Origin of the sequence: Pseudomonas sp. CCNWLW23, assembly GCF_037095675.1 — a bacterium.
In the GTDB taxonomy this organism is placed as follows: Bacteria; Pseudomonadota; Gammaproteobacteria; order Pseudomonadales; family Pseudomonadaceae; genus Aquipseudomonas; species Aquipseudomonas atacamensis.
In genome coordinates this window covers 1-90,573 of the sequence record NZ_JBAWKM010000001.1, presented here as the reverse complement: position 1 = coordinate 90,573, position 90,573 = coordinate 1, and the positions used below count along the sequence as shown (strand labels likewise).

Here is a 90,573-nt window from a genome sequence, read left to right as displayed (position 1 = left end):
CTCCCCCCGGGAGAGGGCTAGGGTGAGGGGCTGTTGATTTTTCGTTTCGGGATTCACCACGGCTGCTTCAGGTCGGCGTCATTTCCCAAGCATCCCCCTATCGGTTCCTTCTCCCCCCGGGAGAGGGCTAGGGTGAGGGGCTGTTGATTTTTCGTTTCGGGATTCACCACGGCTGCTTCAGGTCGGCTTCGTTCCCAAGCATCCCCCAATCGGTTCCCTCTCCCTCCGGGAGAGGGCTAGGGTGAGGGTAGCTTTTGAACGTTACGCTCAGCGTAATGATTCACCACCCAGCTTGATTGATGCCCTCATCACACACGCCTAACTTGGCTCCACGACAGCGAACCCGTGGAGTGAGCATGACAACAACAATTTCCCCCGACTCGCGCTGGACGCGGCGGCGTGACGAGAAGCAGCGCCGGCTCGATAAGGTGCGCGGGCTCGCCGATGGTGCGGTGCTGCCCAGCGACAAAATCGTCGCCGCGCTCGAAGCGCTGATCCATCCCGGCGATCGTGTGGTGCTGGAGGGCAACAACCAGAAGCAGGCGGATTTCCTCTCGCGTTCACTGGCCAAAGCCGATCCGGCCAAGCTCCACGATCTGCACATGATCATGCCCAGCGTCGGCCGCTCCGAGCACCTTGATCTGTTCGAACGCGGCATCGCCCGCAAGCTCGATTTCTCCTTCGCCGGCACCCAGAGCCTGCGCATCAGCCAGTTGCTCGAAGATGGCTTGCTCGAAGTCGGCGCCATTCACACGTACATCGAACTCTACGCCCGCCTCGTCGTGGACCTGATCCCCAACGTTGTGCTTTCGGCCGGTTTCATGGCCGACCGCGCCGGCAACATCTACACCGGCCCGAGCACCGAAGACACTCCCGCACTGATCGAACCGGCGGCGTTCAGCGATGGCATCGTCATCGTTCAGGTCAACCAATTGGTCGATGACGTCAGCGAACTGCCCCGCGTAGACATTCCCGCTTCATGGGTCGATTTCGTAGTTGTGGCCGACAAGCCGTTCTACATCGAACCGCTGTTCACCCGCGACCCACGGCACATCAAGCCTGTGCACGTGTTGATGGCGATGATGGCGATTCGCGGGATCTACGAAAAACACAACGTGCAGTCGCTCAACCACGGCATCGGTTTCAACACCGCCGCCATCGAACTGATCCTGCCGACCTACGGCGAATCCCTCGGCCTGAAAGGCAAGATCTGCCGCAACTGGACGCTCAACCCGCACCCGACGCTGATTCCGGCGATTGAAAGCGGCTGGGTCGAGAGCGTGCATTGCTTCGGTACCGAACTGGGCATGGAAAACTACATCGCCGCTCGGCCGGATGTGTTCTTCACTGGCCGCGACGGCTCGCTGCGCTCCAACCGCATGGTCTGCCAACTCGCCGGGCAATACGCGGTGGATCTGTTTATTGGCGCGACATTGCAGGTCGATGGCGACGGCCATTCCTCGACGGTGACTCGTGGCCGTCTCGCCGGTTTCGGTGGTGCGCCAAACATGGGTCACGATCCGCGCGGCCGCCGTCACGGCACTCCGGCGTGGCTGGACATGCGCCATGCCGATGGGCCGCAACCGATGCTCGAACGCGGCAAGAAACTCGTGGTGCAAATGGTCGAGACCTTCCAGGAGGGCGGCAAACCGACCTTCGTCGAAACCCTCGACGCCGTGGAGGTGGCGAAGAAAAGCGGCATGCCGCTGGCGCCGATCATGATCTACGGCGACGACGTTACCCACCTGCTCACCGAAGAAGGCATCGCCTACCTGTACAAGGCGCGCTCGCAGGAAGAGCGGCAGGCGATGATCGCAGCGGTTGCCGGGGTTACCGCCATCGGCCTGCGCCACAACCCGAAAGACACCGAACGCATGCGCCGCGAAGGCCTGATCGCCCTGCCCGAAGACCTCGGCATCCGCCGCACTGACGCCACGCGCGAATTGCTCGCGGCGAAAAGCGTGGCCGATCTGGTCGAGTGGTCCGGCGGCCTGTACAACCCGCCCGCCAAATTCAGGAGCTGGTAATGCACGCATTCAACCTGCAAGCGAAACCGCTTTCTCTGGCTGACCGCTTGGCCGATCTGGCAGTGGACGCGTTGATCGACGAAGCCGATCTGTCGCCGAAACCGGCGCTGGTCGACCGTCGTGGCAACGGCGCACACACCGATCTGCACCTGGGCCTGATGCACGCGTCGGCGTTGGCCTTGTGGCCGGCATTCAAGGAATTGGCCGAGGCCGCGCTGGAGATCGGCGAAGTCGGTGTGCCGTTGCGCGAAGCGATTGGCCGCATCGGTCGCGAGGGCGAACAAGCCATGCTCGTGACCACCAACGGCGTCAACACCCATCGCGGTGCGATCTGGGCGTTGGGACTGTTGGTGACGGCCGCCGCGCTGCAACCGAAATCCATCGCCCTGTGCGCCGCCCGCCTGGCACTGCTCGACGACCGCTACGCACCGACACCACTCAGCCACGGCGCACAAGTTGCCCAGCGTTACGGCGCACGCGGTGCTCGCGAGGAAGCGCAACTCGGCTTCCCGTCCGTGTTGCAACGCGGCTTGCCGCAACTGCACAAAAGTCGCGCCAACGGTCACGGCGAACAGAACGCCCGGCTCGATGCATTGCTGGCGATCATGACCGAGCTGGCCGACACCTGCGTGCTTTACCGCGCCGGCGAACCGGGCCTGCACGCCATGCAGGCCGGCGCGCAAGCGGTGCTCGATGCCGGCGGCAGCGCCAGCCTCAGCGGTCGCCGGCGCCTGCACGAACTGGATCAACAACTCATCGCATTGAATGCCTCGCCCGGTGGCGCCGCTGACTTGCTCGCGGCCACGCTGCTGCTCGATCGCATCGAGCGCGACGGCATTGTTCAGGGAGCGTTTTGATGGAAAGCCTATCGTTTGAATTCCCCGCCGGGCAGCCGCCACGCGGGCGGGCGCTGGTCGGTTGTGTCGGCTCGGGTGATCTGGAAGTGCTGATCGAACCGGGTCTGGCCGGCAAGCTGACGATCAACGTGCAGACGTCGGTCAACGGCGCGCAGCAGCGCTGGCAGCACCTGTTTGCGCGGATGTTCGACGGCACCACGCCACCGGCGATGGCCATCGATATCCACGATTTCGGCGCGACGCCGGGGGTGGTGCGCTTGCGTCTGGAACAGGGTTTCGAGGAGATCGGCCATGACTGACAGCGCAGCGTTGCTCAACAAACACAGTTTCGTCGAACTTGGCGCACGGCAGCGGGCGCAAGCCTTGCTCGACGTCGGGACCTTTCGCGAACTGCTCGATCCGTTTCAACGGGTCATGTCGCCGTGGCTCGAGCGCCAGGGCGTGGTGCCGCAAGCCGACGACGGGGTGATCATCGCCAAGGGCCGCCTCGACGGTTTGCCAGTGGTCATCGCAGCGATTGAAGGTGCGTTTCAGGGCGGCAGCCTTGGCGAAGTCGGCGGGGCGAAGATTGCCGGTGCGCTGGAACTGGCCGCCGAAGACAACCGCAACGGCATCGCCACCCGCGCCGTGTTGCTGCTCGAAACCGGTGGCGTGCGCTTGCAGGAAGCCAATCTAGGGCTGGCGGCGATTGCCGATATTCACGCGGCGATTGTCGATTTGCAGCAATACCAACCGGTGGTCGGTGTAGTCGCTGGCAGCGTCGGTTGCTTCGGCGGCATGTCGATTGCTGCGGCGCTGTGCAGTTATTTGCTGGTGACCCAGGAAGCACGCCTCGGTCTGAACGGCCCGCAGGTAATCGAGCAGGAAGCCGGGATCGAGGAATACGACTCCCGCGACCGGCCCTTCATCTGGAGCCTGACCGGCGGCGAACAGCGTTTCAACACGGGACTAGTGGACCGTTATGTCGGCGATGATGTGGCGCAGATTCGTCAGCAGGTTGGCGAATTGCTCCAGCAAGGCTTGCCGGCACAGCCGCGCAGTCAACGCGCCGAGTGGTTCCTGCAACGCCTCGGCAAGCTGGACACGGGCAAGCAAATCGAACCGTCGGTGGTTCGCGATCTGTATCAAGGAGAGCGCTCATGAGCGGTTATTCATTGCGCGGTTTGCACTGGTTCAATGCGCTCAGCGCTGGCGCCAGTGTCGTCGAAGGTTTGCCGCCGTCGTTGAAAGTCGCCGACGCTGAGCTCGGCCGCTTTATCGCCGTGGTCGCCGACCCGGACAATCGTTTTCCTCGCGCCCGCAATGGCGAGGTCGGTCTGCTCGAAGGCTGGGGGCTGGCCAAGGCTGTGGATGACGCGATCAGTGCCGACCGCGACAGCGCACAGAAGCGCCCGATCATCGCCATCGTCGATGTGCCGAGCCAGGCGTATGGCCGCCGCGAAGAAGCCCTCGGCATTCATCAGGCCCTGGCCGGCGCGGCGGACAGTTATGCCCGTGCGCGTCTGGCCGGGCATCCGGTGATTGCGCTGCTGGTGGGCAAGGCCATGTCGGGTGCATTTCTCGCCCACGGTTATCAGGCCAATCGCCTGATCGCGCTGCGCGATCCCGGCGTGATGGTGCACGCGATGGGCAAGGCCTCGGCGGCGCGGGTCACCTTGCGCAGTGTCGAGGAACTGGAGGCGCTGGCGTCGAGCGTGCCGCCGATGGCCTATGACATCGACAGCTACGCCAGCCTCGGCCTGCTCTGGGAAACCCTCTCGGTGCAGCAGATTGAACAGCCGACAGAGGAAGATCTGACGCGGGTGACTGAGTGCCTGAAGCAAGCGATCAGCGATGTGACCAGCACTGATTTGAAAGGGCGCCTTGGTGCGAGCAATCGTGCCGCTTCCAGCAAAGTCCGCGAATTGCTGAGGGCGCAGTGGTGAACCTGCCCCTGGCCCACGATCTGCTCTGGGGCATGACCCCGGCGCAGTTGCCGGCGGATGCGCCAGCGTGGGCGATCGCGGCGCTGGCGGCCGGGCAACCGGTGGTGGTGCGCCGGGCGCTGAGTGCTGACGGTTTTGTCGCGGTCGGCGTGCGCGGTGTGTTGCGTGAACAACGGCTGGCGGCATTTATGGCGCTGGATTCGATTGCCTGTCGGGTCAGTCCCGAAGCCCTTTGTCAGGTTGAGTGCGAGCGAGATCTGCCGGTGATGCAGGCGCTCAAACAACTGCGGCCGATACTCGATGACTGCGGTTGGGTCTGGGGTGTCAGCGGCAGTGTCGGGTTTGAATTGGCCAGCGGTTTCAGAGCGATGCATGCGGCCAGTGATCTCGATCTGATTCTGCGCGCGCCGCAGATGATCACGCGCAATCAGGCGTGCAAACTCGTGGAGCTTTTCGATCAGGCTGTGTGCCGGGTCGACATGCAATTGCAGACGCCGTTCGGCGCTGTGGCGCTGCGTGAATGGGCCAGCGGTTCGGCCCGGGTGCTGCTGAAAAATGCGCATCAGGCTGCATTGGTGATCGATCCGTGGAACCCGCAGGAGCAGGCAGCGTGAGCAGCCTGCTGGTGTTTCCCGGCCAGGGCGCGCAGCAAGCCGGCATGCTCCAGCGTTTGCCTCGGGAAACGCTGGTCGAGGCCAGCGATGTGCTGGGCGAAGATGTTTTGCAGCTTGATTCAGCCGAGGCATTGCGCACGACCAGAGCGGTTCAGCTGTGCCTGCTGATCGCCGGTGTCGCTGCTTCGCGGCAGTTATTGCAGGATGAACTGAGCGCGGATTACGTCGCCGGCCTGTCCATCGGCGCCTACCCGGCAGCAGTGGTGGCGGGAGCCTTGAGTTTCAGCGATGCGCTGCATCTGGTCAGCCTGCGCGGTGAGCTGATGCAGCAGGCTTATCCACAGGGCTACGGCATGACCGCGATCATCGGATTGCAGTTATCCACCGTCGAAACGCTGCTGGCGCAAGTGCACAGCGAAGATGCGCCGGTGTATCTGGCCAATATCAACGCCGATAACCAAGTGGTCATCGCCGGCAGCGACAAGGCCATGCACGCGGTGGCCGAACTGGCGCGCAGTCGCGGCGCCGGAGTGGCGAAGCGGCTGGCGGTGAGCGTGCCGTCGCATTGCCCATTGCTGGAAAAACCGGCGCAGGCGCTTGCCGAGGCCTTCGCCAAGGTTGAACTGAAGAACCCGAAAATCGCTTATCTGAGCGGCAGTCGCGCGCGGCCTGTGAGCAAAGTCGAAGCGCTGCGCGATGACCTCGCTTTCAACATGTGCCGCGTGGTGGACTGGCGCGGCACCGTGCAAAGCGCCTACGAGCGCGGCGTGCGTCTACAGATCGAACTGCCGCCCGGTGCGGTGCTGACCGGGCTGGCGCGCCGGGTGTTCGAGCAGGGCACCGTCACTGCCTTCGACAGTGCCCGCCTCGATACCCTGCAAGCGCTGTTGCGCGAGGAGGGTGGCCGCCAACTCTAAAACCGCCGCGACTCAAGCTTCGAACAACAAAAACAACATTCGACGATGCACTTTGAGGACTACAACAATGATTATTTACGGTGTGGCATTTCTCGCCTTCTGCACGCTGGTCGGTATCTGGGTCGGTGAATTGCTCGGCAAGCTGATCGGCGTGCCGGCCAACGTCGGCGGTGTCGGCATTGCGATGCTGCTGTTGATCGGCCTGGGCAGCTATCTCTACAAGAGCGGCTGGCTCAAGGGCAAGACCGAGCAGGGCGTGGAGTTCTGGAGCGCGATCTACATTCCCATCGTGGTCGCCATGGCCGCGCAGCAGAATGTCTACGGTGCGCTGAAGGGCGGGCCGATGGCGATTCTTGCCGGCACCCTCGCCGTAGTGATCGCTTTTGCCCTGGTGCCGGTGCTGACACGCATGGGCAACAAGCAAGAGACACCGATCGCTCCTGCCAAGACTGCGGGGTAATCGCCATGTACGAATCAATGATGAAAGTGATCACCGGCTACGGTCTGATCAGCGGCTTTTTGGTTGTCGGCCTGACCATGTGGGTGTCCTACTGGATGTCCAACACCTTCACCAAGGGCCGCCTGCACGGTTCGGCGATCGCCATTCTGCTCGGGCTGGTGCTGTCGTATATCGGCGGCGCACTCACCGGTGGGCAAAAAGGCGTGGTGGATATTCCCCTGCTGTCCGGCATCGGCCTGCTCGGTGGTGCGATGCTGCGGGATTTCGCGATTGTGGCGACGGCGTTTGGCGTCAGTGTCGATGAGCTCAAACGCGCCGGACTCGTCGGTGTGCTGGCGCTGTTTGTCGGCGTTGGCACCTCGTTCGTCGCCGGCGTCGGCGTGGCGATGGCGTTCGGCTACACCGATGCGGTGAGCCTGACCACCATTGGCGCCGGTGCGGTGACCTACATTGTCGGCCCGGTGACCGGCGCGGCGATCGGCGCCAGCTCCGAGGTGATGGCACTGTCGATTGCGGCGGGGCTGATCAAGGCGATTCTGGTGATGGTGATGACACCGTTCGTGGCACCGATGATCGGCCTGAACAATCCGCGCAGCGCGGTGATTTTCGGTGGCTTGATGGGCACCTCCAGCGGCGTTGCCGGGGGCCTGGCGGCCACGGATCCGAAGCTGGTGCCGTATGGTTGCCTGACGGCGGCGTTCTACACCGCGCTTGGGTGTCTGCTGGGGCCTTCGCTGCTGTTTCTGGCGATGCGCGGGTTGATGGGTTAGTCAATTTAAGCTGCCCTCACCCTAACCCTCTCCCGGAGGGAGAGGGGACTGACCGAGTTGTTCTGGCGTTATACATCGACCTGAAATTTCTAAGTCGAACTCAGGTTCTGAAAAAGCCCCCGATCTGCTCCCTTTCCCCCTCTACCCCTTGGGGGAGAGGGCTGGGGTGAGGGGGTAGCTCTTGATTTTGATCTTGATCTAAACCCCAGCCTGCCGATTGGCATACATCCGACACTCCGCCAGCAACGCCAGCAGATTCGGATCACGCTCCTTGGCCTTGAGAAACACCACCCCAATGTGCTGCTGCAAGCGGTACTTCTCCTGCAACGGAATCAGCTTCACCCGGTTCTCGTACACCGCCGCAATCCGCCCCGGCAACAAGGCGTACCCCACCCCTGAGCTGACCATGCTCAGCAAAGTGAAGATGTCATTGACCTGCATCGCCACCTTCGGCTCGAACCCTGCCTGCTTGAACACCCGCACACCGTCCTGATGCGTGGCGAAGCCCTGGGTCAGGGTGATGAAGGTTTCATCACGCACTTCCGCCAGATCGACTTCACTGCGCTGAGCAAATTTTGAATCGGCCGGGGTGGCGAGGAAGATGTCGTCGGAAAACAGCGCAATTTGCTCGCAATCCGGATCGTTGATGCTGTCGTCCAGCGACACCAGAATCGCGTCGACTTCCATGTTTTTCAGCTTGTAGAGCAGGTCGATGTTCGAGCCGAGGATCAGGTCGATGTTGAGTTCGCTGCGGCGGATTTTCAGGCCCATGATCAGCTGTGGCACCGTCTTCACCGTCAGCGAATACAGCGAGCCGAGCTTGAAGCGCTCGGCGGAAAATCCGGCGGCTTCGCGGGTCAGGCGCACGCTGTCGACGACGTCGTTGATCAGCTTCTGCGCACGTTCTTCCAGCACATAAGCGCTTTCCAGCGGCGTCAGGTTGCGCCCTTCGTGTTTGAACAGCGGGCAGCGCAGAGCATTTTCCAAAGAGTGAATGGCGCGGTGCACGCTGACGTTGCTGGTCTGCAATTCGGCGGCGGCGCGGGCGAGGTTGCCGGTGCGCATGAAGGCGAGGAACACCTCGAGTTTTTTCAGGGTCAATTCTTCGTCGATCAGCATGGCGCGGACTCTTTTTGGTATCGGGCGATTGTGCCCAATTCCCGCGGGTCGCGCAGGCGAGGTTGAACAGAAACATTGCGCTTTTACGCTCAAGGCCCGAGCCTTGCGCGCTTGCGGTAGTGACTACGAGGTATGCGACACATGTATCACGGGGAAAAACTCAACGCCTGGACCCATCTGGTCGGAGCCATCGCCGCGTTTATCGGCGGCGTATGGATGCTGGTGATTGCCAGCCTCGACGGCAGCCCTTGGAAGATCGTCAGCGTGGCGATCTACGCCTTCACTTTGCTGGTGCTCTACAGCGCCTCGACCGTGTACCACAGCGTGCGCGGGCGCAAGAAAGCGATCATGAAGAAGGTCGATCATTTCTCGATCTACCTGTTGATCGCCGGCAGCTACACGCCGTTCTGCCTGGTGACGTTACGCGGGCCTTGGGGCTGGACGCTGTTCGGGATTGTCTGGGGGCTGGCGCTGATCGGTATTCTGCAAGAGATCAAACCGCGCTCCGAGGCACGGATTCTATCGATCGTGATTTACGCGGTGATGGGCTGGATCGTGCTGGTCGCGGTCAAACCGCTGATCGCCGCGCTGGGCACGGCCGGGTTTGCCTGGCTGGCGTCGGGCGGGGTGTTGTATACGGTGGGGATTATCTTTTTTGCCCTCGATCACCGACTGCGGCATGCCCATGGCATCTGGCACCTGTTCGTGATTGCCGGGAGCTTGCTGCATTTTGTCGCGATTCTGTTTTACGTGCTGTAGCCCGGCTTACTGATCGTTCCCACGCTCTGCGTGGTAACGCCTCCTGTGACGCTCTGCGTCACGCTGTTTGGGACGCGGAGCGTCCCGGGCTGCATTCCCACGCAGAGCGTGGGAACGATCAGTCCGGCAAAAAGGTTTAGAAATCACCCCAAAGTTGCTGGGCTACCGCCAGCGCCACCACCGGCGCAGTCTCGGTGCGCAGCACCCGTGGGCCGAGGCGGGCGGCGTGGAAACCGTTGCCTTTGGCCTGCTCGACTTCGCCATCCGTCAGGCCACCTTCCGGTCCGATCAGAAACGCCAGCGTCGCCGGTTTGGCATGACTCACCAGCGGTTCTGCGACCGGGTGCAGCACCAGTTTCAATTCGGCTTCGGTCTGCTTGAGCCAGTCCGCCAGCAACACTGGCGGATGAATCACCGGCACCCGTGAACGCCCGCACTGTTCGCAGGCACTGATCGCCACTTGGCGCCAGTGCAGCAAGCGCTTGTCGGCGCGTTCGTCCTTGAGCCGCACTTCGCAGCGTTCGCTGAAGATCGGGGTGATTTGTGTCACGCCCAGTTCAGTGGCTTTCTGAATCGCCCAGTCCATGCGCTCGCCCCGGGACAGGCCCTGGCCGAGGTGGATCTGCAGTGGCGATTCGATTTGCCCGGCGAATTGCTCGTCGATCTGCACGACCACGCGTTTCTTGCCGACATCCACCAAGGACCCGCGAAACTCATGGCCGGAACCGTCGAACAACTGCACCGCATCGCCCTCGACCATGCGCAACACGCGGCTGATGTAATGCGCCTGGGCTTCCGGCAGTTCGTGTTCGCCAGTGCTCAGCGGGGCGTCGATAAAGAAGCGGGACAGTCTCATTTCGGGTCTCTAAAAAATTGGCGCGTAGTCACTGTTGGCAGAGCTTTGGTGGCGAGGGGATTTAGCGAACCGTCGCACCGCCCCGTTCGGCTGCGCAGCAGTCGTGAAATCAGCACACGCAATAATCCTGACTCACCGCGATTGCAGATTTCAGGGCGGCTTCGCCACCCAACGGGGATAAATCCCCTCGCCACAGGGTCCTTCTCAAACCTTTGGTATCGATCAGCCCGGGTCGCGGAATCCCGGATGGAAGTCTTTCGGCACCGCCACGCTGACGCTGTCACCCGTCGCAATATCAATACCTTCACTGGCCACTTCGGCCAGGAAGTCGATCTGCTCCGGGGTGATCACATACGGCGGCAGGAAATACACCACGCTGCCCAGCGGCCGCAACAACGCACCACGTTCCAGCGCATGCTGGAAAACTTTCAAGCCACGACGCTCCTGCCAAGGGTAGGCCTCTTTCGTGGCTTTATCCTTGACCATCTCGATGGCCAGGACCATGCCGGTCTGGCGCACTTCCGACACGTTAGGGTGATCGACCAGATGCGCGGTCGCCGAGGCCATGCGCTGGGCCAAGGCTTTGTTGTTCTCGATCACGTTGTCCTGCTCGAAAATGTCCAGGGTCGCCAGTGCCGCAGCGCAGGCCAGCGGGTTGCCGGTGTAGCTGTGCGAATGCAGGAAAGCGCGCAGAGTCGGGTAGTCGTCGTAGAAGGCGCTGTAGACCTCGTCGGTGGTCAGGCACGCCGCCAGCGGCAGATAGCCGCCGGTCAGGGCTTTGGACAGGCAGAGGAAGTCCGGGCGGATGCCGGCCTGTTCGCAGGCGAACATCGTCCCGGTGCGGCCGAAGCCGACGGCGATTTCATCGTGGATCAGGTGCACGCCATAGCGGTCGCAGGCCTCGCGCAACAGCTTGAGGTACACCGGGTGATACATGCGCATGCCGCCGGCGCCCTGAATCAACGGCTCGACGATCACTGCAGCGACGCTGTCATGATTCGCTGCCAGCGTCTGTTCCATGGCGGCGAACATGTTGCGCGAATGTTCTTCCCAGCTCATGCCTTGCGGGCGCAGATAGCAATCCGGGCTCGGCACTTTGATGGTGTCCATCAACAGGGCTTTGTAGGTCTCGGTGAACAGCGGCACATCGCCGACCGCCATCGCTGCCATGGTTTCGCCGTGGTAGCTGTTGGTCAGGGTGACGAAGCGCTTCTTGTTCGGCTGGCCGCGATTGAGCCAGTAATGAAAACTCATCTTCAGCGCGACTTCGATGCACGACGAGCCGTTATCGGCGTAGAACACCCGGTTCAAGCCTTGCGGGGTCATTTCCACCAGACGCTCGGACAGCTCGATCACCGGCTGATGGCTGAAACCGGCAAGAATCACGTGTTCGAGTTGATCGACCTGATCCTTGATGCGCTGGTTGATGCGCGGGTTGGCGTGGCCGAACACGTTGACCCACCAGGAACTGACCGCGTCGAGGTAGCGCTTGCCTTCGAAGTCTTCGAGCCAGACGCCTTCGCCGCGCTTGATCGGGATCAGCGGCAGCTGTTCGTGGTCTTTCATCTGGGTGCAGGGATGCCACAACACCGCAAGATCGCGTTGCATCCACTGGTTATTCAGGCCCATTTACAGTCTCCTCGAGGCGGCTCGCGTCAGGCGCGGGCGAACAATCGCGCAAGCCTATGCAATGCATCGCGCGGGAACAACCCATTGTGTCGATTGAGCTACTTTGTCTGAGCCGATAGACGTCGCTGGCGGCGTTTTGATGGCTAACGTATTCTTCGCGGTTCTTTGAGTCGTCTGACTCGCAAAACTGCTTTTTCCCACATGTTTTTCCGGAGTTCGCTGAATGTCTGTCGGTTGGCTGCGCGCCTGTGCGCTGGTGATGTTGGGGCTGTTCAGCGTTACGGCGCTGGCCAAGGATAAAACCGCAATCGTGATTGGCGGTGGCCTGTCGGGTCTGACCGCCGCTTACGAACTGCAGAACAAAGGCTGGCAGGTCACCCTGCTGGAAGCCAAACCGAGCCTGGGCGGGCGCTCGGGCATGGCCACCAGCGAGTGGATCGGCAACGACAAGACTCAGCCGGTGCTGAACAAGTACGTGTCGACCTTCAAGCTCGGCACCACGCCGGCGCCGGAATTCGTGCGTACGCCGGGTTATCTGATCGACGGCGATTATTTTTCCGCCGCTGATCTGGCCACCAAGCAGCCAGCCACCGCCGATGCGCTCAAGCGCTACCAGAAAACCCTCGACGATCTGGCGCGCTCGATCGACGACCCGCAGAACCCGGCCGCGACCAGTACGTTGCACGCGCTGGATCAGATCACCGTATCGAGCTGGCTCGACAAGCAGAACCTGCCGGCTACCGCGCGTCAGCTGATCAACCAGGACATCCGCACCCACTACGACGAACCTTCGCGTCTGTCGCTGCTGTATTTCGCTCAGCAGAACCGCGTCTATCGCGGCGTCTCCGACCGCGACCTGCGCGCCTCGCGTCTGGTCGGCGGCAGCCAGGTCCTGGCCCAGGCCTTCGTCAAACAGATCAAGACCATCAAGACCAGCTCGCCGGTCTCGGCCATCATCCAGGACAAGGACGGCGTGACCGTCAAAGTTGGCAGCGTCGGCTATCAGGCTGACTACGTGGTGCTGGCGGTGCCGTTGCGCGCACTGAACAAGATCTCGCTGACCCCGGCGCTGGATGCCCAGCATCTGGCGGCGATCAAGGGCACCAACTACGGCTGGCGCGACCAGATCATGCTGAAGTTCAAGACGCCAGTGTGGGAAAGCAAATCGCGCATGTCCGGCGAGATCTACAGCAACGCAGGTTTAGGCATGCTCTGGATCGAGCCGGCGCTGAAGGGCGGCGCCAATGTGGTGATCAACCTGTCCGGCGATAACGCCCGTGTGATGCAGGCGTTCGGCGACAAGCAGATGGTCGATCAGGTGCTGATCCGCCTGCACGCGTTTTATCCACAGGCCCGTGGCTCGTTCACCGGTTATGAAATCCGCCGCTACAGCACCGACCCGTCGATGGGCGGCGCCTACCTGGCTTACGGCCCGGGCCAGATCAGCAAGTTCTGGCGCCTGTGGGAACGTCCGCTGCAACGCGTAGCGTTCGCCGGCGAGCACACCGACACCTTGTACCCGGGCACCCTGGAAGGCGCACTGCGCACCGGCCAGCGCGCGGCCAGCCAGGTTGAAGATCTGGCGGCAGGCAAGTCCTTTGAACCGGTCAAAGTGGTTCCGGCTGCAGCAGCTGCAGGCGCGGCGGGTGCCGTGGCGGCGAAGAAGGGCAACTTCTTCAGCAACCTGTTCGGCGGTTCGGATGACGAGAAAAAGCCTGAGCCTGCGAAAGCGCCAGAGTCAGCACCTGCTCCGGCCGCTCCAGCGCCTGCACCGACCCCGGCACCTGCGCCAGCGCCGGTGGAAGCACCGAAACCAGCGGCCCCGGTGAAAGCCGAGCCGGCGAAAAAAGCAGCGGCCAAGCCAGCGGCGAAGAAGCCTGCAGCCAAAACCGAAACGAAAAAGCCGGCGGCCAAACCGGCAGCGAAAAAGGCTGAGCCGGCGAAGAAACCAGCGGCCAAGCCTGCTGCAACGACCGAGACCAAGGCGCAGTAAGGCTTTGTTCACATGAAAACGCGGCCCTCGGGTCGCGTTTTTTTTGCCCTGCGGTTCAGTCCTTCGTCATCCGGTTACGGGACTTACCGGCGTACCGGAGCCTTCCCACAAGATGCTCGGAATGAGGTGATAGCGGCTGCCAGCGCGCCAATTTTATGCTGGAAAAAATTGGGGGCATGCTATGAAAACGCTTATCGCGATACTGGTTTCGATTGCACTTTCCGGATGTAGCAACGGGCAATTTTTCCCCGGCGGCTATGGTTCTGAACTGGCGCACAAGTGCCACATAGACCCCTACAGTGCCGAATGCCTGCAACCGCCGGCAGTACTTCATAACTGATCGGCCATGAATGGCTGGTCAGTCAAAACTCCCACTTGAAGAACTCTGTCCCGTTCGGCAGTTTCCTCAGCCACTTTTGCTTGGGTTTGCGCAGGCGCCCGATATCAAAACCGTTCATTTGTTCAAGCGCCCTATCCTGAGATCGCCTTTAATCCTTCCTTAACACCTCGCTCGCAGACTCTTGATCGTATTTCTCGATATTTCAAAGCAAAATTTTCCGCTTTAATTCGATAGATAACTCGCTAGTCTTGGTTCGCAGTTCTCACAGGATTTGGGCAATGCAGCTACGTAACTCTTCTTCGCGCTATGGTTGGGTCAGCATCTTCATGCACTGGGGCGTGGCGCTGGCGGTCTTCGGGCTGTTTGCGCTGGGTCTGTGGATGGTCGGGCTGGATTACTACAGCACCTGGCGCAAAGACGCGCCGGATCTGCACAAGAGCATCGGTCTGGTGCTGCTCGCGGTGATGGTGTTGCGAGTGGTGTGGCGTTTCATCAGCCCACCGCCGCCAACGCTGCAAAGCTACAGCCGCATGACCCGTATCGGCGCCAAGTTCGGCCACGGGTTTCTGTATCTGGCGCTGTTCGCTGTGATGATTGCCGGTTACCTGATTTCCACCGCAGACGGTGTCGGGATCCCGGTGTTTGGCCTGTTTGAAGTTCCTGCACTGCTCTCCGGACTACCGGATCAGGCAGATACCGCTGGGGTGATTCATCTCTGGCTGGCGTGGGCACTGGTAATTTTTTCCGGTCTCCATGCGTTGGCAGCATTGAAGCACCACTTTATCGATCGTGATGCGACCCTCACTCGAATGCTCGGTCGCAAAGCCTGAAATTCAACCTCGACTCAAAGGAAAAGAAAGCATGTTGAAAAAGACTCTGGCCGCTCTGGCAATCGGTTCTGCACTGCTCTCGGCTGGTCAGGCCATGGCTGCGGACTACAAAATCGACAAGGAAGGCCAGCACGCCTTCGTTGACTGGAAAATCAGCCACCTGGGTTACAGCTTCATCCACGGTACTTTCAAAGATTTCGACGGTACTTTCTCTTGGGATTCGGCCAAGCCTGAAGCCAGCAAGATCTCTGTGGATGTGAAAACTGCCAGCCTGTGGTCGAACCATGCTGAACGTGACAAGCACATCGCCAGCAAAGACTTCCTCGACGTGAGCAAGTTTGCTGATGCCAAGTTCGTCTCCACCGCCGTTAAATCGACCGGTGAAAAGACTGCTGACGTGACCGGCGACCTGACCTTGCACGGCGTGACCAAGCCTGTGACCTTCAAGGCCACATTCAACGGCGAAGGAAAGGATCCATGGGGCGGCGAGCGCGCTGGCTTCAACGCCAAGACCACTCTCAATCTGAACGATTTCGGGATCAAGGGCCCAGGCCCAACCTCGCAAACTGCAGATCTGGATATCTCGCTGGAAGGTGTGAAAGTTAAATAACTTTCGCTCGCCACAATAAAACGCCCCTGGTCAAAAGGCCCGGGGCGTTTTTTATTGCCTGCGACACATCCCCTGTGGGAGCGAGCCTGCTCGCGAAAGCGGTCATTCCGGCAACATCATTGCTGACTGACCCGCCGCCTTCGCGAGCAGGCTCGCTCCCACAGGGGTATTGCGGTGTGGCAGAGATATCGAGGTAAAAAAATGCCCCGGCTCTTTCGAGCCGGGGCATTTTTCATTGCGGCTTGAAACTCAGCGATTGCGGGTCAGCAGTGCTGGTTTCTCGCCACGCGGGCGGCTTGGCAGTTGATCGAGCTGCTCAGGCGTCGGGAAGCGGTCGGCTTTCGATTCCTTGTGCATGATCTTCGGACCGTTGCTGCGCGGGTTCTGCACGGCCGGTTCGCTGCGTGGCTGATCGTCACGGGCCGGACGGCGGTTGCGCGGCGCGGATTCGTCACGACGACCCTGACCGTCACGCGGTGCGCCATTGCGCGGGCCGCTGCGTTTGGCCGGTGGCGTGCCGGTGCTCGAACCGTTGCTGTTGCGCGGACCGTTCTGGCGTCCCTGAGGCTGACCACCGCGTGGTGCGCCTGCGCCTTGCGCCGGTGCGCCCGGACGACGGCCACGGCCGCCGGCAGGAGCGGCCTTCGGCACGTAGTCAACGCGGTTACCGAAGTTATCGATATCGTCGTCGAGGAACTCGTCCGGGGCACGGTCAGCCGCTGCACGCGGTGGCTGGCTCGGGCGCTGTTCGCGGCTCGGCGTGCCTTCGCGCGGTTTCTGCTGACGGGCAGGGCGCTCGCCACGTTCACCGGCCGGCTTTTCCTTGCCCTTGTCTTTGCCTTTGTCCTTGCGACCGCCGCCACCGCCGCCGCCATTCGGGCCGTCGCCACGCGGGCCACGAGAATTGCGCGGGTTGCGGATGTCCGGACGCTCGCGGGCTTCCGGCTTCTCCGCTTCGATGGTGCTGGAGTCGAAGCCCATCAGATCGCCGTCGGCAATCTTCTGCTTGGTCATGCGCTCGATGCTTTTCAGCAGCTTCTCTTCGTCTGGCGCGACCAGCGAGATCGCTTCGCCGGAACGACCGGCGCGGCCGGTACGGCCGATACGGTGCACATAGTCTTCATCGACGTTCGGCAGCTCGAAGTTGACCACATGCGGCAACTGATCGATGTCCAGGCCACGGGCAGCGATGTCGGTGGCAACCAGAATGCGTACTTCGCCGGCCTTGAAGTCGGCCAGGGCTTTGGTGCGCGCGTTCTGGCTCTTGTTACCGTGGATCGCCACCGCCGGCAGGCCATGTTTGTCCAGGTATTCAGCGAGACGGTTGGCGCCGTGCTTGGTGCGGGTGAAGACCAGTACCTGTTCCCACGCGCCGGCGGTGATCAGGTGCGCCAGCAGCGCACGTTTGTGGCTGGCCGGCAGGCGGAACACGCGTTGTTCGATGCGCTCGACCGTGGTGTTCGGCGGCGTCACTTCGATGCGTTCCGGATTGTGCAGCAGTTTGCCGGCGAGGTCGGTGATGTCTTTGGAGAAAGTCGCCGAGAACAGCAGGTTCTGACGCTTGGCCGGCAGACGTGCGAGGACTTTCTTCACGTCGTGGACAAAACCCATGTCGAGCATGCGGTCGGCTTCGTCGAGAACGAGAATTTCCACGTGGGACAGATCGACGCTGCCCTGGCCGGCGAGGTCGAGCAAGCGACCTGGGCAGGCGACGAGGACGTCGACGCCACGGGACATGGCCTGGACCTGCGGGTTCATGCCAACGCCGCCGAAGATGCAGGCGCTGACGAATTTCAGGTCACGGGCGTAGATCTTGAAGCTCTCGTGCACCTGGGCCGCGAGTTCGCGGGTCGGGGTCAGGACCAGCACGCGCGGTTGGCGCGGGCCGTGACGCTGGGATTTGTCCGGGTGACCGTTGGGGAACAACCGCTCCAGAATCGGGAGGGCGAAACCGCCGGTTTTACCGGTACCTGTCTGAGCCGCCACCATCAGGTCGCGACCTTGCAACACGGCGGGAATGGCCCGCTGTTGCACCGGAGTAGGCTCGGTATAGCCCGCATCTTCGATGGCACGGACTAAAGCCTCGGAGAGACCGAGGGAAGCAAAGGACATGAGTAATCCTGTTTTAGTTAGGGCTTGGCCCAATGGGAGTCTTGCCTGGCGCGAATCACGTTTAAGAGGACGCAATCCCGTCCGGTCCAGCGGCGGTTCCGAAGGCACGTCAGGAGCGCTCGCGCGGGCTGGAAGCTGCGCTGTAGCGGGTCGAGAGGCCTGTTACGGTTCCGGGCGTCCGGGCGTGAGCCTGGCGGGAACGCCGGAGTATAACAGAGCAATCACTGCGCGCTGCTTTCCTGCTGCTCAACGGTTTTGCCGCCGGCCGTGGCCGGGCGCATTGGTGCGCCATCAACAGGTGCGGCACCATAGCGCGCGCTGAGCTCGGCGTAGGCCGGTTCGCGCTTGAAACGCTTGAGCTCGGCGCCGAAACGCTGCACCAGCAAGTCCATACCGGCATTGCGCCGAACCGCAAGAAACTGGCTCTGACGGCTGATAACCGTCGGGTTTTCCGTGATCAGATCGCGAATATTCAGCTCATCGAGCAAATGCTGACCGACGCGGCGATCGGTAATCAGCAGGTCAATCCGCCCGCGCACCAGTTTGCCGAAATTGGCTTCATGGGTCGGTGCCGGCTCACGAACAAACAGGTCCGACTGGCTGAAGTCAGGGCTGTACAGATAACCCGGCGAGGTGCCGATGGTCAGGCCTTTGAGTTGTTCGAGGGTGTTGAAAGGATGCGGCCGCTCATTGGCGTAGAACATCACGAATTCGACGTCGGACAAAGGTTCGCTGGGATAGAGCAGGGTGGCGTCGCGTTCGGCGCTGTGAAAGATGTCCAGCGCACCGTCGGCCTGGCCGGTCTCGAGCATCGACAGGCAGCGCTTCCACGGCAGGAACTGCCATTCCACTTCAATGCCCAGACGCTGGAACACGATGGCGGTGGTTTCGTAGTCAAGACCAAGGTTCTTGCCACCCTGTTCGTAGACGTACGGCGCCCACGGCTCGGTGACAATACGCAACTTCTCCCCCCGAGCGGCGACGCTCAGGCAAGTCAGAATAATAACGCTCAGCAGTTGGGCAATAAGGGGCATGGCCTGAGGTTAGTACGCGAAACGCCTGATGAGAAGCTCTGGCATGCATGTTTCGCGCAGACCCCGGGCGCAATGGCCGTGATGGCCTTATTTGCTTGCGGTTTTCAGCAGGTGTTGGTGGACCTTGGCGTGGCGCGCACCCAAGATCCGCTTGACCAGGCCGCGACTGAACCAGTCCCTGAGCAAGTGCCTGCAAACCGGCTTGCCAATGCGTTGCTGCTGGTTTTCCAGCGCCTTGTCCCACCAGACCGCTGCACACGCCTGATCGAACTCGTTGGGATGTTCATAGCAGCCGTAAAGGATTTCGCGAATGAACTGACGCAGATGCGCCGGCAGCAGCAGCGTGACGAGCTTGTAGAACATCCGCTGCAGGCGCGGTGGTCGAGGCAGTTGCGGTGATACACGTCGGGTGTCGTCCAGTGCAGCCTCGCCGGTCGGGTTGTCGCCATGTTTGGCGACCCAGGCCTGAACCTTGGCCCTGAACAAGTGCTTGCGGCTCCAGTAATGGTGAATCAGATCCGGGCACTTGTTGACGTCGAGCGTGCGATAGGCAGCCACTGACAGGCAGAACTCTTCGAGGGTGTAGGCGCCCTGTGCCGACGGGAACAGCTCATCAATCAAAGCGATGGAGCGGTCCAGCACGTGAGCGTCCTGCCGGTGCAAGCCGATGACGCCGGAGTTGAGCAGGCGCATGTGATCGTCAGTCAGGCCTTTGTCCAGCAGGGTTGCCGACAGCGTGCGGTAGAGCAGGCTCATCTTGTTGTCGCCATAGCGGGCGTAGTAGTCATTGCACAGCAGGGTGCCGGGCTGCACCCGCTCGAACAGTTTCAGCGGCGAGCAGTGGAAAAATGTATCGGTGTCGATCAACAGCGCCGTTTCATGCTCTTCAAGTACCGAGCGCAACGCGACATGTTTGATGCGGAAATGATAACCGTGGGGCTCGCTCCATTTCTGGCGCGTTTCGGCGTCCAGAGGGCGAACGCGCACGGGGAGATGCGCATAGGGTTGCGGATTGTCGCTGAAGACCTGGATATCGATCGCGGCATCCGGCGTCTCGCGCAACCACGCCAGAGCACTGGCGATGCTGAAAACAGCTTCCTGATGGTAAGTCTCGGCACCGAAAACCAGATAGACCAGTTGAGGGCGTGTTTTTGTTTGCGCGCAGATCATCGACAACAATATTCCATTTGTGCTTTTCGGTGAAAAGGCCCGGTGAGGGCCTTTTTTATCGCATGGAAAACCTTCAGCGCGGCAGCTTGAGGTTGTTCCAGATGGCCAGGCTAGGTTCGGCCTGGTTCATCGAGTAGAAGTGCAGCCCCGGCGCGCCGCCCTGCAGCAGGCGTTCGCACATCTCGCTGACGACTTGTTCGCCAAAGCTTTGAATGCTTCGCGTGTCATCGCCGTAGGCTTCCAGTTGCTTGCGGATCCAGCGCGGAATTTCCGCACCGCAGGCATCGGAGAAGCGTGCGAGTTTGCTGTAGTTGGTAATCGGCATGATCCCCGGCACGATCGGCAGATCCACGCCCAGCGCCTGCAAACGGTCGACGAAGTAGAAGTAGCTGTCGGCGTTGAAGAAGTACTGGGTGATCGCGCTGTCGGCACCGGCCTTTGCCTTGCGCACGAAGTTGGCGAGATCGTCTTCGTAGTTGCGCGCTTGCGGATGCATCTCCGGGTAAGCGGCGACTTCGATGTGGAAATGATCGGCGGTTTCTTCACGAATGAATTCCACCAGTTCATTGGCGTGACGCAGCTCACCGCTGGTCATGCCCATACCGGACGGCAGGTCGCCACGCAGGGCGACGATGCGCTTGATGCCGGCAGCCTTGTATTCGTTCAGCAGGCCGCGCAGGTCGTCCTTGCTGTCACCGACGCACGACAGGTGCGGAGCGGCGGGTACTTTGACTTCGTTTTCCAGCTGCAACACGGTGTTGAGCGTGCGATCACGGGTCGAACCGCCAGCGCCGTAGGTGCAGGAAAAGAAATCAGGGTTGTAGGTGGCCAACTGACGGGCAGTGGCGAGCAGCTTTTCTTGCCCGGCATCGGTCTTGGTCGGGAAAAACTCGAAGCTGTAGCGACGGTCTTGGGACATGGTCATACCCTTGGAAACAAGTACCTCGAGGCGCTGCAATCCGGTGTAGGAGCGAGCCTGCTCGCAAAAGCGCTGGGTCAGACAACACGGATGTTGAATGATAAGCCGCCTTCGCGAGCAAGCTCGCTCCCACAGGGAGAGCGAGCATTCAGCGCCTGTTAGTAGCGATAGGCGTGCGGCTTGAACGGGCCTTCGACGGTGACGCCGATGTAGTCAGCCTGTTGCTTGGTCAGTTGGGTGACCACGCCGCCGAAGCCGCGAACCATTTCCAGGGCCACTTCTTCGTCGAGTTTCTTCGGCAGCACTTCAACGGTCAGACGCTCGGCTTTCTGCGCTGGCGACAGGTCGGCGTATTTCTGGCCGAACAGGAAGATCTGTGCCAGAACCTGGTTGGCGAACGAACCGTCCATGATGCGGCTCGGGTGACCGGTGGCGTTGCCCAGGTTCACCAGACGGCCTTCGGCCAGCAGGATCAGGTAGTCGTCGTTCTGTGGGTCGAAGCTGCCGGCACCGGTGCGGTGAACCTTGTGCACCTGTGGCTTCACTTCTTCCCATGCCCAGTTCTTGCGCATGAAAGCGGTGTCGATTTCGTTGTCGAAGTGACCGATGTTGCAGACAACGGCGCGCTTCTTCAGGGCTTTGAGCATGTTCGCGTCGCAAACATTGACGTTACCGGTGGTGGTCACGATCAGGTCGATCTTGCCCAGCAGCGCTTTGTCGATGCTCGCTTCGGAACCGTCGTTGATACCGTCGATGAACGGCGACACCAGTTCGAAACCGTCCATGCAGGCTTGCATGGCGCAGATCGGGTCAACTTCGGAGACTTTAACGATCATGCCTTCCTGACGCAGGGACTGGGCCGAGCCCTTGCCCACGTCACCGTAACCGATGACCAGCGCTTGCTTGCCGGACAGCAGGTGGTCGGTGCCGCGCTTGATCGCGTCGTTCAGGCTGTGACGGCAGCCGTACTTGTTGTCGTTCTTGGACTTGGTCACCGAGTCGTTGACGTTGATCGCCGGGATCTTCAGCTCGCCCTTGGCCAGCATGTCCAGCAGACGGTGTACGCCGGTGGTGGTTTCTTCGGTCACGCCGTGAACGCGATCAAGCACTTGCGGGTATTTCTTGTGCAGCAGCTCGGTCAGGTCGCCGCCGTCGTCAAGGATCATGTTGGCGTCCCATGGCTGGCCATCCTTGAGGATGGTCTGCTCCAGGCACCACTCGTACTCTTCTTCAGTTTCGCCTTTCCAGGCGAACACCGGGATACCGGCGGCAGCGATAGCGGCAGCGGCCTGATCCTGAGTGGAGAAAATGTTGCAGGACGACCAGCGCACTTCGGCACCCAGTGCAACCAGGGTTTCGATCAGCACGGCAGTCTGAATGGTCATGTGGATGCAGCCGAGGATTTTTGCGCCCTTGAGCGGCTGCTCGGCAGCGTATTTGCGGCGCAGACCCATCAGGGCAGGCATTTCCGATTCGGCGATGATGGTTTCGCGACGGCCCCAGGCAGCCAGGGACATGTCGGCAACTTTGTAATCGGTAAAATCGGCAGGCGTGTTGACAGCGCTCATGAAGAGCCTCCATTCGTAATGTATGCGAATGGGCGCCGTTGTGCGTTTAGTGTCCGGCGTGAGCCGGTCAACGCCCCATCCGAGCCTGACAGGTCGAACCTGCTGCAGCGCCCCTCGGACAGGTGGCGGGAAAACGGTAGCCAGTGAACGTTACCGTTTTTTGAAACGGGGGCGATTATAGCCGCCCGGGCTGATCTTCCAAAGGGTTTCTGTCGGCCAGATGAAGATAGCCAATGGCGACCATAGTCGCAGCTGCCTGGAGCCTGACTGAGCAGTCTGCCAAGATGGGCGCATCTTTCGGCAAGCGCTCAGGAGTGAACATGAATTTCCACACCCGCAAATGGGTTAAACCCGAAGACCTCAACCCCAACGGCACCCTGTTCGGCGGCAGCCTGCTGCGCTGGATCGATGAAGAAGCGGCGATCTACGCCATCGTGCAACTGGGCAACCAGCGTGTGGTGACCAAGTACATTTCGGAAATCAACTTCGTCAGCGCCTCGCGCCAGGGCGACATCATCGAACTGGGCATCACCGCCACCGAATTCGGCCGCACCTCGATCACCCTGACCTGCGAAGTGCGCAACAAGATCACCCGCAAGAGCATCCTGACCGTCGAGAAGATGGTGTTCGTCAACCTCGGCGAAGACGGCCTGCCGGCGCCGCACGGGCGGACCGAGATCAAATATGTGAAAGACCAGTTCAAGGATGACGAAGCTGTTCAATAAGATCGGCGGCGCATTCTTCGCGAGCAGGCTCGCTCCCACAGGTACAGCGTGATCCTTGTGGGAGCGAGCCTGCTCGCGAAAGCGGTTGCCAATTCAGCGGAGATTCGCCTGGCCACTGAACAGCCATGAAGCGCAACGGTCGTAGCTACATCGCCCCCCACCGGTTGCCACGCCATGACCACCCCCACCAGCGACAAGACCCCCGACCTCTCGGCCAAGGAGCAGCACGAAGTCGAGAAGAGCCAGCCGCCGCGCGCGGCCGTTCTGCATGAAATCATCCGCACCCAGGGCGATCAGGAACTGGAGCGCAGCATTGCCGCGCTGTGGTGGTCGGCGCTGGCGGCAGGGTTGACCATGGGCCTGTCGCTGATGGGCATGGGATTGCTCAATTCGCGCCTGCCCGACGGCGACGAATTCAAGGTGATCGCCAGTTTCGGCTACTGCGCCGGTTTCCTCGCGGTCATCCTCGCGCGCCAGCAACTGTTTACCGAAAACACCCTGACCGCCGTGCTGCCGGTGATGACCAGGCCGACGCTGAAGAATTTCCTGCGCCTGATCCGTCTGTGGACAGTGGTATTGGTCGGCAACCTCTGCGGGACGATTCTGGTGGCGTACGTGATGCTGGAACTGCCCATTTTCGACAGCAAGACCGACGTCGCCTTCCTCGAAATCGGCCGCAAGGTCATGGAGCATAGCGCCAGTCAGATGTTCGCCAAGGGCATCGTCTCCGGCTGGATGATCGCCACCATGGTCTGGATGATCCCGTCCATGGAGAGCGCGAAGATGTGGATCATCATCCTCATCACCTACTTCATGGCGCTGGGCGACTTCACCCATATCGTTGTCGGATCGGCGGAAGTGTCGTATCTGGTGTTTGCCGGCGAGTTGCCGTGGAGTGATTTCTGGGCGGTGTTCGCCGGGCCGACGCTGGCGGGGAACATCATTGGCGGCAGCTTTATCTTCGCGCTGATCAGCCATGCGCAAATTCGCAGTGAAAGCGGTGCGCCGAAGGAATCTGCGGATCAGGCTGTCAAGCCCGACCCGCAGTCGATCAAGAAATGATCAGTGGTGGGCTGGCTCAGGCACGACGGCCGGCTCATTGCGCGTTGCGTGCTTGACCAGTTTGCCGATGGTCAGGCCCTGCAGCAGGATCGATGACAGCACAACGATGTAGGTGATGCTCAGCAGCAGGTCGCGTTCCGGGCCCAGCGGCAGGGCCAGCGCCAGGGCCACCGAAACACCACCGCGCAAACCGCCCCAGGTCAGGATGCGGATGGTGCCGGCCGGCACTGAGCGCCAGCGGCGCAGCAAAAGGATCGCTGGCGCCACGGTGAGCAGGCGCGACAGCAGGATCGCCACCGCCAGCAGGCCTGCGGCGGCCATGTGCAGCCAGTTGAACGGCAGCAGCAACAGTTCCATGCCGATCAGCGCAAACAGCAGCGCGTTGAGCATGTCATCGAGCAATTCCCAGAAGCCGTCCAGATAACGCCGGGTCATGTCGTTCATCGCCAGATTGCGCCCCAGGTTGCCGATGATCAGGCCGGCCACCACCATCGCAATCGGTGCCGAGACGTGCAGTTCGGTGGACATCGCCGAACCGCCGATCACCAGGGCCAGGGTCAGCATGACGGTGATCTGGTGCTGCTCGACGCTTTTGATCATCCGATAGACCAGATAACCGATCAGCCCGCCGAACAACACGCCGCCGATCGCCTCATGGACGAAGAGCATGGCCGTGGCGCTGACGGTCGGGGTTTCGCCCAGTTGCGCGATGCCCAGCAGCACGGTGAAGACCACCACCGCCGTGCCGTCGTTGAACAGTGATTCGCCGACGATGGTGGTTTTCAGTGGTTTCGAAGCGTTGGCGGTACGCAGTACGCCGAGCACGGCAATCGGGTCGGTCGGTGAGATCAGCGCGCCGAACAACAGGCAGTAGAGGAAACTCACGTGCCAGCCGAACAGGGCAAAAATGTAGAAGGCCAGGCTGCCGATCACCACGGTGGCGATCAACACGCCGAAGGTCGCCAGCAGGCCGATCGGCCAGCGGTAGCTGCGCAAATCATTGAGGTTGACGTGCAGGGCGCCGGCGAACAGCAGGAACGAGAGCATCCAGTTCATCAGCAGATCGCCGAAATCGATCTGGCCGATCAGTTGCTGCACGCGGTCTTCGAGGCCGGGAAAGCCGAGGACGCTGAGGCCTTGCAGGAGCAGTGAGAACAGCAGGGCGGTAACCATCACGCCGATGGTCGGCGGCAGGCCGATAAAGCGGAAATTGACGAAGGTCAGGAGGGTGGTGAGGCAGATGAAAGCGGCGACGAGTTCAAGCATCCGGGGTCCTTTGGATGGAGAGTGAATGGAGCGCGACCGGAGGTTGGACGCAGGGGTTTGATGGGCAAACAGCGACATGGGACACACCACAGTTCATTGTGGCGAGGGGATTTATCCCCGCTCGGCGGCGAAGCCGTCGCAATCGGGCTTATCGATAATTCCTGACAAAACCCGATCGAAGGTTTTGGGGCTGCTGCGCAGCCCAACGGGGATAAATCCCCTCGCCACAGGTGGTTAGTCGCAGAGGTCTCAGCCAGTCACATTGACCGCACTCGCCCGCCGACGTTGCAGGTAAATGAACAACAGCGCCGTCAGCACCGTCAGCACGCCGACCAGCGCCCCGGTCCACGGCAGGTCCGCCAGATCCGCGCCGCTGGCAACCACCAGTCCGCCGATCCAGGCGCCTGCGGCATTGCCAAGGTTGAACGCGCTCTGGTTCAGCGTCGAACCCAGATTCGGCGCTTCATGCGCCTGATCGATGATCAGCAACTGCAGAATCGGGCACAGCGCAAAAGCGAAAATTCCCCACAGCACCAGAGTGATCGCCGCCGGAATCACCGAACGGCTGGTCTGGCTGAACGCCGCGAGAATCACCACGACTGCCAGCGCAACGCCGACCAGTGACGGCAGCAAGCGGCTATCGGCCAGACGACCGCCGAGCATGCTGCCCGCTGTCAGGCCGACGCCGAACAACAGCAGCATCACCGTCACGCCGTGGGGGCTGACGCCAGTGATGTCTTGCAGGATCGGTGCGATATAGGTGAACACGCTGAACAGGCTGGTCGAGGCCAGCACGCTCATGCCCAGCGCCAGCAGCACGTTGGCCTTGCCCAGCACTTTGAATTCGCTGGCGAGGTTGGCTTTGTCCATTGCGATGTGTTTTGGCAGCCACAACCACTGCGCCAGCGCCGCAACAATGCCGATCACCGACACCGCCCAGAAGGTCGAGCGCCAGCCAGCGTATTGGCCAAGCGCTGTGCCGAGTGGCACGCCGAGCACGTTGGCCAGGGTCAGGCCGGTGAACATCATGGCAATGGCTTGCGCGCGTTTGTTCGGCGCCACCAGGCCGGCGGCAACCACCGAGCCAATGCCGAAAAACGCCCCATGACACAGCGCCGTGACCACCCGCGCCGCCATCAGCGTCGCGTAGTTGGGTGCCAGCGCGCAGAGCACGTTGCCGAGGATGAACATCAGCGTCATGCCCAGCAATGTCGCTTTGCGCGGCATATTGGCGGTGCCGATCGCCAGGATCGGTGCGCCGAACACCACGCCCAGGGCGTAACCGGTGATCAGCAGCCCGGCGTGAGGAATGCTCACCGCCAGATCGCGGGCGACGTCGGGCAGCAGGCCCATGATGACGAATTCGGTAGTGCCGATGCCGAACGCGGCAACGGCGAGTGCAAGCAAAGCGAGGGGCATGCGCAAGGTCTCTGTCGGTAGTCTTGACGCTTTGATCAGGCATACGCGTGCCAGCGACCGTTTTCGAAGAAAGCGGAGCAGGCAGCTTTTATTGGAATTTTTTGGTGTGCAGCTGAGTACGGCGTGGTGGGTTGCAGTATAAACAGCTGCTGACACATGACGAATCAATAATCTGACTAATCGACGGCGCGCTGGAAGTGCCTTGTTATATCCAGCTGAAAGAACCTTTCTGCCGGGCGCGGCTCTTAGCCTGTGGGCAGGTGCTGATCGGCATGCTGGTGATGAATTTCTGATCGCTCGCCAATTTCTCCAATCGAAAAAAGGACGACGTTATGACAGTGGCTCTGTGGTGTGTGTTGGTCGCGATTTTCCTGCCGTACGTATGCACGATCGTGGCGAAGGCCACCGGCGGTTTCCGCCTCAAGGACAATTATGATCCACGGGACTTTCTCGACAGCGTCGATGGCGTCGCCCGTCGCGCCCACGCCGCGCAACTGAACAGCTTTGAAGTAACGCCTGCGTTTGCCGCTGCGGTGATCGTTGCGCACCTGGTCGGCACTGCGCAGCTGGTGACGGTCAATGTGCTGGCCGTGCTGTTTATCACCAGTCGCCTGCTGTACATCATCTGCTACCTGGCTGACTGGGCTGCACTGCGTTCGGTGGTGTGGTTTATCGGGATGGGGCTGATTGCTTCGTTCTTCTTTGTGTCGATCTGATTATCGGCTATTGCTGCCGGCCTCTTCGCGAGCAGGCTCGCTCCCACATGGAAATGCATTTCAGATGTGGGAGCGAGCGTGCTCGCGAAAGCGATGGATCAGACTACGAAGAACCTAAGACTTTTGCTTCGGTGTATCCGCCACCTGCGGCACTTGCGGCAACTCTTGTCCTTTAGGCCAGAGCATCCAGATCTGCCCCTGCTGCTTCATGTCCCCGGCCAGTTGCCCGGCCGCATCACCCGTGCCCCAGAACAGATCCGCGCGCACCTCACCGGCAATCGCGCCGCCGGTATCCTGCGCCGCGACCGGGCGCACCAGTGGGGTGCCATCCGGTTTGGTGGTCGACAGCCATAACAGACTGCCCAACGGAATCACCTTGCGATCCACCGCCGCGCTGTAGCCGGCGGTCAGCGGCACGTTCAGCGAGCCGCGTGGGCCTTCGTTGCTGTCCGGGTTGCGGGTGAAGAACACGTAGCTGGGGTTGCTGGCGAGCAGTTCCGGAATGCGCGTGGGGTTGGCCTTGGCCCAGTTGCTGATCGCGCTCATGGTCACGTCTTCTTTCTTCAGCTCGCCTTGCTCGACCAGCCAGCGACCGATCGGCCGGTACGGGTGGCCGTTCTGATCGGCGTAGGCGATGCGCAACTGTTTGCCGTCCTCGGTCTGGATCCGGCCCGAGCCCTGGATCTGTAGAAATTGCAGATTCATCGGGTCAGTCAGATAGGCGACCACTGGCGCTTTCACGCCTTTGGATTCAATGGTCGCCGCGTCGTCGTAAGGCTTGAGCACGCGACCTTCGAGGCGACCGCGCAGGCGCTTGCCCTTCAATTCCGGGTAAATGCTGTCGAGCGAGACGATGATCATGTCTTCCGGCACACCGTACACCGGCACGTTCGCCGTTGCGGTGGGCGTCAGGCTGCCGGGGTACACCGGTTCGTAGTAGCCAGTGATCAGACCATTGGGGTTGTCATTCTCGGCGCGCAGGCCGTAGACATCGAGATTCTGCTTGAGGAATGCACGAATCTCGGCGGCGCTTTGCGGCACATTCACCGCCGCAGCGCAGGTCGGCCCCCAGACTGTGTCGGCTTTGAGTCGTGTGCAGGCGCTGCGCCACGAGCCGAAACCGGCGACCAGATCGCTATCGGATACCGCTGGCAAGGCTTCCCATGCCGCGCTGGAATAGGTAGCCAGCGCATGGGTTTTTGGTTTGGCGCTGTCGCCGCCTGTGCAACCGGCGAGGATGGCGAGCAGTGGAAGGGTGACGATAAGCGGGTGACGCCAGGCCGTGAAGCGGCTGTTCATGGAGTGATTCCTGTGCCGGTTGGTCGAGTGCTCCATGCGCTCGACCAACCCGTATTTTTAATAGGGCTATTGGTGTTTGGCGGTGAGCCGAGGATACTGGCCGCCGATTTCCGCGACCTGAAGCCACCATGACTCTGAAACCCATTGCTGTTGTATTGCTGGCCTGCCTGACCTTGTCCGCCTGTGGCGGTGTCGACCCGAATTCGCCGCTGGGTCAACGCAAGGCCATCTTCAAGCAGATGCTCAAGACCAGCGAAGACCTCGGCGGCATGTTGCGTGGGCGCATCGCCTTCGACGGGCCGAAATTCGCCGAGGGCGCGGTCAGACTTGATGAGTTGGCCCATGAGCCGTGGAAGCATTTTCCGCAGGTGCGCGAGGAAGATCACACCAGCGCCAAAGATGATGTCTGGCAGAAACAGGCGCGTTTTCAGGAACTGGCCCGCGCCCTCGAGACAGCCACCGGTGAATTGGTGGTCGCCAGTCAGGTTCAGCCGTACAAGGCCAGCAATCTTGGGCCGGCAGTGCAGAAAGTTGAAGATGCCTGCAGTGCTTGCCATAAAGAGTTTCGCGATCATTGATTCCTGAGGCTGCTGAGTACGTTGTGGCGAGTGAGTACCTTGTGGCGAGGGGATTTATCCCCGATGGGCTGCGAAGCAGCCCCAAAACCATACAGCCGAGTTTTTTCAGTCGGACCCGACCAGCCGAATTTGCGACCGCTTCGCCGTCGGACGGGGATAAATCCCCTCCCCAAAGGGCTTCGGTTACTTATCGATCTCGTCCAGCGCTTCCTGCAGTTCCTTGCGCGACTCGGCGAGCTTTTCCTTGCGCTTGTTGATCTTCTCCGGATCGCCCTTCTTCATGGCCTTGTCGAGGTCCGCCTGACGCTGGCTCACCTCATGCTTGGCCTCAAGCACTTTGTTCTCACGTTCTTTTTTCAGCCCGGCGTCGGTGCAGTGTTCATTGACTTCACGCAGTGCGGTTTCCAGGCCTGCCTGCTGCTCCATGTTGCCGCGCGACTTGGCCTGTTCGATCTGATTGATGATGCCCTGCTTCTTGGCAGCGCAACCGGTCAGGCCCGGGCCGTCTTCTTCGGCCATGACCGGAGCGGCCATGACGCCGCAAAGAGTAAGCAGGGCGAGCGGTGCGAGAAATTTCATAAAAGCTCCATGTGCAAAGGCAATCGGGGTGGGAGGGCACTGCGCTGTTGGAGCGTCTGGCCGGCCGTTGGGTTCCCGCCGGGCGGGGATTGCAGGTTCAGAAGCCGTCGATTCCGGCGGCTTTCAGGGTTTCACTCAAAGCCAGTACCTGCGGGTCGCGAAAGAATGCGCTCAGTTGCGCCGCGCGTCCCGGGCCGATGCCGGCTTCTGCCTGCCATTGTTCAGTGTCGCGTTGTGCCAGGGCCTGCCACGAATCGTCCAGTTGTGCCTGTCCGGTCGGCGGCATGCCCAGCGCTTTCAACCATCGAGCGAACGGCTGTTGCCGCGCGCCCTCAAAACTCTGGATCAAACGTGCGCTGCTGCGCTCGCCGAGGCCGGCAATGTTAGCAAGCTCTGACGCATCGAGGGTCAGCCAATCCAGCAGGTGTTTCAGACGGCCTGTTTCCAAAAGTTTCTCCCAGGTGCCGCGACCGACATGCTGCATGGCCAGGCCCTGCTTGCCACTGAGCCAGGTCAGACGCGCGAGAAACTGGCTTTCACACCCCGGCGTCGGCTGCCAGCAGCTCAGGGCGTGGTAATCGCCGGCATCGGGAATGCTGATGTCTGCCCGTTCGCTGGTGCGCAGCACGACACTGTCGAGGCGCGGAATGGTCAGCCCGGCCAGACTGATTGCCACCTGATCGCCGGGACGGATGTCGAGGGTTTGCCAGCGCTTGAGCGAGCTGACGCTGACCCGTTTGATCTCGCGGTCATCGAGTCTGACGGGCAGCAGTTCCAGCACCGGCGTGATCCGCCCGGTGCGGCCGATCTTGAAACTGACCTTGCGCACTTCGGCCAATGCCTGGGCGAACGGGTATTTCCAGGCGATCGCCCAATACGGCGCGCGAGCCTGCCAGCGTTCGGCAGGTGGCCGTTGGCTCTGACGCAGCACCACGCCGTCGCTGGCAAAGGGCAGTGGCGAGCGATACCAGTGTTCACGCCATTTTTGCGCGTCCTCGAATCGGTTGATGGGCTGTGTATAGGTTTCGGTTGCAGCGAATCCCAATGCCTGGAGTTCGGACAATCTCTCCGGCAGCCGCACAGGACCTTGCGGCCAGTCCCAGACAAACAGGCCGATCCCGGCGGCCTGTTCAACATCGAGTGTTTTACGTCCCATCATCCCGGCGATGGTGGCGCGGGCATTGACGCTGCCGGACTGTGATTGAACATGGGCGTTCAGGCGCCAATAGAGTTCGCCCTGTACCAGCAGATCCCGTGGCTGCCTCAACCGTTGCGGAATGGCTGCGATCCTGCGCGCGGAGGCGGTCCAGTCCTGGCCGTTGACCCCGTCACCGCGACTGATCGCCTGCTGCAATATTCCCTGGCGGTAGATCAGCGTGACAGCCACGCCGTCGACCTTGGGCTGCACCCAGACGTTCTGGCGATCGCGCAACCAGTGGGCGACGTCTTCGGCTTTGTGCAGCTTGTCCAGGCCGGTGTGGGCGATGGGGTGGGTGACCGGGCCGGACGCGGTGTGCAACGGCTGCGGGGATGAGGGTTGGTTGAAACAGGCTTGCCATTCTTTCAGCCGCAGCCGGGACTGGTCATAGAGTTCGTCGCTGATCAATGAGCGGCCTTCGCGGTGATAGGCGTCGTCCCATTGGTCGATCCGGTTTTGCAGGGCGGTGATTTCGCGTTGGGCTTGGGAAAGATCCCAGTTCGGGCAGTTGGCTTGGCTGACGAGGGTGATGAGTGCCAGCAGGAAGGCCAGCAACAGGCGCAGTGTGAAGAGCATTGTGAGCGTCCTTGCTCGGGGGGTGATGCTTGAAGGGTAGGTGAGGATCTGAAGAACGTTGCGCGGCTTTTTTGCGAACTGTTTCGGGGCAGGGGAATTGGTGTTGCCGGGGCGGGCGCCTTCGCGAGCAGGCTCGCTCCCGCAGGGATCTCAAAAATCTGTCAGGCATGAAAAAGCCCCGCACGGCGCGAACCGTGCGGGGCTTTCTTGCAGCCAGGGTATTACAGGCCAGCGGCGGAACGCAGGGCGTCGGCGCGGTCGGTTTTTTCCCAGGTGAACGTGGTGAAGCTGTCTTCGCCAACGGTCTTGGTCTGCGGCGCACGACCGAAGTGGCCGTAGGCTGCGGTTTCCTGGTACATCGGGTGCAGCAGGTCGAGCATGGTGGTGATTGCGTATGGACGCAGGTCGAACACTTCACGCACCAGTTTGATGATCTTGTCATCGCTGATCTTGCCGGTGCCGAAGGTGTTCAGCGAGATCGACGTAGGCTGGGCCACACCGATCGCGTAGGAAACCTGAATCTCGCAACGCTCGGCCAGGCCGGCCGCAACGATGTTCTTGGCCACGTAACGGCCAGCGTAGGCAGCCGAACGGTCAACCTTCGATGGATCCTTGCCGGAGAACGCGCCGCCGCCGTGACGGGCCATGCCGCCGTAGCTGTCGACAATGATCTTGCGGCCGGTCAGACCGCAGTCACCTACCGGGCCGCCAATGATGAACTGGCCGGTCGGGTTGATGTGGAACTGGGTGTCCTTGCTCAGCAGTTCGGCAGGCAGTACGTGCTTGACGATCAACTCCATCACGCCTTCGCGCAGGTCTTTGTACGACACTTCCGGGTTGTGCTGGGTCGACAGCACCACAGCGTCGATGCCGACAACCTTGCCGCCTTCGTAACGGCAGGTCACTTGCGACTTGGCATCCGGACGCAGCCAAGGCAGCAGGCCCGACTTGCGTGCTTCAGCCTGACGCTGCACCAGTTGGTGCGAGAAGGTGATCGGCGCTGGCATCAGCACGTCGGTTTCGTTGCTGGCGTAGCCGAACATCAGGCCCTGGTCGCCGGCGCCCTGATCTTCAGGCTTGGCACGGTCGACGCCTTGGTTGATGTCAGGGGACTGCTTGCCGATGATGTTCATCACGCCGCAGGTGGCGCCGTCGAAGCCGACTTCGGAGCTGGTGTAGCCGATGTCGCAAATCACGTCACGAACGATCTGCTCCAGGTCGACCCAGGCGCTGGTGGTCACTTCACCGGCAACGATGGCCACGCCGGTCTTGACCAGGGTTTCCACGGCCACGCGAGCGTGTTTGTCCTGGGCAATAATGGCGTCCAGCACCGCATCGGAAATCTGGTCGGCGATTTTGTCCGGATGTCCTTCAGACACGGACTCGGAGGTGAAGAGGGAGTATTCGCTCATCTCGATGTTTTCCTGAATTTACCGATGGTGAGTGTCGCCAGCCGGTCGCTGAAAGTGGCGAACCTGGATCTGGAAACCATTACGTAAGCCTACATAGAGGCTTTCCCCGGGAACGAGTCCCGCAGCGGTGGCCCAACGGGCCAGATCGTCCTGTTCAAACCCCAACCAGAGATCACCGCAGGCCTCCCTGGCCCAACTCTGATTGTGGCTACATAACTCTGTCACGAGCAGGCTACCGCCCGGTTGCAGCAAATCGGCCATGTGCCTGAGCGCATCGGCCGGGGCGGCGAAATGGTGCAGGACCATGTTCAACACCACGCAATCGGCTTGAAGGCTTGTGCCGTTCAATGCATCGGCCAATTGCAGGCTGACGTTAGCCAGCTGTTCACGTTCACACACCTGACGCGCCAGTTCGAGCATCGCCGGGCTGTTGTCCAGCGCGGTTACGGTGCCGAAACGACGGGCCAGTTCCGGCAGAAAAGCACCATCGCCGGGGCCGACTTCAATGGCCGTGGCTGCACCATCGAAGTTCAATTTGTCGAGCAGGGCCAGCACGCTGTCACGGTACTGCGGGAGGCCTGCGATCAAGTCTTGCTGGGCGCGGAATTTTTCCGCCACCCGAGCGAAGAAGTCCTGACTGGCAGCGGCACGCTGGCCGTGAACCTGCTCGATGCGCGCTTGTACCTCGTCAGGCAGATCCAGATCGTCGACTTCTTCCAACAGTGCCGCGTGCAGCTTGCCGCCGAGCAATTCGTTGTGGGGCAGGGCGCGACGATAGAAAATCGCGTTGCCTTCACGGCGTGTCGCCACCAGATCGGCTTGCGCCAGCACCTTGAGGTGGTGGCTCATGCCCGACTGGCCAATGCCGAAAATCTGCGCCAGCTCCAGCACGCCAAACGAATCGTTGGCCAGCGCGCGCAATACATTCAGCCGCAGCGGATCGCCGCCGGCCTTGCACAGGGCCGCCAGCTCGTCGCAATCGTCATGGCGAATGGAAGGCACGCGTAAGTTCATAGGGCTGGCAGTCTAGAGACGGGGGCAAGGCATCGCAAGGTCAATATCAAAAAGTTTTGATATTGCTCGATAAATGGCACTTCTCGGCGGACGGCAGTCTCTACAAACGAATAGCGGAAAGGTTTCACCAAGCGAAACCTGTGCTATCGATTGGAAAAACGCCTGCCGATGACTATCTGTCATTGCCCCGAGGCGCATGGGTGAGGGAAAATGCCCTCCTTTTTTCCGTTTCAGTCTATTCACACCCAGGAGATCAGCGATGCCTAGCCGTCGTGAGCGTGCCAACGCCATTCGTGCCCTCAGCATGGATGCCGTGCAAAAAGCCAACAGCGGCCATCCCGGTGCCCCTATGGGTATGGCAGATATTGCCGAAGTGCTGTGGCGCGACTACCTCAAGCACAACCCGAGCAACCCGTCGTTCGCCGACCGTGACCGCTTCGTGCTGTCCAACGGCCACGGCTCGATGTTGATCTACTCGCTGCTGCACCTGACCGGCTACGACCTGTCCATCGACGACCTCAAGCAGTTCCGTCAACTGCACAGCCGCACTCCAGGCCACCCGGAATTCGGTTACACCCCGGGCGTCGAAACCACCACCGGCCCGCTGGGTCAGGGTCTGGCCAACGCCGTCGGTTTCGCTCTGGCTGAAAAAGTCATGGGCGCGCAGTTCAACCGTCCCGGCCACAACATCGTTGACCACCACACCTACGTGTTCCTCGGTGACGGCTGCATGATGGAAGGCATTTCCCACGAAGTCGCCTCCCTGGCCGGCACGCTGGGCCTGGGCAAGCTGATTGCCTTCTACGATGACAACGGCATTTCCATCGACGGTGAAGTCGAAGGCTGGTTCACCGATGACACGCCGAAGCGTTTCGAAGCCTACAACTGGCAGGTGATCCGCAACGTCGACGGCCACGATCCGGAAGAGATCAAGACCGCCATCGAAACTGCGCGCAAGAGCGCTCAACCGACGCTGATCTGCTGCAAGACCACCATCGGTTTCGGTTCGCCGAACAAGCAGGGCAAGGAAGATTGCCACGGCGCCCCACTGGGTGACGCGGAAATCGCCCTGACCCGTCAGGCGCTGAACTGGAACCACGGCCCGTTCGAAATCCCGGCCGAGATCTATGCCGAGTGGGACGCCAAAGAAGCTGGCCGCGCGGTCGAAGCCGAGTGGGATCAGCGTTTCGCCGCTTACTCCGCTGCATTCCCGACTGAAGCCAACGAGCTGATCCGTCGTCTGAGCGGCGAACTGCCGGCCGACTTCTCGGAAAAAGCCTCGGCCTACATCGCCGAAGTCGCGGCCAAGGGCGAAACCATCGCCAGCCGCAAAGCCAGCCAGAACACCCTCAACGCCTTCGGCCCGCTGCTGCCGGAAATGCTCGGCGGTTCGGCTGACCTCGCCGGCTCCAACCTGACCCTGTGGAAAGGCTGCAAAGGCGTCAGCGCTGAAGATGCCAGCGGCAACTACATGTACTACGGCGTGCGCGAGTTCGGCATGACCGCGATCATGAACGGCGTCGCCCTGCACGGCGGTCTGGTGCCTTACGGCGCGACCTTCCTGATGTTCATGGAATACGCACGCAACGCCGTACGTATGTCGGCTTTGATGAAGAAGCGCGTGATTCACGTGTACACCCACGACTCTATCGGTCTGGGCGAAGACGGCCCGACGCACCAGCCGATCGAGCAATTGACCAGCCTGCGCAGCACGCCGAACCTCGACACCTGGCGTCCAGCCGATGCCGTGGAATCGGCAGTGGCCTGGAAAAACGCGCTGGAGCGCAAGGACGGCCCGTCGGCGCTGATCTTCTCGCGGCAGAACCTGCAGCACCAGGAACGCGATGCTGGCCAGATTGCCAACATCAGCCGTGGTGGTTATGTGCTCAAGGATTGCGCAGGCGAGCCTGAGCTGATCCTGATCGCCACCGGTTCGGAAGTCGGTCTGGCCGTACAGGCCTTCGACAAACTGACCGAGCAGGGCCGCAAGGTTCGCGTGGTTTCGATGCCTTGCACCAGCGCGTTCGATGCTCAGGATGCCGAGTACAAGCAGTCGGTTCTGCCGTTGCAGGTCAGCGCACGTATTGCCATCGAAGCGGCCCACGCCGATTTCTGGTTCAAGTACGTGGGTCTGGAAGGTCGTGTGATCGGCATGACCACCTACGGTGAGTCGGCGCCGGCTTCGGCATTGTTCGAAGAGTTCGGTTTTACCCTGGAAAACATCTTGGGTCAGGCTGAAGAGCTGCTGGAAGACTAAATCTGACAGTTGTGTTGTCCGGGCTGACGCCTTCGCGAGCAGGCTCGCTCCCACAGGGAAATGCATTCCAATGTGGGAGCGAGCCTGCTCGCGAAAGCGTTGGTTCAGGCAATATCGCACTGCATGATTCACCACGGTAATCGAGAACCCCATGCCTCAACCGCGTCCCTACAAAGTTGCACTCAACGGCTACGGCCGCATTGGTCGTTGCGTCTTGCGGGCGTTGTTCGAGCGCGGCGCGAAGGCCGGGTTTGAAATTGTCGCGATCAACGATCTGGCCGACATGGCCAGCATCGAATACCTGACACGCTTCGACTCCACCCACGGCCGCTTTCCCGGCGAAGTGCGGGTTGAGGGCGATTGTCTGCATATCAATGGCGACTGCGTGAAGGTCCTGCGCAGTGCCACCCCTGAAGGTATCGATTGGGCGTCGCTGGGCGTCGATCTGGTGCTGGAATGCTCCGGCGCTTACCACACCCGTGCCGATGGCCAACGTTTTCTCGATGCCGGCGCACCGCGCGTGCTGTTCTCGCAGCCGATGGCCAGCGAAGCGGATGTCGACGCCACCATCGTCTACGGCGTCAATCAGGAATGCCTGACCGGCGACGAACTGCTGGTGTCCAACGCCTCCTGCACGACGAATTGCGGCGTGCCGCTGCTGCGTCTGCTCGATCAGGCGATCGGTCTGGATTACGTGTCGATCACCACCATTCACTCGGCAATGAACGATCAGCCGGTGATCGACGCCTATCATGACGAAGACCTGCGCCGCACGCGTTCGGCGTTCCAGTCGGTGATCCCGGTGTCCACTGGTCTGGCGCGTGGTATCGAGCGCCTGCTGCCGGAACTTGCCGGGCGAATTCAGGCCAAAGCCGTGCGCGTGCCGACAGTCAACGTGTCCTGCCTCGACATCACGATGCAGACCGCCACCGCGACTGACGCCAACGAGGTCAACCGGATCCTGCGCGAAGCCGCCACCAGCGGCCCGCTCAAAGGCCTTTTGGCCTACACCGAGTTGCCGCACGCCAGCTGTGATTTCAACCATGACCCACATTCGGCCATCGTCGATGCCAGTCAGACCCGTGTTTCCGGCCCCAAACTGGTGAACATCCTGGCCTGGTTCGACAACGAATGGGGTTTTGCCAACCGAATGCTGGACGTTGCAGACCACTATCTGCAAACAGCAACTTCAAAAAAACCGTAGGAAGTGCGACCCATGACCGTGTTGAAGATGTCCGACCTCGATCTGCAAGGTAAGCGCGTATTGATCCGCGAAGACCTCAACGTCCCCGTCAAGGACGGTGTTGTCACCAGCGACGCGCGCATCCTGGCTTCGCTGCCGACCATCAAGCTGGCCCTGGAAAAAGGCGCGGCGGTGATGGTCTGCTCGCACCTGGGCCGTCCTACCGAAGGCGAGTTCTCCGCCGAAAACAGCCTGAAACCTGTCGCCGACTACCTGAGCAAAGCGCTCGGGCGCGAAGTGCCGCTGGTGGCTGATTACCTCGGTGGTGTTGAAGTCAAGGCTGGCGACATCGTGCTGTTCGAAAACGTGCGCTTCAACAAGGGCGAGAAAAAGAACGCCGACGACCTGGCGCAGCAATATGCGGCCCTGTGCGACGTGTTCGTGATGGATGCTTTCGGTACTGCTCACCGCGCCGAAGGTTCGACCCATGGTGTCGCCAAGTTCGCCAAAGTCGCCGCTGCCGGCCCGTTGCTGGCCGCTGAACTGGACGCACTGGGCAAAGCCTTGGGCGCACCGGCCAAGCCAATGGCGGCCATTGTTGCCGGCTCCAAGGTCTCGACCAAACTCGACGTACTCAACAGCCTGAGCCAGATCTGCGATCAACTGATCGTCGGCGGCGGCATCGCCAACACCTTCCTCGCGGCGGCTGGTCACCCGGTCGGCAAGTCGCTGTATGAACCGGACCTGCTCGACACCGCCCGTGAAATCGCGGCGAAAGTCAGCGTGCCGTTGCCGGTTGACGTCGTGGTCGCCAAGGAATTTGCCGAAAGTGCTGAAGCGACTGTGAAGCTGATCGCTGATGTTGCGGCTGACGACATGATTCTCGACATCGGCCCGCAAACCGCGGCCAACTTCGCCGAGCTGCTGAAATCGTCGAAAACCATTCTGTGGAACGGCCCGGTCGGCGTGTTCGAGTTCGATCAGTTCGGCAACGGCACCAAAGTGCTGGCCCAGGCCATCGCCGAGAGCTCGGCATTCTCCATCGCGGGCGGTGGCGACACCTTGGCGGCGATCGATAAATATGGCGTGGCTGAGCAGATCTCCTACATTTCCACCGGCGGTGGCGCGTTCCTCGAATTCGTCGAGGGCAAGGTGCTGCCTGCCGTTGAAGTCCTGGAAAGCCGGGCCAAGGCCTGAGGCTGCCCGTTTGGCCAGGCAAAGGAGTGTTCACATGGTCAAGTCGTTAGCGCTGTTGTTGCTGACCGGTACGCTGGCGGCCTGCGGGAGCACCCCGAAGGCTGACGCGACGCCAGCACCGAGCGAACCGCAGAAGGGCTGTTATCAAGCCGACTGGCAGGCCGAAACCAACCCGGTGCTGAACAAGCGCTCGGGTCCGGACGGCCTGGACAAATACGAGACGCAAACCCCGGTCAAGGAACATGGTTGTCCTTGACGGGTCTGACTCTTTAACTCAGGGCTGGCGGCATGCGTCGTCAGTCGAGGAACACGGATGAAAGGCTTGATCGCCATTGCGGCGTTGGCATTGTTGGGTGGTTGCGCGCAGTTGAGCCTGTTTCAGTCGTCGGCCCCGGCAGACGACTGGACGACCTGGACCTGCGACAGTCAGGCCAAGGTGTTGTGGCGTTACGCCGATGCCGGACAGAAGGAAGTCGACGTTCGCCTCGGCGGCGGTGATCAGGTCTATCGCCTGAAAGAAGAGCCGGGCGCCTCTGGCACGCTGTACAGCGATGGCATGCTGGCGTTTCACGTCAAGGGTGACGAGGGCCTGGTGTACTGGGTCGCCACCAATGACCTCATTGGCCGTGGTTGCAAGGCCGAGTAACACGATTGAATTGGTGTACAGAGATCCAAATGTGGGAGCGAGCCTGCTCGCGAAAGCAATCTTGCCGTCGATGATGCAGTGTCTGTCAGACCGCTTTCGCGAGCAGGCTCGCTCCCACAGGGATTCTCTGTTGTTCACACAGTTTTGGTAACACCGAATCACCAGACCGGGCCTCAACCCCCGATCTGCATTAACTTGAATAGCCGCCGCCGCTCCGGCAGGCTGGCACGATCAACGACCCTCAACCGGGAGAGACACACACAATGGCACTTATCAGCATGCGCCAGATGCTGGACCACGCAGCCGAGTTCGGCTACGGCGTTCCAGCCTTCAACGTCAACAACCTTGAGCAGATGCGCGCCATCATGGAAGCCGCTGACAAGACTGACTCCCCGGTGATCGTCCAGGCTTCGGCCGGCGCCCGCAAATACGCCGGCGCGCCATTCCTGCGTCACTTGATCCTGGCGGCGATCGAAGAATTCCCGCACATCCCGGTGTGCATGCACCAGGACCACGGCACCAGCCCTGACGTCTGCCAGCGTTCGATTCAACTGGGCTTCAGCTCGGTGATGATGGACGGCTCGCTGGGCGAAGACGGCAAGACCCCGACCGACTACGACTACAACGTCCGCGTTACCCAACAAACCGTCGCCATGGCCCACGCCTGCGGCGTTTCGGTAGAAGGCGAGCTGGGCTGCCTGGGTTCGCTGGAAACCGGCATGGCCGGTGAAGAAGACGGCATCGGCGCCGAAGGCGTTCTGGATCACAGCCAGATGCTGACCGACCCGGAAGAAGCCGCTGACTTCGTCAAACGCACCCAGGTCGACGCCCTGGCCATCGCTATCGGCACCAGCCACGGCGCCTACAAGTTCACCAAGCCACCCACCGGCGACGTGCTGGCGATCGACCGCATCAAGGAAATCCACAAGCGCATCCCCAACACCCACCTGGTGATGCACGGTTCGTCCTCCGTGCCACAAGAGTGGCTGGCGATCATCAATCAGTACGGCGGCGACATCAAAGAAACCTACGGCGTCCCGGTTGAAGAAATCGTCGAAGGCATCAAGCACGGCGTGCGCAAGGTCAACATCGACACCGACCTGCGTCTGGCATCCACCGGCGCCATGCGTCGCCTGATGGCCACCAACCCGAGCGAATTCGACCCACGTAAATTCTTCGGCGCCACCGTGACCGCAATGCGCGATGTATGTATCGCTCGTTATGAAGCGTTCGGTACTGCCGGTAATGCCTCGAAGATCAAACCGATCTCGCTGGAAGCGATGTACCAGCGTTATCTGAAGGGTGAGTTGAACGCCAAGGTCAACTGAGCCTGAGTGTTGAGCTGATTAAAAAGAAACCCGCCGAGGCGGGTTTCTTTGTGGGCGTAGTTAAACAAATATTTCCGCTACCTCTTCAAGCGTGGGCATGACTGCTGGACTGACGGTGAGCTCGCAATCCAGAGCGGCAATAACACGTGCATAGGCGTTCATGTCCACAGAAAGGGTGCCTTTCTCTATAGCGATGACTTTGTTTCGCGTCACTCTCGCGAGCTCGGCGAGTTGCGCTTGCGTTAGTCCGCGCTCCCTACGCCTTATGCGTAATTGGGCGGCGAGGCGGCTCATTAATAGAACGTAATCCATGCACTGTCTCTGTAACTTTCAAAGTTAAATGTGGCGTAAACGCTACATTTGCTCACTATAAGTCCGCTCGCACGCGTATGCGTCTACTCAATCTCTCAGACCCTTTTTCCACGCTGCTGGCGCCGCCTTCTCCAGACTGCACTTCACAGGGCACAGCTAGCTGAATGGCACCTGTAAGGGAAGTTTGGAAGATTTTCCGACGAAGAGTCCTTTATCAGTGATTACTCCTTCAGTTCAACGTGATCCAGTGCCTGATTCACTGCCAGTTCACCGAGCATGACGACCTGCGCGATCCCCAGCGCAGTTTTGCGATGCGAGTGGTCGAGCATCGCGGCGAAGTTGTTTAGCATGACGCTGGCTGAGCCCAAGGTTTCGCTGGCGTTGGCCAGCAGGGATTCGGTGTTGTATTTCGGGTTTGCGAAGTACATGGGCTCGGGTTCGTTGGTGCTAGCCATGATAAGGGCGGCGGGATTGAGGTAGTGGTCGAGGGCGCGTTCGGCGGCGTCGTTGAGTTTTTTTGAGTCGAGGGATTCGTATGGCGAGGCCGGGTCGGTGGCCGGCGGATGTGGCGTTGATTTAGTCATTTGCTCGAAACCTGATTGGAGTGCCTCCGCTCTGGCTACTAATCAAAGTGGAGGCAACTGTACGCAGGTTAGTAGACCGGGGTTTCGAGCAAGCCGGCGCACCCGAAGGTGCCCTGCGCACAGCTGCCATCAAGCGCAGGAATCGAAATCCCCGACTGACAGATGCTTGTGCATCACGCTTGAAACCACGGGCTACTAAACCCGATCACTGGGAATCAGTGACACGAATCAAGTTACCGATGGCCCGCCAGGCGCACAAGCCGGCGAATTCTGGCGTAGTGGTAGGCAACGACGCAAGCTGTTGTAGGCATCCGGAAGTAACCGCTGACAGCTCTAAACAGCGCTGTTTAAAGGTAGGAGCTGCCGAAGGCTGCGATCTTTTGATTCTGTCTTTTTAGAATCAAAAACAAGATCAAAAGATCGCAGCCTCCGGCAGCTCCTACAGTAGGATTTGCGCTACTTGTCGTGATCAATATCCAGTTTGGTAAACGTCACCTGCCCACCTTCGCTGGTATACCCGGTGTTGTCCTGCACATACACCCCAGCCTTGAAATACAGCGGCTTGTCGCGCCAGGTCGCGCTGATCTGTGAGTCCCATTGATACCCCGCCGCACTTACGCCCAGTGCGCCGCCGGGACTCAGGTGGATCAGGTAGTTGAATTCACGATCAAGCTTGACGCCGGTGGCGAGGGTGATGACGCGGCTTTCGGCGTCGTCCGGCCGCATGCGCACTTTGATCACCAGATTGCCGGTCTGGGTTTTTTCCTTGTACTGGTATTCGAGCTTGACCATCGGCCGCTGGCTCTCGTACGCGTGGATCTGGCCGATGACGATCTTGCCCGAGCTCGGCACCTTGTTCACCGCGAGGGTCGCGCGCAGCAGGTTGTCGGCGTCCGGGTAGTACCAGTTGCGCAGGGTGCCGTTGCTGTAGGTTTCGCGCAGTTCGGTACGTGGGTAGATGGCGTTTTCGGTTTTCGAGCCGGTCACCGGGGACCAGAAGAACAGGGTGCCGGTGTCGGAATGGAAGTACTGATCCTTGAAGCCATCCACCAGTTTTGAGGTTTCGACGGTGTACGGCGGGCTGCCAACAGGAACGCTGAGGTTCCAGGTTGCGAGGTCGATCATGACGGTTCTTCCAATCAATTCATCCGGAACGCCGGTGCCAGAAGCTCTAGCCCGCGCGTTTTCGGGCGTCTTTATAAGCGTAGCGGCAATTTTTGTTAATGCCCGCCCGGCGATTACTTGACGTCAAAGTCCTGTCGAAATGCCATCTCGCCCGGTTTTCGGGGGCTGTAGCGGTGACCGTTAGTCGGCTGGGTTGAGCATTGTCTAAATGATGGCGGGATGACAGCTTCTGCTTTCACCGATCCGCGTCTAGAGTGAAGGCTCAGTACGTCTATGGTTTTGCCGGCAACCGGTCCCGATAAGAGAAGCAGCATGGAATGCGCGCAACCCCAGCCAGGTGAAGGCAGCTCGGTCCTTTTGATCGTCGATGATTACCCCGAAAATCTGATCAGCATGCGCGCGTTGCTGCAGCGTCAGGATTGGCACGTGATGACCGCCGCCTCCGGTTTCGAGGCGCTGAACCTTTTGCTCGAACACGACATCGACCTGGTCCTGCTTGATGTGCAGATGCCCGGCATGGACGGTTTCGAGGTCGCACGGTTGATGCGCGGCAGCCAGCGTACGCGGCTGACACCGATCATTTTCCTCACCGCCAACGAGCAATCCCAGGATGCCGTGATCAAGGGCTACGCCAGTGGCGCGGTGGATTACCTGTTCAAGCCGTTCGATCCGCAAATCCTCAAGCCCAAGGTCCAGGCGCTGCTCGAGCACCAGCGCAATCGCCGTGCCCTGCAACGCCTCAGTCATGACCTGGAAGTGGCGCGCGCCTTCAATGCCTCGGTGCTGGACAACGCCGCCGAAGGCATTCTGGTGTTGAGCGAGGACGGCGTGATCCGCTTTGCCAACCCGGCGATTTCGCGACTGCTCAATGCGCCGGTGAAGGATCTGGAAGGCAAGGAGTTTCTCGATTTCCTGCAGAAGCCACACATTCCCCTGTGGGCCGATTCCGAGTTCTACGCCGGTTACCAGCGCGGTGAAACCCTGCGCCTGCATGATGCGTTGCTGCGCACGGCGCCCGGGCAGCAAGTGCCGGTGGCATTGTCCTGCGCGCCGCTGCCCTCGGAGCAGCACGCGATGGTGGTGACGGTGCTGGACATGTCGGTGGTGCGTCACTTGCACCAGCAACTGGAATTCCAGGCGGTAACCGATCCGCTGACCGGGCTGCTCAACCGGCGCGGGTTCTACCAGACCGTGGAAAACCTGTTGTTGCGCGGGGAACGCAGCGACAGCAGCTGGGTGCTGCTCTACCTCGATCTCGATGGCTTCAAACGGGTCAATGATTCCCTCGGCCATGACGCCGGCGACCGCGTGTTGCGCTGGGTTTCCGAGCAACTGAAGGCGTGCCTGCGGCCGTTCGATATTCTCGCGCGCATGGGCGGCGATGAATTCACCGCGCTGCTGGATCTGGAGTTTCCCGAGCAAGCGGCGAAGATTGCCGAAAAACTCATCGAACGGGTATCGGTCTGTCAGCAGATCGAAGGCCTGGATATCGTCCTTGGCGCCAGTATCGGCATCGCTACTTATCCCGACTGTGGGCGCAATCTCGACGGTTTGCTGCGCGCTTCGGACATTGCCATGTACGAAGCCAAGCGTGCCGGGCGTCAGCAATATCGTTTCTATGATCATGAAATGAACGGCCGCGCGCGTTCGCGTCTGATGCTTGAAGACAGCGTGCGCGAGGCCATCGAGAATCGTGATTTCAATCTGGTCTATCAGCCGCAAGTGGCGATCGGCAGCGGACAGATCCGTGGGTTCGAAGCGTTGCTGCGCTGGCAGCATCCGAGCGTCGGCGATGTGCCGCCGGGGTTGTTTCTGCCGTTGCTGGAAGAGGCGCGCTTGATCAGTCGCCTCGGCAGCTGGATCTATCACCGTGGCGCCGGCCAGCGCAAAGCCTGGGAAACCTTGTTCGCCGAAGATCTGGTGCTCGGCGTGAGCCTGAGCAACACCCAGTTCGGCCTGCCGAATCTGGTCACTGAATTGCGTCAAGTCATGGAGCGCCATGCGCTGCAACCTCAGCAACTGGAAGTTGAAATCACCGAAGAAGCGTTGATGCAAAACCCGGACGAAACCCGCAAGCAACTGCGGCTGCTGCGTCATCTCGGGGTGCGCGTGGCGCTGGATGATTTTGGTTCGGGGCCGTGCTCGCTGGCGCATCTGCGCGATCTCGAACTGGACACACTGAAGCTCGACCGCCACTTGATCGCGCGCTTGCCGGACTCGTCACGGGATGCGGCGCTGGTGCGCATGGTCATCGATCTGTGCAAGCAATACGGTCTGCTGGTGATTGCCGAAGGGGTGGAAACCCTCGAGCAATATCAGTGGCTGCAAACCCATGGTTGCGAATACGTGCAGGGCTTCCTCGTCGCGCGGCCGTTGATCGCCGAAGACGCGGTCAGCTTCGTCGAACCGTTTGACTGGAGCGCGTTGCCCGGTTGAATTCGCTACACTGGCGGACCTTTTTCGAACCGCGTCGCTCGTCCATGACTGTGTTGAAGTACCTCCAGGCCTACCCCGCACAATTGCAGGATCAGGTGCGCCAACTGATAGCCGAAGGGCGCCTGGGTGAATACCTGAATCAGCGCTATTCAGGGCGACACGACGTGCAGAGCGACAAGGCCTTGTACAGCTACGCGCTGGATCTCAAGCAGCAGTACATGCGCAATGCGCCGGCCATCGACAAAGTGCTGTTCGACAACCGCCTCGACCTGACCCACCGCGCGCTCGGTCTGCACACCACGGTGTCACGGGTGCAGGGCGGCAAGCTCAAGGCCAACAAGGAAATTCGCATCGCCGCGCTGTTCAAGGACGCCGCGCCGGATTTTCTGAAGATGATCGTGGTGCACGAGCTGGCGCACTTCAAGGAATCGGATCACAACAAGGCGTTCTATAAACTGTGCGAGCACATGCTGCCGGGGTATCACCAGATCGAGTTCGATCTGCGTGTGTACCTGACGTGGCGGGATATGCAGGCTTGACCAATCAGGAAGGTGTGGATGGACGTCAGCAAGACCAAAAGCAGTTTCTATCGCCGTTTGTACGTGGCTTATCTGATCGATAGCGGCCTGGCGCCGAGTGTGCCGACGCTGACCGAAGTCACCGGCATGCCGCGACGCACGGCGCAGGACACGATTGCCGCGCTGGCCGATCTGGACATCATCTGTGAGTTCGAACAGGAAGAGGGCGCGCGCAATCATGCCGGGCGCTATCGGATTCGTGAGTGGGGAGCGATTGATCGCGGCTGGATCGAGCGCAATTTGCGGCAGATAAAAGCGGTGCTGGAATACCCCTGATTCCTGCGCCGACGGTTCTTACGCCTTCGCGAGCAGGCTCGCTCCCACAATGGATATGCATTCCCTGTGGGAGCGAGCCTGCTCGCGAAAGGGTCTTCAGGACCGACGCATGCCGATGTGCGGAATGTCATCCTCCAGATATTCCTCGCCGACTGCGACAAACCCGTACTTGCCGTAATAGCCCTGCAGATGTGCCTGCGCCGACAGATAGATCGGCACCTGCGGCCAGTGCTTTTCGGCCTGCTTCAGCGCCTGTTCCATCATCGCGTGGCCCAACCCTTTGCCACGGCCGGCGGACGCGGTCACCACGCGGCCAATCACCACGTCGCCGCCCTGGGATTCCGGGTCGAGCAGGCGCAAATAAGCCATCAGCTGATCATCCTCCCAGCCCATCAGGTGATGGGTATCGCCCTCCAGATCCTGGCCGTCGAGGTCTGGATAAGCACATTTCTGTTCGACCACGAATACGTCAGAGCGCAGCTTCAACAAGGCGTACAACTGCTCTTTGCCCAGATCACGATGATGTTTGCAGATCCACTCGATTGTCATTTTTCGATTCCTTGACCATGTCGCCCGATACTAAGCGCAGCAGCGCCGTATGTCTGTATGGCGCAACAGTCTGTGATAAAGGTCAAAATGCCACTATTCCTTTCTCGCGCTGGCTGCGACTTTGTGTAATCTGCTCAAGAGCACTGTCCACGGGCTCCCATGAGCTAATGTTCAATGCTTGGGTTTTGCCGGTAAGGGGCCTTGGGTTTTGACGTGAAACCACGTCGGGCGGTTGCCCGCTGAGGATGTTCAAGCATGCTGCGATTGCTTCAAGCCGTTGCTTTGATCGGACTGCTGGTGCTGGGCCAGGATGCTGCGGCGCAGAAGCTGCGGCTGGCGTTCGATAACTGGCCGCCGTTTACCGACGATGCACTGGTCAATGGTGGCCTGGCCACTGACATTGTCAGCACCGCACTGGCTCGCGCCGGTTATGCCAGCGGTTACGAACAAGTGCCGTGGGCGCGAGCATTGCTGGGGATTGGCGAAGGGCGTTACGACGTGCTGGTCAATGCCTGGTACAACGACGAACGCACGCAGATCGGTCAGTTTTCCGGTGAGTACCTGATCAATCGCATCCGCTTCCTCAAGCGTAAAGACGCACCCATTGAATACAACAGCCTCGAGCAACTGCACACCTATCCGATTGCGGTGGTGCGCGGGTACGCCTATTCCGCCCCGTTCGATGCCGACACGGCGATGCAGAAAGTGCCCGTGCACAACTTCGCCATGGGCGTGCGCATGCTCGCGGCGGATCGGGTCAAGCTGACGCTTGAGGATGAGTACGTAGCGAAATATTACCTGGCGCGGGAATCGGCCAAGGTACGCAATTCGGTGGAGTTTTTACCCAAGCCGTTGAGTGAGAACAGCCTGCATATTCTGGTCAGCCTGAAGAACCCGCAGCATGAGCAGATCGTCGCCGGGTTTGACCGGGCGATTGCAGCGATGAAGGCTGACGGGACTTATGAGAAGTTATTGCGGCGGCATGGAATGTGAAGGGTGATCCGGCATTTTCTTTGTGGCTGATGACCTCTTCGCGAGCAGGCTCGCTCCCACAATTTGAAATGCATACCCTGTGGGAGCGAGCCTGCTCGCGAACGCGTCGTCTCAGGCGCCGCTGATTTCGGCAGTGTCCTTGATCAAATGCGCCGCCAATGTCCGAAGCGGCCCCAACTGCCGGCAAATCAGCGCCAACTGCGTTTGCACCAACCGCTGCCCTTCATCGATTTCATCCGGCATCTGTTCCAGCTCATTGGCCAGCGCTTCTTCTTCATCACTCTGAATCGCAATCGGCTGCTTGCTCGCCAGGCCTTGGGCGATTTCGTCGATGCTGGTCGCCAGTTTCACCCCGGCGCCTTCGATCAGATGCTCCCGCGCCTCCGCTGGCAACTGTGTTTCGCGGTGCGCGCCGAGCCCTGACAAATAGCTGAGCAGGGTGTGCGACAGCACCAGGAAACGGAAGCCGACATCTGCCTCCTTACGGAAATGCCCCGGCTCCATGAGCATGTTCGCCAGTGTCGTCGACAGCGCCGCGTCAGCATTATGGGCGTTGCGTCGGGCCAGGCGATAAGCGAGGTCGTCGCTCTTGCCGGCGGCGTATTGCTGCATGATCTGGCGCAGGTAGATGCTGTTGCAGGTCAGGGTGTTGGCCAGCACTTTGTTCAGGCGCCGGCCCTGCCAGTCCGGCAGGAACAGGAACACCGCCAGACCCGCAATCAAACTGCCGAGCAAGGTATCGAACAGCCTTGGCAGGAACAGCCCGTAGCCATCGCCGACCTGATTGAAGCAGAACAGCACCATGATGGTGATCGCCGCCGTCGCCAGGGTGTAGCGGGTGGTGCGGTTGGTAAAGAACACCACACCGGCAGCGATGGCGAAGCACGATTGCACCACCGGGTTGGGGAACAGATCGAACAGCGCCCACGCCACCGTCAGGCCAATGGCCGTGCCGATGATCCGCTGGCCGAGTTTGCGTCGGGTGGCGCCGTAATTCGGCTGGCAGACGAACAGCGTGGTGAGAATGATCCAGTAGCCTTGGGACGGGTGGATCAGGTGCACCATGCCGTAGCCGATGCTCAGTGCCAGCGGCAGGCGCAGGGCATGGCGGAACAGCAGCGAAGTCGGCGTCAGTTGTGTACGCAGGCGAATCCACACGTCCTTGAGATTGCGCGGTGAGCGGTCGAGCAGGCTGCTGTCGGAGGCATCCGCCAGGGCATCGGGGTTGCTGGCATCGCTCAGCAGGCGGTCGAGGGTGCCGAGGTTCGCTGCCAGTGCGCGCAACGAGCGCAGCAGGCCGCGCCATGCCGGATTGCTCTGGATGCGCAAGTGTTCGAGGGAGGCATGCAGGTCGTTCAGGGCTTCGGCGAAACTGGCGTCGTAGATGAACGGCTGGCGCATCTGGATGGATTCGGCCAAGGCCCGGCAGGCCTTGCCTTGCTGGCGCAGCAGGCGCTGGCAGCGGAACAGCACGTCGCTGTGGAAGAACGCCTCGGCCAGTGCGTTATACGGGTAGTGCGAAGAGCTGGCGCGTTCGTGAATGTCTTGGGCGAGGAAGTACAGCTTGAGATAACGGCTGACTTTCGATCCCGGTCGACCGTTGCCGACCCGGTGCAGGATGATTTCCTTGGCCGTGTTCAAGGCGGCGACCACCCGGCCATTCTGCTGCGCCAGTTCGAGGCGGCGGGCTTCGACGTCCATCTGCCGGATCGGCTCGAACAGCGAGGATTTCAGCTTCAGGTACAGGCCCAACTCGCGGAACAGCCGCGCCAGACTCTGCTGCACCGGTTGATTGGAAAACAGCGCCTGCCACAGCACCGAGAGCAGGCCGTACCACGCCGCGCCAGCGACCAGCAGCATCGGCTCATGCCAGAAATCAGTGACCGCGCCGCCGCGCTGATCGACCCCGATCATTGTGTACACCGAGAGAATCAGCGTCGCCGAGGCGATCGCACCGTAACGCTCGCCCAGCGCGCCGAGCATGGTCAGACCGAAACTGGCCAGCGCCAGAGCCACGGCGAAAATGATCGGGTAGGGAAACAGCAATTCCACCGACAGCGCGGCGATGCTGAAACACACCAGCGTGACCGCCAGAGCGTTGAGGCGACCCTGCCAACTGTCGTCGGTTTCGGCCAGGGCGCTGGCGATGATGCCGAGGAACAAAGGGATCAGCAGGCCCATTTCATCCTGATACCAGCACAGCGCCATGCTGCCGGTCAGGGCGATGAATACCCGCACGCTGTAGCTGAATTTATCCAGCGCCCACAGGCGCCGCAAAGACTGACGAAACGAGGTCGAGGACATGAAGTGCGAAGGCCTTCCGAGGCGATGCCGCTAAATTGAGCCAGTAATGACGCCGACGCAATGGCGTCGAGCACATCTGACAGCAAAAAGTGTTCCTTTTACTTACACCACAAACCACTGTGGGAGCGAGCCTGCTCGCGAAAGCGGAGTGTCATTCAACATTGATGTCGACTGGTACACCGCATTCGCGAGCAGGCTCGCTCCCACAGGGTTTTGTATTTAGCCTTGAGTTAAGCGTACTGCGCAGCAGCGTAGCCCGAGGCCCAGGCCCACTGGAAATTGAAGCCGCCCAGGTGCCCGGTGACGTCGAGCACTTCACCGATGAAGTACAGGCCGGGGCTTTTCAGCGACTCCATGGTCTTCGACGACACCTCGCGGGTGTCGACGCCGCCCAGGGTCACCTCAGCCGTGCGATAGCCTTCAGTTCCCGCCGGCACAACCTTCCAGCTGCCGAGTTTCTCGGCAATCTCCGCCAGTTCAGCATGGGTGTACTGCTTCATCGGTTTGGAGACAAACCAGTTGTCCGCCAGCAGATTGGCCATCTTCTTGGTGAAGATCTCGCCAAGCAAAGTCTTCAGCTCGCTGTTCGGACGCTCGGCGACTTGCTGTTGCAACCAGCTCGCCGCGTCGTGATCCGGCAGCAGGTTGATCTCTACCGTATCGCCAGACTCCCAGAACGAGGAAATCTGCAGAATCGCCGGGCCGCTGAGGCCACGGTGAGTGAACAGAATGTTCTCGCGAAAGCTCTGGTCATTGCAGCTGACCAGACAATCCACCGAGGTGCCGGACAGCTCTGTGCACAACTCCTTGAGCTGGTCGGTAATGGTGAACGGCACCAGCCCGGCGCGGGTCGGCAGCAGCTCATGGCCGAACTGTTTCGCAACCTGATAACCGAAACCGGTAGCGCCGAGAGTCGGGATCGACAGGCCTCCGGTAGCGATGACCAGCGATTGGCACTGGACCTGGCCGAGTGTGGTGTCGAGCAGATAACCGCTGTCGGTTTTTTCGATGGTCTGGATCGAGGTGTCCAGGTGCAGCTCGACGCCGGCCTGATCGCATTCATCAAGGAGCATGCCGAGGATGTCGCTGGATTTGTTATCGCAGAACAGCTGGCCGAGTTTCTTCTCGTGGTACGGCACGCCATGTTTGCCGACCAGACCGATGAAATCCCACTGGGTGTAACGCGCCAGCGCCGATTTGCAGAAATGCGGGTTCTGCGAAAGGAAATTGCTCGGTTCGGTGTACATGTTGGTGAAATTGCAGCGGCCACCGCCGGACATGAGGATTTTCTTGCCGGCCTTGTTCGCGTGGTCGAGCAGCAACACCTGACGCCCGCGCCCGGCGGCGGTCAGGGCACACATCAAGCCGGCCGCGCCAGCGCCAATGATCACGACTTCGGTAGAGCGCAAAACGGTGTCCTCACACAAAATTCAAAATCACCTGTGACCCATGTGGGAGCGGGCTTGCCCGCGATGAGGTCTGCACATTCAACATAAATGTTGTCTGTCAGGCCGTCATCGCGGGCAAGCCCGCTCCCACAGGGGATCTCCTCTGGATGGAAGATCGCTTACAGAATACGCACGCGCAACGAGCGGCCCTTGATCTTGCCGTCGTTCAGGCGCTGCAAGGCCTGCATGGCCACGGTGCGCTCGACAGCGACGTAGGCCTGGAAATCGAAGATGGCGATTTTGCCAACCTGCGCGCCGGGAATGCCCGCTTCGCCGGTCAGTGCGCCAAGAATGTCGCCCGGGCGCACTTTGTCTTTGCGGCCAGCGCCGATGCACAGGGTGGTCATCGGTGGTTGCAGCGGCGCCAGGCCCTGGGACTTGAGGTTGTCGATCTGATCCCAGTTCAGCGGCGCTTTCTGCAGTTGTTCGATGGCTTGCGCACGATGCGCTTCGGACGGCGCGACCAGACTGATGGCAATGCCTTTCTCGCCGGCACGACCGGTACGGCCAACGCGGTGGATGTGGATTTCCGAATCGCGCGCCAGCTCGACGTTGATCACCATGTCCAGCGCATCGATGTCCAGACCACGGGCCGCGACGTCGGTGGCGACCAGCACCGAGGTGCTGCGGTTGGCGAACATCGCCAGCACCTGATCGCGGTCACGCTGTTCCAGATCGCCGTGCAGGCCGACGGCGGAAATGCCTTTGGCGGTCAGGTGATCGACGGTTTCCTGAACCTGCTGCTTAGTGAAGCAGAACGCCACGCAGGACGCCGGACGGAAGTGGTGCAGGACTTTGGTCACCGCGCTCATGCGCTCTTCCGGGGAAATCTCGTAGAAGCGCTGCTCGATCTGCGTGTCGTCGTGGAAGGCTTCAGCCTTGACGGTCTGCGGATCGCGCATGAATTTCGAAGCCAGTTGCTTGATGCCCACCGGGTAGGTCGCGGAGAACAGCAGAGTCTGCCGGCGCTCCGGGGTCTTGATGATGATGTCTTCGATGGCGTCGTAGAAACCCATGTCGAGCATGCGGTCGGCTTCGTCGAGGATCAGCGTGTTCAGGCCATCGAGCACCAGCGAACCCTTGCGCAGGTGCTGCTGAATGCGCCCCGGGGTGCCGACGATGATGTGCGCGCCGTGCTCCAGCGAAGCGATCTGCGGGCCGAACGAGACGCCACCGCACAGGGTCAGGACTTTGATGTTGTCTTCGGCGCGGGCCAGACGACGGACTTCCTTGGCCACCTGGTCGGCCAGCTCGCGGGTCGGGCAGATCACCAGCGCCTGGCACCCGAAGTAGCGCGGGTTGATCGGGTTGAGCAGGCCGATGCCGAACGCGGCGGTCTTGCCGCTGCCGGTCTTGGCCTGGGCGATCAGGTCCATCCCCTTGAGGATCACCGGCAAGCTCTGCGCCTGGATCGGCGTCATCTGGGCATAACCGAGTGATTCGAGGTTAGCCAGCATGGCGGCGGACAGCGGCAGAGTATTAAAAGCGGTGGCGATGGTGGTCACGGGACTGGCCTGCAAAACAAAATGTCGCGCAGTGTAGCAGCCCCGTGCCAGTTTCCTCGACAGTTCTGGACGAACAGCGATTGAACCCGAGGCAGGGATTACCTGTGGCGAGGGGATTTATCTGTGGCGAGGGGATTTATCCCCGCTGGGGTGCGCAGCACCCCCCAATACCTGCCACCTCAATTCATCCGGCTGACCGCATCCAACCTTTTTGGGGCTGCTGCGCAACCCAGCGGGGATAAATCCCCTCGCCACGGAAGTCCTTCAGCAGCCACAGATGTCCTCCAGCACAATCAGTGTTCGATGTGCTCCTGCGGCCGTTTCGCCCGGCGCCCGTCTTCCTTGGACAGCTGGGAGAAAATCGTCGCCGCCAGCATCGCCATCACGCCGACCGTGACGAAGGTCAGCTGGAACGCACCGAGTACGGTTTCCACGCCATCGTTGCCGACCTTCGCAGTGAAGCCACCAAGCAGCGCACCGGCGCAGGCCACGCCGAGGCTCAGCGACAACTGCGCGACCACCGACAGCAGACTGTTGCCGCTGCTGGCGCTGGCATCGTCGAGGTCGATCAGCGTCACCGTGTTCATCGCGGTGAATTGCAGCGAGTTGATCGCACCGAGCACGGCCAGCAGGCACAACAGCAGCCAGTACGGCGTCTGCTCGCTGACCAGACCCATGCTCGCCAGCATGATCCCCAGCGCCAGCGTGTTGCCGGTGAGCACGATGCGATAGCCGAGGCGTTCGATCAGCGGACGCGCGACCCACTTGGCGACCATCGCCGCAGCGGCCAGCGGCAACATGCTCATCCCCGCTTGCGACGGCGAATAGCCCAACGCCACTTGCAGCAGCAGCGGAACCAGAAATGGCAGAGCACCGCTGCCCAGTCGCGCGAACAGGTTGCCGAGAATGCCGACGGCGAACGTGCGGGTCTTGAACAGCGAAGGCGCAAACAGCGGATTCTCGATGTGCCCGGCGCGCAGCCAGTACGCCGCCAGACAGGCCATGCCGGCGAACAGCAGCAACATCACCCGCAGGTGCGGTAGGTGCAGTTCACCAAGACCTTCCATGGCGATGGTGATGAGGATCATCGCCGCGCCGAAAAGCAGAAAGCCGAGGCTATCGAAGCGGGTGCGCTCGGTGCCGCGCAGGTCGGGAATGAACTTCCACACCGCATAACAGCCGATCACCCCGACCGGCAGATTGATCAGGAAGATCCAGTGCCACGTCACGTATTCCACCATCCAGCCGCCCATGGTCGGGCCGATAAGCGGGCCGAGCAGGCCGGGAATTGTGATGAAACCCATGATCCGCACCAGTTCCGAGCGCGGATAGGCGCGCAGCACCACCAGCCGCCCGACCGGCAGCATCAGCGCACCGCCGAGGCCCTGAATCACCCGCGCACCGATGAGCATGCTCAGGCTGCTGGACAAAGCGCAGAGCAGCGAGCCGAAGCTGAACAGCAGAATCGCGCCGAAGAAGATTTTCTTGGTGCCGAAGCGGTCGGCGATCCAGCCGGAGGCCGGGATCAGCAGGGCCACGGTGAGCATGTAGGCGATGATCACACCCTGCATGCGCAACGGGTCTTCCGCCAGATCGCTGGCCATGGCCGGCAGCGCGGTATTGAGGATGGTCCCGTCGAGTGACTGCATGAAGAAGGCGATGGCGACGACCCACGGCAACCAGCGGGCGGTGATGGCGTCGAGAGGCGGGCGGTTGGGCATGGAACCTCTTGTGGTCTGTTTGATGATCGTTCCCACGCTCTGCGTGGGAATGCCTCAACGGACGCTCTGCGTCCGCTTTTGGCTGGGACGCGGAGCGTCCCGGGCTGCATTCCCACGCGGAGCGTGGGAACGATCGCTGTCAGAGGGTCAGGGTCAACCGGCTGACCAGCGCCCCCGGCAACAGCGATGACGAGGTATTGCGCTGGCTGTAGGTACTCGCCGAGAGCAGCAATTCACGCTCGGTAGTCAACGCTTCCAACTGCGAGCCGAGCAGGTTGTAGGCGCTGTCGTCGAAACGCATGGTGCTGACCGGCGCCTGGATTTCGCCGTTCTCGACCCAGAAGGTCGCGAAACGGGTCATGCCGGTCATGCGCGCCGCCGGTTGATCCGAGTAGTTCAGGTACCACAGGTTGCTGATGTACAGCCCGGTGCCCAACTGCTTGAGGATCTCTTGCTGCGACAGATCACCGGCGGCCATGTTCAATGCACTGGGCATTTCGCCGCCGCCCGCACCGTTCGCCGCCAGACCATATTCGGCGGCGCTGCGCGAGCCGACCAGTTGATCACCGGCCCGGCCTTCGATGATCAGACGCAGATCGCTGCGCGGATATCCCTCGGCGGAAAACGCCGGGCTCAGGGATTCGCTGACCTTCTCATCCAGCGACACCAGCGGACTGAACGCCTGATCGCCGACGTAGAGTTTCTGCAACGGACTGCTCTTGCTGGCGATCGATTGCGCCGAGAACCCGCCCCAACTGAGCATGCCCATGATTTCTTCCAGTGCCGCCGGCGCCAGATAGGCGCGGTACTGTCCCGGTGCCAAAGTGCGTAACGGTCGGCCGAGAAACTCCAGCTGTTCGCGGGCCTGGGCGAAACGCCGGGCAAACCCTTCGTCGCTCCAGTCATGTCCGGCGTAGCTGGCCTTCACCGCTTCGCCGTTTTCATGGAACAGGCTGAAGTCGAAGTTGAAACTGTTGGCTTCATGCCAGCCGAACGCGCCGGCGGAACTGGCGAAACCGCGGCTGATCGGGCCGGCAGCATAGAAGCCGACCAGATCGAGACCTTCAGCGGCAGCGCAGATTTGCCCGACGACATCTTCGGTGTCCGGCAGCGGATGCGCTTGTACGTGCGTGCTCTGCCAACTGTTGTGATTGAGCAGCAGGTACGGATCCTGCGGCAGCAGCGGCAGGGTTTCGCGCAGTTGTTGCAGGCCCTCGGCGAGGCGTTGCAGATCGGCTTCCTGATCCCCGGACAAGGTGATCTGCAGGTCGGCGTGGCGACCGTCGTCGATCAGTTTCAGGCCGACGTTGGCCTGTTGCACTTGCCCGGCCTGGCGCACCTTGGCGTGATTGAAGCGCACGAACGCCGAGGCTTCGGCGGCGTAGCTGAGCGTGAACTGTTCCGGCTCGCGCACGCTGTCGCGCAGCCAGTTGACCATGACCTTGAAGGCGTCGGACTGACTCTTCGAAATGCTCATCAGGCGTCTCCCCCAAACACATCAATGTTGCTGAATACGCAGGCCGGCGAAGCGTGGCCGACGCGAATCACCTGGTTCGGTTCGCCCTTGCCGCAGTTCGGCGTGCCCAGCACCTTGACGGTGTTGGCATCGCCGACGGCGCGCAGGCTCTTCCAGAAGTGCGCGGAAATGGCCCGGTAGTTGGGATTTTTCACCACGCCTTTAAGTTCACCATGCTCGATCAACTGGCCCCATTCGCAGCCGAACTGGAATTTGTTGCGCGCATCGTCGATCGACCACGAGCGGTTGGTGCTCATCAGAATGCCGTGCTCGATACCACCGATCATCTGCTCCAGCGTCTGATCGCCCGGCTCGATGTTGAGGTTGGCCATGCGGTCGATCGGCGGCCGGTTCCAGCCGCAGGCGCGGCTGTTGGCAACGCCTTCGAGGCCGGCGCGATACTGCGACAGCGCCCCGCCCAACGGCCGCAGCAACAGGCCGTCGCGAATCAGGAATTGTTTGCTCGCCGCAGTGCCGTCGTCGTCATGGCCGTAGCTGGCGAGTTCTTCCGGGATGCCCGGGTCGAAGGTTACGTTGAGCAGGTTGGAGCCGTATTGCAGGCTGCCGAAATCGCTGGTCTTGACGAAACTGGTGCCGGCGTAATTGCGCTCATCGCCGAGGATGCGGTCGAGCTCCAGCGGGTGACCGATGGATTCATGAATCTGCAGCATCATCTGATCAGGCATCAGCAGCAGGTCGCGCGGGCCTTGCGGGGTGTTCGGCGCGAGCAGCAGTTGCAGGGCCTGGTCGGCGACTTGCGGACCGGCACCGACCAGGCCGCAGCGGCTGATGACGTCGGCGCCACCCTGTTGGCCGAAGTTCTCCCGGCCGAGGCTGCGGGTCTGGCTGTCGTTGCCGTCGTAGGCGGTGACGTCGAGGCTCGGATAAACGAAGCGCTGGGCCTGGCGCAATTCGGCGCCGGCGCTGCTCAGGTAGATCTGCTCGACGTTAGTGATGCCGATGCTCACCTGCCAATTGACCAGACGTTCATCCTTGGGCACCGAGGCGGACTCCGCACCGAGCAGATCGAAGCATTCGCTCAGGGACGGGAAGGGCTGTTCGAGGTTGGGGGAAAAATAATCAGCGCGGTCACTGGACAGCGTCTGCTCGCGCAGATCGAGCAAGGCGTGCGGCTTGAGCCGGCGGGCCTGTTGCTCGGCGCGCTCGAGGGCGGCTTGCAGGCCTTGTTGCGAGAGGTCATTGGTCGCCGCGTAGGCTTCGACGCCATTCACGCGCACGGTGAGCATCGCCCCTTCATCGCGGCTCAGGCTCGGCGGTTCGGCGACGTTCTTGCGCACCGACAGAAACTGCCCGGACTCGCGCACATACCGCAGGGAAAAAAATTCAGCGCCCGTGCGCAAGGCAGCAAAGCGCTGCTTGAGCTGGGGGTGGAAATCGAACATTCGGGAACCTCCTTGTAATGGAGTAGCGGCATGGCGACAGCGGGGAGGGGTGAAACGGTTGCGCGAGGTCTAGAGTAGGCCTGCGTGGGGGTAGGATCAAGTGAAGAGGGGGTGTAGGAGGATTTACTGTGCCCGATAGCAGATCGTTCCCACGCTCTGCGTGGGAACGCATCCCGGGAGGTATTACGACTTACTGGGTAACCGGTGTGATATCCCGCATCGGCTTGCCTTTGACCGGCGCGCCGTTCGCGACGTAATAAGCAGCGTTGCTGCGCGGCAGCGGCTTGCGGCCGCGGATCCTGTCGGCGATTTTCTCGGCCATCATGATCGTCGGCGCGTTGAGGTTGCCGGTGGTGATGATCGGCATGATCGAGGCATCGACCACGCGCAGGCTCTGCATGCCGTGCACACGACCTTCGCCATCGACCACGGCCATCTCGTCGGTGCCCATCTTGCACGAGCAGGACGGGTGGAACGCGGTTTCGGCGTGCTCGCGGATGAACTTGTCGAGCTGCTCATCGGTTTGCACGTCGATGCCCGGGCTGATTTCGCGACCACGGAACGCGTCGAGGGCCGGCTGCTGCATGATTTCGCGGGTCAGGCGGATGCCGTCGCGGAATTCCTGCCAGTCCTGCTCGGTGGCCATGTAGTTGAACAGGATGCTCGGGTGCTGGCGCGGATCCTTGGACTTGACCTGGATGCGACCACGGCTCGGCGAGCGCATGGAGCCCATGTGCGCCTGGAAACCATGTTCTTTCACACCGTTGCTGCCGTTGTAGTTAATCGCCACCGGCAGGAAGTGGTACTGGATGTTCGGCCATTCGAATTCCGGACGCGAACGAATGAAACCGCCGGCCTCGAACTGGTTGCTGGCGCCGATGCCGGTGCCGTTGAACAGCCACTCGGCACCGATCGCTGGCTGGTTGTACCAGAGCAGCGACGGGTACAGCGAAACCGGTTGGGTGCAGGCGTATTGCAGGTACAGCTCAAGGTGATCCTGCAGGTTTTCACCGACGCCCGGCAGATCGTGGACCACCGGGATGTCGAGGCTTTCCAGCAGTTTCGCCGGGCCGACACCGGAGCGCTGCAGAATCTGCGGCGAAGCGATGGCGCCGGAGCACAGCAGGACTTCCTTGCGCGCCTTGGCTTCAACACGTTCTTCAGCGTCGCCGATCAGGTAACGCACGCCGACCGCGCGCTTGCCTTCAAAGAGAATCTTGTCGGTCAGCGCGTGGGTGACGATGGTCAGGGTCGAACGCTTCTTGGCGATGTCGAGGTAGCCACGGGCGGTGGAAGCACGGCGGCCGTTCGGCGTCACGGTGCGGTCCATCGGGCCGAAGCCTTCCTGCTGGTAACCGTTGAGGTCTTCGGTGCGCGGGTAACCGGCCTGCACGCCGGCTTCAACCATGGCGTGGAACAGCGGGTTGTTGCCGGCTTTCGGCGTGGTCACGCTGACCGGGCCGTCGCCACCGTGGTAATCGTTCGGGCCGATGTCACGGGTTTCGGCTTTGCGGAAGTACGGCAGGCAATCGAGGTACGACCAGTCTTCCAGGCCCGGCAGTTTCGCCCAGCCGTCGTAGTCCATCGCGTTGCCACGGATGTAGCACATGCCGTTGATCAGCGAAGAGCCGCCAAGGCCCTTGCCGCGACCGCATTCCATCCGGCGACCGTCCATGTGTGGCTCTGGATCGGTTTCGTAAGCCCAGTTGTAGCGACGACCCTGCAGCGGGAACGCCAGCGCAGCGGGCATCTGGGTACGGAAGTCGAGGCGGTAGTCCGGCCCCCCGGCTTCGAGCAGCAGAACGGTGACGCCTTCGTCTTCAGTCAGACGGGTCGCAAGTGTGTTACCTGCAGAGCCGGCGCCTATGATGATGTAATCGAATTCTTGGGACATTGAATGCACCCTCTTTGAAGTTGGTCAGGTCAACTGTGACCGCGCACCTGTGGCGAGGGGATTTATCCCCGTTCGGCTGCGCAGCAGTCGCAGAGTCAGCGACTGGTTCTGTCTGGAGAATTGCAGTGTCTGGAGGGGGGCCGCTTCGCAGCCCGACGGGGATGAATCCCCTCGCCACAAAGGCCCCATCCAGACTCTGAGCCAGATCAGAACACCGAGACGTAATCGCCCAGCTCGACCTGTACCGATTTGATGCGCGTGAAGTTATTGAGAGAGCTGATCCCGTTCTCACGGCCAACACCCGACTGCTTGTAGCCGCCGACCGGCATTTTTGCGTCGGACTCGCCCCAGGCGTTGATCCAGCAGATACCGGCTTCCAGTTGATGGATCACGCGGTGCGCGCGGTTCAGGTCTTTGGTGACGATACCGGCGGCCAGGCCGAAGTCGGTGTCGTTGGCGCGGCGGATCACTTCTTCTTCGGTTTCGTAGGAGAGGATCGCCATCACCGGGCCGAAGATTTCTTCGCGCACGATGGTCATGTCGTCGGTACAGTCGGTGAATACGGTTGGAGCCACGAACGCGCCTTTGGCGAATTCGCCGTCGGTCAGACGACCGCCGCCGCACAGCACGCGTGCGCCTTCTTCTTTACCCTTGGCGATGTAAGCCAACACGCTTTCCATGTGCGGGAAGCTGACCAGCGGGCCGAAATTGGTGTTTTCGTCTTCCGGGTTGCCAACGCGGATGCGGGCAACGCGCTCAACGATCTTGGCTTCAAAAGCGGCTTTCAGGTGCGCCGGTACGAACACGCGAGTGCCGTTGGTGCAGACCTGACCGGAGCTGTAGAAGTTGGCCATCATCGCCGTGTCGGCGGCGCGATCGAGATCGGCGTCGTCGCAGATGATCAGCGGCGACTTGCCGCCCAGTTCCATGGTCACGTCCTTGAGCGACGAAGCCGAAGCGCTGGCCATGACTTTCTTGCCGGTGTCGGTGCCGCCAGTGAAGGAGATTTTTTCGATGCGCGGGTGCTCGGTCAGCCAGGTGCCGACTTCGCGACCGCTGCCGGTCAGGACGTTGAACACGCCGTTCGGTACGCCGGCTTCGGTGTAGATCTCGGCCAGTTTCAGGGTGGTCAGCGAGGTGACTTCGCTTGGCTTGAAGATCATCGCGTTACCGGCCGCCAGGGCTGGAGCGGATTTCCACAGCGCGATCTGGATCGGGTAGTTCCACGCGCCGATACCGGCGACAACGCCCAGTGGTTCGCGACGGGTGTAAACGAAAGAGGTGTCACGCAGCGGGATCTGCTCGCCTTCGATGGCGGGCACCAGGCCTGCGTAGTATTCCAGCACGTCAGCGCCGGTGACGATGTCGACGTACTTGGTTTCGGAGAAGGATTTGCCGGTGTCCAGGGTTTCCAGCGCGGCCAGCTCATCGTTGCGCTCGCGCAGGATGTCGACGGCGCGACGCAGGATGCGCGAACGCTCCATGGCGGTCATCGCGGCCCAGATTTTCTGGCCCTTTTCGGCGCTGACCACAGCGCGCTCGACGTCGTCTTTGGTCGCACGTTGCACCAGTGCGAGGACTTCACCGTTCGCCGGGTTGATGGCTTCGAAGGTGGCGTCGCTGCCGGCGTCGGTGTACGCGCCATCGATGTAGAGTTTTTGCAGTTCGAAACGGGCCATAGTGTCCTCGCAAGTGCATTGGTGGTTGGCGTTGACCACCGCGATCACGCTGCGGTGGAGTTCAGGGGCCGAGCATTTTCTGTGTGCTCTAGCTCACCTTCTTGGCCAATTGGAAATCCATGTATTCGTAAGCGATCTGTTGCGCCTGCGCCGTGTCGAAAGCGTCTCCCGACAGCGCGCCGCGCAACCACAAGCCGTCAATCAACGCTGCCAGACCCCGGGCGGCGCTGCGCGCATCTTCGAGCGGCAACACACGGCGGAACTGGCAGCACAGGTTGGAATACAGACGGTGATCGTTGATCCGCTGCAACCTGTGCAAAGACGGCTGGTGCATGCTGGTGGCCCAGAAGGCCAGCCAGGTTTTCATTGCCGGGCCATTGACCTGGCTGGCGTCGAAGTTGCCTTCGATGATCACCTGCAGATGCGCCCGTGGGCTGTCATCTGCCAGCGCCTGACGGCGCGCGGTGACGCTCTCGCTGAGGGCGGTCATCAGGTACCGCATCGTGGCGGCGATCAGGCCGTTCTTGTCCTGAAAGTAATGACTGATGATGCCATTCGAGACACCGGCCAAACGGGCGATCAGCGCAATGCTGGCGTCCCCCATTCCGACCTGATCGACCGCTTGCAAAGTGGCTTCGATCAGTTGTTGGCGGCGGATGGGTTGCATACCGACCTTGGGCATCTTGCACATCTCCTTAGGCCTTCCGAGGGGCGAATGACGCCGATCGGATTGAGGGCCAGTCTATTTTGTTTTGATTGAACGTTCAATCAACAAAGAATAAGATCTGCGACAATTCGTCGCTGCCTACAGAAAATTCCTACGCGTAATGACGATAAAAACCGACACCTGAAACGGCTCGAAACCTGCGCGGGGCATGGCGCGGTTCGCGATTCGATGGACGTGTTGAAAGGGCAAGACGCTCGGGGCCAGGTTTCGGATGAACGTCCGTCGCCTCTGGCCACGAAAGCGAATACGCAACGCCATTTCGGCAGGTTCGGGCTTTTTTCGGAGTGTCTTTATATCACCCGCCGGTCGGCTGCCAACTAACCGATTGGTCGGGTTCCGTGATGCCTTGTGTTCTTCTCTCGCACTGCCTGGAGCATTTGTGCCATGAGTTCTGCCTCGCTAATAAAGACCCCGCCCGAGAAGGTGACGGTCAACGGTTGGGTGTTCTACACCTCGACCGCGCTGATTCTGTTGTTGACCGCCATTCTGATCATCGCCCCGCAAGAGGCCGGCAGAATGCTGGGCATGGCCCAGGCCTGGTTGTCGCGCAGCTTCGGCTGGTACTACATGGTGGTGATCGCCGCCTACCTGGTGTTCGTGGTCGGTCTGGCGTTTTCCTCGTACGGCAAACTCAAACTGGGCAGCAAGGACGACACCCCGGATTTCAGTTACGGCGCCTGGGCGGGGATGCTGTTCTCGTCGGGCATCGGCATTTCGCTGTTGTACTTCGGCGCGTCCGAGCCGCTGGATCACTACTTCAATCCGCCGGAAGGCACCTCGGCCAGCAATCTGGCCGCGCGTCAGGCAGTGCAACTGACCTTCCTGCACTGGGGCCTGCACGGCTGGGCGATCTACGCTTTGGTCGGCCTGGCCGTGGCGTATTTTGCCTATCGACATAACCAGCCGCTGGCGCTGCGTTCGGCGCTGTATCCATTGGTCGGCGAGCGTTGGGTCAAAGGCGCTGCCGGGCACGCAGTGGACGGCTTTGGCATGTTCGTGACCCTGCTGGGGCTGGTGACCAACCTGGGGATTGGCTCGCTGCAAGTCTCGTCCGGGCTGGAAAACCTGTTCGGCATGGAGCACAGCAACACCAACCTGCTGATCGTCATCATCGTCATGAGCACCGTGGCGACCATCGCTGCCGTGTCGGGTGTGGAAAACGGCATCCGTCGTCTGTCCAACCTGAACATCGTGCTGTTCAGCGGCCTGCTGATTTTCGTCCTGCTGTTCGGCCCGACCCTGCACCTGCTCAACGGCTTCGTGCAGAACATTGGCGACTATCTCAACGGCGTGGTGCTGAAGACCTTCGACCTGTACGTCTATGAAGGCGACAGCGCCAAGTCCGACCGCTGGCTGGGCCTGTGGACGCTGTTCTACTGGGCCTGGTGGATTTCCTGGGCGCCATTCGTGGGCATGTTCATCGCACGGATTTCCCGTGGCCGCAGCGTGCGTGAGCTGGTCGCTGGCGTGCTGCTGATTCCGCTGGGCTTCACCTTGGCGTGGCTGTCGATCTTCGGCAACTCGGCGCTGGATCTGGTGATGAATCAGGGCGCGGTGGAGCTGGGCAAGACGGCGCTGGAACAGCCGTCGATGGCGATCTATCAGTTGCTTGAGCATTACCCGGCGTCAAAAGTCGTCATCGGGGTGTCGATCTTTGTCGGCTTCGTGCTGTTCCTGACTCCGGCCGACTCCGGCGCGGTGATGATGGCGAATCTTTCCTGCAAGGGCGGCAACGTCGATGAAGACGCGCCGCACTGGCTGCGGATCTTCTGGTCGGTGGTGATCACGCTGGTGACCATCGGCCTGCTGTTCGCCGGCAACTTCGAAGCCATGCAGACCATGGTCGTGCTGGCCGGCCTGCCGTTTTCGGTGGTGCTGATCTGCTTCATGTTCGGCCTGCACAAGGCGATGCGCCAGGACGTGCAGATCGAACAGGAGCAAGCGCAACTGGCCGAGCGCGGGCGCCGTGGTTTCAGCGAGCGCCTGACGCAACTGGATCTGCAGCCGAGCCAATCGGTGGTGCAGCGCTTCATGGACAAGCACGTCACCCCGGCGCTGGAAGATGCAGCGGCGCAATTGCGCAATCAGGGCATTGAAGTGCAGACGCTGTTGGGCAAGGCCAAGCGCTGCATGGGCGTGCGGGTCGAGATGGAGGAGGGTAACCCTTTCGTTTACGAAGTGAGCCTGGATGGTTATCTGGCGACCCCGACCGAATCGGCGCAATCAGATGAAGCGCGTCAGCGTTATTACCGCGCTGAGGTGTATCTGCACAATGGCAGCCAGGATTACGACTTGATGGGCTTCACTCCTGAGCAGATTACGCGGGATGTGCTGGATCAGTTTGAAAGCCATCGGCAGCTTCTTGGCCGGGTGTACAGCTAAACAGCTAAACCAAAAGGGGCTCGATTGAGCCCCTTTTGCATGATCGTTCCCACGCTCCGCGTGGGAATGCATCAATGGACGCTCTGCGTCCGCTGTTGTGGGACGCGGAGCGTCCCGGGCTGCATTCCCACGCGGAGCGTGGGAACGATCACGCCGCGATCCTCTCGCGGCGTTTTTGTGTCTGCGGGGTTTAGCCCAGATTCTTGCCCAACAACGCGTGATACAACTCGCTGTCGCCGAGAATCCCCACCACATGATTGTTATCGTGCAGCACCAGCTTGTTGCCGGTCTGATAACGGATCTGCAGCGCATCACGCATGCCGATGTTCGAGTCCACCAGCGTTGGCTTGCGCTCCAGGCCTTCCACTGCTTGCCCCGGTGCCCAGTTCTGCAGGTTCAGCACCGAGCCGTTCTGCCGTGCGCCTTTGATGGTGTTGCCTTCGGCCAGGTCCAGCCACGAGTCGCCGCCCGGGTCGAGGCACACCGAACCGTTGATGCGTTTGCACTTGTCCAGCGTGCGCATCAGGCTGCGGCCGCAGAGCACGTTGAGCGGATTGGTGTGGGCGACGAAGGTCCGCACATAGTCGTCCGCCGGGTTGAGGACGATCTCTTCCGGCACGCTGTACTGGATGATCCGGCCGTCCTTCATGATCGCGATGCGGCTGCCGAGTTTGAGTGCTTCATCAAGGTCGTGGCTGACAAACACGATGGTCTTGCTCAGCTTGCGTTGCAGTTCCAGCAGTTCGTCTTGCAGGCCCTGGCGGATCAGCGGGTCGAGGGCCGAGAACGGTTCGTCCATCAGCAGAATGTCGGCGTCCATGGCCAACGCACGGGCGAGGCCGACGCGCTGTTGCATGCCGCCGGAAAGTTCGTCCGGCTTCTTGTTGCGCCATTGGGTCAGGCCAACCAGTTCGAGTTTCTCATCGACCAGTTTCTTGCGTTCCTTCTCCGGTCGACCCTGCATTTCCAGACCGAAACTGATGTTCTCGCGCACTGTCAGCCAGGGCATCAGGGCGAACTTCTGGAACACCATGGCAATGCGCTTGGTGCGCATCATCTTCAGCTCGGCGGGCGTGCAGGACGCGATGTCGATCTGACGGTTTTCATGCTCGACGAACAGCTTGCCGCGGCTCACGGTGTTGAGGCCATTGATGCAGCGCAGCAGGCTCGACTTGCCCGAGCCGGACAGGCCCATCAGCACGCAGATCTCGCCCTTGTTGATGTCCAGCGTGGCTTTTTCCACGCCGACGATCTGACCGGTCTTCTTCAGGATCTCGTTGCGGGTCATGCCCTGATCGAGCAGCTTGAGTGCCTCGCGCGGGTCCTTGGAGAAGATTACGTCAACGTCTTCGAAGCGAATTATGCTCATGCGTCACCCCCTACTTTAGCGTCGGGTTGTTTGCAGATACGGTCGAGCATGATCGCCAGCAGTACGATTGCCAGGCCTGCTTCGAAGCCCAGCGCAATATCAGCAGTGTTCAGTGCGTTGACCACCGGTTTGCCGAGTCCGTCGGCGCCGACCAGTGCCGCGATCACTACCATCGACAGCGACAGCATGATGCACTGGGTGATGCCGGCCGCGATGCTCGGCATGGCGTGCGGCAGTTCGATCCTTGAGAGCAATTGGCGACGCGAGCAGCCGAAGGCCTTGCCGGCGTCCATCAGTTCTTGCGGGACATCGCGGATGCCCAGGTAGGTCAGGCGGATCGGCGCCGCGATGGCGAAGACCACCGTGGAGATCAGGCCCGGAACCACACCCAGCCCGAAGAGGGTCAGGGTAGGAATGAGGTAAACGAAGGTCGGTACGGTCTGCATCAGATCGAGCACCGGCCGCATCATGGTGTAGAACATCGGTTTGTGCGCGGCGACGATGCCCAGCGGCACGCCGATCAACACGCAGACCAGGGTGGCGAACAGCACCTGGGCGAGGGTTTCCATGGTTTCCTGCCAGTAACCCAGGTTGAGGATCAGCAGGAACGAGGCGACCACGAACGCGGTCAGGCCCCACTTGCGTTGAATCAGATGGGCAATGATGGCAATCAGGCCAATCAGCACCAACGGGTTGAACCAGGTCAGCGCAAACGTCACGCCGTGGATCATCGTTTCCAGTGTCACGGCGATTGCGTCGAAGGTGTTGGCGCCGTGTTGCGTCAACCATTCGACGAAGCCCGCGATGTACTGGCCTAAAGGTATTTTCTGATCAATCAGCATGGTAGTGAACGTCCGCATGCAAGGAAATTAACAGCCCGGGCAGGCACGCCTGCCCGGCATAAGCGGTGCCCCTCAAATCAAGGCGCGAGCTTGGCTTTCACGGCCTCCAGGCCTGGTTTACCGTCAATGGTGGTCACGCCAGCGAGCCAGGTTTCGAGCACCTGTGGATTCTTTTTCAGCCAGGCCTTGGCGGCCGCGTCAGGCTTCATCTTGTCGTCGAGAATGTTGCCCATCAGTTCACTTTCCATGTCGACGGTGAACTCCAGGTTTTTCAACAGCTGACCGACATTGCTGCATTCTTCGGCGTAACCCTTGCGGGTGTTGGTCGCCACGGTGGCTGCGCCGAAATCGGGGCCGAAGAAGTCGTCGCCGCCGGTCAGGTATTGAATCTTGAAGCGCTTGTTCATCGGGTGCGGTGCCCAGCCGAGGAAGACCACGGCGGTGTCGCGCTTCTGCGCCCGGTCGACTTGCGAGAGCATGCCGGCCTCGGAAGATTCGACGATCTTGAAGCCAGCGGTTTTCAGGCCGAAGGCATCCTTGTCGATCATGCTCTGGATCAGCCGGTTGCCGTCGTTGCCCGGCTCGATGCCGTAGATCTTGCCGTCGAGCTCTTTCTTGAATTTGGCGATGTCGGCGAAGTCATGCAGGCCTTTGTCGTACAGGGCTTGCGGCACGGCGAGGGTGTACTTGGCGCCCTTGAGGTTGGTGCGCACGGTGTCGACGGTGCCGGCATCGCGATACGGCTTGATGTCGTTCTCCATGGTCGGCATCCAGTTACCGAGAAACACGTCCATGTTTTTGCCGTCGGCCAGCGACTTGTAGGTCACGGGCACGGAGATCATGGTGGTTTTGGTCTTGTAGCCGAGGGCGTTGAGAACAACGGAAGTGGTAGCGGTGGTGGCGGTGATGTCGGTCCAGCCGACATCGGAGAAGTTAACGAGGCTGCACTGTGCCGGTTCTGCGGCTTGCGCCAGTAACGGCAGACTCAGCAGGGCGGCCAACAACAACGACGGGGAACCTTTCATGGATGGACTCCTTGGTGTTTTTTTTGGCAGTGTTCCGACTGTGGACCACCGCACTTATGGGTTGCGGTTGGTGGCGTTCTGACGACAGCTCTACCGCAGCGCCTTGCAATCGAGTCATCCCGATCATGTACCAGTGAAAATCTGACGCCTACAGGGAGGGTCGTATCCAGTACAGGGATGGTCGCTTCCAGTGTCGGTGACGTCGCTTACAGCTTTTTTCCGCCCCCGATGACCTGCTCGACTGCATAAAAACGGCGTATTTGCGGGGCGAAAACGTAACGACGCTGCTGGACATGACTGCGTCGGTGTCAGACGCCGAGCGCGCCGACAAAAGCCCGATGATGCCGGCATTCGGCGGATCGCAGCTTGAGCGTAGCAGCTCCGCCAGCGGGCGCTTTTGCCGCCCGGACCGGTATTCTCAGGAGCTTCGCAGCAATGGCTATCAGCGTTTTCGACCTGTTCAAAATCGGCATCGGCCCTTCCAGTTCCCACACCGTCGGGCCGATGCGCGCCGCCGCATTGTTCGTCGAGTCGCTGCGCGGCAAGCATCAGCTGGAACAGGTGCGGCGCATCGAGGTGCAGTTGTTCGGCTCGCTTTCCGCCACCGGCATCGGTCACGGCAGCGACAACGCAGTGATCATGGGCCTGATGGGCGAGTGGCCGGACGCAATCGACCCGGCGCAGATCGGCCCGCGCATTCAGGCGCTGCGGGAAACCCATACGTTGTTATTGGATGGTCGCCTGTCGGTGCCGTTTGTGTGGGCGCGGGACATGCGCCTGATCGATGAAAACCTGCCATTCCATCCCAACGCCATGACGCTGGTGGCCGAAGGCGAGTTCGCTGAGCTGCACCGGGACACCTACTATTCGGTCGGCGGCGGCTTCGTCGTTGATGAGGCGCAAGCGTCCAGTGGTGTGGTCGATCTGGATCGCACCGAATTGCCCTACGACTTCTCCAGCGCGGTCGAGCTGCTGCAGTTGTGCAAAACGCACAACCTGCGCGTCGCTGAACTGATGATGGCCAACGAAAAGGTCTGGCGCAGTGAAGAAGAAATCCGCGCCGGGCTGATGAAACTGTGGCGAGCGATGCAGGATTGCGTCGAGCAAGGCCTCAAGCACGAAGGCATTCTGCCCGGCGGCCTGAACGTGCGGCGGCGTGCGGCGAAGTTGCACCGCAGCCTGCAAGAGCTGAACAAACCGAACGTCATCGGCTCGACCCTGAGCGCGATGGAGTGGGTCAACCTGTTCGCCCTGGCCGTCAATGAAGAGAATGCCGCCGGCGGGCGCATGGTTACCGCGCCGACCAACGGCGCGGCGGGGATCATCCCGGCGGTGCTGCACTACTTCATGAAATTCAGCGAGGCAGTCACAGACGCCAACGTCGTCGACTATTTCCTCGGCGCGGCGGCGGTGGGCATTCTATGCAAAAAGAATGCGTCGATCTCTGGGGCCGAGGTCGGTTGCCAAGGCGAGGTCGGTTCGGCTTGCGCGATGGCAGCGGCGGGGCTGGCGGAGATTCTTGGCGCCACGCCCGAGCAATTGTGCAACGCGGCGGAAATCGGCCTGGAGCACAACCTGGGCCTGACCTGCGACCCGGTCGGTGGTCTGGTGCAAGTGCCGTGTATCGAGCGCAATGCAATCGCGGCAGTGAAAGCCATCAACGCGGCGCAAATGGCCCTGCGCGGCGACGGGCAGCACTTCATCTCGCTGGACCGGGTGATCCGCACCATGCGCGATACCGGCGCCGATATGCATGACAAATATAAAGAAACTTCGCGCGGTGGCTTGGCGGTCAGTGCGGTTGAATGCTGACCGTGAACCCGTGGCGAGGGGATTTATCCCCGCTGGGCTGCGAAGCAGTCCCAAATCCTGCAATCGAGTTTTGCCTGACACACTTTGGTGAATGGATTTACGACTGCTGCGCAGCCGATCGGGGATAAATCCCCTCGCCACAGGTTGATCTGGCAGAGTGGAGCGCCAGACCAGTCAAAACTGCTCAACAAAAGAACACCCCAATCCAGCCGCGCCACCTTTTGGCGCGTCGCAATCAGACAAGCGTCACTGTCAGTCGTGACTTGTCGGTCGTTACCTGACCGTCCGTCGTCCGTGCTTGCGGTGACACTCTGTGCAAATCCGCTGCAGGCCAGTTCCCACAAGTGCTACCGATCTGCTCACGGGCTGCGCGGCAGGGCTCTCGCGGCATCTGATGGCACTTCGAAATGGCGTGTTCCGAGGTCTCGTATAGACGCGTCGCGAGGTCGTTTTCAGGAGTTATTGAATGGCCGTCCAATTTCAGGCACGGCAATTGCTCTGTCATAACAAAGCCTGCTTTCTCTATGAGACGCGGGCAATAACAAGAGCCTCCGCCTGAGGCCGCCACCCGCTTTGTGTGAGGAGATACCGCGATGACGTCGTTCAACTCCGGGGCCCAACCCCAGAACCGTGCGCCTCAATCCATCGGCTTTCTGCTGCTGGACAATTTCACGCTGATTTCCCTGGCGTCCGCCGTTGAGCCGCTGCGCATGGCCAACCAGTTGTCCGGTCGCGAGCTGTATCGCTGGAGCACCCTCACCGTCGATGGCGGCCAGGTCTGGGCCAGTGACGGTTTGCAGATCACTCCCGACGCCTCCATGCACAAAGCCCCGCCCCTGGACACTGTGATTGTCTGCGGCGGCATCGGCATTCAACGTACCGTAACCCGTGAACACGTCTCGTGGCTGCAAAGCCAGGCGCGCCAGTCCAAGCGTCTGGGCGCAGTGTGCACCGGCAGTTGGGCGCTGGCCTGCGCCGGTCTGCTCGACGGCTTCGATTGCAGCGTGCACTGGGAATGTCTGGCGGCGATGCAGGAAGCTTTCCCGCGCGTGGCCATGAGCACACGCCTGTTCACCCTCGACCGTAACCGCTTCACCAGTTCCGGCGGCACCGCGCCGCTGGACATGATGCTGCACCTGATCAGCCGCGATCACGGTCGTGAACTGTCGGCAGCGATCTCGGAAATGTTCGTCTACGAGCGCATCCGCAACGAACAGGATCACCAGCGTGTGCCGCTCAAGCACATGCTCGGCACCAACCAGCCGAAGTTGCAGGAAATCGTCGCGCTGATGGAAGCCAATCTGGAAGAGCCGATCGATCTGGATGAACTGGCGGTGTATGTCGCGGTGTCGCGTCGACAGCTGGAGCGGTTGTTCCAGAAATACCTGCACTGCTCGCCGTCGCGCTATTACCTGAAGCTGCGCCTGATCCGCGCCCGGCAACTGCTCAAGCAGACGCCGATGTCGATCATCGAAGTGGCGTCGGTGTGTGGTTTCGTCTCCACGCCGCACTTCTCCAAGTGCTACCGCGAGTACTTCGGCATCCCGCCGCGTGACGAACGCGTGGGCTCCAACACCACCCAGCAGGTAGCGATGCTGCCGCTGCCGCAGGCCATCGTGATGTCGCCGCTCTCGGGGCCGATGTCGGCGCTGAGTCAGGCGCGCAATGAGTCGACGTTTGCCAGCGTAAGGCTGTAGACCGAGTCTGACCGTTCCCACGCAGAGCGTGGGAACGGTCAGGTGGGAGCGAGCCTGCTCGCGAAGGGGTTTCTCAGGCGCTGTGGGACTGCTGGTAATCCGAGAGGGCCGGCAACAATTGCTTGTCGATCGCCTGACGCACCGCCGGCTGAATGCTGGCGCCGCTGGTGTACATGTCCTTGACCATCTTGCGCAGTTCAAATGCGCGAACATTGTCCAGGCCGCGCACCGCACACTCGCAGGCCTGCTCGGCGGTGGTACCGCTCGGCACCTGAATACCCAAGGCCTTGAGCTGGCCCAACAGATCTTCCTGGTCAATCAAATCGGCGTACATCATTACGCAAATCCTTCTGTGGCAACGGAGGTCTTGGCTCGATTCTGGTGGCCCCGACCGGACGCGGCAAGGGCGTTTTGTCGCGGTGGCCGGGACGACTATGAACAGGTCGTTTTCGGCTAACCGACTGGATGGGCGACTAGGCACACTGGCTCCAGCTCGCTTCACGAAGGTTTGGTCACCCTCGCCTGGCAGCTCCTCAACAGTACCCTCCTCAGCTCCGATCCTGTCACGGCTTGATCGGAGTTTTTTTTGCCTGTGATTCAGTTAGTAGCGCGTTGTTTGGACTGACGCTTTCGCGAGCAAGCTCGCTCCCACAGTTGAAATGCATTCCAATGTGGGAGCGAGCCTGCTCGCGAAGAACGATGACGCGGTTCAACGTTGCAACACCAGAATCCGCGACAACAACTCATCCCGGTCGACATAGCAGCCCTGAAAATGCCGCGCCCCGGTCGCTGGATCAAAGGCATTGCGTGCATGCAGCGTGCGGCGGTTGTCAAAGCACCACAACTCGCCCGGCTTGAGCCGCTGCATCAGCCGGAATCGCGGCTCGCGGGTCATCGCAATAAAGCGCCGATAGGCTCGATACAGCAACGGCATCTGCGCCACCGACGTATCGAACGCCCCACGCAGAAAGTTGGCCATGCGAATCTCCGCCACCCGGCCCAGCGCATCCACAGCGATGATCGGCGCCAGGCAGCGATAATCGCTGTGCCGGTCCTTGTTGCGAAATTCCACAGGGATTTCACACAGGGCCTCAAACAGCTGCGGCTCCTCCTGACGCAAGGCGTCGGCGATCGCAAAACCATCGACGAAAATGCTCTCGCCACCCTCGGCATCATTCACCAGGCAATGCAGAAATTGCAGCCCCGGTTGCAGCTCTCGTGTCGGCAAATCCGTGTGCAATGGCAGGTTGAAGGAGGTGTAGGCGTTGCTGTCGGCGTCGGCTTTGGATTGCACATTGAACAGCACGCCGAAATTGCTTTCGCGGATGAAGGAAATCCGTTGCGCGATGAGCTTCAGCGAGCCCGGCTCGGTGGGCACGCCGCGCACTTGGGTCAGGCCGATGTCGCGCACGGCGAGCAACCATTGCAGCAGCGCGGCGTTGTCGTTCATCAGCGCGGTGTAGTCGAACACCGGCAACTGCAGATCGCTGTGCCACAAACGGGGCTGCGATTTGCCCGCCAGGCGTTCGGCGCGGGATTCATCGTCATAGGCATGTGCGCGCAGCCAGCCCGGATCGAAGCGGCTCAGGTGACCATCCTGCCAGTCGATGCGCAGGCAACCATCGCTGTCGATGCGCGTGGCCAGCGGTCGCAAATCCTCTGCGGCATCGACGCTCTCGAAAACCTGCTCGCGAGTGACGCTGTAGAAACATTGATCACACGGGCAATTGTCGCGCAGCCATACGTGGTGAAACGGGCTGACACGCCCGTCAGCCCATTCGATGACAACGCGATCCGCCAGACCCTGCACGCCACCGAGCGCGCTGATCAACGGATAAGTACGAAAATCGGCAACAGCGACGGCGGTATTCATGGCGGCTCCTTGGCAGTGGGGGATTTACCGAGCGGGTGGCAGCGCGATCACGCGGCCGATGTAAGCGGGAGCGGTCAGGTCGGTCTGATCGGCGACGATGGCTTGCAGGCGATGCAACGTATCGGGGCTGAACGGCGCCGAGCGCGGGCCGGCGAGGTCGACGTGCAAAAGCATCTGTTCATTGCCGGCCAGCGCTTGCTCATCGCCGACCTTGTGCAGGCTGTGATAGAGGTGCAGGCGCTTGCTGTCGTGGCCGATGATTTGCGTGCGCACTTCGACCTCGGTGTCGAGCTTCACTTCGTGCAGATAATTGAGGTGCAGCTCAAGGGTGAACAGCGAGTGGCCGCTGGCCTCGCGGTTGCTGCTGTCCATGCCGAGGCGGTCCATCAGCGCATCGGTGGCGTAGCTGAAGATCAGCAGGTAGAAGGCGTCGCGCAGGTGGCCGTTGTAGTCGACCCAGTCGGGGGTGATGGTGGTTTGGTAGGTGGTGAGGTGGGGCATGGTTTCGGTTTCCGCAGTTGATGGGTGAAGATCAAGAGCAACCCCCTCACCCCAGCCCTCTCCCCCAAGGGGGCGAGGGGGAAAGGGAGCCGATTTTCGAGCCTTTCAAGTCCAGAGTTCGACGCAGTGGTCAAGTCGGCGTAGCTTGCAAAAACACCTCGGTCAGTCCCCTCTCCCTCCGGGAGAGGGTTAGGGTGAGGGCAGCGGTGCCATGTCATACGCATTACTCGCTGAAACTCATTCCATGCTTTTCCTTGGTGGTTTTCACCGCCTCGAGCACCGCCAGCAAACAGTCATCACGATAGCGCTCCAGCGCCGAAATGCTGTGCCGACCGAGCTGATCGGTGGTGCCATCGACCACATCATCGATCAACTTGTCGGTCAGCTCCGGTGCCGGCAGATACGTCCACGGCAACTGCAACGCCGGGCCGAATTGCGACATGAAGTGGCGCATGCCGGCATCGCCGCCGGCCAGGGTGTAAGTCAGGAAAGTGCCCATGAACGACCAGCGCAGACCGGCGCCAAAGCGAATCGCATCGTCGATTTCGCCAGTCGTCGCGACACCGTCGTTGACCAGGTGCAGCGCTTCGCGCCACAGCGCTTCGAGCAATCGGTCGGCGATGAAACCCGGCACTTCCTTGCGCACATGCAGCGGGCGCATGCCGAGGGATTGGTAGACTTGCATCGCCGCTTGCACCGCCTCCGGCGCGGTGTTTCTGCCGCCGACCACTTCCACCAGCGGCAACAGATAAACCGGGTTGAACGGATGCCCGACCACGCAGCGTTCAGGGTGCGTCGAACTCTCATAGAACTCGCTGGGCAAAAGGCCTGAAGTGCTGGAGCCGATCAGCGCATCGGGCTTGGCGGCGGCGCTGATCTTGCTGTGCAGGTCGAGCTTCAGTTCCAGCCGTTCCGGGGCGCTTTCCTGGATGAAATCGGCGTCACGCACACATTCCTCGATGGTTGCGACAAAGCGCAGACGATCCTGCGAAGCACCCGGCGCCAGGCCGTTTTTTTCCAGCGCGCCCCAGGCATTGGCCACGCGTTGGCGCAATGCCGCCTCGGCGCCGGGCGCCGGGTCCCAGGCCACTACATCAAGTCCGTGGGCGAGGGCGCGGGCGACCCAGCCACTGCCGATGACACCACTGCCGAGAGCGGCGAAGGTTTTGATTTCGGTGATAAAGCGCATGACGATTTCCTGGAGAGAGTTCGGTGATCCCTGTGGAAACTCTGTTCTCGTGGCGAGGGGATTTATCCCCGATCGGCTGCGAAGCAGTCGTAAAACCTGTGCTCTCGGTCTATCTGATGCCCCGGGTTGTCAGGTTTTGGGGCGGCTTCGCCACCCATCGGGGATAAATCCCCTCACCACAAAATTTATGTTCACAGGGAAATAAGGTGAGGTTCAGCCGCGCTGGGTCAGGCCCATTTTTTTGCGACCTTCGGCCGGCGTCAGCACGCGGGCACCGAGGCGGCTGAGGATTTCCGTGGCGCGTTCAACCAATTGGCCATTGGTCGCCAGCACGCCTTTGTCCAGCCACAGGTTGTCCTCCAGCCCGACCCGCACGTTGCCGCCCAGCAGCACCGCTTGCGCCGCCATCGGCATCTGCATGCGGCCGATGCCGAAGCCGGCCCACACCGCGTCGGCGGGCAGGTTGTCGACCATGGCTTTCATCGTGGTGGTGTCGGCCGGCGCGCCCCACGGGATGCCCAGGCACAGTTGAAACAGCGGGTTGTCGAGCAAGCCTTCCTTGATCATCTGCTTGGCGAACCACAGATGCCCGGTATCGAAAATCTCCAGCTCGGCCTTCACCCCCAGTTCGGTGATGCGCTTGGCGCCGGCGCGCAGTTGCGCCGGGGTAGAGACGTAAATGGTGTCGCCGTCGCCGAAGTTCAGCGTGCCGCAATCGAGGGTGCAGATTTCCGGCAGCAGTTCTTCAACGTGGGCGAGACGGGTCAGCGGACCGACCAGATCGGTGTTCGGGCCGAACTCCATCGGCTTCTCGCCAGGGCCGATTTCCAGGTCGCCGCCCATCCCGGCGGTGAGGTTGACGATGATGTCGACGTCCGCCTCGCGGATGCGCTCCATCACTTCGCGGTACAGCGCCACGTCACGGCTGAACTTGCCGGTCTGCGGGTCGCGCACATGGCAGTGCACGACGGTGGCGCCGGCCTTGGCCGCTTCCACCGCAGCAGCGGCAATCTGTTTCGGGGTGACCGGCACGTGTGGGCTCTTGGCGGTCGTGTCGCCAGCACCGGTGAGTGCGCAGGTGATGATGACGTCGTGGTTCATGGTGCGTTTCCTTCAGGCGTGATGGGTCTGTCCGCAGCCCGTGGCGGGGATGCGAAGCGTGGTTCAGTGGCCTCTCCCATCTGGGAGAGGGGGTTCAAAAAAGGGTTATTTGCTGGTCAGCTGGAGGTTTTCAGCAGCCGGTTTGCCATCGAAAGTCGTCACACCTTCAAGCCAGCGCTGTTTGTCTTCGGGGTGATCCTTGAGCCACTGCTTCGCCGACTCGAAGGCATCCTTGTGATCGAGCAGCGGCTGCATCATCCGGCTCTCGGATTCAGCGGTGAACGTCAGGTTGGTCAGCAGGCGGCCGATGTTCGGACATTGCTCGGCGTACTTCGGTGACGTGACCGTCCACACCGTGGCCATGCCTTCGTTCGGGCCGAGGGCGTCTTCGCTACCAGTCAGATAGGTCATCTGGATATTGACGTTCATCGGGTGCGGCGCCCAGCCGAAGAACACTACGGCTTCCTTGCGGCGCACGGCGCGATCGACGGCGGCGAGCATGCCGGCCTCGCTCGATTCGACCAGCTGGAATTTGCCCAGACCAAACTGGTTCTTGGCGATCATCGCTTTGATCTGCGTGTTGGCGCCCGAGCCTGGTTCGATGCCGTAGATCTTGCCGCCCAATTCCTTCTCGAACTTGGCGATATCGGCGAAGGTTTTCAGCCCCTTGTCGGCCAGATAGGTCGGCACGGCGAGGGTGGCGCGGGCGTCTTTCAGGCTCGGTGCTTCGAGCACTTTGACCTGATTGGCCTCGACGAATGGCGTGATGGTCTGGGTCATCAGCGGGTTCCAGTAGCCGAGGAACAAGTCCAGGCGCTGATCGCGAATCCCGGCGAAGATGATTTGTTGCGAGGCGCTGGTCTGTTTGGTGCTGTAGCCGAGGCCGTCGAGCAGGACCTGGGTCATGGCACTGGTGGCGATCACGTCAGTCCAGTTGACCACGCCCATGCGTACGTTCTTGCAGGAGGCCGGTTCGGCCGCCATCACGCCGGTGCTGAAGAAAGCGGTACCGCTGAGTGCAAGAACGCAGCTGCTGATCAGTCGTTTCATGTCGGGTTCCTCGGCAGTTCGATTATTGTGGTTCCCGGCATCTGCGCGCCGGTGAGGCCAAGTTACGCAGCTATGCACCCGTGAAAGCGCACTGCGGCGACTGGCATTTGCACTGTAGCGACCTGCACGCTTGAACGCCGCCGATAATCGGCGTATCAACGAGCCACGCGACCCGCCAACCGAGTGCGCCCATGTCCCAGGATTTCTACTTTTTGCTGATGCCGGGGTTCTCCGCCATTGGCTTTATTTCCGCGATCGAACCGCTGCGCGTAGCCAACCGCTTTCGCGGCGAGTTGTACCGCTGGCATGTGCTCAGCGCCGATGGCGGCGCGGTACTGGCGAGCAACGGCATGTCGGTCAACGCCGATGCGGCACTGGAGCCGCTGAAGAAAGGCGCGACCTTGCTGGTGGTGGCCGGCTTCGAACCGCTGAAGTTCATCACGCCGACGCTGGAGCACTGGCTGCGCAGGCTGGACAAGGACGGCGTAACCCTCGGCGCCATCGACACCGGCAGCTTCGTCCTCGCCGAAGCGGGCCTGCTCGATGGCCATCGCCTGACCCTGCACTGGGAGGCGATCGATGCGTTCAAGGAATCTTATCCACAGCTCAGCGTGACCCAGGAGCTGTTCGAGATCGACCGGCGGCGGATCACCTCGGCGGGTGGCACGGCCTCGATTGATCTGATGCTCGACCTGATTGCCCAGGCCCACGGCCCGCAACTGGCGATTCAGGTCAGCGAGCAGTTTGTGCTCGGGCGCATACGCCCACGCAAGGATCACCAGCGCATGGAAGTCGCCACGCGTTACGGCATCAGCAACAAGAAACTGGTGCAGGTGATCGGCGAGATGGAACAGCACAGCGAACCGCCGCTGACCACGTTGCAACTGGCGGAGTCGATCAAGGTGACCCGGCGGCAACTGGAGCGTTTGTTCCGGCTGCACCTGAACGATACGCCGAGCAACTTCTATCTGCGGTTGAGGCTGGAAAAGGCCCGGCAGTTGCTGCGCCAGACCGATATGAGCGTGCTCGAAGTCAGCATTGCCTGCGGTTTTGAATCACCGTCGTATTTCACCCGCAGTTATCGCGCGCGTTTCGCCCGCTGCCCCCGCGAAGACCGGCGTACCGCACAGATCTGAAAGTCAAAAGATCGCAGCCTTCGGCAGCTCCTACAGGGAAATGCATTCCAAAGTAGGAGCTGCCGAAGGCTGCGATCTTTTGATCTTGCTCTTGGTTACTTCTTCACCAACGCTGAACACGCCGCCTTGTAAGCCTCATGCTGATACTTGTTCAACGTCCCCGGCAGTTCAAAGTTGTGCTTCTTGGCCTGGGCATTGATCGTCTGCGGCGACAGCAGCGTCACCTCACAACCATCCAGCAACTGAAACACACCCTCGATCTTGAACGTCGTCGGCCCACCGGCAAACTCGCCTTTTTTGCTGCGCTTCTTGATCGCGATCCGGTCCACCGAGTTTTCCCGCACAAACGACGCGACCTGCGCCGCAAACCGCCGCACGTTCGCCGCCTCGTCATCGTCATCCAGAGCAATCTTCTTCGTGGCGAGAGGGACGTGGCTCAACGTCGAACCGTCGAGCGCCGCCACCGCGATGATCGCTTCGCTGCCTTTGATTTCAATGCCGCAGATGTTCATGGGAATTCCTTTGAATAAAGAGGGCAGCCTACAGCTCAAGCTGACTGGTTGTGATGCCGAACGCGGCGGCGATTTTCTCGCGGGTGGCCTTGCGGGGTTTGGCGACTGTTTCCTGCTGGGCAAAAGCCGGTTGCGAGATGCCCATGCGCTTCGCCACTTCTTCCTGAGTCAGGTTGAGATATTCGCGCCAGGCGCGGATCGGTGTTGCGCCGTCAACCATATGGCTGACCACTTCATGAGGAATCATTGATTTATCCTTTGTATGTTTATTCCTGCCCGATCGACTCCAAAAACTCCGACCGTTCATCACTCATCCGCGCGACACAATCATTCTGCGCAATGGTGAACGCCTTGCTCCCCGCCGTTGCCGGGAACGCTTCCACCGCGCAATCCGCATCCCGCGTCTTCAACCATTGTTGCTGGGCGGTTTTCAGTTTGGCGGTGATGTCGGCCAGTTGCGTCGGGTTCTTGCCGTAGGCGGCCTGCATGCGTTCGTTGAGGCTGGCGTAGTTGTCCTTGAGCAGGTCTTCGGCGGTGCTGCGGCTGTAGGCGGAGCATTCCAGGGTCTGGATGTCGTTTTCCACCGCGTCGCACGGGTTGTTCTCGGATTCTTCGGCGGCGTGGGCGCCGGTCGCAATCAGTGCCAGGGCGAGGAAGATCGATTTCATTGGGGTCGCTCTAATCCGTTGGTAGGTGCAGGCTGCGGCAGATTCTGGCGCAAGCGCGCGGGCTTGAACAGCCAGCCGAGGAGGGCGGCCGACGACCCTTTGTCGCGGATTGACGCTTTCGGCAATTCCCCTGTCGTTTTTGCACCCGGTCGCCCCGGCACCGAGGCATATGCTGGCCCCAAAGCGCCGGCAGACGATTCGGCGCATGAATTGCCAATAAGGGGACGCCTGATGAGCCCAGCCGAATTACACGCCGACAGCATCGTTATCGACGGTCTGATCATTGCCAAATGGAACCGCGAGCTGTTCGAAGACATGCGCAAGGGCGGTCTGACGGCGGCCAACTGCACTGTGTCGGTGTGGGAAGGCTTTCAGGCGACCGTGAACAACATTGCTGCCAGCCAGAAACTGATCCGCGAGAACAGCGACCTGGTGATGCCGGTGCGCACCACCGCCGACATCCGTCGGGCCAAGGAACAAGGCAAGACCGGCATCCTCTTCGGCTTCCAGAATGCCCATGCCTTTGAAGACCAGATTGGCTATGTCGAGGTGTTCAAGCAGCTCGGCGTTGGCATCGTCCAGATGTGCTACAACACCCAGAATCTGGTCGGCACCGGGTGCTACGAGCGTGATGGCGGCCTGTCAGGTTTCGGTCGCGAGATCGTCGCCGAGATGAACCGCGTCGGCGTCATGTGCGACCTGTCCCACGTCGGTTCCAAGACCTCCGAAGAAGTCATTCTCGAATCGAAAAAACCGGTCTGCTACTCGCACTGCCTGCCGTCGGGTCTCAAAGAGCACCCGCGCAACAAATCCGATGCAGAGCTGAAGTTCATTGCCGACCACGGCGGTTTCGTCGGCGTGACCATGTTCGCGCCGTTCCTCGCCAAGGGCATCGATTCGACCATCGACGATTACGCCGAAGCGATCGAATACACCATGAACATCGTTGGCGAAGACGCCATCGGTATCGGCACCGATTTCACTCAGGGTCACGGTCAAGACTTCTTCGAATACCTGACCCACGACAAGGGTTACGCCCGCCGCCTGACCAGCTTCGGCAAGATCATCAACCCGCTGGGCATCCGCACCGTCGGCGAATTCCCCAACCTCACCGAAACCCTGCTCAAGCGCGGCCATTCCGAGCGCGTGGTGCGCAAGATCATGGGCGAGAACTGGGTAAGCGTCCTGAAAGACGTCTGGGGCGAATAAGCCGCCACACTTCTGAATCCTTTCTCCCGGCCATCCGCGCCGGGGGCAACACACAAAATTTTCTGGAGTTAAGTTTCCATGGCCAAGATCGCCCCGCAATTGCCAATCGAAGTCGACAGCGAGACCGGTGTCTGGACCTCCGACGCCCTGCCAATGCTCTATGTGCCGCGTCACTTTTTCGTCAACAACCACATGGGCATCGAGGAAGTGCTCGGCGCTGAAGCCTATGCCGAGATCCTCTACAAGGCCGGCTACAAATCCGCCTGGCACTGGTGTGAAAAGGAAGCCGAATGCCACGGGCTGGAAGGCGTCGCGGTGTTCGAGCACTACATGAAGCGCCTGTCGCAGCGCGGCTGGGGCCTGTTCAAGATTCAGGACATCGACCTCGACAAAGGCACCGCCAGCGTCAGGCTCGAACACTCGGCATTCGTGTACGTGTACGGCAAGGTCGGGCGCAAGGTCGATTACATGTTCACCGGCTGGTTCGCCGGCGCCATGGACCAGATTCTCGAAGCCCGTGGCAGCAAGATCCGTACTGTGGCCGAACAAGTCTACGGAGGCTCCGAAGAGGGCCACGATGACGGCTTGTTCATCGTCAAGCCGTTGTAAGCCGAGGACCGTGCCATGGCTTTCGAAGCAATGTTCCAGCCGATCCAGATCGGCAAACTGACCATCCGCAACCGCGTGCTCAGCACCGCGCACGCCGAGGTCTACGCGACTGACGGTGGCATGACCACTGACCGCTACGTCAAATACTACGAAGAGAAAGCCAAGGGCGGCATCGGCCTGGCGATCTGCGGCGGTTCGTCCGTGGTGGCGATCGACAGCCCGCAGGAATGGTGGAGTTCGGTCAATCTGTCCACCGACCGGATCATTCCGCACTTCCAGAATCTGGCCGACGCCATGCACAAGCATGGCGCCAAGATCATGATCCAGATTACCCACATGGGCCGTCGCTCGCGCTGGGACGGTTTCAACTGGCCGACCTTGATGTCGCCGTCGGGCATCCGTGAACCGGTGCACCGCGCCACTTGCAAAACCATCGAGCCGGAAGAGATCTGGCGAGTGATCGGCAACTACGCCCAGGCTGCGCGCCGGGCCAAGGCTGGTGGCCTCGATGGCGTCGAACTGTCGGCCGTGCACCAGCACATGATCGACCAGTTCTGGAGCCCGCGCGTCAACAAGCGTACCGATGAATGGGGCGGCACCTTCGAAGGGCGGATGAAGTTCGGCCTGGAAGTTCTGAAAGCCGTGCGCGCCGAGGTCGGTGACGACTTCTGCGTGGGCATGCGCCTGTGCGGTGACGAGTTCCACCCGGACGGCTTGTCCCACGAGGACATGAAGCAGATCGCCAAGTATTACGACGACACCGGCATGCTCGATTTCATCGGCGTGGTCGGCTCGGGTTGCGACACCCACAACACCCTGGCCAACGTGATTCCGAACATGAGTTATCCACCGGAGCCGTTCCTGCACCTGGCTGCCGGGATCAAGGAAGTGGTCAAGGTGCCGGTGTTGCACGCGCAGAACATCAAGGACCCGAACCAGGCCACGCGCATCCTTGAGGGCGGTTACGTCGACATGGTCGGCATGACCCGCGCGCACATTGCTGACCCGCACCTGATCGCCAAGATCAAGATGGGCCAGATCGACCAGATCAAGCAGTGCGTCGGCGCCAACTATTGCATCGACCGTCAGTATCAGGGCCTGGACGTGCTGTGCATCCAGAACGCCGCGACCTCCCGTGAATACATGGGCGTGCCGCACATCATCGAGAAATCCACCGGGCCGAAACGCAAGGTGGTGATCGTTGGTGCCGGCCCGGCCGGGATGGAAGCCGCACGCGTGGCTGCCGAGCGTGGCCACGATGTCACGCTGTTCGAGAAAAAAGACTTCATCGGCGGGCAGATCACCACCGCATCGAAAGCACCGCAGCGTGACCAGATCGCCGGCATCACCCGCTGGTTCCAGCTGGAACTGGCGCGGCTGAAAGTCGATCTGCGCCTGGGCACGGCGGCGGATGCCGACACCATCATGGACCTGCGTCCGGACGTGGTGGTGCTGGCGGTTGGCGGTCATCCGTACCTTGAGCAGAACGAACACTGGGGCGCGGCCGAGGGGCTGGTGGTCAGCAGCTGGGACGTGCTCGACGGCAAGGTTGCGCCGGGCAAGAACGTGCTGGTCTACGACACCATTTGCGAGTTCACCGGCATGTCGGTCGCCGACTTCCTCGCCGACAAGGGCAGCCAGGTCGAGATCGTTACCGACGACATCAAACCGGGCGTGGCCATCGGCGGCACGTCGTTCCCGACCTACTACCGCAGCATGTACCCGAAAGAAGTGATCATGACCGGCGACATGATGCTGGAGAAGGTCTACCGCGAGGGCGACAAGCTGATCGCAGTGCTGGAGAACGAATACACCGGCGCGAAAGAGGAACGGGTGGTCGATCAGGTGGTCGTCGAAAACGGCGTGCGCCCGGACGAGGAAATCTACTACGCCCTCAAGGACGGCTCGCGCAACAAGGGCCAGATCGACGTCGAAGCGCTGTTCGCGATCCAGCCGCAACCTTCGCTGAGCGAAGCGGGCGACGGCTACTTGCTGTTCCGCATCGGCGACTGCGTGGCGCAGCGTAATACACACGCCGCCATTTACGACGCACTTCGGCTCTGTAAGGATTTTTGACGGCTCAGCTGCAAGCCACAAGCTTCAAGCTGCAAGTAAATGCACAGCCGATCCATGCTGCTCTTTCTTGCCGCTTGTAGCTTGCAGCTTGCCGCTCGCCAGAGGTGACTCTGATGTTGAACACCCTTCTTCCAATCCTGTTGTTCGCAGCCCTGGGCCTTGCGGTCCTCGGCGCGTTGCGGCGGATGAACATGTGGCGCCGGGGGCGGGCGGCGAAGGTCGATCTGCTCGGTGGTCTGCTGGCCATGCCCAAGCGCTACATGGTCGACCTGCACCACGTCGTCGCGCGGGACAAATACATTGCCAACACCCACGTCGCCACGGCGGGCGGTGCGGTGGCGTCGATTGTGCTGGCCATTCTGGTGCACGGTTTCGGCCTGCATAACCGCATCCTTGGCTACGCCTTGCTGCTGATGTCGGCGGTGATGTTTGTCGGCGCGATCTTCATGTATCTGCGCCGGGTCAATCCGCCTGCGCGTCTGTCGAAAGGCCCGTGGATGCGCCTGCCGAAAAGCCTGCTGGCCTTCTCCGCGTCGTTTTTCCTGGTGACCCTTCCGGTCGCCGGGATCCTGCCGGAAAACTTCGGCGGTTGGGTGCTCGCCGCCATCCTCGGTGTTGGTGTGCTGTGGGGCGTGTCGGAACTGTTCTTCGGGATGACCTGGGGCGGGCCGATGAAGCACGCCTTTGCCGGTGCGCTGCACCTGGCCTGGCACCGTCGCCCGGAACGTTTCGGCGGCGGGCGCTCGACCGGTTTGAAGCCACTGGATCTGAACAATCCCGATGCGCCACTGGGCGTGGAAAAACCCAAGGATTTCACCTGGAACCAGTTGCTCGGTTTCGACGCCTGCGTGCAGTGCGGCAAGTGCGAAGCAGCGTGCCCGGCCTTCGCCGCCGGCCAGCCGCTGAACCCGAAAAAACTGATTCAGGACATGGTCGTCGGCCTCGCCGGCGGCACTGACGCGAAGTTCGCCGGCAGCCCGTATCCAGGCAAACCGATCGGCGAGCATGGCGGCAACCCGCACCAACCGATCGTCAACGGTCTGGTCGATGCCGAAACCCTGTGGTCGTGCACCACCTGCCGTGCCTGCGTCGAGGAATGCCCGATGATGATCGAGCACGTCGATGCGATCGTCGACATGCGCCGGCATCTGACCCTGGAAAAAGGTGCGACGCCGAACAAGGGTGCCGAAGTCCTCGAAAACCTGATCGCCACCGATAACCCCGGCGGTTTCGCCCCGGGCGGGCGGATGAACTGGGCGGCGGATCTGAACCTCAATCTGCTCAGTGAGAAGAAATCCACCGACGTGCTGTTCTGGGTCGGCGACGGCGCCTTCGACATGCGCAACCAGCGCACCCTGCGCGCGTTCGTCAAAGTGCTGAAAGCGGCAAACATCGACTTCGCCGTGCTCGGCCTCGAAGAGCGCGACAGTGGTGATGTGGCGCGGCGTCTCGGCGACGAGGCTACGTTCCAGTTGCTAGCCAAGCGCAACATCCAGACGTTGGCCAAATACAGCTTCAACCGCATCGTCACCTGCGATCCGCACAGTTTCCATGTGCTGAAAAACGAATACGGCGCCTTCGATGGCAACTACCTGGTGCAGCACCACAGCACCTACATGGCGGAAATCATTCAGGCCGGCGCGCTCAACCTCGGTCAGCACAAAGGCAACAGCGTGACCTATCACGATCCGTGCTACCTGGGCCGCTACAACGGCGAGTACGAAGCGCCGCGCGAAGTGCTGCGTGCCCTCGGCATTGAAGTCAAAGAGATGCAACGGTCCGGCTTCCGCTCACGCTGCTGCGGCGGTGGTGGCGGCGCGCCGATCACTGACATTCCGGGCAAGCAGCGTATCCCCGACATGCGCATGGAAGACATCCGCGAAACTGGCGCCGAACTGGTGGCGGTGGGTTGTCCACAGTGCACGGCGATGCTCGAAGGCGTGGTCGAACCGCGTCCGCTGATCAAGGACATCGCCGAACTGGTCGCCGACGCGTTGCTTGAGGACGCCGCGCCAAGCAAGCTTGCCACGCCGGCCAAACGTGAACCTGCGGAGGTGCACTGATGAGCGACATTATCCGCCGCGACCCGCGCGCCGAATGGATTGCCCGTAACCGTTTGCACCCGCTGCACGCGGCGATGCAACCGGCGCAGCACAGCTGGATGGGGCCCAATGGCGTCATCCGCAAGAATCTGCACGGCATGGGTTTTATCGGCCCCAACGGCATCAAACGGATCGACCGCAGCGGCGCGCAGCAGGGCGGGGCGGTCAAACGCTCGGCTGCTGTTGAAGTGCAGTTGCCGCTGCATCAGGTACCGGCTCCGGCGTTCTACATCAGCGTGGTGCCGGATATGGTCGGCGGTCGCCTGAGCAGCCACGACCGCGATCTGCTCGGCCTCGCTCACCAACTGGCCGGCACTGATGGTGCGGTGCTTGCTGTGGTGTTCGGCGAGCACAAGGAAAGCGCTTTCGAAACTGCTGGCGTCGATCGCCTGCTGGTGCTGGAAGGCGAGGAATTCAGCGGTTATGCACCGGAGCAGCGGGTGCAGGGTTTGCGCGCTGTGGATAACCAATTCAACCCGCGTCACTGGTTGCTGCCGGACAGCCGCAGCGGTGGCGGCGAACTCGGCCGGCGCTTTGCTGCAGCCTTGGGTGAGCGCCCGGCCACGCGGGTCTGGCAGGTTAAGGATCAAGAATGCATCGGCCGCGCCGGGGCCGGATTGCAAGACTTGGCGCGTCCAGTGGCGCGGTTGATTCTCGCCGCTGCCGAATGCGCAGAGCCGGTCAGCGAAACCCGTCACGAAGCGTTGCCAGTGGAGTTATCCACAAGCGTCGCGCGCAGCTTGTCGCGAATCGAGGATCTTGGTGCCGTGGCGGTGGATCCGGCAGCGATTCCGATGGCCGAAGCCGAGTTCATCTTCTCCGGCGGTAATGGTGTGAAGGACTGGCAGTTGTTCCACGAAACCGCCGCAGCCCTCGGCGCCACCGAAGGCGCTTCGCGGGTTGCGGTGGACGACGGCTTCATGGCGCGGGACCGCCAGGTCGGCGCGTCCGGCACCTGGGTCACCGCGCGGGTCTATGTGGCTGTGGGTATCTCTGGCGCGATCCAGCACCTGCAAGGCATTGGCGCCTGCGACAAGGTGGTGGCAATCAACCTTGATCCGGGTTGCGACATGATCAAGCGTGCCGACCTCTCGGTGATCGGCGAAAGCGCAGAGATTCTGCAAGCGTTGATCGAAGCGGTCGCGGCTTACCGCAACGAAGCCAAGCGCGATGCGGCTTAAGGAAACGCTATGAACACGAACGTTATCAGTCTGGTTTCAATCGGCGCTCACCCGACCTCAGGTCGGCCACGGCGCGCCGATCAGGATGCGCGCGCGGTGGAACTGGGCCTGCAACTGGCTGGGGATAACCTGCAAGTGCTGCACGCCGGTGATGTAGCCGAACCGGCCCTGCGCGCCTATTTGGGCATGGGCCTGGAACAGCTGCATGTGCTGGAACAACCCGCTGGCGCCGACGCCTTGCCGGCGCTGACCGCATACCTGCGCGATGCCGGAGCGCAAGTGGTGCTGACCGGTAGCCAGGCGGAAACCGGCGAAGGTTCAGGAATGTTGCCGTTCCTGCTGGCCGAAGGTCTGGGCTGGCCGCTGGTGGTGGGCCTGGCGCAGGTCGAATCGATCAATGATGGTTCAGCGCTGGTCCTGCAAGCGTTGCCGCGCGGCCAGCGACGCCGCTTGAAGGTCAAACTGCCGTTTCTGGCCACTGTGGATAACGCCGCGCCGAAGCCTCGGCAGAGCGCGTATGGCCCGGCACGACGGGGCGAATTGGCCGCCGATGACGTTGAAGTGGTGGAGGACCATTTGTTGGCCGTCGCCACACTGCAACCGGCCAAGCCACGGCCCAAGCGCTTGAAGGTGATCAAGGCCAAGAGCGGCGCCGACCGGATGAAGGCCGCGACGGCCAAAGCCAGTGGCGGCGGGGGGCAGGTGCTCAAGGGCGTTACCGCGCAGGCTGGGGCTGAAGCGATTCTGAAGTTGCTGATTGAAGAAGGCGTTGTCCGCTGAAAAGCCCCTCACCCTAGCCCTCTCCCAGAGGGAGAGGGGACCTACCGCGGCGAATTGGCCAAGTACACCGACCTGCGACATGGCGGTGGCCTTGGTCTGGCCAAGCCTGAGATCAATACAATGTTTCAGGTCGATGTAACCTCACCAGTCGACGCGGTCGGCCCCCTCTCCCTCTGGGAGAGGGTTGGGGTGAGGGGAAGCGGCTTACCCACATTCCCTGTTGGCGAAGCTGTGGATAACGTGTTCGCCCTTGCTCGCATCCCACGCCATTCAAGCCTTTCAGCCATAAGATCAAAAAACGATCAGCGTAACTCACGGATTTCTCTGGCTTTTCCGTCGGTATAAATAGAGAAGTTGCCCCCAATCTCTGTTGGCGCTTCTGTGGATAAGATGTTCGCTCTCAGCTGTAGGCCATATGGAGCAGGGCTTACATCGGTTTGATCAATTATTGATCAAATGTGATCCCCGGGCGCCGAGAGCTGTTAAGACGAAGGGGTTTTCCCCAGTCATAGGTGTTTTCCACAGAAGATTCAAAGTTGTCCCCGATCTCTGTTGGCGCTTCTGTGGATAACGTGTTTGCTACCCGCTGGAGGCCTTGGAAACCGTGGCCTGCATGGCGTTGATCAAAAAACGACCGATCGTTTTCAGAAACTGTGATTCATAATAAGTCACGGTTTTTCTTTGCAAGTCAGCAAGATATTTTTTGACTCATCCACAGTTACCCCCATTTGCTGTGGGCGGTTATGTGGATAACTTGTTTGCGGAAGGCTGGAGGGCTTGATGGGTATGGGGGCGGGGGTGATTGGTCGGAAATTGATCAACTGAAAGATGTAGCGTGGGTCAGGACGCCTTCGCGAGCAGGCTCGCTCCCACAGGGGAATGCATTCCACCTGTAGGAGCCGCCGCAGGCTGCGATCTTTTGCTTCTGATCAGCCCTGAACCGGTACACCTTTGAGGTAAGGCGCAGGCTCGGCCCCGAGGTTGTTCAACATCCGCTCGCTGTACCAGTCGACGAAGTTGACCACGCCGAATTCATAGGTCTTCGAGTAAGGCCCCGGCTGGTAAGCGGTGGAGTTGATCCCGCGCTGGTTTTCCTCAGCCAGACGGCGGTCCTGATCGTTGGTCGCGTCCCACACCTGGCGCATGCGCTCGACGTCGTAATCGACACCTTCCACCGCATCCTTGTGCACCAGCCACTTGGTGGTGACCATGGTTTCCTGAGCGCTGATCGGCCACACGGTGAAGACGATGATGTGATCGCCCATGCAGTGGTTCCACGAGTGCGGCAGGTGCAGGATGCGCATCGAGCCCAGGTCCGGGTTCTTGATGCGGCCCATCAGTTTCGCGCAGCCTTGCTTGCCGTCGAGGGTCATCGATACGGTGCCCTTGAGCAGCGGCATGCGCACGATACGGTTGCGCAAGCCGAAACTGGCGTGGGCGTAAGGGATCTTTTCCGCTTCCCAGGCAGCGGCGGAGGCGGCGACGTGATCCTTGAACGCCTGATCGGCGCGCGGGTCGGTGACGTCGTCCCACTCCAGCAGGGTTTTCAACAGTTCCGGGTGCGACGCGTTGCAGTGGTAGCACTCGCGGTTGTTTTCCAGCACCAGTTTCCAGTTGGCTTTCTCCATCAAGGTGGTGGTAATCGCCACCTTGGTGTTCTCCATGTCGTACGGTTCCATGTAATGGTTGAGCGTCGACAGGAAGTCATCGATGGCCGGCGGGTTCTCCGCCAGGCTGATGAAGATGTAGCCGCCAGCGGTTTTCACGTTCACCGGTTTCAGGCCGTATTGCTTCATGTCGAAGTCGGCGCCCATCTCGGTGCCGGCGAACAGCAGGCGACCGTCCAGTTCGTAAGTCCACTGGTGGTAATGGCAGACCAGTTTGGCGACTTTGCCTTTATCACTGGTGCACAGGCGCGAGCCACGGTGACGGCAGACGTTGTGGAACGCGTGCACCACGCCCTCGGCGCCGCGAATGACGATGATCGGGTTCTTGCCGACCTGCAGGGTCAGATAGTTGCCCTTGGCCGGGATCTCGCAGGTCATGCCGGCGATCAACCATTCCTTCTGGAAGATCTCCTGCATATCGATATCGAACAGACGTTCGTCGCTGTAGAACGGCTGTGGCAGCGAAAAAGTGCGCTCGCGCTCCTGAAGCATTTGTGCGGTGGCCTTGCGTGCGGGTTCCAGCGGATCGCCCAGGCTGATTTTTGCGGTGACGTCCATCGATGTAATCCTCATGGCCCTCTGCGTGGCCGGCGAAAGTGGCTGATCAGGTGTGCTGCAAAACGGTTGCTACGCAAGGTGTAAAGAAGTCGTCTTGTGTTGGGCGAGTGTGGGGCCGGCGCTGGGGGGAACCTTATCCATGCGCGACATGGCGCAATCTGTTCCCGACGCGCAAGTCCCGGTGTTCAAGGGCTGGTCGCGATAAGTATGTCAATGTCGCGGATAGGTAAACGCGCGGTCTGCGCTATACGCAGAATCGCCGACAAGAGGCCGACAGTCGGCCGTGGAGAACAGCATGTCCAACAGCTTCCTGAATCCGGTCACCACCCAGACCTGGGCCAATGGCCGACACATTGTCCGTTGCGTCAAAGTCATCCAGGAAACCTGGGATGTGCGCACCTTCTGCTTTATGGCCGACCAGCCGATCCTGTTCTTCTTCAAGCCGGGGCAGTTCGTCACCCTGGAGCTGGAAATCGAAGGCCAGCCGATCATGCGCTCGTACACGATTTCCAGCTCGCCGTCGGTGCCGTACAGCTTTTCGGTGACGATCAAACGCGTGCCGGGCGGCAAGGTCTCGAACTGGTTGCACGACACTTTGCATGAAGGTCAGGAGCTGGCGGTGCACGGCCCGGTCGGGCTGTTCAACGCGATCGACTTCCCGAGCCCGAAGGTCCTGTATCTGAGCGGTGGCGTCGGCATCACCCCGTGCATGTCGATGGCGCGCTGGTTCTACGACACCAACGCCAACGTCGACATGACTTTCGTGCACAGCGCGCGGTCGCCGAAAGACATCATTTACCACCGCGAACTCGAGCACATGGCGTCGCGGATCGACAACTTCAGCCTGCACCTGATCTGCGAAAAACACGGCCTCGGTGAGCCATGGGCCGGTTATCGCGGTTACCTGAACCACAAGATGCTCGAACTTATGGTTCCGGACTTCCTCGAACGCGAAGTGTTCTGCTGCGGCCCGACGCCATACATGACTGCGGTCAAACGCCTGCTGGAAGCGGCCGGCTACGACATGTCGCGCTACCACGAAGAATCCTTCGGCGCCACGCCACCCGAGGCCCGCGCCGACGCGGTGGAACAGGCCGAACAAGCCGCCGATGCGCCGGAAATCGACGCCGCGGATCTGCACCAGGTGGAATTCACCGCGTCCGGCAAGAGCATCCGCGTCGGCCCGGGCGAAACCGTCCACGCGGCAGCCGCCAAACTCG

77 protein-coding genes, 2 pseudogenes and 1 riboswitch are annotated in these 90,573 nt (G+C 61.0%); of the genes and pseudogenes, 38 read left to right on the top strand and 41 right to left on the bottom strand.

Features of this window, described 5'->3' with window-relative positions; genetic code table 11:
• Window positions 1-356: 356 nt before the first annotated feature.
• The 9 genes from mdcA (at window position 357) to madM (ending at window position 7,570) form a co-directional block, all read left to right on the top strand.
• Complete coding sequence (gene mdcA, locus V8J63_RS00400; protein ID WP_336463424.1) at window positions 357-2,027, top strand: malonate decarboxylase subunit alpha; 1,671 nt, start codon at window positions 357-359, stop codon at window positions 2,025-2,027.
• Entirely contained in the window at window positions 2,027-2,884 is an 858-nt protein-coding gene (locus tag V8J63_RS00395) for a triphosphoribosyl-dephospho-CoA synthase (RefSeq protein WP_336463423.1), read from the top strand. The genes mdcA and V8J63_RS00395 overlap by 1 nt, the downstream gene beginning before the upstream one ends.
• Window positions 2,884-3,183 carry a malonate decarboxylase subunit delta gene (locus V8J63_RS00390; protein ID WP_056786420.1) on the top strand — a complete coding sequence of 100 codons (300 nt, stop codon included), beginning with the start codon at window positions 2,884-2,886 and terminating at the stop codon, window positions 3,181-3,183. Before V8J63_RS00395 ends, V8J63_RS00390 begins: the two co-directional genes overlap by 1 nt.
• Window positions 3,176-4,027 carry a biotin-independent malonate decarboxylase subunit beta gene (locus tag V8J63_RS00385; protein ID WP_336463422.1) on the top strand — a complete coding sequence of 284 codons (852 nt, stop codon included), beginning with the start codon at window positions 3,176-3,178 and terminating at the stop codon, window positions 4,025-4,027. The genes V8J63_RS00390 and V8J63_RS00385 overlap by 8 nt, the downstream gene beginning before the upstream one ends.
• The gene (mdcE, locus tag V8J63_RS00380; RefSeq protein ID WP_071172234.1) at window positions 4,024-4,809 is read left to right on the top strand and encodes a biotin-independent malonate decarboxylase subunit gamma; all 786 of its coding nucleotides are present in this window, start codon (window positions 4,024-4,026) and stop codon (window positions 4,807-4,809) included. Before V8J63_RS00385 ends, mdcE begins: the two co-directional genes overlap by 4 nt.
• A complete protein-coding gene (locus V8J63_RS00375; protein ID WP_130902714.1) occupies window positions 4,803-5,423 on the top strand; it encodes a malonate decarboxylase holo-ACP synthase in 621 nt (206 codons plus the stop codon). Before mdcE ends, V8J63_RS00375 begins: the two co-directional genes overlap by 7 nt.
• On the top strand, window positions 5,420-6,340 hold the full coding sequence (gene mdcH, locus V8J63_RS00370) for a malonate decarboxylase subunit epsilon (protein WP_336463421.1): 921 nt from the start codon (window positions 5,420-5,422) through the stop codon (window positions 6,338-6,340). The genes V8J63_RS00375 and mdcH overlap by 4 nt, the downstream gene beginning before the upstream one ends.
• Before the next feature lie 67 nt (window positions 6,341-6,407).
• On the top strand, window positions 6,408-6,800 hold the full coding sequence (madL, locus tag V8J63_RS00365) for a malonate transporter subunit MadL (protein ID WP_016772756.1): 393 nt from the start codon (window positions 6,408-6,410) through the stop codon (window positions 6,798-6,800).
• A gap of 5 nt (window positions 6,801-6,805) precedes the next feature.
• Complete coding sequence (madM, locus tag V8J63_RS00360; RefSeq protein ID WP_223630385.1) at window positions 6,806-7,570, top strand: malonate transporter subunit MadM; 765 nt, start codon at window positions 6,806-6,808, stop codon at window positions 7,568-7,570.
• A gap of 198 nt (window positions 7,571-7,768) precedes the next feature.
• Here the strand turns inward: madM and V8J63_RS00355 are convergent, their stop codons facing one another.
• Complete coding sequence (locus tag V8J63_RS00355) at window positions 7,769-8,689, bottom strand: LysR family transcriptional regulator (RefSeq protein WP_056786436.1); 921 nt, start codon at window positions 8,687-8,689, stop codon at window positions 7,769-7,771.
• Window positions 8,690-8,830: 141 nt separating this feature from the next.
• On the opposite strand from V8J63_RS00355, the gene trhA reads away from it, so the two are divergent.
• A complete protein-coding gene (trhA, locus tag V8J63_RS00350) occupies window positions 8,831-9,448 on the top strand; it encodes a PAQR family membrane homeostasis protein TrhA (RefSeq protein WP_039757573.1) in 618 nt (205 codons plus the stop codon).
• Between the two features lie 136 nt (window positions 9,449-9,584).
• Here the strand turns inward: trhA and V8J63_RS00345 are convergent, their stop codons facing one another.
• Window positions 9,585-10,304: a 16S rRNA (uracil(1498)-N(3))-methyltransferase gene (locus tag V8J63_RS00345; RefSeq protein WP_095181344.1), complete on the bottom strand. Its 720-nt coding sequence runs from the start codon at window positions 10,302-10,304 to the stop codon at window positions 9,585-9,587.
• Window positions 10,305-10,526: 222 nt separating this feature from the next.
• Complete coding sequence (locus V8J63_RS00340) at window positions 10,527-11,933, bottom strand: adenosylmethionine--8-amino-7-oxononanoate transaminase (RefSeq protein ID WP_130926817.1); 1,407 nt, start codon at window positions 11,931-11,933, stop codon at window positions 10,527-10,529.
• Between the two features lie 223 nt (window positions 11,934-12,156).
• Here V8J63_RS00340 and V8J63_RS00335 point away from each other — a divergent pair, with 223 nt between their 5' ends.
• The 3 genes from V8J63_RS00335 to V8J63_RS00325 all read left to right on the top strand — a co-directional run bounded on the left by V8J63_RS00335 (window position 12,157) and on the right by V8J63_RS00325 (window position 15,706).
• Complete coding sequence (locus tag V8J63_RS00335; protein ID WP_336463420.1) at window positions 12,157-13,926, top strand: flavin monoamine oxidase family protein; 1,770 nt, start codon at window positions 12,157-12,159, stop codon at window positions 13,924-13,926.
• A gap of 618 nt (window positions 13,927-14,544) precedes the next feature.
• A complete protein-coding gene (locus tag V8J63_RS00330; RefSeq protein ID WP_073471054.1) occupies window positions 14,545-15,096 on the top strand; it encodes a cytochrome b in 552 nt (183 codons plus the stop codon).
• Window positions 15,097-15,127: 31 nt separating this feature from the next.
• Window positions 15,128-15,706, top strand: a complete 579-nt coding sequence (locus tag V8J63_RS00325; protein ID WP_125925455.1) for a YceI family protein — start codon at window positions 15,128-15,130, stop codon at window positions 15,704-15,706.
• A 249-nt stretch (window positions 15,707-15,955) separates the two neighbouring features.
• Here the strand turns inward: V8J63_RS00325 and V8J63_RS00320 are convergent, their stop codons facing one another.
• The 5 genes from V8J63_RS00320 to ahcY all read right to left on the bottom strand — a co-directional run bounded on the left by V8J63_RS00320 (window position 15,956) and on the right by ahcY (window position 22,509).
• Window positions 15,956-17,818: a DEAD/DEAH box helicase gene (locus tag V8J63_RS00320; RefSeq protein WP_016772767.1), complete on the bottom strand. Its 1,863-nt coding sequence runs from the start codon at window positions 17,816-17,818 to the stop codon at window positions 15,956-15,958.
• Between the two features lie 221 nt (window positions 17,819-18,039).
• On the bottom strand, window positions 18,040-18,852 hold the full coding sequence (locus tag V8J63_RS00315; RefSeq protein WP_130902442.1) for a substrate-binding periplasmic protein: 813 nt from the start codon (window positions 18,850-18,852) through the stop codon (window positions 18,040-18,042).
• An 87-nt stretch (window positions 18,853-18,939) separates the two neighbouring features.
• Entirely contained in the window at window positions 18,940-20,022 is a 1,083-nt protein-coding gene (locus V8J63_RS00310; RefSeq protein ID WP_125925561.1) for a hypothetical protein, read from the bottom strand.
• Window positions 20,023-20,095: 73 nt separating this feature from the next.
• Window positions 20,096-20,941: a methylenetetrahydrofolate reductase [NAD(P)H] gene (metF, locus tag V8J63_RS00305; protein ID WP_016772770.1), complete on the bottom strand. Its 846-nt coding sequence runs from the start codon at window positions 20,939-20,941 to the stop codon at window positions 20,096-20,098.
• A 158-nt stretch (window positions 20,942-21,099) separates the two neighbouring features.
• Entirely contained in the window at window positions 21,100-22,509 is a 1,410-nt protein-coding gene (ahcY, locus tag V8J63_RS00300) for an adenosylhomocysteinase (RefSeq protein WP_016772771.1), read from the bottom strand.
• 23 nt (window positions 22,510-22,532) lie between these two features.
• Window positions 22,533-22,631, bottom strand: a riboswitch (S-adenosyl-L-homocysteine riboswitch).
• 198 nt (window positions 22,632-22,829) lie between these two features.
• Between ahcY and V8J63_RS00295 the strand changes: the two genes are divergently transcribed.
• Together V8J63_RS00295 and V8J63_RS00290 are read left to right on the top strand one after the other, a co-directional pair.
• Window positions 22,830-23,234, top strand: coding sequence for an acyl-CoA thioesterase (locus V8J63_RS00295; RefSeq protein WP_016772772.1), 405 nt, complete (start codon window positions 22,830-22,832; stop codon window positions 23,232-23,234).
• A gap of 174 nt (window positions 23,235-23,408) precedes the next feature.
• Window positions 23,409-24,296 carry a formate/nitrite transporter family protein gene (locus tag V8J63_RS00290; RefSeq protein ID WP_016772773.1) on the top strand — a complete coding sequence of 296 codons (888 nt, stop codon included), beginning with the start codon at window positions 23,409-23,411 and terminating at the stop codon, window positions 24,294-24,296.
• Here V8J63_RS00290 and V8J63_RS00285 read toward each other — a convergent pair whose 3' ends face one another.
• Both V8J63_RS00285 and V8J63_RS00280 read right to left on the bottom strand, forming a co-directional pair.
• Complete coding sequence (locus tag V8J63_RS00285) at window positions 24,297-25,562, bottom strand: cation:proton antiporter (RefSeq protein WP_073471058.1); 1,266 nt, start codon at window positions 25,560-25,562, stop codon at window positions 24,297-24,299.
• 249 nt (window positions 25,563-25,811) lie between these two features.
• Window positions 25,812-26,981: an MFS transporter gene (locus tag V8J63_RS00280; RefSeq protein ID WP_073471059.1), complete on the bottom strand. Its 1,170-nt coding sequence runs from the start codon at window positions 26,979-26,981 to the stop codon at window positions 25,812-25,814.
• A 332-nt stretch (window positions 26,982-27,313) separates the two neighbouring features.
• Between V8J63_RS00280 and V8J63_RS00275 the strand changes: the two genes are divergently transcribed.
• A complete protein-coding gene (locus tag V8J63_RS00275; protein ID WP_122612379.1) occupies window positions 27,314-27,697 on the top strand; it encodes an MAPEG family protein in 384 nt (127 codons plus the stop codon).
• A gap of 114 nt (window positions 27,698-27,811) precedes the next feature.
• Here V8J63_RS00275 and mltA read toward each other — a convergent pair whose 3' ends face one another.
• Entirely contained in the window at window positions 27,812-28,996 is a 1,185-nt protein-coding gene (gene mltA, locus V8J63_RS00270) for a murein transglycosylase A (protein ID WP_130888287.1), read from the bottom strand.
• Between the two features lie 128 nt (window positions 28,997-29,124).
• Here mltA and V8J63_RS00265 point away from each other — a divergent pair, with 128 nt between their 5' ends.
• Window positions 29,125-29,574 carry a c-type cytochrome gene (locus tag V8J63_RS00265; RefSeq protein ID WP_125925460.1) on the top strand — a complete coding sequence of 150 codons (450 nt, stop codon included), beginning with the start codon at window positions 29,125-29,127 and terminating at the stop codon, window positions 29,572-29,574.
• Between the two features lie 183 nt (window positions 29,575-29,757).
• On the opposite strand, the gene V8J63_RS00260 is transcribed toward V8J63_RS00265, so the two are convergent.
• The 4 genes from V8J63_RS00260 to V8J63_RS00245 form a co-directional block, all read right to left on the bottom strand.
• Window positions 29,758-30,153, bottom strand: coding sequence for a DUF1090 domain-containing protein (locus V8J63_RS00260; RefSeq protein ID WP_016772779.1), 396 nt, complete (start codon window positions 30,151-30,153; stop codon window positions 29,758-29,760).
• 97 nt (window positions 30,154-30,250) lie between these two features.
• Window positions 30,251-31,927, bottom strand: coding sequence for an NAD-dependent DNA ligase LigB (ligB, locus tag V8J63_RS00255; RefSeq protein WP_130888286.1), 1,677 nt, complete (start codon window positions 31,925-31,927; stop codon window positions 30,251-30,253).
• Between the two features lie 221 nt (window positions 31,928-32,148).
• A complete protein-coding gene (metK, locus tag V8J63_RS00250; protein WP_024014624.1) occupies window positions 32,149-33,339 on the bottom strand; it encodes a methionine adenosyltransferase in 1,191 nt (396 codons plus the stop codon).
• An 18-nt stretch (window positions 33,340-33,357) separates the two neighbouring features.
• The gene (locus V8J63_RS00245; protein WP_336463419.1) at window positions 33,358-34,353 is read right to left on the bottom strand and encodes an ArsR/SmtB family transcription factor; all 996 of its coding nucleotides are present in this window, start codon (window positions 34,351-34,353) and stop codon (window positions 33,358-33,360) included.
• Window positions 34,354-34,612: 259 nt separating this feature from the next.
• Here V8J63_RS00245 and tkt point away from each other — a divergent pair, with 259 nt between their 5' ends.
• The 6 genes from tkt (at window position 34,613) to fba (ending at window position 40,964) form a co-directional block, all read left to right on the top strand.
• Window positions 34,613-36,610, top strand: coding sequence for a transketolase (gene tkt, locus V8J63_RS00240; RefSeq protein WP_024014622.1), 1,998 nt, complete (start codon window positions 34,613-34,615; stop codon window positions 36,608-36,610).
• Between the two features lie 151 nt (window positions 36,611-36,761).
• Window positions 36,762-37,814 carry an erythrose-4-phosphate dehydrogenase gene (epd, locus tag V8J63_RS00235; RefSeq protein ID WP_336463418.1) on the top strand — a complete coding sequence of 351 codons (1,053 nt, stop codon included), beginning with the start codon at window positions 36,762-36,764 and terminating at the stop codon, window positions 37,812-37,814.
• Between the two features lie 12 nt (window positions 37,815-37,826).
• Window positions 37,827-38,990 carry a phosphoglycerate kinase gene (locus V8J63_RS00230; protein ID WP_016772785.1) on the top strand — a complete coding sequence of 388 codons (1,164 nt, stop codon included), beginning with the start codon at window positions 37,827-37,829 and terminating at the stop codon, window positions 38,988-38,990.
• 34 nt (window positions 38,991-39,024) lie between these two features.
• The gene (locus tag V8J63_RS00225) at window positions 39,025-39,246 is read left to right on the top strand and encodes a hypothetical protein (RefSeq protein ID WP_016772786.1); all 222 of its coding nucleotides are present in this window, start codon (window positions 39,025-39,027) and stop codon (window positions 39,244-39,246) included.
• Window positions 39,247-39,303: 57 nt separating this feature from the next.
• The gene (locus tag V8J63_RS00220) at window positions 39,304-39,636 is read left to right on the top strand and encodes an MliC family protein (protein WP_123443784.1); all 333 of its coding nucleotides are present in this window, start codon (window positions 39,304-39,306) and stop codon (window positions 39,634-39,636) included.
• A 263-nt stretch (window positions 39,637-39,899) separates the two neighbouring features.
• Window positions 39,900-40,964, top strand: coding sequence for a class II fructose-bisphosphate aldolase (gene fba / locus V8J63_RS00215; RefSeq protein ID WP_008081027.1), 1,065 nt, complete (start codon window positions 39,900-39,902; stop codon window positions 40,962-40,964).
• 60 nt (window positions 40,965-41,024) lie between these two features.
• Here the strand turns inward: fba and V8J63_RS00210 are convergent, their stop codons facing one another.
• The 3 genes from V8J63_RS00210 to V8J63_RS00200 form a co-directional block, all read right to left on the bottom strand.
• Window positions 41,025-41,276, bottom strand: coding sequence for a helix-turn-helix domain-containing protein (locus V8J63_RS00210; protein ID WP_125916620.1), 252 nt, complete (start codon window positions 41,274-41,276; stop codon window positions 41,025-41,027).
• A gap of 221 nt (window positions 41,277-41,497) precedes the next feature.
• A complete protein-coding gene (locus V8J63_RS00205) occupies window positions 41,498-41,860 on the bottom strand; it encodes a DUF6124 family protein (protein ID WP_125925464.1) in 363 nt (120 codons plus the stop codon).
• A 456-nt stretch (window positions 41,861-42,316) separates the two neighbouring features.
• Window positions 42,317-42,985, bottom strand: coding sequence for a polysaccharide lyase family 7 protein (locus tag V8J63_RS00200; RefSeq protein WP_016772792.1), 669 nt, complete (start codon window positions 42,983-42,985; stop codon window positions 42,317-42,319).
• Between the two features lie 312 nt (window positions 42,986-43,297).
• Between V8J63_RS00200 and V8J63_RS00195 the strand changes: the two genes are divergently transcribed.
• The 3 genes from V8J63_RS00195 to V8J63_RS00185 are packed head-to-tail and all read left to right on the top strand — an operon-like array spanning window position 43,298 to window position 46,275.
• The gene (locus tag V8J63_RS00195; protein WP_336463417.1) at window positions 43,298-45,421 is read left to right on the top strand and encodes a putative bifunctional diguanylate cyclase/phosphodiesterase; all 2,124 of its coding nucleotides are present in this window, start codon (window positions 43,298-43,300) and stop codon (window positions 45,419-45,421) included.
• Between the two features lie 44 nt (window positions 45,422-45,465).
• Entirely contained in the window at window positions 45,466-45,960 is a 495-nt protein-coding gene (locus V8J63_RS00190; protein ID WP_038861199.1) for a YgjP-like metallopeptidase domain-containing protein, read from the top strand.
• Window positions 45,961-45,978: 18 nt separating this feature from the next.
• Window positions 45,979-46,275, top strand: a complete 297-nt coding sequence (locus V8J63_RS00185) for a winged helix-turn-helix domain-containing protein (protein WP_016772794.1) — start codon at window positions 45,979-45,981, stop codon at window positions 46,273-46,275.
• Between the two features lie 96 nt (window positions 46,276-46,371).
• On the opposite strand, the gene V8J63_RS00180 is transcribed toward V8J63_RS00185, so the two are convergent.
• A complete protein-coding gene (locus V8J63_RS00180; RefSeq protein ID WP_123443787.1) occupies window positions 46,372-46,824 on the bottom strand; it encodes a GNAT family N-acetyltransferase in 453 nt (150 codons plus the stop codon).
• Between the two features lie 255 nt (window positions 46,825-47,079).
• Between V8J63_RS00180 and V8J63_RS00175 the strand changes: the two genes are divergently transcribed.
• Window positions 47,080-47,817 carry a substrate-binding periplasmic protein gene (locus V8J63_RS00175; protein WP_071173870.1) on the top strand — a complete coding sequence of 246 codons (738 nt, stop codon included), beginning with the start codon at window positions 47,080-47,082 and terminating at the stop codon, window positions 47,815-47,817.
• Window positions 47,818-47,928: 111 nt separating this feature from the next.
• Here the strand turns inward: V8J63_RS00175 and yccS are convergent, their stop codons facing one another.
• The 9 genes from yccS to betI all read right to left on the bottom strand — a co-directional run bounded on the left by yccS (window position 47,929) and on the right by betI (window position 61,969).
• Entirely contained in the window at window positions 47,929-50,121 is a 2,193-nt protein-coding gene (gene yccS / locus V8J63_RS00170) for a YccS family putative transporter (RefSeq protein WP_336463416.1), read from the bottom strand.
• 230 nt (window positions 50,122-50,351) lie between these two features.
• Complete coding sequence (locus V8J63_RS00160) at window positions 50,352-51,530, bottom strand: NAD(P)/FAD-dependent oxidoreductase (protein ID WP_281879551.1); 1,179 nt, start codon at window positions 51,528-51,530, stop codon at window positions 50,352-50,354.
• A gap of 158 nt (window positions 51,531-51,688) precedes the next feature.
• Complete coding sequence (dbpA, locus tag V8J63_RS00155) at window positions 51,689-53,074, bottom strand: ATP-dependent RNA helicase DbpA (RefSeq protein ID WP_024014613.1); 1,386 nt, start codon at window positions 53,072-53,074, stop codon at window positions 51,689-51,691.
• A gap of 293 nt (window positions 53,075-53,367) precedes the next feature.
• Window positions 53,368-54,795 carry a multidrug transporter subunit MdtD gene (gene mdtD, locus V8J63_RS00150; protein ID WP_056786508.1) on the bottom strand — a complete coding sequence of 476 codons (1,428 nt, stop codon included), beginning with the start codon at window positions 54,793-54,795 and terminating at the stop codon, window positions 53,368-53,370.
• Between the two features lie 139 nt (window positions 54,796-54,934).
• Window positions 54,935-56,272 (bottom strand): TldD/PmbA family protein, encoded by a 1,338-nt coding sequence (locus V8J63_RS00145; protein ID WP_336463415.1) that lies wholly within the window; start codon window positions 56,270-56,272, stop codon window positions 54,935-54,937.
• Window positions 56,272-57,714 carry a TldD/PmbA family protein gene (locus V8J63_RS00140; protein WP_071173866.1) on the bottom strand — a complete coding sequence of 481 codons (1,443 nt, stop codon included), beginning with the start codon at window positions 57,712-57,714 and terminating at the stop codon, window positions 56,272-56,274. Before V8J63_RS00140 ends, V8J63_RS00145 begins: the two co-directional genes overlap by 1 nt.
• A gap of 190 nt (window positions 57,715-57,904) precedes the next feature.
• Window positions 57,905-59,608 (bottom strand): choline dehydrogenase, encoded by a 1,704-nt coding sequence (gene betA / locus V8J63_RS00135; RefSeq protein ID WP_336463414.1) that lies wholly within the window; start codon window positions 59,606-59,608, stop codon window positions 57,905-57,907.
• A 206-nt stretch (window positions 59,609-59,814) separates the two neighbouring features.
• The gene (gene betB / locus V8J63_RS00130) at window positions 59,815-61,287 is read right to left on the bottom strand and encodes a betaine-aldehyde dehydrogenase (protein ID WP_024014608.1); all 1,473 of its coding nucleotides are present in this window, start codon (window positions 61,285-61,287) and stop codon (window positions 59,815-59,817) included.
• Between the two features lie 88 nt (window positions 61,288-61,375).
• Entirely contained in the window at window positions 61,376-61,969 is a 594-nt protein-coding gene (gene betI, locus V8J63_RS00125) for a transcriptional regulator BetI (protein ID WP_008085771.1), read from the bottom strand.
• Window positions 61,970-62,455: 486 nt separating this feature from the next.
• Here betI and V8J63_RS00120 point away from each other — a divergent pair, with 486 nt between their 5' ends.
• The gene (locus V8J63_RS00120; protein WP_223259140.1) at window positions 62,456-64,396 is read left to right on the top strand and encodes a BCCT family transporter; all 1,941 of its coding nucleotides are present in this window, start codon (window positions 62,456-62,458) and stop codon (window positions 64,394-64,396) included.
• Between the two features lie 190 nt (window positions 64,397-64,586).
• On the opposite strand, the gene choV is transcribed toward V8J63_RS00120, so the two are convergent.
• The 3 genes from choV to V8J63_RS00105 form a co-directional block, all read right to left on the bottom strand.
• Window positions 64,587-65,765: a choline ABC transporter ATP-binding protein gene (gene choV / locus V8J63_RS00115; protein WP_016772804.1), complete on the bottom strand. Its 1,179-nt coding sequence runs from the start codon at window positions 65,763-65,765 to the stop codon at window positions 64,587-64,589.
• Entirely contained in the window at window positions 65,762-66,607 is an 846-nt protein-coding gene (gene choW, locus V8J63_RS00110; protein ID WP_016772805.1) for a choline ABC transporter permease subunit, read from the bottom strand. The genes choV and choW overlap by 4 nt, the downstream gene beginning before the upstream one ends.
• Window positions 66,608-66,684: 77 nt before the next feature.
• Window positions 66,685-67,632 (bottom strand): choline ABC transporter substrate-binding protein, encoded by a 948-nt coding sequence (locus tag V8J63_RS00105; RefSeq protein WP_095181365.1) that lies wholly within the window; start codon window positions 67,630-67,632, stop codon window positions 66,685-66,687.
• Window positions 67,633-68,067: 435 nt separating this feature from the next.
• Here V8J63_RS00105 and V8J63_RS00100 point away from each other — a divergent pair, with 435 nt between their 5' ends.
• Together V8J63_RS00100 and V8J63_RS00095 are read left to right on the top strand one after the other, a co-directional pair.
• Window positions 68,068-69,444 carry an L-serine ammonia-lyase gene (locus V8J63_RS00100; protein WP_024014604.1) on the top strand — a complete coding sequence of 459 codons (1,377 nt, stop codon included), beginning with the start codon at window positions 68,068-68,070 and terminating at the stop codon, window positions 69,442-69,444.
• 593 nt (window positions 69,445-70,037) lie between these two features.
• Window positions 70,038-71,141 carry a GlxA family transcriptional regulator gene (locus V8J63_RS00095; RefSeq protein WP_007949927.1) on the top strand — a complete coding sequence of 368 codons (1,104 nt, stop codon included), beginning with the start codon at window positions 70,038-70,040 and terminating at the stop codon, window positions 71,139-71,141.
• Window positions 71,142-71,214: 73 nt separating this feature from the next.
• Here V8J63_RS00095 and V8J63_RS00090 read toward each other — a convergent pair whose 3' ends face one another.
• The 6 genes from V8J63_RS00090 to V8J63_RS00065 form a co-directional block, all read right to left on the bottom strand.
• Window positions 71,215-71,478 (bottom strand): hypothetical protein, encoded by a 264-nt coding sequence (locus tag V8J63_RS00090; RefSeq protein ID WP_016772808.1) that lies wholly within the window; start codon window positions 71,476-71,478, stop codon window positions 71,215-71,217.
• A 372-nt stretch (window positions 71,479-71,850) separates the two neighbouring features.
• On the bottom strand, window positions 71,851-73,014 hold the full coding sequence (locus V8J63_RS00085) for a gamma-butyrobetaine dioxygenase (protein ID WP_336463413.1): 1,164 nt from the start codon (window positions 73,012-73,014) through the stop codon (window positions 71,851-71,853).
• Window positions 73,015-73,038: 24 nt separating this feature from the next.
• Window positions 73,039-73,515 carry a thioesterase family protein gene (locus V8J63_RS00080; protein ID WP_336463412.1) on the bottom strand — a complete coding sequence of 159 codons (477 nt, stop codon included), beginning with the start codon at window positions 73,513-73,515 and terminating at the stop codon, window positions 73,039-73,041.
• A gap of 223 nt (window positions 73,516-73,738) precedes the next feature.
• Window positions 73,739-74,704: an L-carnitine dehydrogenase gene (locus V8J63_RS00075; protein ID WP_016772811.1), complete on the bottom strand. Its 966-nt coding sequence runs from the start codon at window positions 74,702-74,704 to the stop codon at window positions 73,739-73,741.
• A 213-nt stretch (window positions 74,705-74,917) separates the two neighbouring features.
• Window positions 74,918-75,805, bottom strand: a complete 888-nt coding sequence (locus tag V8J63_RS00070) for a 3-keto-5-aminohexanoate cleavage protein (RefSeq protein ID WP_024014602.1) — start codon at window positions 75,803-75,805, stop codon at window positions 74,918-74,920.
• A gap of 105 nt (window positions 75,806-75,910) precedes the next feature.
• Window positions 75,911-76,855, bottom strand: coding sequence for a choline ABC transporter substrate-binding protein (locus V8J63_RS00065; RefSeq protein ID WP_016772813.1), 945 nt, complete (start codon window positions 76,853-76,855; stop codon window positions 75,911-75,913).
• Between the two features lie 191 nt (window positions 76,856-77,046).
• Between V8J63_RS00065 and V8J63_RS00060 the strand changes: the two are divergent.
• Window positions 77,047-78,047, top strand: a pseudogene (locus tag V8J63_RS00060) (GlxA family transcriptional regulator).
• A gap of 39 nt (window positions 78,048-78,086) precedes the next feature.
• Here the strand turns inward: V8J63_RS00060 and V8J63_RS00055 are convergent.
• From V8J63_RS00055 to V8J63_RS00045, 3 genes and pseudogenes are all read right to left on the bottom strand, one after another.
• Window positions 78,087-78,503 (bottom strand): DUF3010 family protein, encoded by a 417-nt coding sequence (locus V8J63_RS00055; RefSeq protein ID WP_016772815.1) that lies wholly within the window; start codon window positions 78,501-78,503, stop codon window positions 78,087-78,089.
• Between the two features lie 28 nt (window positions 78,504-78,531).
• A pseudogene (locus V8J63_RS00050) lies at window positions 78,532-78,759 on the bottom strand (helix-turn-helix domain-containing protein); the annotation flags it as partial.
• 10 nt (window positions 78,760-78,769) lie between these two features.
• Window positions 78,770-79,171: a lysozyme inhibitor LprI family protein gene (locus tag V8J63_RS00045; protein WP_024014598.1), complete on the bottom strand. Its 402-nt coding sequence runs from the start codon at window positions 79,169-79,171 to the stop codon at window positions 78,770-78,772.
• 231 nt (window positions 79,172-79,402) lie between these two features.
• Between V8J63_RS00045 and V8J63_RS00040 the strand changes: the two genes are divergently transcribed.
• The 6 genes from V8J63_RS00040 (at window position 79,403) to etfB (ending at window position 87,128) form a co-directional block, all read left to right on the top strand.
• Window positions 79,403-80,380: a dipeptidase gene (locus V8J63_RS00040; RefSeq protein WP_016772817.1), complete on the top strand. Its 978-nt coding sequence runs from the start codon at window positions 79,403-79,405 to the stop codon at window positions 80,378-80,380.
• A 78-nt stretch (window positions 80,381-80,458) separates the two neighbouring features.
• The gene (locus V8J63_RS00035) at window positions 80,459-80,989 is read left to right on the top strand and encodes a DUF5943 domain-containing protein (protein ID WP_336463411.1); all 531 of its coding nucleotides are present in this window, start codon (window positions 80,459-80,461) and stop codon (window positions 80,987-80,989) included.
• 15 nt (window positions 80,990-81,004) lie between these two features.
• Window positions 81,005-83,065, top strand: coding sequence for a dimethylglycine demethylation protein DgcA (gene dgcA / locus V8J63_RS00030; RefSeq protein WP_024014595.1), 2,061 nt, complete (start codon window positions 81,005-81,007; stop codon window positions 83,063-83,065).
• Between the two features lie 113 nt (window positions 83,066-83,178).
• Window positions 83,179-85,128 carry a dimethylglycine demethylation protein DgcB gene (dgcB, locus tag V8J63_RS00025; RefSeq protein WP_122602950.1) on the top strand — a complete coding sequence of 650 codons (1,950 nt, stop codon included), beginning with the start codon at window positions 83,179-83,181 and terminating at the stop codon, window positions 85,126-85,128.
• Window positions 85,128-86,348, top strand: coding sequence for an electron transfer flavoprotein subunit alpha (etfA, locus tag V8J63_RS00020; protein ID WP_151551871.1), 1,221 nt, complete (start codon window positions 85,128-85,130; stop codon window positions 86,346-86,348). Before dgcB ends, etfA begins: the two co-directional genes overlap by 1 nt.
• Window positions 86,349-86,357: 9 nt before the next feature.
• Window positions 86,358-87,128, top strand: coding sequence for an electron transfer flavoprotein subunit beta (gene etfB / locus V8J63_RS00015; protein WP_336463410.1), 771 nt, complete (start codon window positions 86,358-86,360; stop codon window positions 87,126-87,128).
• A gap of 929 nt (window positions 87,129-88,057) precedes the next feature.
• Here etfB and gbcA read toward each other — a convergent pair.
• Complete coding sequence (gbcA, locus tag V8J63_RS00010) at window positions 88,058-89,353, bottom strand: glycine-betaine demethylase subunit GbcA (RefSeq protein WP_122748161.1); 1,296 nt, start codon at window positions 89,351-89,353, stop codon at window positions 88,058-88,060.
• 295 nt (window positions 89,354-89,648) lie between these two features.
• On the opposite strand from gbcA, the gene gbcB reads away from it, so the two are divergent.
• The coding region (gene gbcB / locus V8J63_RS00005; protein ID WP_336463409.1) for a glycine-betaine demethylase subunit GbcB at window positions 89,649-90,573 on the top strand (925 nt) is incomplete at its 3' end.

Bases quoted from the DNA above. Each gene is read 5' to 3' on its own strand.
- mdcA (WP_336463424.1), top strand. From the start codon at position 357: ATGACAACAACAATTTCCCCCGACTCGCGCTGGACGCGGCGGCGTGAC.
- V8J63_RS00395 (WP_336463423.1), top strand. From the start codon at position 2,027: ATGCACGCATTCAACCTGCAAGCGAAACCGCTTTCTCTGGCTGACCGC.
- V8J63_RS00390 (WP_056786420.1), top strand. From the start codon at position 2,884: ATGGAAAGCCTATCGTTTGAATTCCCCGCCGGGCAGCCGCCACGCGGG.
- V8J63_RS00385 (WP_336463422.1), top strand. From the start codon at position 3,176: ATGACTGACAGCGCAGCGTTGCTCAACAAACACAGTTTCGTCGAACTT.
- mdcE (WP_071172234.1), top strand. From the start codon at position 4,024: ATGAGCGGTTATTCATTGCGCGGTTTGCACTGGTTCAATGCGCTCAGC.
- madL (WP_016772756.1), top strand. From the start codon at position 6,408: ATGATTATTTACGGTGTGGCATTTCTCGCCTTCTGCACGCTGGTCGGT.
- madM (WP_223630385.1), top strand. From the start codon at position 6,806: ATGTACGAATCAATGATGAAAGTGATCACCGGCTACGGTCTGATCAGC.
- V8J63_RS00355 (WP_056786436.1), bottom strand. From the start codon at position 8,689: ATGCTGATCGACGAAGAATTGACCCTGAAAAAACTCGAGGTGTTCCTC.
- trhA (WP_039757573.1), top strand. From the start codon at position 8,831: ATGTATCACGGGGAAAAACTCAACGCCTGGACCCATCTGGTCGGAGCC.
- V8J63_RS00345 (WP_095181344.1), bottom strand. From the start codon at position 10,304: ATGAGACTGTCCCGCTTCTTTATCGACGCCCCGCTGAGCACTGGCGAA.
- V8J63_RS00340 (WP_130926817.1), bottom strand. From the start codon at position 11,933: ATGGGCCTGAATAACCAGTGGATGCAACGCGATCTTGCGGTGTTGTGG.
- V8J63_RS00335 (WP_336463420.1), top strand. From the start codon at position 12,157: ATGTCTGTCGGTTGGCTGCGCGCCTGTGCGCTGGTGATGTTGGGGCTG.
- V8J63_RS00330 (WP_073471054.1), top strand. From the start codon at position 14,545: ATGCAGCTACGTAACTCTTCTTCGCGCTATGGTTGGGTCAGCATCTTC.
- V8J63_RS00325 (WP_125925455.1), top strand. From the start codon at position 15,128: ATGTTGAAAAAGACTCTGGCCGCTCTGGCAATCGGTTCTGCACTGCTC.
- V8J63_RS00320 (WP_016772767.1), bottom strand. From the start codon at position 17,818: ATGTCCTTTGCTTCCCTCGGTCTCTCCGAGGCTTTAGTCCGTGCCATC.
- V8J63_RS00315 (WP_130902442.1), bottom strand. From the start codon at position 18,852: ATGCCCCTTATTGCCCAACTGCTGAGCGTTATTATTCTGACTTGCCTG.
- V8J63_RS00310 (WP_125925561.1), bottom strand. From the start codon at position 20,022: ATGATCTGCGCGCAAACAAAAACACGCCCTCAACTGGTCTATCTGGTT.
- metF (WP_016772770.1), bottom strand. From the start codon at position 20,941: ATGTCCCAAGACCGTCGCTACAGCTTCGAGTTTTTCCCGACCAAGACC.
- ahcY (WP_016772771.1), bottom strand. From the start codon at position 22,509: ATGAGCGCTGTCAACACGCCTGCCGATTTTACCGATTACAAAGTTGCC.
- V8J63_RS00295 (WP_016772772.1), top strand. From the start codon at position 22,830: ATGAATTTCCACACCCGCAAATGGGTTAAACCCGAAGACCTCAACCCC.
- V8J63_RS00290 (WP_016772773.1), top strand. From the start codon at position 23,409: ATGACCACCCCCACCAGCGACAAGACCCCCGACCTCTCGGCCAAGGAG.
- V8J63_RS00285 (WP_073471058.1), bottom strand. From the start codon at position 25,562: ATGCTTGAACTCGTCGCCGCTTTCATCTGCCTCACCACCCTCCTGACC.
- V8J63_RS00280 (WP_073471059.1), bottom strand. From the start codon at position 26,981: ATGCCCCTCGCTTTGCTTGCACTCGCCGTTGCCGCGTTCGGCATCGGC.
- V8J63_RS00275 (WP_122612379.1), top strand. From the start codon at position 27,314: ATGACAGTGGCTCTGTGGTGTGTGTTGGTCGCGATTTTCCTGCCGTAC.
- mltA (WP_130888287.1), bottom strand. From the start codon at position 28,996: ATGAACAGCCGCTTCACGGCCTGGCGTCACCCGCTTATCGTCACCCTT.
- V8J63_RS00265 (WP_125925460.1), top strand. From the start codon at position 29,125: ATGACTCTGAAACCCATTGCTGTTGTATTGCTGGCCTGCCTGACCTTG.
- V8J63_RS00260 (WP_016772779.1), bottom strand. From the start codon at position 30,153: ATGAAATTTCTCGCACCGCTCGCCCTGCTTACTCTTTGCGGCGTCATG.
- ligB (WP_130888286.1), bottom strand. From the start codon at position 31,927: ATGCTCTTCACACTGCGCCTGTTGCTGGCCTTCCTGCTGGCACTCATC.
- metK (WP_024014624.1), bottom strand. From the start codon at position 33,339: ATGAGCGAATACTCCCTCTTCACCTCCGAGTCCGTGTCTGAAGGACAT.
- V8J63_RS00245 (WP_336463419.1), bottom strand. From the start codon at position 34,353: ATGAACTTACGCGTGCCTTCCATTCGCCATGACGATTGCGACGAGCTG.
- tkt (WP_024014622.1), top strand. From the start codon at position 34,613: ATGCCTAGCCGTCGTGAGCGTGCCAACGCCATTCGTGCCCTCAGCATG.
- epd (WP_336463418.1), top strand. From the start codon at position 36,762: ATGCCTCAACCGCGTCCCTACAAAGTTGCACTCAACGGCTACGGCCGC.
- V8J63_RS00230 (WP_016772785.1), top strand. From the start codon at position 37,827: ATGACCGTGTTGAAGATGTCCGACCTCGATCTGCAAGGTAAGCGCGTA.
- V8J63_RS00225 (WP_016772786.1), top strand. From the start codon at position 39,025: ATGGTCAAGTCGTTAGCGCTGTTGTTGCTGACCGGTACGCTGGCGGCC.
- V8J63_RS00220 (WP_123443784.1), top strand. From the start codon at position 39,304: ATGAAAGGCTTGATCGCCATTGCGGCGTTGGCATTGTTGGGTGGTTGC.
- fba (WP_008081027.1), top strand. From the start codon at position 39,900: ATGGCACTTATCAGCATGCGCCAGATGCTGGACCACGCAGCCGAGTTC.
- V8J63_RS00210 (WP_125916620.1), bottom strand. From the start codon at position 41,276: ATGGATTACGTTCTATTAATGAGCCGCCTCGCCGCCCAATTACGCATA.
- V8J63_RS00205 (WP_125925464.1), bottom strand. From the start codon at position 41,860: ATGACTAAATCAACGCCACATCCGCCGGCCACCGACCCGGCCTCGCCA.
- V8J63_RS00200 (WP_016772792.1), bottom strand. From the start codon at position 42,985: ATGATCGACCTCGCAACCTGGAACCTCAGCGTTCCTGTTGGCAGCCCG.
- V8J63_RS00195 (WP_336463417.1), top strand. From the start codon at position 43,298: ATGGAATGCGCGCAACCCCAGCCAGGTGAAGGCAGCTCGGTCCTTTTG.
- V8J63_RS00190 (WP_038861199.1), top strand. From the start codon at position 45,466: ATGACTGTGTTGAAGTACCTCCAGGCCTACCCCGCACAATTGCAGGAT.
- V8J63_RS00185 (WP_016772794.1), top strand. From the start codon at position 45,979: ATGGACGTCAGCAAGACCAAAAGCAGTTTCTATCGCCGTTTGTACGTG.
- V8J63_RS00180 (WP_123443787.1), bottom strand. From the start codon at position 46,824: ATGACAATCGAGTGGATCTGCAAACATCATCGTGATCTGGGCAAAGAG.
- V8J63_RS00175 (WP_071173870.1), top strand. From the start codon at position 47,080: ATGCTGCGATTGCTTCAAGCCGTTGCTTTGATCGGACTGCTGGTGCTG.
- yccS (WP_336463416.1), bottom strand. From the start codon at position 50,121: ATGTCCTCGACCTCGTTTCGTCAGTCTTTGCGGCGCCTGTGGGCGCTG.
- mdtD (WP_056786508.1), bottom strand. From the start codon at position 54,795: ATGCCCAACCGCCCGCCTCTCGACGCCATCACCGCCCGCTGGTTGCCG.
- V8J63_RS00145 (WP_336463415.1), bottom strand. From the start codon at position 56,272: ATGAGCATTTCGAAGAGTCAGTCCGACGCCTTCAAGGTCATGGTCAAC.
- V8J63_RS00140 (WP_071173866.1), bottom strand. From the start codon at position 57,714: ATGTTCGATTTCCACCCCCAGCTCAAGCAGCGCTTTGCTGCCTTGCGC.
- betA (WP_336463414.1), bottom strand. From the start codon at position 59,608: ATGTCCCAAGAATTCGATTACATCATCATAGGCGCCGGCTCTGCAGGT.
- betB (WP_024014608.1), bottom strand. From the start codon at position 61,287: ATGGCCCGTTTCGAACTGCAAAAACTCTACATCGATGGCGCGTACACC.
- betI (WP_008085771.1), bottom strand. From the start codon at position 61,969: ATGCCCAAGGTCGGTATGCAACCCATCCGCCGCCAACAACTGATCGAA.
- choV (WP_016772804.1), bottom strand. From the start codon at position 65,765: ATGAGCATAATTCGCTTCGAAGACGTTGACGTAATCTTCTCCAAGGAC.
- choW (WP_016772805.1), bottom strand. From the start codon at position 66,607: ATGCTGATTGATCAGAAAATACCTTTAGGCCAGTACATCGCGGGCTTC.
- V8J63_RS00105 (WP_095181365.1), bottom strand. From the start codon at position 67,632: ATGAAAGGTTCCCCGTCGTTGTTGTTGGCCGCCCTGCTGAGTCTGCCG.
- V8J63_RS00100 (WP_024014604.1), top strand. From the start codon at position 68,068: ATGGCTATCAGCGTTTTCGACCTGTTCAAAATCGGCATCGGCCCTTCC.
- V8J63_RS00095 (WP_007949927.1), top strand. From the start codon at position 70,038: ATGACGTCGTTCAACTCCGGGGCCCAACCCCAGAACCGTGCGCCTCAA.
- V8J63_RS00090 (WP_016772808.1), bottom strand. From the start codon at position 71,478: ATGATGTACGCCGATTTGATTGACCAGGAAGATCTGTTGGGCCAGCTC.
- V8J63_RS00085 (WP_336463413.1), bottom strand. From the start codon at position 73,014: ATGAATACCGCCGTCGCTGTTGCCGATTTTCGTACTTATCCGTTGATC.
- V8J63_RS00080 (WP_336463412.1), bottom strand. From the start codon at position 73,515: ATGCCCCACCTCACCACCTACCAAACCACCATCACCCCCGACTGGGTC.
- V8J63_RS00075 (WP_016772811.1), bottom strand. From the start codon at position 74,704: ATGCGCTTTATCACCGAAATCAAAACCTTCGCCGCTCTCGGCAGTGGT.
- V8J63_RS00070 (WP_024014602.1), bottom strand. From the start codon at position 75,805: ATGAACCACGACGTCATCATCACCTGCGCACTCACCGGTGCTGGCGAC.
- V8J63_RS00065 (WP_016772813.1), bottom strand. From the start codon at position 76,855: ATGAAACGACTGATCAGCAGCTGCGTTCTTGCACTCAGCGGTACCGCT.
- V8J63_RS00055 (WP_016772815.1), bottom strand. From the start codon at position 78,503: ATGAACATCTGCGGCATTGAAATCAAAGGCAGCGAAGCGATCATCGCG.
- V8J63_RS00045 (WP_024014598.1), bottom strand. From the start codon at position 79,171: ATGAAATCGATCTTCCTCGCCCTGGCACTGATTGCGACCGGCGCCCAC.
- V8J63_RS00040 (WP_016772817.1), top strand. From the start codon at position 79,403: ATGAGCCCAGCCGAATTACACGCCGACAGCATCGTTATCGACGGTCTG.
- V8J63_RS00035 (WP_336463411.1), top strand. From the start codon at position 80,459: ATGGCCAAGATCGCCCCGCAATTGCCAATCGAAGTCGACAGCGAGACC.
- dgcA (WP_024014595.1), top strand. From the start codon at position 81,005: ATGGCTTTCGAAGCAATGTTCCAGCCGATCCAGATCGGCAAACTGACC.
- dgcB (WP_122602950.1), top strand. From the start codon at position 83,179: ATGTTGAACACCCTTCTTCCAATCCTGTTGTTCGCAGCCCTGGGCCTT.
- etfA (WP_151551871.1), top strand. From the start codon at position 85,128: ATGAGCGACATTATCCGCCGCGACCCGCGCGCCGAATGGATTGCCCGT.
- etfB (WP_336463410.1), top strand. From the start codon at position 86,358: ATGAACACGAACGTTATCAGTCTGGTTTCAATCGGCGCTCACCCGACC.
- gbcA (WP_122748161.1), bottom strand. From the start codon at position 89,353: ATGGACGTCACCGCAAAAATCAGCCTGGGCGATCCGCTGGAACCCGCA.